This is a genomic window from Bradyrhizobium sp. GW821-FHT13H06 (assembly GCF_058803975.1).
In genome coordinates this window covers 169,254-284,596 of sequence record NZ_JBXAPN010000004.1, presented here as the reverse complement: position 1 = coordinate 284,596, position 115,343 = coordinate 169,254, and the positions used below count along the sequence as shown (strand labels likewise).

The 115,343-nt window shown below is 63.2% G+C and carries 89 protein-coding genes (1 of these 89 only partly in view); 58 read left to right on the top strand and 31 right to left on the bottom strand.

The features are described from left to right. The first annotated feature begins 243 nt into the window (after window positions 1–243). The 4 genes from AC1RQP_RS18745 (at window position 244) to AC1RQP_RS18730 (ending at window position 5,112) form a co-directional block, all read left to right on the top strand. Window positions 244–1,599, top strand: coding sequence for a glycosyltransferase family 4 protein (locus AC1RQP_RS18745; protein ID WP_492938045.1), 1,356 nt, complete (start codon window positions 244–246; stop codon window positions 1,597–1,599). A 1-nt stretch (window position 1,600) separates the two neighbouring features. Next, a complete protein-coding gene (locus AC1RQP_RS18740) occupies window positions 1,601–2,734 on the top strand; it encodes a radical SAM protein (RefSeq protein ID WP_239622841.1) in 1,134 nt (377 codons plus the stop codon). Between the two features lie 38 nt (window positions 2,735–2,772). Beyond that, window positions 2,773–3,960, top strand: coding sequence for a glycosyltransferase family 4 protein (locus AC1RQP_RS18735; protein ID WP_492938044.1), 1,188 nt, complete (start codon window positions 2,773–2,775; stop codon window positions 3,958–3,960). Window positions 3,961–4,377: 417 nt separating this feature from the next. Further along, window positions 4,378–5,112, top strand: coding sequence for a hypothetical protein (locus AC1RQP_RS18730; protein ID WP_492938043.1), 735 nt, complete (start codon window positions 4,378–4,380; stop codon window positions 5,110–5,112). Between the two features lie 39 nt (window positions 5,113–5,151). Here AC1RQP_RS18730 and AC1RQP_RS18725 read toward each other — a convergent pair whose 3' ends face one another. Beyond that, a complete protein-coding gene (locus AC1RQP_RS18725; protein ID WP_492938042.1) occupies window positions 5,152–5,379 on the bottom strand; it encodes a cold-shock protein in 228 nt (75 codons plus the stop codon). A 968-nt stretch (window positions 5,380–6,347) separates the two neighbouring features. Here AC1RQP_RS18725 and AC1RQP_RS18720 point away from each other — a divergent pair. The 9 genes from AC1RQP_RS18720 to AC1RQP_RS18680 all read left to right on the top strand — a co-directional run bounded on the left by AC1RQP_RS18720 (window position 6,348) and on the right by AC1RQP_RS18680 (window position 16,378). Further along, window positions 6,348–6,677, top strand: coding sequence for a hypothetical protein (locus AC1RQP_RS18720; RefSeq protein ID WP_239622845.1), 330 nt, complete (start codon window positions 6,348–6,350; stop codon window positions 6,675–6,677). 159 nt (window positions 6,678–6,836) lie between these two features. Continuing rightward, the gene (locus AC1RQP_RS18715; protein ID WP_492938041.1) at window positions 6,837–8,186 is read left to right on the top strand and encodes an ABC transporter substrate-binding protein; all 1,350 of its coding nucleotides are present in this window, start codon (window positions 6,837–6,839) and stop codon (window positions 8,184–8,186) included. 83 nt (window positions 8,187–8,269) lie between these two features. Beyond that, window positions 8,270–9,148, top strand: coding sequence for an ABC transporter permease (locus tag AC1RQP_RS18710; RefSeq protein WP_492938040.1), 879 nt, complete (start codon window positions 8,270–8,272; stop codon window positions 9,146–9,148). After that, window positions 9,145–10,050, top strand: coding sequence for an ABC transporter permease (locus tag AC1RQP_RS18705; RefSeq protein ID WP_492938039.1), 906 nt, complete (start codon window positions 9,145–9,147; stop codon window positions 10,048–10,050). The genes AC1RQP_RS18710 and AC1RQP_RS18705 overlap by 4 nt, the downstream gene beginning before the upstream one ends. A gap of 2 nt (window positions 10,051–10,052) precedes the next feature. Then, complete coding sequence (locus tag AC1RQP_RS18700) at window positions 10,053–11,159, top strand: ABC transporter ATP-binding protein (protein WP_061882165.1); 1,107 nt, start codon at window positions 10,053–10,055, stop codon at window positions 11,157–11,159. Between the two features lie 21 nt (window positions 11,160–11,180). Further along, on the top strand, window positions 11,181–11,672 hold the full coding sequence (locus tag AC1RQP_RS18695; RefSeq protein WP_492938038.1) for a (2Fe-2S)-binding protein: 492 nt from the start codon (window positions 11,181–11,183) through the stop codon (window positions 11,670–11,672). Window positions 11,673–11,674: 2 nt separating this feature from the next. Continuing rightward, complete coding sequence (locus AC1RQP_RS18690; protein WP_194388037.1) at window positions 11,675–14,062, top strand: xanthine dehydrogenase family protein molybdopterin-binding subunit; 2,388 nt, start codon at window positions 11,675–11,677, stop codon at window positions 14,060–14,062. An 11-nt stretch (window positions 14,063–14,073) separates the two neighbouring features. Further along, window positions 14,074–14,871: an FAD binding domain-containing protein gene (locus AC1RQP_RS18685; protein WP_492938037.1), complete on the top strand. Its 798-nt coding sequence runs from the start codon at window positions 14,074–14,076 to the stop codon at window positions 14,869–14,871. A 16-nt stretch (window positions 14,872–14,887) separates the two neighbouring features. Beyond that, window positions 14,888–16,378: an amidase gene (locus tag AC1RQP_RS18680; RefSeq protein WP_492938036.1), complete on the top strand. Its 1,491-nt coding sequence runs from the start codon at window positions 14,888–14,890 to the stop codon at window positions 16,376–16,378. A gap of 177 nt (window positions 16,379–16,555) precedes the next feature. Here the strand turns inward: AC1RQP_RS18680 and AC1RQP_RS18675 are convergent, their stop codons facing one another. Together AC1RQP_RS18675 and AC1RQP_RS18670 are read right to left on the bottom strand one after the other, a co-directional pair. Further along, window positions 16,556–17,455, bottom strand: coding sequence for a LysR substrate-binding domain-containing protein (locus AC1RQP_RS18675; RefSeq protein ID WP_131873151.1), 900 nt, complete (start codon window positions 17,453–17,455; stop codon window positions 16,556–16,558). 115 nt (window positions 17,456–17,570) lie between these two features. Beyond that, on the bottom strand, window positions 17,571–18,026 hold the full coding sequence (locus AC1RQP_RS18670; RefSeq protein WP_239622852.1) for a MarR family winged helix-turn-helix transcriptional regulator: 456 nt from the start codon (window positions 18,024–18,026) through the stop codon (window positions 17,571–17,573). 246 nt (window positions 18,027–18,272) lie between these two features. Here AC1RQP_RS18670 and AC1RQP_RS18665 point away from each other — a divergent pair, with 246 nt between their 5' ends. From AC1RQP_RS18665 to fhuB, 23 genes are all read left to right on the top strand, one after another. Then, the gene (locus AC1RQP_RS18665; protein WP_492938422.1) at window positions 18,273–19,322 is read left to right on the top strand and encodes a substrate-binding domain-containing protein; all 1,050 of its coding nucleotides are present in this window, start codon (window positions 18,273–18,275) and stop codon (window positions 19,320–19,322) included. 65 nt (window positions 19,323–19,387) lie between these two features. After that, window positions 19,388–20,626 carry an urea ABC transporter substrate-binding protein gene (locus AC1RQP_RS18660; RefSeq protein WP_492938035.1) on the top strand — a complete coding sequence of 413 codons (1,239 nt, stop codon included), beginning with the start codon at window positions 19,388–19,390 and terminating at the stop codon, window positions 20,624–20,626. Window positions 20,627–20,688: 62 nt separating this feature from the next. Then, entirely contained in the window at window positions 20,689–21,555 is an 867-nt protein-coding gene (locus tag AC1RQP_RS18655; RefSeq protein WP_061020378.1) for a branched-chain amino acid ABC transporter permease, read from the top strand. Continuing rightward, on the top strand, window positions 21,555–22,619 hold the full coding sequence (locus AC1RQP_RS18650; RefSeq protein WP_492938034.1) for a branched-chain amino acid ABC transporter permease: 1,065 nt from the start codon (window positions 21,555–21,557) through the stop codon (window positions 22,617–22,619). Before AC1RQP_RS18655 ends, AC1RQP_RS18650 begins: the two co-directional genes overlap by 1 nt. 2 nt (window positions 22,620–22,621) lie before the next feature. Then, window positions 22,622–23,350, top strand: coding sequence for an ATP-binding cassette domain-containing protein (locus AC1RQP_RS18645; protein ID WP_492938033.1), 729 nt, complete (start codon window positions 22,622–22,624; stop codon window positions 23,348–23,350). Further along, a complete protein-coding gene (locus tag AC1RQP_RS18640) occupies window positions 23,347–24,048 on the top strand; it encodes an ABC transporter ATP-binding protein (RefSeq protein WP_492938032.1) in 702 nt (233 codons plus the stop codon). The genes AC1RQP_RS18645 and AC1RQP_RS18640 overlap by 4 nt, the downstream gene beginning before the upstream one ends. A gap of 84 nt (window positions 24,049–24,132) precedes the next feature. Next, window positions 24,133–25,647: an amidase gene (locus tag AC1RQP_RS18635; protein WP_492938031.1), complete on the top strand. Its 1,515-nt coding sequence runs from the start codon at window positions 24,133–24,135 to the stop codon at window positions 25,645–25,647. Beyond that, entirely contained in the window at window positions 25,647–25,949 is a 303-nt protein-coding gene (locus tag AC1RQP_RS18630; RefSeq protein WP_492938030.1) for a putative quinol monooxygenase, read from the top strand. The genes AC1RQP_RS18635 and AC1RQP_RS18630 overlap by 1 nt, the downstream gene beginning before the upstream one ends. Window positions 25,950–25,982: 33 nt before the next feature. Next, complete coding sequence (ureE, locus tag AC1RQP_RS18625; protein ID WP_492938029.1) at window positions 25,983–26,435, top strand: urease accessory protein UreE; 453 nt, start codon at window positions 25,983–25,985, stop codon at window positions 26,433–26,435. After that, window positions 26,425–27,105 (top strand): urease accessory protein UreF, encoded by a 681-nt coding sequence (locus AC1RQP_RS18620; RefSeq protein ID WP_492938028.1) that lies wholly within the window; start codon window positions 26,425–26,427, stop codon window positions 27,103–27,105. The genes ureE and AC1RQP_RS18620 overlap by 11 nt, the downstream gene beginning before the upstream one ends. Beyond that, window positions 27,068–27,820, top strand: coding sequence for an urease subunit beta (gene ureB, locus AC1RQP_RS18615; protein ID WP_492938027.1), 753 nt, complete (start codon window positions 27,068–27,070; stop codon window positions 27,818–27,820). Before AC1RQP_RS18620 ends, ureB begins: the two co-directional genes overlap by 38 nt. A gap of 2 nt (window positions 27,821–27,822) precedes the next feature. Next, window positions 27,823–29,529: an urease subunit alpha gene (gene ureC, locus AC1RQP_RS18610; RefSeq protein ID WP_239622861.1), complete on the top strand. Its 1,707-nt coding sequence runs from the start codon at window positions 27,823–27,825 to the stop codon at window positions 29,527–29,529. Then, entirely contained in the window at window positions 29,526–30,176 is a 651-nt protein-coding gene (ureG, locus tag AC1RQP_RS18605) for an urease accessory protein UreG (protein ID WP_239622862.1), read from the top strand. Before ureC ends, ureG begins: the two co-directional genes overlap by 4 nt. Continuing rightward, entirely contained in the window at window positions 30,173–31,102 is a 930-nt protein-coding gene (locus AC1RQP_RS18600) for an urease accessory protein UreD (protein WP_492938026.1), read from the top strand. The genes ureG and AC1RQP_RS18600 overlap by 4 nt, the downstream gene beginning before the upstream one ends. A gap of 538 nt (window positions 31,103–31,640) precedes the next feature. Beyond that, window positions 31,641–33,980: a TonB-dependent receptor gene (locus AC1RQP_RS18595; protein ID WP_492938025.1), complete on the top strand. Its 2,340-nt coding sequence runs from the start codon at window positions 31,641–31,643 to the stop codon at window positions 33,978–33,980. Window positions 33,981–34,352: 372 nt separating this feature from the next. After that, entirely contained in the window at window positions 34,353–34,580 is a 228-nt protein-coding gene (locus AC1RQP_RS18590) for an MbtH family protein (protein WP_061882183.1), read from the top strand. Window positions 34,581–34,600: 20 nt separating this feature from the next. Further along, window positions 34,601–35,356 carry a thioesterase II family protein gene (locus tag AC1RQP_RS18585; protein WP_492938024.1) on the top strand — a complete coding sequence of 252 codons (756 nt, stop codon included), beginning with the start codon at window positions 34,601–34,603 and terminating at the stop codon, window positions 35,354–35,356. Next, entirely contained in the window at window positions 35,325–36,293 is a 969-nt protein-coding gene (locus tag AC1RQP_RS18580; protein ID WP_239622866.1) for a TauD/TfdA family dioxygenase, read from the top strand. Before AC1RQP_RS18585 ends, AC1RQP_RS18580 begins: the two co-directional genes overlap by 32 nt. A gap of 57 nt (window positions 36,294–36,350) precedes the next feature. Further along, complete coding sequence (locus tag AC1RQP_RS18575) at window positions 36,351–46,100, top strand: amino acid adenylation domain-containing protein (RefSeq protein ID WP_492938023.1); 9,750 nt, start codon at window positions 36,351–36,353, stop codon at window positions 46,098–46,100. A 2-nt stretch (window positions 46,101–46,102) separates the two neighbouring features. Then, on the top strand, window positions 46,103–56,695 hold the full coding sequence (locus AC1RQP_RS18570; RefSeq protein WP_492938022.1) for an amino acid adenylation domain-containing protein: 10,593 nt from the start codon (window positions 46,103–46,105) through the stop codon (window positions 56,693–56,695). A 4-nt stretch (window positions 56,696–56,699) separates the two neighbouring features. Further along, window positions 56,700–57,680, top strand: coding sequence for an alpha/beta hydrolase (locus AC1RQP_RS18565; RefSeq protein ID WP_492938021.1), 981 nt, complete (start codon window positions 56,700–56,702; stop codon window positions 57,678–57,680). 65 nt (window positions 57,681–57,745) lie between these two features. Continuing rightward, window positions 57,746–58,678 (top strand): ABC transporter substrate-binding protein, encoded by a 933-nt coding sequence (locus tag AC1RQP_RS18560; RefSeq protein ID WP_492938020.1) that lies wholly within the window; start codon window positions 57,746–57,748, stop codon window positions 58,676–58,678. Then, the gene (gene fhuB, locus AC1RQP_RS18555; protein ID WP_492938019.1) at window positions 58,665–60,671 is read left to right on the top strand and encodes a Fe(3+)-hydroxamate ABC transporter permease FhuB; all 2,007 of its coding nucleotides are present in this window, start codon (window positions 58,665–58,667) and stop codon (window positions 60,669–60,671) included. The genes AC1RQP_RS18560 and fhuB overlap by 14 nt, the downstream gene beginning before the upstream one ends. Window positions 60,672–60,692: 21 nt before the next feature. Here the strand turns inward: fhuB and AC1RQP_RS18550 are convergent, their stop codons facing one another. Both AC1RQP_RS18550 and AC1RQP_RS18545 read right to left on the bottom strand, forming a co-directional pair. Then, complete coding sequence (locus AC1RQP_RS18550) at window positions 60,693–61,547, bottom strand: ATP-binding cassette domain-containing protein (protein ID WP_239622873.1); 855 nt, start codon at window positions 61,545–61,547, stop codon at window positions 60,693–60,695. Beyond that, window positions 61,544–62,605: a DUF2218 domain-containing protein gene (locus AC1RQP_RS18545; protein ID WP_492938018.1), complete on the bottom strand. Its 1,062-nt coding sequence runs from the start codon at window positions 62,603–62,605 to the stop codon at window positions 61,544–61,546. Before AC1RQP_RS18545 ends, AC1RQP_RS18550 begins: the two co-directional genes overlap by 4 nt. A 304-nt stretch (window positions 62,606–62,909) precedes the next feature. Here AC1RQP_RS18545 and AC1RQP_RS18540 point away from each other — a divergent pair, with 304 nt between their 5' ends. The 17 genes from AC1RQP_RS18540 (at window position 62,910) to eutC (ending at window position 81,793) form a co-directional block, all read left to right on the top strand. Next, the gene (locus AC1RQP_RS18540) at window positions 62,910–64,607 is read left to right on the top strand and encodes a cyclic peptide export ABC transporter (RefSeq protein WP_492938017.1); all 1,698 of its coding nucleotides are present in this window, start codon (window positions 62,910–62,912) and stop codon (window positions 64,605–64,607) included. Window positions 64,608–64,786: 179 nt separating this feature from the next. After that, a complete protein-coding gene (locus tag AC1RQP_RS18535) occupies window positions 64,787–65,848 on the top strand; it encodes a GNAT family N-acetyltransferase (protein ID WP_492938016.1) in 1,062 nt (353 codons plus the stop codon). Continuing rightward, window positions 65,823–67,169, top strand: a complete 1,347-nt coding sequence (locus tag AC1RQP_RS18530) for a lysine N(6)-hydroxylase/L-ornithine N(5)-oxygenase family protein (RefSeq protein WP_492938015.1) — start codon at window positions 65,823–65,825, stop codon at window positions 67,167–67,169. The genes AC1RQP_RS18535 and AC1RQP_RS18530 overlap by 26 nt, the downstream gene beginning before the upstream one ends. 212 nt (window positions 67,170–67,381) lie before the next feature. Then, window positions 67,382–67,756: a hypothetical protein gene (locus tag AC1RQP_RS18525; RefSeq protein ID WP_492938014.1), complete on the top strand. Its 375-nt coding sequence runs from the start codon at window positions 67,382–67,384 to the stop codon at window positions 67,754–67,756. Between the two features lie 51 nt (window positions 67,757–67,807). After that, window positions 67,808–68,545, top strand: coding sequence for a ferredoxin--NADP reductase (locus AC1RQP_RS18520; protein ID WP_492938013.1), 738 nt, complete (start codon window positions 67,808–67,810; stop codon window positions 68,543–68,545). A 100-nt stretch (window positions 68,546–68,645) separates the two neighbouring features. Beyond that, the gene (locus tag AC1RQP_RS18515; protein WP_492938012.1) at window positions 68,646–69,068 is read left to right on the top strand and encodes a 2Fe-2S iron-sulfur cluster-binding protein; all 423 of its coding nucleotides are present in this window, start codon (window positions 68,646–68,648) and stop codon (window positions 69,066–69,068) included. Between the two features lie 368 nt (window positions 69,069–69,436). Beyond that, window positions 69,437–71,020 carry an ABC transporter substrate-binding protein gene (locus tag AC1RQP_RS18510; RefSeq protein WP_492938011.1) on the top strand — a complete coding sequence of 528 codons (1,584 nt, stop codon included), beginning with the start codon at window positions 69,437–69,439 and terminating at the stop codon, window positions 71,018–71,020. Between the two features lie 70 nt (window positions 71,021–71,090). Then, a complete protein-coding gene (locus AC1RQP_RS18505) occupies window positions 71,091–72,071 on the top strand; it encodes an ABC transporter permease (RefSeq protein ID WP_492938010.1) in 981 nt (326 codons plus the stop codon). After that, window positions 72,071–72,991, top strand: coding sequence for an ABC transporter permease (locus AC1RQP_RS18500; protein ID WP_239622882.1), 921 nt, complete (start codon window positions 72,071–72,073; stop codon window positions 72,989–72,991). The genes AC1RQP_RS18505 and AC1RQP_RS18500 overlap by 1 nt, the downstream gene beginning before the upstream one ends. Further along, window positions 72,988–74,832, top strand: coding sequence for an ABC transporter ATP-binding protein (locus AC1RQP_RS18495; RefSeq protein ID WP_492938009.1), 1,845 nt, complete (start codon window positions 72,988–72,990; stop codon window positions 74,830–74,832). The genes AC1RQP_RS18500 and AC1RQP_RS18495 overlap by 4 nt, the downstream gene beginning before the upstream one ends. 67 nt (window positions 74,833–74,899) lie before the next feature. Next, window positions 74,900–75,661: a DeoR/GlpR family DNA-binding transcription regulator gene (locus tag AC1RQP_RS18490; protein WP_492938008.1), complete on the top strand. Its 762-nt coding sequence runs from the start codon at window positions 74,900–74,902 to the stop codon at window positions 75,659–75,661. Beyond that, the gene (locus tag AC1RQP_RS18485) at window positions 75,654–76,934 is read left to right on the top strand and encodes a Zn-dependent hydrolase (RefSeq protein WP_492938007.1); all 1,281 of its coding nucleotides are present in this window, start codon (window positions 75,654–75,656) and stop codon (window positions 76,932–76,934) included. Before AC1RQP_RS18490 ends, AC1RQP_RS18485 begins: the two co-directional genes overlap by 8 nt. Next, the gene (locus AC1RQP_RS18480; protein ID WP_492938006.1) at window positions 76,931–77,896 is read left to right on the top strand and encodes a phosphotransferase; all 966 of its coding nucleotides are present in this window, start codon (window positions 76,931–76,933) and stop codon (window positions 77,894–77,896) included. Before AC1RQP_RS18485 ends, AC1RQP_RS18480 begins: the two co-directional genes overlap by 4 nt. Before the next feature lie 17 nt (window positions 77,897–77,913). Further along, the gene (locus AC1RQP_RS18475) at window positions 77,914–78,849 is read left to right on the top strand and encodes a choline/ethanolamine kinase family protein (RefSeq protein WP_239629694.1); all 936 of its coding nucleotides are present in this window, start codon (window positions 77,914–77,916) and stop codon (window positions 78,847–78,849) included. Beyond that, window positions 78,849–79,637 carry a histidinol-phosphatase gene (gene hisN, locus AC1RQP_RS18470; RefSeq protein ID WP_239629695.1) on the top strand — a complete coding sequence of 263 codons (789 nt, stop codon included), beginning with the start codon at window positions 78,849–78,851 and terminating at the stop codon, window positions 79,635–79,637. The genes AC1RQP_RS18475 and hisN overlap by 1 nt, the downstream gene beginning before the upstream one ends. 4 nt (window positions 79,638–79,641) lie before the next feature. Continuing rightward, the gene (locus tag AC1RQP_RS18465) at window positions 79,642–81,033 is read left to right on the top strand and encodes an ethanolamine ammonia-lyase subunit EutB (protein ID WP_492938005.1); all 1,392 of its coding nucleotides are present in this window, start codon (window positions 79,642–79,644) and stop codon (window positions 81,031–81,033) included. A gap of 1 nt (window position 81,034) precedes the next feature. After that, a complete protein-coding gene (gene eutC / locus AC1RQP_RS18460; protein WP_492938004.1) occupies window positions 81,035–81,793 on the top strand; it encodes an ethanolamine ammonia-lyase subunit EutC in 759 nt (252 codons plus the stop codon). Between the two features lie 113 nt (window positions 81,794–81,906). Here the strand turns inward: eutC and AC1RQP_RS18455 are convergent, their stop codons facing one another. Beyond that, window positions 81,907–82,797 (bottom strand): helix-turn-helix domain-containing protein, encoded by an 891-nt coding sequence (locus tag AC1RQP_RS18455; RefSeq protein WP_492938003.1) that lies wholly within the window; start codon window positions 82,795–82,797, stop codon window positions 81,907–81,909. Window positions 82,798–83,175: 378 nt separating this feature from the next. Between AC1RQP_RS18455 and AC1RQP_RS18450 the strand changes: the two genes are divergently transcribed. Both AC1RQP_RS18450 and acmB read left to right on the top strand, forming a co-directional pair. Next, window positions 83,176–84,816 carry a flavin-containing monooxygenase gene (locus AC1RQP_RS18450; RefSeq protein WP_492938002.1) on the top strand — a complete coding sequence of 547 codons (1,641 nt, stop codon included), beginning with the start codon at window positions 83,176–83,178 and terminating at the stop codon, window positions 84,814–84,816. A 56-nt stretch (window positions 84,817–84,872) separates the two neighbouring features. Next, window positions 84,873–86,066, top strand: a complete 1,194-nt coding sequence (acmB, locus tag AC1RQP_RS18445) for a methyl acetate hydrolase AcmB (RefSeq protein ID WP_492938001.1) — start codon at window positions 84,873–84,875, stop codon at window positions 86,064–86,066. A gap of 332 nt (window positions 86,067–86,398) precedes the next feature. Here acmB and AC1RQP_RS18440 read toward each other — a convergent pair whose 3' ends face one another. From AC1RQP_RS18440 to AC1RQP_RS18355, 18 genes are all read right to left on the bottom strand, one after another. After that, window positions 86,399–86,713 (bottom strand): hypothetical protein, encoded by a 315-nt coding sequence (locus tag AC1RQP_RS18440; protein WP_492938000.1) that lies wholly within the window; start codon window positions 86,711–86,713, stop codon window positions 86,399–86,401. A 573-nt stretch (window positions 86,714–87,286) separates the two neighbouring features. After that, window positions 87,287–89,635, bottom strand: a complete 2,349-nt coding sequence (locus AC1RQP_RS18435; RefSeq protein ID WP_492938421.1) for a xanthine dehydrogenase family protein molybdopterin-binding subunit — start codon at window positions 89,633–89,635, stop codon at window positions 87,287–87,289. A 35-nt stretch (window positions 89,636–89,670) separates the two neighbouring features. Continuing rightward, window positions 89,671–90,129 (bottom strand): (2Fe-2S)-binding protein, encoded by a 459-nt coding sequence (locus tag AC1RQP_RS18430; protein ID WP_239622894.1) that lies wholly within the window; start codon window positions 90,127–90,129, stop codon window positions 89,671–89,673. 16 nt (window positions 90,130–90,145) lie between these two features. Further along, window positions 90,146–91,000, bottom strand: a complete 855-nt coding sequence (locus AC1RQP_RS18425) for an FAD binding domain-containing protein (RefSeq protein WP_492937999.1) — start codon at window positions 90,998–91,000, stop codon at window positions 90,146–90,148. Between the two features lie 26 nt (window positions 91,001–91,026). After that, window positions 91,027–92,988 (bottom strand): hydantoinase B/oxoprolinase family protein, encoded by a 1,962-nt coding sequence (locus AC1RQP_RS18420; protein ID WP_492937998.1) that lies wholly within the window; start codon window positions 92,986–92,988, stop codon window positions 91,027–91,029. 3 nt (window positions 92,989–92,991) lie between these two features. Then, window positions 92,992–95,016 carry a hydantoinase/oxoprolinase family protein gene (locus AC1RQP_RS18415; RefSeq protein WP_492938420.1) on the bottom strand — a complete coding sequence of 675 codons (2,025 nt, stop codon included), beginning with the start codon at window positions 95,014–95,016 and terminating at the stop codon, window positions 92,992–92,994. Between the two features lie 168 nt (window positions 95,017–95,184). Beyond that, window positions 95,185–96,147, bottom strand: coding sequence for an AraC-like ligand-binding domain-containing protein (locus tag AC1RQP_RS18410; RefSeq protein WP_492937997.1), 963 nt, complete (start codon window positions 96,145–96,147; stop codon window positions 95,185–95,187). Between the two features lie 128 nt (window positions 96,148–96,275). Beyond that, entirely contained in the window at window positions 96,276–97,241 is a 966-nt protein-coding gene (locus AC1RQP_RS18405) for a LysR family transcriptional regulator (protein WP_239622899.1), read from the bottom strand. Window positions 97,242–97,475: 234 nt separating this feature from the next. After that, window positions 97,476–98,453, bottom strand: coding sequence for a 5-oxoprolinase subunit C family protein (locus AC1RQP_RS18400; RefSeq protein ID WP_239622900.1), 978 nt, complete (start codon window positions 98,451–98,453; stop codon window positions 97,476–97,478). Further along, window positions 98,443–99,318 carry a 5-oxoprolinase subunit B family protein gene (locus AC1RQP_RS18395; RefSeq protein WP_239622901.1) on the bottom strand — a complete coding sequence of 292 codons (876 nt, stop codon included), beginning with the start codon at window positions 99,316–99,318 and terminating at the stop codon, window positions 98,443–98,445. Before AC1RQP_RS18395 ends, AC1RQP_RS18400 begins: the two co-directional genes overlap by 11 nt. A 43-nt stretch (window positions 99,319–99,361) precedes the next feature. Beyond that, window positions 99,362–100,762, bottom strand: coding sequence for an acetyl-CoA carboxylase biotin carboxylase subunit (locus tag AC1RQP_RS18390; protein WP_492937996.1), 1,401 nt, complete (start codon window positions 100,760–100,762; stop codon window positions 99,362–99,364). Window positions 100,763–100,778: 16 nt separating this feature from the next. Further along, window positions 100,779–101,021, bottom strand: coding sequence for an acetyl-CoA carboxylase (locus AC1RQP_RS18385; protein WP_239622903.1), 243 nt, complete (start codon window positions 101,019–101,021; stop codon window positions 100,779–100,781). A gap of 38 nt (window positions 101,022–101,059) precedes the next feature. Beyond that, on the bottom strand, window positions 101,060–101,788 hold the full coding sequence (locus tag AC1RQP_RS18380) for a LamB/YcsF family protein (RefSeq protein ID WP_492937995.1): 729 nt from the start codon (window positions 101,786–101,788) through the stop codon (window positions 101,060–101,062). A gap of 89 nt (window positions 101,789–101,877) precedes the next feature. Then, window positions 101,878–103,065, bottom strand: a complete 1,188-nt coding sequence (locus AC1RQP_RS18375; RefSeq protein ID WP_239622904.1) for an ABC transporter substrate-binding protein — start codon at window positions 103,063–103,065, stop codon at window positions 101,878–101,880. 28 nt (window positions 103,066–103,093) lie between these two features. Then, entirely contained in the window at window positions 103,094–104,164 is a 1,071-nt protein-coding gene (locus AC1RQP_RS18370) for a branched-chain amino acid ABC transporter permease (RefSeq protein WP_492937994.1), read from the bottom strand. A gap of 3 nt (window positions 104,165–104,167) precedes the next feature. Then, window positions 104,168–105,082: a branched-chain amino acid ABC transporter permease gene (locus tag AC1RQP_RS18365; protein ID WP_239622906.1), complete on the bottom strand. Its 915-nt coding sequence runs from the start codon at window positions 105,080–105,082 to the stop codon at window positions 104,168–104,170. A gap of 2 nt (window positions 105,083–105,084) precedes the next feature. Then, window positions 105,085–105,807 (bottom strand): ABC transporter ATP-binding protein, encoded by a 723-nt coding sequence (locus AC1RQP_RS18360; protein WP_492937993.1) that lies wholly within the window; start codon window positions 105,805–105,807, stop codon window positions 105,085–105,087. Further along, entirely contained in the window at window positions 105,804–106,580 is a 777-nt protein-coding gene (locus tag AC1RQP_RS18355) for an ABC transporter ATP-binding protein (RefSeq protein WP_492937992.1), read from the bottom strand. Before AC1RQP_RS18355 ends, AC1RQP_RS18360 begins: the two co-directional genes overlap by 4 nt. A 45-nt stretch (window positions 106,581–106,625) precedes the next feature. Here AC1RQP_RS18355 and AC1RQP_RS18350 point away from each other — a divergent pair, with 45 nt between their 5' ends. Further along, window positions 106,626–107,225, top strand: a complete 600-nt coding sequence (locus tag AC1RQP_RS18350) for a hypothetical protein (RefSeq protein ID WP_492937991.1) — start codon at window positions 106,626–106,628, stop codon at window positions 107,223–107,225. 18 nt (window positions 107,226–107,243) lie between these two features. Beyond that, the gene (locus AC1RQP_RS18345) at window positions 107,244–107,870 is read left to right on the top strand and encodes a hypothetical protein (protein ID WP_492937990.1); all 627 of its coding nucleotides are present in this window, start codon (window positions 107,244–107,246) and stop codon (window positions 107,868–107,870) included. Window positions 107,871–108,114: 244 nt separating this feature from the next. Here the strand turns inward: AC1RQP_RS18345 and AC1RQP_RS18340 are convergent, their stop codons facing one another. The 6 genes from AC1RQP_RS18340 to AC1RQP_RS18315 form a co-directional block, all read right to left on the bottom strand. Then, window positions 108,115–108,951 carry an ABC transporter substrate-binding protein gene (locus AC1RQP_RS18340; protein ID WP_492937989.1) on the bottom strand — a complete coding sequence of 279 codons (837 nt, stop codon included), beginning with the start codon at window positions 108,949–108,951 and terminating at the stop codon, window positions 108,115–108,117. 71 nt (window positions 108,952–109,022) lie between these two features. Further along, complete coding sequence (locus tag AC1RQP_RS18335) at window positions 109,023–109,505, bottom strand: MaoC family dehydratase (protein ID WP_492937988.1); 483 nt, start codon at window positions 109,503–109,505, stop codon at window positions 109,023–109,025. A 9-nt stretch (window positions 109,506–109,514) separates the two neighbouring features. After that, window positions 109,515–111,098 carry an acyl CoA:acetate/3-ketoacid CoA transferase gene (locus AC1RQP_RS18330; RefSeq protein WP_492937987.1) on the bottom strand — a complete coding sequence of 528 codons (1,584 nt, stop codon included), beginning with the start codon at window positions 111,096–111,098 and terminating at the stop codon, window positions 109,515–109,517. A gap of 16 nt (window positions 111,099–111,114) precedes the next feature. Next, entirely contained in the window at window positions 111,115–112,257 is a 1,143-nt protein-coding gene (locus AC1RQP_RS18325; protein WP_492937986.1) for an acyl-CoA dehydrogenase family protein, read from the bottom strand. 13 nt (window positions 112,258–112,270) lie between these two features. Then, complete coding sequence (locus tag AC1RQP_RS18320; RefSeq protein ID WP_492937985.1) at window positions 112,271–112,639, bottom strand: tautomerase family protein; 369 nt, start codon at window positions 112,637–112,639, stop codon at window positions 112,271–112,273. 3 nt (window positions 112,640–112,642) lie between these two features. Then, window positions 112,643–113,728: a LacI family DNA-binding transcriptional regulator gene (locus AC1RQP_RS18315; protein WP_492937984.1), complete on the bottom strand. Its 1,086-nt coding sequence runs from the start codon at window positions 113,726–113,728 to the stop codon at window positions 112,643–112,645. Between the two features lie 184 nt (window positions 113,729–113,912). On the opposite strand from AC1RQP_RS18315, the gene dapA reads away from it, so the two are divergent. Next, complete coding sequence (gene dapA / locus AC1RQP_RS18310) at window positions 113,913–114,824, top strand: 4-hydroxy-tetrahydrodipicolinate synthase (protein WP_492938419.1); 912 nt, start codon at window positions 113,913–113,915, stop codon at window positions 114,822–114,824. 5 nt (window positions 114,825–114,829) lie between these two features. On the opposite strand, the gene AC1RQP_RS18305 is transcribed toward dapA, so the two are convergent. Further along, window positions 114,830–115,343 carry the 3' portion of a LysR family transcriptional regulator gene (locus tag AC1RQP_RS18305; RefSeq protein WP_492937983.1) on the bottom strand. 389 nt of this gene lie beyond the right edge of the window, so 514 of the gene's 903 nt are visible here — the last part of the coding sequence; its start codon lies off the right edge, out of view — the gene reads right to left on this strand; the stop codon is at window positions 114,830–114,832.

The following is a 115,343-nucleotide window of genomic DNA, read 5'->3' as shown; positions in this document are numbered from 1 at the left end:
CAGCCGGTATCCGCAGAATTGGGCAGCATTCCGACTCGAAAAGGGCCATCTCTATCCTAGGCCGCGCACCGGTACCAAGTTGACGGCCGTCAATATCGGCGCATAGCGGCCGCCTATCATCCTGCTGATGGTTGTAGTTGCGACGAGATCAGCCTTGCGCCGCCCCGCCGAACACCATTCTGCAGGCGTTGGTGTCCGCCTTGCAGCGCGGCCTGTTTCGATCTCCAGACGAGGACCGCGGCGATGACGGAGCCTTCGTTCGATCTCACCGACGATGTCGCTGTTTCGGTGGCGCGCTCGCGGCTGGATCCGGAGACACAGGTTCCGTCTTGGAGACGAGACCGGCCTGACGGATCGGGTCGACGCGCTCTGAAAGTGTTGTTTGCGAACAAGTTCTTCTTTCGTAACGGCGGCTCCGAAGTCGTGATGTTCGACGAGATGGAGTTGATGCGCAGGCGGAATGTCGACGTCATCGAGTTCTCCATGAATGACGATCGAAACATTCCATCACGCTTCCAATCGTATTTCGTTTCGCAGAAATCGTATCGCGCATCATCCAGGCGCGAAAAGCTGAGATCGGCGCTGTCCTTTATCCATTCATCCGAAGCTGTCTCGCAAATCAGGCGCCTCATCCGAGATCAGAAGCCGGATGTACTGCACTGTCACAACATCTATCACCAGCTGACCCCCTCAATCGTCACGGCGGCCGCGGATATGGGGGTTCCCGTCGTTCTCACACTTCACGACTACAAACCGGTGTGCCCCGTGTACACGCAGCTTAGCAACGGGCAGGTGTGTACGAGATGCGGGGACGGCGCGTTCGAGACGATTCTCGCGCGGCGCTGCGCCGACGGGTCTCTCGGGCGCAGCGCTCTGCTTTGGGCGGAGGCGCGCTATCACGCGCTGCTCGGAAGCTATCATCGCGTCGAAAAGTTCATTGCGCCGAGCAGGTTCATGTATGAAGCCATCGTCCGCAGGTTCGGTGCGGCCAAGGTGGTTCATATTCCCAATGGAATAGATGCATCGCGTATCGAGACGTCCGTCGGCGACGATGAGTACGCGCTGTATCTTGGTCGCTTGTCACCCGAGAAGGGCGTCGAGGATCTCCTCAAAGCCCATGCCGCGGCTCAAGGCGCCTGGCGGCTGGTGGTCGCCGGCACTGGACCGCTTCTTGATGAGTTTCGGCGGAAGTACCCTGCGGTGGAGTTCAGGGGGCACCTTACGGGCAGCGACCTTGAACGAACGATCAGCGAAGCCGGGGTGATCGTGGTGCCTTCGGTCTGGCACGAGAACAGCCCGCTCTCGATCCTCGAGGCGATGGCGCACGGTAAGCCGATCATTGCTTCGCGCATTGGCGGAATTCCAGAGATGGTCAGGGAAGGGACGACAGGTCTGCTGTTCGATCCTGGCAATGCGTCTCAACTCTCCGAAAAAGTCAGCGATCTTCTCCTCGATCGCAGCCGGCGCGAAGCGTTCGGTCGCAACGCACGGAGAATTGTCGAGGACGAGTACTCGCTCGAAGATCATGGCTCGGCATTGTTCTCGTTGTACGAGAATCTGATTGCAACAGCTGGCTTACATAGGAAAGTTGGATCATAAAATGGACCTCACCGTCATTTCGACGTTCCGCTGCAACTCCAAGTGTCAGATGTGCTACATCTGGCAAAATCCAACCGAGCCGAAGGAAGAGGTGTCGCTGGCCACGCTGTCGAAGCTTCCGTCCGGCTTCGACAATCTGAACGTGTCGGGTGGAGAGCCGACGCTTCGCAAGGACCTCGGAGAGATCATCGATCTTCTCTATCCGAAGGCAAGAGTGACGGAGATATCGTCGAACGGGCTGCATCCTGAGCGCCTCGTTCCGATCATCAAGAAGCACCCCAACATCAAGGTACGCTTCTCGCTCGAGGGCGATCAGGAGACGAGCGACAGAATTCGCGGCGAGAAGGACGGTTACTACACCAAGATCGCCGGGCTTCGTATGCTGCGCGAGGCAGGGGGCACCGACCTTGGCTTCGCCATGGTCATCCAGGACGAAAATGTCGATCAGCTTGTCAACGTCTACGAGTTCGCTCGCAAGGAGGGATTCGAGCTGGCGACGTCGACGCTCCACAATGCGTGGCAGTTCTACAAGAACGACAATTACTTCTACGACCGGAAGGCAGTGGCCCGGAAGGTCGAGGGGCTCATCTCGGCGATGCTGCGTAGTCCGAAGCCAAAGAACTGGTTTCGGGCCTACCTGAACCTTGGCCTGATCGAGAAGATTCTTGGTCATGATCGGCTGATCCCATGCAGCGCGGGCAAGGATTTCGCTTTTATCGACCCCTGGTCGGACGTCTGGGCCTGCAACGTCCGCTCGGATCTGCCGATGGGAAATCTTGCGCGGCAATCGTGGGACGAGATCATGAACAGCGACGTCGCTCAGCAGACACGGAAGAAGGTCGCGGGCTGTGAACAGAACTGCTGGATGGTGACCACCGCGCGGACCGCGATGCGATCCAACCTGGTCCCTCAGTTTCCGAAGAGCGAGCCGCTGCTGTGGGTCCTCAAGAACAAGCTCAAGGTCTCGATGGGCAAGAGCATATGCTTTGATAGTTACATCAATTATTCCGACGTGCGCCCGTCGCCGCACGTCGAGCGAACGTCGTTCTTGAACAAGACCGTCAAGGCCCGCCTGGTCAAGGGACGCGTGACGCCGGACGAGCATTACCCGTTGCGAACCTTTATGAACAATTAGATTGGAAGGAAGTCCAGATGAGCAGGCGTGAGATCTACATGTTCGGCTTCCGTGGCTTCCCTCAGATTCAGGGTGGTATCGAGACACACGCAGAGAATCTTGCACCAAGGGTGGTGGAGCTCGGCAGACGGGTTACCGTCTGCATGCGGTCGCCCTATGTTGCGTCGGACGTCCCCAAGGTGTGGAGGGGCGTGCGGGTGCTGCGGCTGTGGACTCTGAGCAACAAGTACCTCGAGACTCTGCTCCATTCCGTGGTCTGCGCAATTGTTGCAATGGTGCGGCGTCCGGCATTGGTCCATATCCATGGCATTGGGCCTGCAATCGTAACGCCATTGCTTCGTGCCGTCGGCCTGCGGGTCGTCGTCACGCATCATGGCGAGGACTACAACAGGGAGAAATGGGGCTGGGCGGCGCGCACGGTGCTGAGGACCGGCGAAGCGCTCGGAATGCGCTACGCCAGCAAGCGCATCGCGGTCAGCCGCAGCATCGGCGAGCTTGTCATGTCCAAATATGGCAAACCCTGCGAGGTGGTGCCGAATGGCGTGGTATTCTCGGACATGCCACAGCAAAGCGAGAAGGTGGTCGAGCTGGGATTGGAGCCGGGACGATACGTATTGACGGTCGGTCGGCTTGTTCCCGAGAAGCGACAACTCGATCTGTTGCGAGCATTCCTGGCGACCGCGCTGCCCGGATGGAAGCTCGCCATAGTTGGAAAGATCGACCACCGGAACGAGTACGCGGATCAGCTGGCTAGGGAAGCGGCCGGCCACCAGAACGTCGTCATGGCCGGATTCCAGACCGGCGATGGCTTGCGACAACTCTACGCCCACGCCGCGCTGTTCGTCCTGCCGTCGTCGCATGAGGGGCTGCCGATCGTGTTGCTCGAAGCGCTCAGCTATGGATTGCCGGTGCTGGTAAGTGATATCGCACCCAACCTGGAGGTGGTGGCTGATCCCGAGCACATCTTCCATGTCGGTGATTGCGAGGAATTGGGTGCGAAGCTGTTGGCGCTGACGAAGACGCGTCCGAGTGCAACCGAACGCGAAATCGTACGCCGCGAGAGTGCGGTGCGGTACGATTGGTCCGATATCGCATTGCGCACGCTGGAGATCTACGATGACCTGCTCGGCCGCAAGCGGCAGCAGGGCAATCTGTCGCGCGCAGGCTGGGCCGGCAGCAGCGCAAGGTCGCGACAATCGGTATACGGCAGGCCCGCCAACAATTGAGCTCCTGCCTCTCCGGCAAAGTCTGGCAGCATACTGGTGCGCGCCTTGCGCTGTCCGGCTGAAGTGACGCCGCGCCTGGGCTGGCGGCGCAGAGGATTGTGGCGGCTGCTCGGAGCCTGATTTCAGGCCGGGCGGCGTCGTTCTCGTTGCTGAGATCCCCGCCTTTTCTTACCGTCCCAACTTATTGGCTATAGCGCCGGTCACGATCGATGGGCCGGCGTCCAAAGCCCGCTGCCCACGATCGAAGTCCTGGCGAGCCAGCAGCTCTGCGACCGGATCCGATCGCTCGACCGGCCCCCGGCACGAGCTGGATTTCTTCCATTGCCTAAATAATAGACATAGATTGGGGCTTCCGAAAGCCGTTGGACCCTGAGAGGCTCCGCGTTGGGGATTCGCAGGCCCGATGATGCTGGTCAGGTGTCGAAGCGCCGGGCGTTGCTGGAATATGTGAAAATGAACAGGGTGGATGGGCTAACGCCCGGTGAGATTGACGAGCGGATCGTTTCGATCATCGAACTGGCCGGTGAAGAGCTGATGCGCCAGTCCGATCCGTCGTTCGAGTTCGTGCCCGAGCGGATGAGAGGGGGGATATCGACCGTTCATCAGCGCCTGAAAGCGGAGCTCGCGGCGCTCCTCAATCTGCGGACCGTATACGGCGACCTGATCGTTTGTCGCGTTGTTGCCGGCGACTATCCCTGGATCCACAACCAGTTGTCGCCGTATCAACATTTGAGGCTCGCGTGGCTTCAGCTCACGCAGTTGAGCAGCATGTTCGATCGTTCCAGGACCGAGCTTGATCGCCTTCACAACGAAACGTTAGAGTTGCTTTCTATCGACGTCGAAAGGGACGTTGCTGATGGCTCGCCTCAAGCGGTTGAGCGGAGCGCGCGGGCAGATCGCTGGTTCGAAGTCATGCCGCAACCTGGAGCGTCAGCGTCGGCGACCATGAGGATTGCAAGCGAATTGTCGACTGACGTACTCGTTGCCGAGTATTGTGACGCTGCGCGGCGCGATCTATTGGAACAGATCGACGCGACCATACGAATCGTTGGTTCCAGCATTGCTTGTTTCTTGTCGCGCCACGGGGCCGAGCTGGTAGACCTCATTGGTCGTTACAACGACATGATCGAGAACATCCAGCCCCGAAAGTGACACGAAGAGCTCGAACTTGCGATAGTACGAAAGCTCCATTCATCCTTCAGACTTGGCTTCATGGGCTCCGACGCGCAGGCGACTGGCCGTTACCCTGTCCGCGACGGAAACGAGTTCGTAGCTCACTCTTTGGCCTTCGATGAGCGTTGGCAGCCCAGCTTCTTCGACGGCGGACATATGAACGAATATGTCCTTGCCTCCGCCGTCGGGCCTTATGAAGCCGTAGCCCTTGAACTTGTTGAACCAGACTACGAATCCGTTAGCCATACGTCGAGCCCAGGCCTCTGCTTGCTTCAACCGCTGCTACGCCTTAGTCGGGGGAGGGGCTGAGCTTCGTTCATCTGGATTGAGCCGGTGCTGCAAAATGCCGCGCACAACCGGAACTCTGCGCTGAAGCTCGTTTCCTCACATTCTCAATATGCGGAGTCCTGCCGTGCGAATATCCCGCGTTGATGCGCAACGCGCCTTCCGGTTTGCCTACGCTGTGGGCGCAAGCGCCTCAATACATTGCGTCGGCCGATGAACCCAGAGGGCTACGCCGCATCTCGCTCTTGGATGCAAACTCATTGAAAATTGATTGCGTTCCAATGGGTCAGATAAATTCAAAAGAGAATATGGAAGGCCTCTCAGCACACCTCACCGGGGCAACCGGCGGGGCGAGGGCGGTCCGCAGCTGTGCGCTTGAGAGCAGTGTCAGTCAGTGGCGGAGATCGAGACAGAAATCAGCTCATGAGATGAAAAGATCGGAGCGGGAGCTTCAGCCTGCTGGCAATTTTTCTCACCGCTTGTGGCGTTCGTCCAAGACGTCGCGAGACAGCGTACAAGCTCTTCCCTTCCAAGATGAGCAACCTCACCTGCTCGATTTCGTGATGGCTCCATGGCGGAGCAAGCTTCTGCTTGTTGGTCTGCAGGGACGACACTGTCTCGCTCCTTTTCAGGCGGTTGAGAGGGCGTTTGCCGAAGGGGCAGCGCAGCAGATATCGGTTTCGCAACTCCTCGCGGCTGCGTCTTTGCTGTTTGCTCCGGCGGCTCAGGAGGTGCTCTCGCACTATTCCCGATGCTCCCGGACTGCCTTGCGCGAAGGAAGCTATCGGAACAAGGCGGTGCGGAATCTGATCACCGTCAAGTTGCAGGATGGCCGCCGGCGTCGATAGCCTACGTGCGATGGCGCTGCGAGGGCAATGTCGACTTCGCGATGATCAGGAACCGTTGCCGGCGCAGGAAAATTCTCCTGTGTGAATGATCGCCGATTTGTGCGCGATCGGTTCCGCCCTCCCGCGTCGCTGAGCGGCGTGTTCACCGAGAATCCGTTCGGTCGGTGTCGGCGCAAATTGCGCCGTTGTCGCGATGGGGCGAGAGCAGCAAGCTTTGACAGTGCAGACAAAGTCGTATCGGTGCATCTTGCGCTGCTCGCTGCGAGCGCGCTCGCCTTCTCGCAGATGAAGCCGGTGGCGGCGACGATCACTCGCGTGCTGAAGGATCTGGATGGTCCGCGAGATGACAGCCGAGCGGGGCTCGACGCGGTTTGCCTGCCTGCCGCCTTCGTAAGCTGCGTGCTGGAATGAAATGCAGAGAGTTGAGCCATTAGGCGCGCTTATGTCGCGAATATTTACTTCCAATTTTACTTCGCGAAATCCCGTCAATAGCCTCAAGCGCAATTGATCACATCCGCAGGGATCGCTGAAGATCGTTGCGGCCGCTCATCGTAACCAACGAGGGTTGCCATGCTTGACAGGGACAAGGGGAATGTTGGTGCCAACCAGGCCGGAGCGGAGCCGGCGGATGTAAGAAAACTGAGCCGCCGCAGGCTGTTGAAGAGTGCTGCAGCGGTCGCGGGCGCGGCCGTCGGCTCGGACGCGATCCGCGGCTTCCCGACCATCTGGGCGCAGGAGATCAAGGACATCGAGCTCCGCCACGTCGGCGTCTCTTATTCGGTGGTGAAGGCGATCGGCGACCAGGCCGCCAAGGATCTCGGCTTCAAGGTGACGATGCAGAACCTCGATACCTCCGCCGCCATCAATCGCTTCATTAGCCAGCCTAATACGGTCGACATCGCCGACCTCGAGGGCTGGCAGGCCAAGCTCGCGGCCAAGCGCGGCGTGATCCAGGGCATTCAGGTCAAGAAGATCAAGGAGTTCGACAACATCCTGCCGATCTTCACCAAGGGCGAGATCGATGGCCACAAGATCCCGCGCCAGGGCATCTCGCCCTATGAGGCCATGTACATCGCCAAGCCCGATTCCACCGATCTGCACGACGGCGTCACCGAGTGGGCCACCTTCTTGCCGCAAGTCTACAACGCCGATTCCATCGGCTATCGTCCCGACCTCGTCGGCCACCAGGTGACCGAGTGGAAGGACTTGATCGATCCCAAGTTCAAGGGCAAGGCCGCGATCCTCGACGTGCCCGCGATCGGCATCATGGATGCCGCGCTCTGCTTCGAAAGCGCCGGACTGATCAAGTACGGCAACAAGGGCAACATGACCAAGGAGGAGATCGACTTCACTTGCAACAAGCTGATCGAGCTGAAGAAGCAGGGCCAGTTCCGTGCGACCTGGACCACCTTCGACCAGTCGGTGCAGCTCATGGCTGCGGGGGAAGTGGTCATCCAGTCGATGTGGTCGCCGGCGGTCGCGGCGGTGCGCGTCAAGGAAATTCCCTGCGTCTACGCGCCGGTCAACGTCAAGAACGGCAAGGAAGGCTATCGGGGCTGGTGCAACGGCATGGGCCTGATGAAGCATCTCTCCGGCAAGAAGCTCGATGCGGCCTATGAATATCTCAACTGGTACCTGTCCGGCTGGCAGGGCGGCTTCGTCGCGCGCTACGGCTATTACAGCCCGGTGCCCTCGACCGCGAAGAAATTCCTGACCCCGGCCGAATGGGCGTTCTGGTACGAGGGGCAGCCGGCGCCGGAGGTGGTCAACGATCCCTACGGCGTGCCGATGGAGAAGGCCGGCACCAAGCGTGACGGCGGCTCGTTCCTCGATCGCGTCAAGAACATCTCGTGCTGGAACACGCTGATGGACGAAGCGGCGTACATGAACAAGCGCTGGAACGACTTCAAGGTGGCCTGAAACCTGCTTTCCCCGACCTGAAGCGATGCGCCGGCGCCGTCACGCGCCGGTGCGAGAAGACCGACTTCGAGGCGTTTGCCGCTATGCAGTCCAGTCAAACTCCGCCACGCGCAAATCTCGCCGGCTGGCTCTATGTCGCGCCGCTTGTCCTGGTGCTCGTGCCGTTCTGCGTGGCGCCGATCCTGGTGGTGCTGGCGGCGAGCTTCTTCGCCACCGACGGCTTTGGCGGGCTGACGCCGGGCTTCACGCTGGCAAGCTACGTCGAGGTCCTGCATTCGGCGCTGACGCTGAAGCTGTATCTGGCGACGATCAAGTTCACGGTCCTGACCTGGATCTTCACGTTGATCATCGGCTTCTTCGTCGCTTACTTCCTGGTGTTCCACGTCCGCAACCAGCTGCTCGCGATCGGCCTGTTTCTCTTGTGCACAGTGCCGTTCTGGACCTCGAACATCATCCGGATGATTTCCTGGATTCCGCTCCTGGGCAAGGAAGGCCTGATCAACCAGGCGCTGCTTGGAACGGGCGTGATCCGTCAGCCGCTGGAGGTGCTGCTGTTCTCCGATCTCGCGGTGGTGATCGCCTATGTCCATCAGCTCACGATCTTCATGATCGTGCCGATCTTCAATTCCATGGCGCGGATCGACAAGAAGCTGATCGAGGCCGCGATCGACGCTGGCGCCAGCCGTTTCGACATCATGCGCCTGGTCGTGGTGCCGATGTCTAGGAGCGGCATCGCGCTCGGCACCATCTTCGTGGTCTCGATCGTGATGGGCGACTTCTTCGTGGTCAAGGTGATGTCCGGCGGCGGATCGGCGTCGGTGGTCAGCGCCTTCTACGAGGACGTCGGCGTGCTGCAATATCCGACTGCGGCGGCCAGTGCCGTGCTGCTGACCTTGGTGCTGGTTGCGATCGTCTCGCTGATCCTCCGCACCGTGGATATCCGGCAGGAGATCACGCGATGAGCGCGGTTCTCGCCGATGTGCCAAAGTCCGACGTGTCGAAGACGGTCGCGCCCGCGACGACCAAAGCGATCGCGCCGAGCAAGGGCGGCCGGCCCTGGACGTTCTACGTGCTGGCGACGCTGTTTGCCTTCTATGTCATCGCGCTCTACGGCCCGATGTTCTGCATCTACATCCTCTCGTTCCAGGACATCCGCGGCGGACTTGTGTTTCCGATGAAGGGGCATTCGCTGCACTGGTTCGTCGACCTCTTCACGCAGGTGCGGACCGGCGACGTCATGGGGTCTTTCGACCGCTCGATCAAGCTTGCGGTCATCGTCACCGTCATCACTGTGGTGGTGTCGTTCCTCGCCGGCCTCGGCTTTCGCAAGCGATTTCGCGGCGACACCTTTGTCTTCTACATGATGATCGGCAGTCTGGTCGCGCCCGGCCTCGTGCTCGGTCTCGGGACGGGACTTTTGTTCCAGGCGCTCGGGCTGAATGCGAGCTGGTACACGTCGGCACTGGGCGCGCAGCTGTCCTGGACGTTGCCGTTCGGCGTGCTCGTGATGTTCGCGGTGATGTCGCGCTTCAACCACGTCTGGGAGGAGGCGGCGTACGATCTCGGTGCCAGCCGTTGGCAGTCGATCCGGCTGGTGATGATCCCGGTGCTGGCGCCCGGTCTCGTCGCGGTTGCGCTGTTCGGCTTCACGCTGTCCTACGACGAGTTTGCACGCAGCCTGCAGACGGCAGGCTCGCTGAACACGCTGCCGCTGGAAATCTGGAGCATGACGCTGAACGTCACCTCGCCCTCGCTCTACGCGCTCGGCACGGTGACCACCATCGTCTCCTTCGTCGTCATCGGTGCGAGCCTCGGCACCATCGTGCTGATCCAGAAAAGGCGCGGCAGCGCGACAAAGGGTTAGGAATGAAGAGCGATCGCGGCGATATCGAACTGGCGGGCGTCTGCAAGAGCTTTGACGGCGCGACCTACGTGGTCGACGGCGTCAATCTGAAGATCGAGGACGGTGCCTATTGCTGCTTCATCGGCCCGTCCGGCTGTGGCAAGACCACGATCCTGCGCATGATCGCAGGCCATGACGACCCGACCGCCGGCGAGATCGTGATCGGTGGCCAGAACGTCGTCGGTCTTGCGCCGGTGCAACGGCGCACCGCGATGATGTTTCAGTCTTACGCGCTGTTCCCGCATCTGACCGTGCGGGAGAACATCGCCTTTGCACTTCGCGTGCGCGGCCAGTCCAAGTCCGATCGGCTGCGCGCAGCGGATGCCATGATTGAGAAGGTCAGGCTGACGCAGTTCGCCGACCGCTTGCCGGCCCAGCTTTCCGGCGGCCAGCAGCAGCGTGTGGCGCTGGCGCGGGCCGCGATCACCGAGCCGCGCGTGCTGCTCCTCGATGAGCCGCTGTCTGCGCTCGACGAGCAGCTCCGCGTCCAGATGCGCCAGGAGCTGCGGCGGATGCAGCAGGAGCTCGGCATCACCTTCATCCACGTCACCCATACCCAGCTCGAGGCGATTGCGCTGGCCGACCTCGTCGTCGTGATGGAGCAGGGCAAGATCAAGCAGGCGGGTCCGGCGCGCGACGTCTACGCGCATCCGCACGATCGCTATGTCGCCGAGTTCATGGGCGGCCAGAACGTGTTGTCGGGCCGCGTCGAGAAGGTCAACGGCGCGAGCTTCACGCTCGCGCAGGCTGCGCCTGATGGCATCGAGGTGCCGTTGCGGCCACGCTCGGCCGTCAGCGTCGGCGACAAGGTCGATATCGCGGTGCGCCGCGACGACGTCGCGCTGGTCCGGCCCGGCAGAGACTTGCCCCCGGGTTGCACAACCTCGCTGCCGAGCCGCGTGCTCGCGATCGAATACCAGGGCTATTTCGTCAAGGTCATGCTCGACACGGTGCCGGACGACGAGTTCGTCGCCTACGTGCCGGAAAAGACCTTCTTCGCAGATCCCTTCGCCGTAGGCGATGTCGTGATGGCCACATGGGCCGCCGGCAGCGCGTTGCCACTTGCCTGAAGACCCGTCGCGCACAGGAGCATGACCGTGCAGATATCCTTTACACTCAACGGCCGCCCGACCACCGTGGATGTCGAACCGGCGACCCTCGTCGCCGAGCTGCTGCGCGAGCAGCTCAACCTGACCGGCACCCATATCGGCTGCGACACCAGCCAATGTGGCGCCTGCGTCGTGCATCTCGACGGCCTGCCGGTGAAGAGCTGCACGCTGCTGGCGCCCGCGCTCGACGGCGCGACGCTGCTGACCATCGAAGGCCTGCAAGGCGCGCCGGGCTCGAACCTGATGCATCCGATGCAGGAGGCGTTTCGCGAGCATCACGGCCTGCAATGCGGCTTCTGTACGCCGGGCATGCTGATGACGGCGGTAGCGCTGGCTGCCGAGAAGCCCGATTTGACCGAGGCCGACGTCCGTCACGGCCTCGAAGGCAACATCTGCCGCTGCACCGGCTACCAGAACATCGTGGTTTCCGTGATGGCCGGCGTTGCCGCCATGAACGCCGCCAAGGGAGAGTGACCATGGGCAATGTGATCGGCATTGGCGCCGCGCCGAAGCGGAAAGAGGACCAGCGCTTTCTCACTGGCCGCGGCAATTACGTCTCCGACATCAAGCGCCCCGGCATGGCCGCAGGCGTGTTCGTGCGCTCGCCGCACGGGCATGCGGTCCTGCGTGGTATCGACAAGAGCGCGGCGCTGGCTGCGCCCGGCGTCATCGCCGTGCTGACCGGCGAGGACGTCAAGGCCGATGGGCTCGGCTCGTTGCCCTGCGGTTGGGGCATCTCGGATGCCAAGGGCGTTCCGATGAAGGAGCCGCCGTTCCCGATGCTGGCGCAGGGCAAGGTGCGCTTCGTCGGCGACATGGTGGCCTTCGTCGTCGCCGAGACGCCGGAGCAGGCGAATGTCGGGGCCGAGCTGCTGAAGATCGACTACGAGGTGTTGCCCTCAGTGGTCGGCCTGCTCGAAGCCGTCAGGCCGAATGCGCCGCAGCTTTTCGACGATGTTCCGAACAACATCTGTTGCGACTGGGAGCTCGGCGACAAGGCCGCGGTCGAGACCGCGTTCAAGAAGGCTGCGCATGTCGCCAAGCTCAGCCTGGTCAATAACCGCCTGATCGGCAACCCCATGGAACCGCGCGCGGCGATCGCCGAATACGAGCCGGGCACCGATCGCTTCACGCTGTGGACCACAAGCCAGTTCCCGCATGTCGTGCGCTTCCTGATGGGCGCCTTGGTGCTGAACATCCCGCAGCACAAGCTGCGCGTGGTGGCGCCGGATGTCGGCGGCGGGTTCGGCGTCAAGCAGTTCCATTACGGCGAGGAGGCCGTGATCACCTGGGCCGCCAAGCGCGTCAGGCGGCCGGTGAAATGGGTGGCGAGCCGCTCGGAGGGCTATGTTTCCGACCGTCACGGCCGCGACCATGTCACGGAGGCCGAGCTTGCGCTCGACGAGACCGGAAAATTCCTCGCCTTCCGCGTCAACACGCTCGCCAATATGGGCGGCTATCTCTCGACCTTCGGGCCCAACATCCCGACCAATCTCTATGGGCCGCTTCTTGGCGGCGTCTACACCACGCCCGCGATCTACTGCAACGTGAAGGTGGTCTTCACCAACACTGTGCCGGTTGACGCTTATCGGGGCGCGGGCCGGCCCGAGGCGACGTTCGTGCTGGAGCGCATCGTCGATGTCGCAGCCAGCGAGATGGGGATCGACCGTGTCGAGATCCGCCGTCGCAACATGATCCCGAAGGAGGCCTATCCCTACCAGACGCCGGTATTGGTGCAGTACGATTCCGGCGATCCCATGGGCTGCCTCGACGGCGCGCTGGTCGCCGCCGACGTCAAGAATTTCGGCATACGCAAGGCGGCTTCCGCCAGCAAGGGCAAGTTCCGCGGGCTCGGTTACTCAACTTATGTCGAGGCCTGCGGCCTTGCGCCGTCGCGCTTCGCAGGGAGGCTCGGCGCGCGCGGCGGCCTCTACGAGAGCGCCACGGTGCGCGTGCATCCGACCGGCCAGGTCACGGTCATGATCGGCACCCACAATCACGGCCAGGGCCACGAGACGACCTTCGCGCAGATCGTCTCGGAGAAGCTCGGCGTCGCCTTCGAGAATGTCGACATCGTGTTCGGCGACACCGATCGGGTGCAGTTCGGCATGGGCACCTATGGCTCGCGCTCCCTCGTGGTCGGCGGCGCCGCATTGTCGAAGGCGACCGACAAGGTGATCGCCAAGGGCAAGAAGATCGCGTCCCATCTGCTCGAGGCGGCCGAGGTCGACATCCAGTTCGAGGCAGGAAAGTTCTCGGTCGCAGGCACGGACCGCAGCAAGACCTTCGAGGAGATCGCTGGCGCTGCCTATGTGCCGCACAATTATCCGCTGGAAGTGCTGGAGCCGGGGCTGGAGGAGCAGGCCTACTACGATCCCGTCAACTTCACCTATCCCGGCGGCTGCCACATCGCCGAGGTCGAGGTCGATCCGGAGACGGGCACGGTGACGCTGGTCAACTATACTGCGGTGGACGACGTCGGCACAGTGATCAACCCGATGATCGTCGAGGGGCAGTTGCACGGCGGCATCGTGCAAGGCGTCGGCCAGGCGCTGTTCGAGAACGCCGTCTATGACGAAGGATCAGGGCAATTGCTGTCGGGCTCGCTGATGGACTACTGCATGCCGCGCGCCGATCATCTGCCGATGATGAAGGTGGCGACCCATTCCACCCTGTGCACGCATACGCCGATGGGCGTGAAGGGTTGCGGTGAGGTCGGCACCATCGGCTCGCCGGCGGCGGTCATCAACGCGGTCGTCGACGCGCTCTCGCATCTCGGCGTCACCCATGTCGACATGCCGGCCACGCCGAACCGGATCTGGCGCCTGTTGCAGAACGCGTCGCTGCCGGTCGCCGCGGAATAGGGAGGACAACAATGAAGCCGTTTGCCTATCACCAGCCTGACCAGATTCCCGATGCGGCCAAGCTTCTGACCTCGATCGAGGACAGCAAACTCGTTGCCGGCGGCATGACGCTGATTCCGACGCTGAAGCAGCGGCTGGCCAATCCGCCTGCGCTGGTCGATCTGTCGAAGCTCGGGTCGCTGAAGGGCATCACCGATGGCGGCCCGACGATCACGATTGGCGCAATGACTCCGCATGCGGTGGTCGCCGCCTCCAAACTGGTCCAGACGAAAATCCCGGGGCTCGCCGCGCTGGCCTCGATGATAGGCGATCCCGCGGTGCGCAGCCGCGGCACCATCGGCGGCTCGGTCGCCAACAACGATCCCGCGGCTGACTATCCCGCCGGCGTGCTCGGTCTCGGCGCGACTGTCATCACCAGCACGCGCGAGATCGCTGCCGACGAGTTCTTTCTTGGGCTGTTCGAGACGGCACTTCAACCGGGCGAGATCATTACCGCGATCCGCTTCCCGGTGCCGTTGAAGGCCGGCTACGCCAAATTCAAGGCGCCGGCCTCCCGCTATGCGCTGGTCGGCGTGTTCGTCGCCAAATTCGCCGATGGTGTCCGCGTCGCCGTGGCGGGCGCCGGTCCTGGCGTTTTTCGCGTGCCGCCGATGGAGGCCGCGCTGTCGTCCAATTTCGATCCCTCGGCCATCGCCGCGATCAAGATCGATACGGACGGTCTGACCTCCGACATTCATGCCGAAGCCGATTACCGGGCGCATCTCGTCACGGTCATGGCCAAGCGCGCCGTCGACGCGGCGCTCAGCTAGTTCTTTAGGATTGATGATGACTGATGGTTCCGGCCGAACGGCCTTCCCGCCGGCGCCGACTGGTCTTGGTGCGCTCTCTGTTACCGAGATCCTGGCCGGCTACCGGCGCAAGGCGTTCACCCCGCGCGATGTGGTCGACGACACCATCGCTGCGCTTCAGGCGACGAACGAGGCCTGCAATGCGGTGGTGACGCCGATGTACGAGCAGGCGAGGGCCGAGGCCGACCGGCTCTCCAGGGAGATGAGTGCGGGCGCGGCCAAGGGGCCGCTTGCCGGTGTGCCAGTTACGATCAAGGATCTCGTCTTCGTCGCGGACGTGCCGGCCTATGCCGGTTCGCCGATGAACAAGGCGTTTGTGCCCAACGTCGATGCCGCCGTGGTCTCGGCGCTGAAGGCGTCCGGTGCGATCATCACCTGCAAGACCACCACCTGCGAGTCCGGCTACAAATTGACGGCCGACAGCCCGGTCACCGGCACGACGCGGAATCCCTGGAATCCCGGCCGCACCAGCGGCGGGTCGAGCGGCGGCGCAGCAGCCGGTGTTGCCGCCGGTTGCGGGCCGATCGCGATCGGCACCGATGGCGTCGGCTCGATCCGCGTGCCGTCGTCCTTCTGTGGCGTGTTCGGACTGAAGCCAACCTTCGGCCTGGTGCCGCGCTCGCCGGGCTTCTCGCCGCCGTCCTGGGCTTCGCTCGCCCATACCGGGCCAATCACGCGCACCGTCGCGGATGCCGCGCTCACCTTGGAGATCATCGCTGCTTACGATCTGCGCGACCCCGCGAGCCTGCCGGTGTCGCCACGCCGCTTCGACACCAACGCGGCGCCGTTGAACGGGATTCGCATCGGCGCCAGCGCCGATCTCGGCTACGCCGCTGTCAGCCCGGATGTGCGGGCCGCGTTCAGCAAAGCGCTGGCCGTTCTCGACGGTTGCGGTGCGCAGATCACCCTGGATGGTCCTGGCCTCGATCCCGGCATTCTGGAGCACACGCTGAAGCCGATCGCCTTCACCGAGCAGGCGGCGGCGGTGGCGACCAAGACCGCTGCCGATCTCGCAAGCTCGGAGGCCGACTATCGTGATGTCGTCACGGCCGGCCGGCGTTTCAGCGGCACGGACTACATCGAAGCCGGCTACCGCCGAGGCCAGGCACGCAATGCGTTCGTAAAGCTGTTCGAGCGTGTCGATGCGCTGGTGACGCCGACGGTCGCGGTGACCGCGTTCGAGGCCGGGCGGATCGGTGTCGATACGATCGACGGCCGCAAGGTCGACTCGCATCTCGGCTGGTCGCCCTTCACCTGGCCGATCAACCTTGCCGGCCTGCCGGCGGCGACGTTGCCCTGCGGTTTCGACCGCGACGGCCTGCCGGTCGGTCTCCAGATCGTCGCGCCCTGGCTCGACGAACCCACGATCTTCCGCATCGCCGCCGCCTTCGAGCAGGCGCAACCCTGGGCCAGGTTCTGGCCGCCGCTGGCTTTACGTGAATCGGACCGAGCGCGTACCAAGGCGTGACGGGCCATGGTGGGATCCTGCTGCTGTTTTGCCCGACATGTCAAACCACGCTGCCGCCAGTGCATGGCCTCTTTGCCGCCCGCGTAAGTCCTTGATCCGACTAGCTCCGTCTACTGTGCATGGGGTTGTTTTCCCACTTTTTGTGGGAGAGCGCGGGACGCGCGCAATCTTGTCGTCTCAGGACAGCTCGATCGGCATACCCCTGCCGCTGAGCTCTTCGTCCAGGCGCAGATAGTGCGCGAGGTAGTCGTGCAGGGCGGTTGCTGCTTTCGAGGTCGCGCCGCTCGACTTGTAGAGCAGCAGCTCGATCTTCGGCAGCGGTGGAAGGCCTTCGTTCGGCCCGATCTCGCGCATCGCCGGCACCAGCGCGCTGCGCCCGAGCACGGTAACCGCCATGCCTGCGAAGGCCGCGGCCTGAAGGCCGCCGACGCTTTCGCTGACACAGGCGATGCGCCAGCGCAGGTTTGCGCGTTCCAGCGTATCGATGGCGTAGTCGCGATAGATGTTGCCCGGCGGCAATAGCGCGAGCGGGATCGGACGTTCCTGATGCGCGGCGGATTGCTCGCCGGTCATCCACACCAGTTGCTCTCGGCGAACCACCTGGCCGCCGGTGAAATCGTTCATGCGGGTAACGAGCGCGATGTCGACATCGCCGCGCTTGACGAGGCCGACCAGCGGCGTCGAAAGCGCGCAGTTGAGCTCCACCTGCACGCGCGGAAAGGATTTCCGGAACACGCTGAGGATCTGCGGCAGCATGAACGCGGCGTAGAGATCGGGCGTGCCGAGCACGACCTGGCCCTCGATCTCCTGTGACGCCAGCTGCGAGATCAGCTCGTCATGCAACCTCAGGATGGATTTGGCGTAGGTGAGGACGGTGGTGCCGTCGTCAGTCAGCGTCAGCCGCCGGCCGCCATGCTCGAACAGCTGCTTGCCGGTCAGCTCCTCCAGCCGCTGCAACTGAAGGGTGATCGCCGGCTGGGTGCGGCCAAGCCGGCGCGCGGTCTCGGTGATGCTGCCGGTCTCGACCACCGAGATCAGCGACCGGAGCATGCGGATGTCGAGACTGATGAGGTTCATGCGGCGTCCATGTCGCCCAGAATTTATGCAAGTTCCGTGCTACCTCTCGCGAGCTTGTCGATGACGGTCTTGTCGGAATGCGCCGGCGTACGAAGTAGCCCGCGGGCGAAGGCCATCAATCGTGGATCAGTGTTTCTCGTCCGCGAACAGGGTATGAATGCGCGGAGGCACGGTCGCTAAGCAACTCCGAGAGCAGGCTCGTCAGAACTGTGGCATCTGATGCGCCCAGCCTGTTCAAAAGGTTCTGTTGAATGGATTTGATGATTGGGCCGATGTCCTTGAATTGCTCTGCTCCTCGCTGCGAGAGGAAAATCAGGACCCTGCGCCGGTCCTGTGGATCGGGCGCGCGATAGACCTGCGCCGACTCGACCATTCTGTCGATGATCTTTGTGAGCGTTGGACCGTCGACCAAGAGACGGGTTGCCAGATCGCCCATCGGCAGCCCGTTTCCTTCGGTCAGCGCCTCGAGCACGCGGTACTGGTGAAGAGATAGGCTTCGTGGCTTGAGCTCCGCTTCCAGCATCTGCTCAAGCCGGCGATTCACACCTCGGATGAGTTCGGGGAGGTCCACGTTGCACCCTTAGCGAATTATTTGATATTTCAATATTTGCCTTGGAACGTAACGAGGGGCAAGCGAAAAGCAGGTTTGCGCGCAACTGCCTAGGGAAGGGGCTAATGCATCGGCTGGCGCCCTGAAAAAGGGCATGTTCCCTTCAGGATCGAGCGTTCGCGTCGTCAAACGGGCCGTCCCGGCACAGGATTGCCGTTGGCACGATTCGTGAGTGTTCTGTGCACGGAAAGTGCGGAGACACCATCGTTGCGTAGCGTCCGGATATGTCTGCTCATCCCGCAGAGCGGCGCCGCGGGGCTTTGGGCCCCGTCAGCCGAGGCGTGCGGACGCTTGGCCGTCGACGAGATTAACGCCATGTCCGGTGTCCTGCGCTGTCCCGTCGAATTGCACGTCGTGAACGCCGGAGAAACCGGCCCAAGTGCGGGATGGGCCGCGCGCGATGCAATTGACATCGATTGTGTCGACGGCATCGTCGGAATGTTGCCGAGCTTCGCGCGCGATTTCGTGGCGCGCGCGGCCCGTGGTCGCGTTCCGTTTATATATACGCCGCAGTTCGAAGGCCGCTCATCGACGCTGGACGTCATGGCGACCGGTGAGACCGCAGAAGAGTTGCTTTCTCCCGCGATTCAATGGCTTTCGGAAACAAGGCGTGCGCGCCGATATTTCCTTTGCGGCAATGACTACGTATGGCCTCGCTCATCCCTTCAGATTGCGCGCAGGTTGATTGCCCGCTTCGGCGGCACGGTGACGGGTGAATATTATCTGCCGGTCGGCCAGCATGACTTCGACGAGATGCTGGACCGGATCAAGGCAACGCGCTCGGACGTCGTTCTTCCGTATTTCCTGGGCTCTGACTGCATCGCATTCAATCGCGCCTTCTGTGCGGCCGGGTTGAGTTCGCGCACGCTGCGGTTTTCCTCGGCGATCGACGAGACCGTGGCATACGGCCTCAATGTAGATGAAACCGAGAATCTTTACGCCGCTTCGAGCTACTACGGGTCGATCCGCTCACGTAACAATGGCGCGTTTCTGGAGCGTTATCATACGGCGTTCGGCGATAGTCCACCTCCCGTGAATGCCTTTGGTGAGTCCTGCTACGAAGGCATTTACTCGCTCGCGTCCCTGATCGAGGAGGCCGCCAGTCTCGATGCGCGCAAATTGACGCGCCTGTACGGAAGGACGTTCCAGCGACGCACGGCACGAGGCGACCTGGCGCAATCGGTGGTCGGCGGCCGCCATCCTATCTATCTGGCTCAGCTCGATGGGTACGATTTCTCCATCATCGCGCGGCGATAAAAACGCTTGCCTTTTCAAATATTGTATTAGTAATATTTTCCATCTCAAAGATTGAGGGGACATTTATGACTTTCTCCCGCCGTCGCTTCCTGCAGCGCTCAGCAATTGCAACGACCACGTTGATTGCTGCACCTGCAATCTTCCGCTCCGGCGCCTTTGGCGCCGAAAACCCGATCGTCGTCGGCAGCCTTCATGACCAGTCTGGTCCGATCGCAGCGTCCGGCACGCCCATGGTCTACGCGCTCCAGCTTGCCGTGGATGAGATCAATGCCGGCGGAGGATTGTTGGGGCGGCCGCTGAAGGTCATCCACTACGACACGCAGTCGAACATTCAGATGTACTCGCAATTCGCGCAGCAGCTTGCGGTGAAAGACAAGGTCGATGTCGTTCATGGCGGCATCACTTCGGCCTCGCGCGAGGCGGTGCGTCCGACCTTCGACCGATTCAAGGTGCTGTACTTCTACAACGTTCTCTACGAGGGGGGTGTCTGCGATCGCAACACCTTCTGCACCGGTACCACGCCTGCGCAGACCGTGGAAAAGCTGGTGCCGAGCGCGATGAAGAAGGCCGGCAAGAAGGCCTACATCATTGCCGCCGATTATAATTACGGTCAGATCACCGCGAAGTGGATGACGAAGTACGTCAAGGATAATGGCGGCGAGGTGCTAGCGACCGACTTCTTCCCGCTCGACGTCACCAATTTCGGTACGACAATCTCGAAGATTCAGGCGGCAAAGCCCGACCTCATCCTGTCGGCACTGGTCGGCGGCAATCATACGGCCTTCTACCGGCAATGGACCTCGGCCGGCATGAAGGGCAAGATTCCGATCGCGTCGACCACTTTCGGTCTCGTCAACGAGCCGACCACGCTCGATGCGGCCGAAAGCGATTCCATTCTCGGCGCCTACGGCTACTTCGAGGAGCTTACCACGCCGGCCTCGAAGAGCTTCGTCGAGAAGATCAAGAAGGCCCATCCCGACTCACCCTATGTCAGCGAGCTGGCTGCCTGCACCTATGAGGGCGTCATGCTTTGGGCTGCCGGCGTGAAGAAAGCCGCCAGCATCGATCGCATGAAGGTGATTGCCGCGCTGGAGGACGGGATCGCTTTCGATGGTCCGAGCGGCAAGGTCACCTTGGACAAGCCGACCCATCATACCACCCGAAATGCGTTCCTCGCCGAGGTCAAGGATCGCAAATGGTCGGTGCTGGAGAGTTACTCCGACGTCAAGCCAGCCGACACGGCCAGCGTCTGCGATCTCGTCAAAAACCCGAACGACACCAAGCAGTACATCATCAATCTTTGACGTTTGCCGGGCCTCGCCATCGGCGGGGCCCGTGACCTCGAGGGGACCGGAAGAATCCACGAATGGCGATCTACCTCATCGTCGCGCTCGACGTCCTGAATGGGATATCGTCGCTGTTCCTGTTGTGCCTCGGATTGGCGATCATCTTCGGCATGATGAAGATCATCAATCTCGCCCATGGCGAGTTCATCATGCTGGGCGCCTATGCGACTGTCATATCGGCCAATGCGGGCGTCAATATCTGGATCGCGATGCTGGTCGTTGCTCCGCTCTTCGTCGGTCTCGTCGGTCTCGTCATCGAGCGGTGTCTTATTCGCTTTCTCTACGGTCGCCTCGTCGATTCGATGCTCGCGACCTGGGGGCTCAGTCTTCTCATCATCGGGATCGTCACTACGATCTACGGCAATACTCAGCAGGGCGTGCCGACTCCGCTTGGCGGCTTCTCCATCGGTTCGTATCAGTCGAGCTATTACACGCTGTTCCTGGCCGGAATGGCGGTGGTAATGATGGCCGTGGTCTACGGCGTGATGAGCTACACCCGCTTCGGCCTGATCGCCCGCGCCACGATGCAGAACCCGGCGATGGCGGCCACGCTGGGCGTCAATCCGGCGCGGGTCTACATGAGCACGTTCGCGGTCGGAGCGGCCATCACAGGGCTCGCCGGAGGTCTGCTGGCTCCGGTTTCGGGCATCACGCCCGGCATGGGTGGCGCCTACGTCGCCAAGGCCTTCATGACCGTCGTCGGGGGAGGCGCCGCCATTCTGTCGGGGACGATGTCGGCGGCGAGCCTGTTCGGTGCTGTCAATCAGGTCGGCGCCTTCTTCACAACGCCGGTCTATGGCGAAGTCCTGGTGTTCACGGCCGCGATCGTGCTGATCCGCCTGCTGCCGCAGGGAATTTCCGGCCGCTTCTTCAAGGGGAATCTGTAATGACCATCCGCTTTCGCCTTGTGGCTCAGGCGGTTGCCGTTCTTATCGCTATCATCGCGATCGTGCTGATCCCGAGCGTCATCGAGCTGTTCGCAATGATGCAGTTGACGTTGTTCGCGGCAATGGCGGTGCTGGCGCTCAGCCTCGCCTTCATCTGGGGCTTTGGCGGCATCCTGTCGTTTGGACAGACGGCCTTCTTCGGCCTCGGCGGCTATGCCTACGCGATATCAGCGATCAATTTTCAGGATTCCACGCCGTCGATCCTGCTTGCCATTATCATTCCCGCGTTGTTCGCCGCGATCCTCGGCTACTTCATCTTCTTCGGCCGTATCTCCGACGTCTATCTCGGTGTGATCACGCTCACCGTGACTCTGATCCTGTTCAACTGCGTCAACTCGACCTCGGGCGACGAGTACAGGATTGGCAAGGCGTTACTCGGTGGCTTCAATGGCATGCCGGCGGTGCCGACCTTCAACGTTCCATTCTATCCGGACCAAATCCTGTCGCCCGAACAATCCTGGTGGGTGACGGGTGGAACGTTGCTGGGGGTATTCCTGCTGCTGCGTCTGCTGCTGTCCCTTCCGGCTGGACGCGTCATCGTGGCGGTGCGTGAGAATGAGGTTCGAGCCTCGCTGCTTGGTTACGATCCGCGGAAGGTCAAGCTGCTCACTTTCATTCTGAGCGGTGCGATCGCGGGCCTCGCCGGTGCGCTTTACGTCAACTGGGGCGCGTTCGTCGGGCCGACCATCTTCAGCCTGTCGTTGTCGGCGGAGATCATCATCTGGATCACGGTGGGGGGGCTCGGTACCTTGCTTGGCCCCATCGTTGGCTGTGTGCTCATCGAATACATCGTCGCTTATATCGGTTCGCAACAGGCCCTGAACTCCAACCTCGTGCTCGGCGCCGTGCTGGTCGTCTTTGTGCTGCTGCTTCCCAAGGGACTGGTGCCGACGGCGCGCGATCTTTTGATGCGGCTCGTGCCAGCTCCAGAAGCGAAGGCGCAGCCCGTAGATGATCAGGTGCCGCCATCAGTGGTCGCGTCCCACATGGCCGGAGCCGAATGACCATGGCGGACCTCGTACCTCTGCTCAAGGCCGAGCACCTCACGATGCGTTTTGGCGGCGTAATCGCCAATGACGACATTACCTTCACTTTGGAAGAGATGGAGCTGCGCTGCCTGATCGGGCCCAATGGCGCCGGCAAGAGCACTTTCTTCAAGACTCTGACTGGACAGCTTGTGCCAACGTCGGGTGCGATAGCGTTTCGCGGTCAGCCGATCGCCGGCAAGCTGTCGCACGAGATCGCCCGCATGGGAATCGGGATCAAGACCCAGGTGCCGAACGTCTTCAATGGTCTCTCGGTGCGAGAGAACATCTGGCTCGCTGTTCGGCGGAAAGCGACGCCGCGCGCCCAGGGGCCCGCGGTCGATGCGGTATTGCAGATGATCCGGTTGACGGATCATGCCGATCGCATCGTGGCGACGCTGTCACACGGCCAACGGCAATGGGTCGAAATCGGCATGGTGCTTGCGGCTGAGCCGGAATTGATCCTGCTCGATGAGCCGGCGGCCGGGATGACCGACGAGGAGACCCTGCACACAGCCGCCATCATCCGCGAGATCAACCGGACCCGCGCCATCATCGTCGTCGAGCACGACATGGAGTTCATCAAGCAGATCGCAAAGAAGGTGACGGTCTTTCATCAGGGGCGGGTGCTGGTCGAAGACACCGTGGACAAGGTCTTGGCGGATCAGCGCGTGCGCGACGTCTATCTCGGCAAGAAGGTGGCGGCATGAGCGCGCTTCTCGAGGTCCGGGATTTACGATCGGGCTACGGCCGCATTCCAATCCTGTTCGGTCTCGACATGACGATTCAGGATGGCGAGTATCTCGGCATTCTCGGCCACAATGGCATGGGCAAGACCACGACGCTGCGTGCGTTGATGGGGCATTTGCCGACGACGGGGGGCACCGTCACGTTCGCCGGCAAGCCGATCACCCATCTCAAGCCGCACGAGCGGTCCAGGCTTGGCATTGGGCTGGTGCCGCAAGGACGAGAGATATTTCCCGACCTGAGCGTCCTTGAGAACCTGCGAATGGGCCTGGCGGCGGCGCCGAAGGAGGACCGATCGGTCATCGACGCGGTGCTTCAGGACTTTCCGCGCCTGGTGCGACTGCTCGACCGACGCGGTGGGGCCCTCTCGGGCGGCGAGCAGCAATTGTTGGCATTGGCGCGCTGTCTCTGCACGAAGCCCCGACTGATCCTGCTGGACGAGCCGACCGAGGGTATCCAACCTTCGATCATCGAGGAGATCGTCGAGACGCTGCTCGCGCTGAAGAAGCGGTGGAACATGTCGCTGATCGTCGTCGAGCAGAACCTCGAGTTCATCACCTCACTGTCGGACCGGATCCTCAATATCCAGAAGGGGCGCATCACCGGAGAGCTCGACCGAGAAAGCCTTCTGGCTCGGGACGGCGCGATGCATCCAAACTAAGTTCAATCTCCGGCGCGGCTGCGCCGGTCGTTACGATCGCTGGTTCTGTTGCTGCCGGCTTGTCCTCACAAGAAAGGATGACTTATGTCTATCAAACGCCCGACTGCCGAAGATGTCGCCGAGCTCGCCGCGAGCCTGCACATGAACATGACGGTCGAAGAAGCCGGAAGCTATCTTGCCCTCATGGGCGGGATGTTCGACGCCTACGACGTCATCGACGAGCTGCCGAACCCGCTGCCGCCGGTCAAATATCCGCGCATGCCGGGCTCCAAGCCGATGTCGAAGGACAACAAGTACGGCGCGTGGGCGATCAAGACCGAGGTCAAGGGCGCAGCCACCGGCAAACTCGCGGGTCGTAACATCGTGCTGAAGGACAACGTCGCCTTGGCCGGCGTCCCCATGATGAACGGCTCGACCACGCTCGAGGGCTTCATTCCCGCCGCCGACGCAACGATCGTGACCCGCATACTCGATGCCGGCGGCACCATCGTCGGCAAGGCTGTGTGCGAGCATTTCTGCCTCTCGGGCGGCAGCCATACCTCCAATCCTGCACCGGTTCACAATCCCCTCAAGATGGGCTATTCGGCCGGAGGCTCCTCGTCGGGAAGTGCGGCGCTGGTCGCAGCCGGCGAGGTCGACATGGCGATCGGCGGCGATCAAGGCGGCTCGATCCGGATCCCGGCATCTTATTGCGGCATCTACGGCATGAAGGCGACGCACGGGCTCGTGCCGTATACGGGCGTGATGCCGATCGAATCGACCATCGACCACACCGGCCCGATGACGGCAAACGTCGCCGACAACGCTCTGTTGCTGGAAGTGCTGGCCGGCCCCGACGGACTCGATCCGCGCCAATATGCGCCGAAGGTCACGAGCTACACGGAGATGCTCCGCAGGGGCGTCAAGGGCATGAAGATCGGCATCCTCAAGGAGGGATTTGCCGTTGCGAACATGCAGGAAGGCGTTGCGTCCAAGGTAAAGGCCGGCGCAGAGCGGTTCGCGAAGCTCGGTGCCAGCGTGTCGGAGGTTTCGATTCCCGAACACCTACATGCACTCGCGGCCTGGAACCCGATCACGCTGGAGGGATTCCTGGTCCAGATGATGATCGGCAACGGCATGGGCTTCAACTGGAAGGGCCTCTATGACGTGGGCCTGCTCGACGCCCATTCCGGTTGGCGTAGCCGTGCCGACGACCTGTCGGAAACGCTCAAGCTCACCATGCTGGTCGGGCAGTGGGGCGTCAGCCACTATCGCGGTCGTTACTATGCCAAGTCACGCAACATCGCGATCGCTGCCAAGGCGGCCTATGATGCGGTATTCGGCTCTTACGATCTGCTGCTGATGCCGACCTTGCCCTGTGTCGCCACGCCGATCCCGGCCAAGGATGCGCCGCTCGCCGAGATTGTCCAGCGTGCCTTTGAAATGACGGCCACGACCAGTCCGTTCGACGTAACCGGCCATCCCGCGATGACCATTCCCTGCGGGCTGTCGGACGGCCTTCCGGTCGGCCTGATGCTGATCGCCAAGGACTATAACGAGGCGACCATCTACCAGGCGGCGAGCGCCTTCGAAGCCGACGGTGATTGGAAGAAATTCTGATGATCACCATCACCGCCGTCATCAGGGCAAAGTCCGGGCATGAGACCACGATGCGCGACGCGTTGATGGCCGTCGCCGCGAATGTTGCGGCCAACGAGCCGGATACGATCGGATTCTTCATCTCGCAGAGTGAGGAGGACCCGTGTGTGTTCACCACGTATGAGCGATTTGTCGACAAGGCCGCGATGGATCGCCACAACAGTTCGGCGGTCGTCGCGACCTTCTTCGGAATTGCCAAGCCCATCCTGGATGGCGAGGTCACTTTGGTGACCTCGAGGGAGGTGTCGGCAACGATGCGGTGAGCCGGGTCCATCTGTCATTTGCGGGAGGGTATCGTGACGTTACGGCTTCACGGCATCATCGGACGATCCGACGACGCGGCCTATGCAGGCCGTCTCCACCACGTCGAACATCATGGCGGGATCGAACTCCTGTTCGTGCCGCCGTCCGACGTCGGCCGCAAGCGCTTTCGCTTGACGACCGATCGCGGTACCGATTGCGCCGTCAGCCTGGACCGGGACGAGGACCTGGTCGACGGGGCACTGCTGTTTCTCGCACATGATCGCGCCATCATCGTCCGCTTCGGCGAGCAGGAATGCTGGCGATTGAAGCCCGTCAACCAGGCTGCTGCGCTGAAGCTCGGCTGGAATGCCGGAAATCTGCATTGGCGGGTTCGCTTCGAGGACGATCTCCTTGTTGTCCTGCTGGACGGGCCGCTCGACACTTACCGGGCACGGATCAGACCGCTGCTCGACGCGGGCGAGATCGTGGAGAGCGATGCTGTTTGACAGATTGCAGACGCTGGCCTTGTTGCAGCTCGGGGACAGTGCCTACCCGGCCGGCGGCTTTGCATTCTCCTGGGGGCTGGAAGGACTTGCTGCCGACGGCATGCTTGGCAGTCGCAGCGAACTCGATCGGACTATCGCGGACCAGCTCGAGCGGCGCTGGGCAAGCATGGACCGTGTCCTGCTGCGCCAGGCCTTTCGGGCAGAGGATTGTGTGGCCATCGCGCGCGTGGATCGCCTGGCCGAGGCGGCAACACCTTCGGCCGAAATGCGGGAAGGGTCGCGCCGCGCGGGCAGGGCGCTGCTCGGGGTATGGTTCAAGCTCGATGGACCGCTATCGGCCGCCTACCGCGGCCTGGTGTCGTCGGACACCAGGCTAGGCCATCTGGCTGTTGTGCAGGCCGTCGTCGGCCGGGACGCGGGGCTCAGCCTGGAGGCCGCAGAACTGGTCTCGGGCTGGACGCTCGTGACCGGCCTTGTCAGCGCAGCCGTAAGGCTCGGGATCATCGGCCACATCGAGGCGCAGCGCAGCCAGGACGCCGCACGCATGTTGCTGGCGGGACTGCTCGAGGAAACCCCGCCGCCCGATGCGCTGCCTGCGAGCTTCACGCCGTTTATCGACATCGCGGTTTCGCGTGGACCGCTGCGACACGTCCGCATGTTCACGACTTGAGAGAGGATGCTCTTCCATGATGAACCTTTCACCGACCGAGATGGATCGACTCGTCATCTTCAATGCCGCGCAAATGGCGCGCCGCAATCGGTCGCTTGGAATCCGGCTGAGCCATCCGGAGGCGGTCGCCTACATCACAGACGAGGTCATGACCGCGGCGCGCCGTAACATGCCTTACGCAGAGATCCGCGACATGGCAGGCCGATTGTTGACATGGGACGATGTCGAGCCCGGCGTCGGGCAGATGATTCCGATGCTCTATATCGAATGCATGTTCGCGGAAGGGACCAAGGTGATGGCGCTTTTCGAGCCGGTCGGTCCCAGTGACACATCTGTCGTGGACGATATTGTGCCCGGTGAGATCATCCCGGGTGACGGAGACATTGAGAGCTTCGCAACCTTGGCTGCGATCACCATCGATGTCACGAATACCGGCGACCGTGACGTTCAGGTTCGCAGCCACACCCATTTCTTCGAGGTCAATCGCGCCTTGCTCTTCGATCGCGCGGCGGCCTGGGGCAGGAAAATCGACCGTCCCGCGGGGGCCGGTATCCGTTTCGAGCCGGGGGTCACCAAGTCCGTGCGGCTGGTCCCGATCTCGGGTGATCGCGTCGTGCATGGGCAGGCAGGCCTCGTCAACGGTTCGTTGGATACGCCGTCGGCGAGGGATGATGCGCTTCAGCGGGCTCGCGCCCGCGGCTATCTGGGAGCCTGACCATGGCCACACTGTCACGCAGGGCCTACGGCGAACTCTACGGGCCCACCAAAGGCGACCTCGTGCGACTGGCCGACACCAGTCTGCTCGCCGAGATCGAGCACGACTACACCACCTACGGGCACGAACTGCTGGTTGGTGCAGGAAAGAACCTGCGCGATGGCGAAGGCGTCAACGCCTACAGGACTGCCTCGCACAAGGCCCTTGACGTTGTCATCAAGAACGCCACCATCGTCGACGCAGTCGCCGGCATCGTGAAGGCCGACATCGGCATCCGTGACGGGCGCATCGTTGGCATCGGCAAGGCCGGCAATCCCGACGTGATGCCGGACGTGCATCCCGACATGGTCGTAGGTCACACGACGGCGCCGATTGCTGGCGGTCCTTTCATTGTCACCGCCGGCGCCATTGAGTCCCACGCGCACCTCATCTCGCCCGAGCAATCCGACCATGCGCTTTCCGGCGGGACGACCACCCTGGTCGGAAACGGATCAGGACCCGTTTTTGACGTCGGCAGCGGGGCCGCTTCGACCTTCGCGCGCTTCCTGCAAGCGATCGAATTCTCGCCGCTCAATTTCGCCTTGTTCGGACGTGCGGGGTCCAACCCCGAGGCGATCGAGGAAGCGGTTGCGGCCGGCGGCATGTCCGTGAAGATTCACGAGGATTTCGGCGCCGCCCCCGCGGTGATTGATCAGAGCCTCATTGCGGCAGATCGCAATGATTTCGCTGTTCACCTCCACACCGACTCGATCAACGAATACGGCTTTTGCGAGGATACGATGGCGGCCGTCGAGGGTCGCACCATCCATATGTATCACGTGGAGGGCGCCGGCGGCGGTCACGCCCCGGACCTGCTGAAGGTCGTGTCGTGGGACAACGTTATTCCCTCGTCGACCAATCCGACCAATCCGTACACGTCTTACGGCATGGAGGAGGGCGTGCCGATGACGATGATCTGTCATCAGCTCAATTACAACGCGCCCGAAGACGTGATGTTCGGCGAGGCACGGGTGCGCGCCCAGTCGATGGCGGCGGAAGACTTTCTGCACGACATGGGGGCGATCTCGATATTCGGCACGGATACGCAAGGCATGGGACGCCTCGCCGAGAACGTCGCGAAGTGCTGGCAGCTGGCGAGCGTGATGAAGGACCGGATCGGCCGCCTGCCCGAGGAAAAGACGGCACGTGCGGACAACGAGCGCATCAAGCGCTACATTGCCAAGCTGACCATCAATCCCGCCATTGCGGTGGGCATCGATCACCTCGTCGGCTCGATCGAGCCCGGCAAGATGGCCGATCTCGTTCTCTGGCCGCGCGCTTCGTTCGGCATCAAGCCCTATATGGTGATCAAGAACGGTTTTGTCGTCTGGGCAGCCATGGGCGACGGCAATGGCAGCCTCGGCCTGTCGGAACCGATGATCCAGAAGCGGATGTGGGGGGCGCTCGGTGCAGCACCGCAAAGGCTGGGCGTCAACTTCATGTCGAAGCTCGCCATGGATGCCGATGTGACCCGCAAGCTCGGCCTCGAGCGCGCCCCCGTCCAGATCAAGAATGTACGGAAATTGCGGAAGGCAGACATGTTGCGCAACGCCGCGACACCGCATGTCGAGGTCGACCCGCAAACGTTCGAGGTTCGGGCTGATGGGAAGCTTCTGATGTGCCCGCCGGCGACGAAGGTGCCGTTGGCAAGACGGTATATGCTCCGATGAGCCGGCTCTCGCTCAACAATGGAGTGGCGCAGCCACGGATCGCGGCCGCACGGGTTGGAATCGGAGGACCGGTCGGTTCAGGCAAGACTGCATTGGTGGAATGCTTGATTCCAGCACTCACTGCGCGGGGCATCGATATCGCCGTCATCACCAACGATCTCGTCACGGCTGAAGACGCCGAGCGGATCAGGCGTTCCGGGCTGATCGATCCGGCACGGGTGTCGGCGGTCGAGGCGGGTGCGTGTCCGCACACCGTAATTCGCGAGGATCCCACACTCAACATTGAAGCCGCGGATGAGCTCGAACGCCGTTTCCCGGGAGTCGAGCTGATCCTGCTCGAAAGTGGTGGTGACAATCTCGCCTCGACGTTCTCGCGCGATCTGACGGACTTTTGGATGTTCGTGATCGATGTGGCCGGAGGCGACGATATTCCGCGCAAGCGCGGTCCGGGTGTCATTCGCGCCGATCTTCTCGTCATCAACAAGGTCGATCTGGCGCCTCACGTTGGCGTAGATCTGGAGTGCATGCATCGAGACGCATTGAACGTCCGAGGAGATCGCCCGGTACTGCTCACCAATTGTCGCCGCGGTGACGGTATCGAATCGATCGTCGACCTCCTCGAGCGCGAAGTGTTGTTCAAGACATGAATGATGCAACGGCGAGCGACGCAGCGCGGCTCGACCTTAGCTTCGTTCGGCGTGCCAACCGTACTGTGATCGACCGACGGAACTTCGCTTGGCCATTCGTGCTGACGCGCAGCTTTCATGTCGATCCGGATCGTCCGGATCGCCTCAGTGTGATTGTGCAGACGGCGAGCGGAGCGGTTCACGGAGAGGACAGCCTTGCGCAGCGCCTCATGCTTGGCCCCGGGACAGCCGTTTGCCTGACCAACCAGGGCGCGACGTCGGTTCATCGCGCCCACCCCGCTGCGCGCGCTGTCGAGACGGTGGAGCTTGATGTCGCGAGCAGGGCCAGTCTCGAATATCTGCCGGAGCCGCGCATCCTGTTTCCCGAGGCGGCATTGTCACAGACGATCGAGCTTGACTGCGCGCCCGACGCCTATGCGTTGATCGTCGATGCATTCACGATGCACGACCCCAGTGGTAGAACGAGCTACTTCCGCGAGCTGGAGTCGACGTTCTGCCTGAGAAGATCGGGTGGCGAGCCGCTGCTGGTGGAGCGGACGCGTCTATCTCACCCAGACCGAAGCCTCTTTCGTGGCTACCGGGCCTTCGGATCGGCATTCATTGTACTGCCCTCTGCACATGATCTGGGGAAGCTGCAAGGGAAGTTGGCAGCAGCTCTAGAGCCAATCAAGGGGCTCTATGGCGCAGTGAGCGTGTCGCCGGCACAGGCGGGGCTCTCGATCCGTCTCGCCGCCCTGGACCTAAGATATATCCGTCAAGCGTTTGAGAAGATCAAACTAATCTACCGCGAAACGCTCTCGGAATGGATTGACGGAATTCGTTCTGAGAACTTGTCCATCACCGAAAGAAATGCAGGTCACGATGCGAGGCTTGAAGAGCCGGCATCGGTATCGCACCGGGGTGCGGCGAGCTGTGAGCGACGCTGAGAACAGCGACCGACGCGATGATGGAGCGAGCCCATCTGGAAGCAGAAGCCTCGATTCGGGATGGGGTGTCCGATCAGGGGTGAAAGTGGACATCGCCTATGGCGACGTGTTCGATCATTGCGTAAATGATGTCCGCGCTGCTTGCCCATCTTAGAAGCGCACAAGATTTGGAAAGAGGTGCGACATCCTGCGCATGGTCCTCCGCTGCGCGAGTCTGAGGACTTCGAGTGTATTGATGTGCGATCCAAGGCGGCAATGGACTTGCTGGGAACGGGCGATACGCAACCTGCTCGGAACGGTCGGAAATCCGAGACGGAGCAACGGAGTCTTGCCGAGATGCTGCATGCGGACTGAGATTAGAACGGTTTGAAAATAGAAACATTCGAAGATTGAGCGGCGTCATTCGAGGCCGGCAACGATCGTCCAATCGCGACGGTTTGTCGTGCAACCTTAGATAACTTCTAGTTCTCCATCCCTTCTCGGAGCACCCGCGTATGTTAGGAAGCGCGGGGACCTGTAGTGGAATTGGGGTGCAGGAATGACGCGTGAACTCTCGGCTAGGAAAATTGTGCGTACGCTATCGCTGGGAGCGGTGAGCTATCTTGCGCTATCGCTGGAATCGTCGGGTGACCTTCAGCAAGCGTTTGCGCAAACGAACCTGCCGCCGGTGACCGTCGATGCACCCAAGCCGAGAACACGACAGTCGGTTCAAAGATCCCAGTCGACGCGCGCATCGCGGGGACAGCGATCCGTCGCCGCGGCGGCTCCGCGCCAGGCCGCGCCCGTTCCCTATGTCGTACCGTCGACGGGAACGATCGGCACCGTCCCGCCGGCCTATGCAGGCGGCCAGGTCGCGACCGGCGGCAGTCTCGGTCTTCTCGGCAATCGCGGTGTGATGAACACGCCGTTCAATCAGACAAGCTATACGGCAGAGCTGATTAAGAACCAGCAAGCTCGAACTGTCGGCGACGTGCTGTTCAACGATCCCTCGGTTCGGACGAAGACGCCAGCAGGCAACGGCATTGATGGCGTTTACATCAGAGGATTCTACCACGACAGTGGTGACTACGCCATGAACGGCCTGTATGGAATGGCGCCGTTCTATTCAACGTCGGCGAACTTCCTCGAACGAGTCGAGGTTTTGAAGGGGCCGGGCGTGCTTCTCAGCGGTATGCCCCCTGCGGGAGCTAATGGCGGCAGCATCAACCTAGTGACGAAGCGCGCACCCGACTTCGACATAACGCAGTTGACCGCACTCTATATATCGAAGTCGCAATTCGGACTGCAGACGGATGTGAGCCGGCGATACGGCGAACATAAGGAATGGGGAGTTCGGTTCAACGGCGAAGCGCGGGGCGGGTCGACCGCTTATGACCGGCAGACCGATCAGTTCGGCAACGCTGTGCTCAATCTCGATTATCGCGGTGAGCGTGTCCGCTTTTCAACGGACATTGGTTACCAAACTGAAAATCTCAAGCCACCGCTCCGATTCTTGACGTTTACCACCAGTCCTCCCTTCGCCACCACGATTCCGGTTCCAGCCCTTCCGAAGCCCGGCGCAAACTACATGCCGGACTGGGCGACATGGAAACCGAGAGATGCGTTCGCCATGACGCGCGGCGAAGTCGATCTGACGGAGTCGCTAACTGCATATGGTGCGGCTGGATATCACAAGAGTGAGATAGACTACGTCTATCCGTCGCCTCGCATAACGAGCGCGAACGGCAACTGGACGGCGGCTCCGTTTAGTGGACGCGATGTCTATGACAACTACGCGGGTGAGGTCGGGCTGCGCGCCTCTGTGGATACCGGTCCTATCAATCATCTCTTGACCGTCAACTACTCAGCCTTCGAACGGGATTACAGTTCGTTCGGCAAGGCAGGTGCTGCCATCAATTCGAATCTGTATAATCCGCTCCCGATCCCCTATCCGAATTTCGCTACAGTCGTGCAAAATTTGGAGACACAGACAAAGCTTACCAGCGTCGGTGTCGCTGACACGATGTCTATGCTCGATAACAGGCTTCAGTTCGTCATCGGGGCGAGGCGACAGACCGCTGGTGTAGATAGTGTGAACCTGCTGACTTCCGCCAAATCAAGTGTCGATGTTCCGACCTGGAGCCCCGGCTATGCGGTTATCGTCAAGCCGGTGGAGAATATTGCGCTCTACGCAAACTACATCGAAGGCCTGAAGGCGCCGGAAGTCGTTGTCGGAGCCACGTCGTACTCGAACGTCGGCGAGATCATTCCTCCCGCTCAGACCAAGCAGAAGGAAGTCGGGATGAAGGTCGATATGGGCCGGATCGGCTTTACCGCGAGCGTATTCGACATCACCAGTCCGAATATTATCTCGGTCGCCGTTGCGGGGCAGGCCTTGCCCGCGAGGCGACTTTCCGGTGAGCAGCGCAATCGGGGCTTTGAACTGTTCGCCTTCGGCGAGCTGACGCCGACGTTTCGGTTGCTGGGTGGCGTGACCTTCATTGACGGCGAGGTGGTGAGGCAGGCAGTCTCGGTTGGATCGATCATTGTCAGCTATAACGGCAAGATCCCTGTCGGCGTATCTGCGATCAACCTCAACCTAGGAGCCGAGTGGGATACTCCGTTCCTGCCGGGACTGACTATGACAGGTCGCGTCATCTACACTAGCGAGAGTTACGCCAACGATGCGAATACGCAGGAGCTCCCTGCTTGGACGCGGGTTGATCTTGGTGCGCGATACACTTTCCTGTCGCCGTGGAACGGCAAGCCGATCGTCATTCGTGCCAGTGTCGAGAACGTGTTCAACGAAGCGTACTGGAATTCCTATCGGACGGTCAGCAGCGCGATTTCACTAGGTGCGCCACGTACATACCTCTTATCGACGACGTTCAATTTCTGAGCACCACGACGCTTCAGATATGTACCGCCGCGGATCTTGTCCGCGGCGGTTTTTTTGTATGCTCTATCGTCAGCAATGGCGCGCTTGTCGCAATTGATGACAATGCGATGAAGGATGGCCCGCGACAGACCGCGCGATCATTCTGCATCCGAAAAGTTCCTGCTTGTCCAGTTAGAATTGCAGCAAACTGCGACGTGTCCTGAAATCTCGATATTTTCCCGCGCGTTGGCGCGCAAGCGCGGAGGTTGCATTGTGTCTCCGCGTCGCCAGTTTTGAGGTCTTAAAAAAAGTCGCGTCGATATTGCTTTGACCATCGTCTGCTTCTGACCTAGTCAAACGTCTCTACTTTCGCTTGCTGAAAGGGATCGCGCCATGATGGTGTTCGACAGAGACGACGTCACCTTCACCGTCGTCATCAATCACGAAGAGCAATACTCCATCTGGCCGACGTTCAAGACGATTCCGGCGGGCTGGAAGGCGGTGGGGAAGACCGGCAGCAAAAAGGAATGTCTCGACCACATTGAGCAGGTGTGGACCGACATGCGCCCCCTCAGCCTGCGCAAGTTCATGGACGACGCGACGCCTCAGCGGTCGGCGTAGTCGGCGGAGCCTGGTCTTCCATGCGGCTTCTTTGTCTGCCTTACTCCGGCGGCAGCGCCATGTTCTACGCGCGGTGGCGCAGGCTGCTGCCATCGTGGATCGACGTGAGGCCGGTGGAGTGGCCCGGGCGCGGCGCGCGCATGGATGAGCCTTTGGCTACCGATCCGCACGTATTGGCCGCGAAGCTCGCTGGCGAGCTCGGCGGCCAGCTCGACGGGCCTTACGCGTTGTTCGGGCACAGCCTCGGTGCCGTGATCGCATTCGAGCTCGCACACGGCCTGCTCGATCGCGGCGCGGCTGCGCCGGCCGTTCTCTTCGCCTCGGGTGCGGAAGCGCCTGCGGTTCGGGACGGCAGCAGGTGGCGCGAGCCGCTGAGCGACGATGCGCTGATGCAGGAGCTGCGCAATCTCCAGGGCACGCCCGATGAGGCGCTGTCGAATGCAGAGCTGATGCGATCTGCGTTGCCGGTGCTCCGCGCCGACTTCCTGATGTGCGGGGCCTATGTCTATCGACCGCGTCGTCCCTTACCGTGCCCCGTGCACGTCTTTGCCGGAGCGGACGACGAGACCGGCCGCGAAGCGCTCGAGACCTGGCGGCGGGAGACCTCCGAGTCATTCACGCTCGATGTGCTGCCCGGCCATCACTTCTTCATTCACACGCAGCAGGCCGAGCTGATCGAGCGGATCGGTGCGGCGCTGGCCCGGCGATCGGGGCGATCGATTGATCTGCATCGGAGCGAGGATCATGAGCACGTTCTCCGTCCAGCCACTCATTGAGGGCAGAACTCTTCCTCTGCTGCTCAAGGCCGGTGAGGCCGGGCAGCCGCTCGGCAAAGCACTTCCCATGCTACGCGAGACGATCGACAGGCACCTGATCGAAACTGGCGGCATTGTGTTCCGCGATTTCTCGCTCGATGGCCCCGATGCGTTTCGGGCCTTCGCGGCCGATTTCGGTCACCCGCTGCTCACATACGAATTCGGATCGACGCCGCGTTCGCAGGTGACCTCCGGGGTCTACACCTCCACGGAATACCCGCCGCACCAGCATATTCCGCTGCACAACGAGCAGGCCTATACCCGCGATTGGCCGATGAAGATCTGGTTCTATTGCATGCAGCCGGCGCTGGAGGGTGGGGAGACGCCGATCGCCGACAGCCGGGCCATCTATCGAGACATGCCGCCGGCCATTCGCGAACGGTTTGCCGGCAAGGGCGTGATGTATGTGCGGAACTACGGCAACGGCCTCGACGTCGATTGGCAACAGGTGTTCGGCACGGACTCCAGATCGGAGGTGGAGGCTTACTGCGCTCGCCACGACATCGAATGCGAATGGAAGGAGGATGGCGAGCTCCGTACGCGCCAGATCTGTCAGGGGACGGCGCAGCATCCCGTCACGAGTGAGTGGGTCTGGTTCAACCAGGCACATTTGTTCCACGTCTCCAATCTCGAGCCTGAGGTCCGCGAGAGTCTGCTCGACGTGGTCGATGACGAAGCCGATCTGCCACGCAACGTCTTCTATGGCGATGGTTCGGCAATCGACGATGAGACGCTGTCATCGGTTCGGGCCGTTCTCGAGAAGCACAAGATCAGCTTTCCCTGGCAAGCTGGCGACGTCGTGATGCTCGACAACATGCTCACCGCGCATGCGCGCGCGCCATTCAAGGGACCACGCAAGGTGATTGTCGCCATGGCCGAGGCCCATCGGCAGGGGTGATCGGCGGCAATCGTCGGTGGTGATTTCCGGCTCGCGGCCGGACAGGGATTCGAGAACATGGACAGAGCCAACCTCGTCGAACGCTTGCGGGAGCACGCCACCTTGCGACCGGAGAAGGTGGCGTTGCGGTTCCTGGAAGGCGACGACGTCGCCGATGAGCTGACGTTTGCCGCGCTCGATGGTCGGATCAGGGCGCTGGCTGCATGGCTGCAGCAGATGGGCGGTGCAGGCGAGCGGGCGGTCATCCTGCTTCCGAGCGGGATCAACTATGCCGTGGCGTTTTATGCCTGTCTGTATGCGGGCGTGATCGCCGTTCCGGCCTATCCGCCGGAGGGCGGCCCGGAGCGCTATGCAGGACGTCTCGATGGCATCCTGCGGGATGCGGCGCCGCGCTTCATATTGGGCGAGACGGCCCTGCACGATCTCATCGAAGCGACGCTGCCCGCATTGGGCGACGTGCACATCGTCACGGTAGATACCATCCCGCCCGAGCTCGCCGCAGACTGGCGCGAGACAAGGCCCGCGGCCGATGCGATCGCGTTCCTCCAGTATACGTCCGGGTCGACCTCGCAGCCAAAGGGGGTTTGTGTTTCCCATGGTAATCTGGTTGCCAACGAGCGAGCCATTGAAGCGGTTGCCGGTGGTGCGCCGGACGACGTTTTTGTGAGCTGGCTGCCCCTCTATCACGACATGGGATTGATCGGCGGGCTCCTGAACCCGCTGTTCACGGGTTTTACCGGCGTCCTGATGTCACCGCGGAATTTCCTGGAACGGCCGCGCCGCTGGCTCGAGGCGATCGATCGTCACGGCGGCACGATGAGCGGCGGTCCCGACTTTGCGTATTCGCTGTGCGCCGACCGCATTTCGGACGAGACCATCAGTCGACTGGATTTGAGCCGGTGGAAGTTCGCGTTCTCGGGCTCGGAGTTTGTCCGCCGGACCACCCTCGAGAAGTTCGGTGACCGGTTTGCGCGGGCTGGCTTCAATCGACGGGCGTTGACCGCTTGCTATGGCCTCGCCGAAGCGACGCTGCTGGTCACGGCCGGCGACATCACCGCTGACACCGTCAGCTATACGCTCGACACCGCGGAACTCGCCGCAGGTCGTATCGCCAGCGCCAGCACAGGCACCGATCTCGTAGCGTGCGGTCGAACCGCCGCAGGCCACGACACTCGCATCATGCGTGTCGACGGATCGGCCGTGGCCGAGGCGAATGAGGTGGGTGAGATCTGGGTCGCGGGTCCCAGCGTCGCGCTCGGTTACTGGAACAACCCCGAGGCCACGCACCAGGCCTTCGTCGAGCGGGATGACGCGCGCTGGCTGCGGACCGGCGATATCGGCTTCATTCGCGATGGCGCGCTGGTCGTGGCCGGGCGCCTCAAGGACCTGCTGATCGTTCGGGGACAGAACGTCTATCCGACGGACGTCGAGCAGGCGATCGAAGCCGACGTCGAGACTGTCCGTAGCGGGCGGGTTGCCGTCTTTCCGGTCGAAATGGACGGGCGTGAAGCCATCGGCGTGGCGGCGGAGTTCAGCCGCGCCGTGCTCAGGCTCAGCGATCCGGAGGCGCTCGCACATGCGATCGGCGAAGCGGTCCTCCGGCAGGCGCAGGAATATCCGGCCGTGATCGCTCTGCTGAATCCGCAAGCGATGCCGCTGACCACGAGCGGCAAGCTGCAACGCTCGGCCTGCGCCGCACGCCTCGCCGACAATACGCTCGACAGCTTCATGGTGTTCGAGAGGGGGCGTCGCCGCGGCGGCGCATCCTTGACGAAGCCCACGACCGATACCGAACGCGCCGTCGCCTCGATCTGGTGCGATGCGCTTGGTGTCGCGGCAGTGCATCGCGAGGACGATTTCTTCGTGATGGGCGGAAATTCGATCGCAGCCGGCCAGGTTGCCGCGGCGATCCGCGACCGCCTAAGCGTGGAGGTCGAGCTGCGCACCTTCTTCGACGCGCCGACGCTCTCGGCCTTCGCCGGCCGGATCGATGCCCTGGCGGGCGCTGGTGCCGGCCGGACGTTGCCGCCGATCCCGTGGGCCGCCGCGGCCGATCGTGCGATGCTGTCGCACGCGCAGGAGCGGCTCTGGTTCCTCTGGAACATGGACCCGGCCGGGACCGCCTACACCGTCGCGAGTACAATCCGTCTGAAGGGGCGGCTCGATCATGCCGTCCTGTCGCGCGCGCTCGGCGAGATCGTCCGCCGTCACGAAATATTGCGCACCACGTTCAGAGCCAGCGACGGCCGCGGAACGCAGCTCATCCACGATGTCATGAGCATCGGCATCCGGGACGAGGATCTTCGTTCCCATTCTGTAGGGGAACGCGCCGAGCGCGCGGAGAACCTCAAGCGATCCGAGCTCGCCAAGCCGTTCGATCTCGTGAACGGTCCGCTGTTGCACGCGGTGTTGCTTCGGCTCGCGGACGATGCGTACGAGCTGCTGCTGCTCGCCCATCATATCATCGTGGACGGCAGGTCGCTCGACGTGCTGCTCGACGAACTGGCCGCGCTCTATCGCAGCGGTATTGGTCATGGCGGAGGCGCGCCGCCGATTCCGGCAATTCAATACGCCGACTTTGCGGCTTGGCAGCGAAACTGGCTCTCGGCAGGCGAGGCCGAGCGGCAGCTCGCGTATTGGCGCGCGAAGCTCGGCGATTTTCATCCCGTTTTGGCGTTACCGCATGATCGGCCGCGCCCGGCCATCCAGAGCCATGCCGGCGAGACGATCGGTCTTATCATCGACGACGCGCTTGCGTCCCGACTCCGGGAGATCGCTGTCAAGCAGCACGTCAGCGTCTTCATGCTACTGCTCGGCGCATATCAGGTGCTGCTCCATCGCTACACTGGACAGAGTGATCTGCGCGTCGGTGTGCCGATCGCAGGACGCCGGCACACGCAGCTCGAGGGCTTGATCGGATGTTTCGTCAATACGCTGGTGCTGCGGGCTGAGATTGCAGCCGATGCGACCTTCCCGAGCGTGCTGCAGCAGGTCAAGGAATCGGTGGTCGAGGCGCTATCGCACCAGGACCTTCCTTTCGAAATGCTGGTTGAAGCCCTCAGGCCGGAACGCAGCGGGGGGCACAATCCGCTGTTCCAGGCAAAGTTCAACTACATGACTGCGCCGGGCGGGTTTGCCGGCATCGAAGGGCTCACTGCCGAAATCGACATCATGGATCTCGCAGGTTCGCATTTCGATCTCGCGCTCGACGTCATCGATAGCGCCGGCGGCGGCATGAAGGTGACGTTCAACTACGCCACCGATCTGTTCGATCGTCCGACCATCGGGCGGCTGGCGGCGCAGTTCGGTTCGAACCTACGCCAGATTGCCGATCATGCCGAGCGGCGGATATCGGACTTTGCCATTGACGATGGGCACCGGCAGGCCGTTCCAAGTGAGACCGCCGCATTCGGCTTCACCGATGTCATCAGCCTTCACCGTGCGGCGACCGCAGATCGATCGACCGTCACGGCCATCCAATGCGGCCGGGAGCGATTGAGCTTTGCGGAACTCGAGCGCAGGTCGAACCGTATCGCGCAGGTGCTCAGCGCCAGGGGCTTGGCGCGGGAAACGCCGGTCGCGCTGTGGATCGAGCGCTCGCCGGTTTTTGTCGTCGCCTTGCTCGGTGTGCTCAAGGCCGGCGGCGCTTACGTCCCGTTGGACCCGAAATGGCCGATGGAGCGCGTCCGCCGCGTCCTGGCGGACGGCGGCATCGAGATCTTGCTGGCGGCGGGTGAGAAGCTCGGGAATGCGCGTGGCCTCGATTGCCTGGTGCTCGATGCTGAAGCCGAAGCCGCGCGCGGGGAGATCCCGAGCCTGCCGGTCGACACGACCATTCATCCGGAGCAGACTGCCTACGTCATCTATACATCGGGATCGACCGGCGCGCCGAAGGGCGTCAGCATCTCGCACGGCGCCTTGGCCAACTACGTTCAGGCCCTGCTGCTACGCCTGGAGCCGCGTCCATCAGCGAACATGGCGATGGTGTCGACGGTGGCGGCCGATCTCGGCCACACCGTCCTGTTCGGCGCGCTGGCGTCCGGCGGGACGCTGCATCTGCTGTCTCCAGACGCCGTGTTCGACGCGGATGCCTTCGCGCAAGCGATGCGCGAAGGCGAGGTCGACATTCTCAAGATCGTGCCGAGCCATGTGCGAGGGCTGTTGAAGGCCTCGCGGTCGGCCGATCTTCTGCCCCGCGAGGCGCTCATCCTTGGCGGAGAGTCTTGCGACCGGGCGCTGCTGGACGAAGTCCATCGCTTGCGCCCGCAATGCCGGATTCTCAATCACTACGGGCCTACGGAAACGACCGTCGGTGCGGTAACGCATGAATGCGCGGCCGAGCGCGAGAGCAACCCGGTTCCAATCGGTTTGCCACTTGCCAATCTGAGCGCCCATGTCCTGGATGACGCGCTGAACGAAGTGCCGATCGGCGTTACCGGCGAACTCTATATCGGCGGCGCCGGCTTGGCGCGCGGCTATCGCGGCGCGGCCGGTCTGACTGCGGAACGTTTCGTCCCGGATCCGTTCGGGGCAGCAGGCGAGCGCCTCTATCGAACCGGGGACCGTGTCCGCTGCGATGAAGCGGGCCGGCTGATATTCCTGGGCCGCACCGATGATCAGATCAAGTTGCGTGGCTATCGTATCGAGCTCGGAGAGATCGGGCGCGTCATCAAGACACTGCCGGGCATCGACGATGCGGTAGTGCTCCCGCGCGCGATCGGGGCGAATGCCGATCGGCAGGAGCTGGTTGCATATTGTGTACCATCGCGCGATGCCAGTCCGCAGGCCGATACGATCAAGCAACAGCTACTTGCGATCGTGCCGGACTATATGGTGCCGTCACACGTCGTCATGCTGGCGCGATTGCCGCTGACGCCCAATGGAAAGGTCGATCGTCGCACCTTGCCCGAACCGGCGGAAGACGGGGTGTACGCCGGCTATGCCGCACCCGCGGGAGATATTGAAGTCGCGATCGCGGCGGTATGGTGCGAGGTGCTCGGTCGCGAGCGTGTGGGCCGCAATGACAATTTCTTCGAGCTCGGTGGCGATTCCATCCTCAGCCTGCAGATCATCGCCCGCCTGCGCAAGCGCGGCATCCGGCTGACGCCGAAGCAGATATTCAGCCAGCAGACGGTTGCCGGATTGGCGACCGTCGCCGTCATATCGACCGGGACGAGCGCGAAGAAGGAGAAGCCGGACACGAAGCCGTCTGCTGGCGGCAATGCCGATCCCGGCATGCGTCACCTGATGCCGATCCAGATGCGTTTCTTCGACGAGGATATCGGCAACCGGGATCACTGGAATCAGGCGGTTCTGCTGCTGCCACACATGCAGATCGATTGGGAGACGCTGCGGCGTGCGCTCGCTGCCATCGTAGAGCATCACGATGCGTTGCGTCTGCGGTTCAGGCAGGTGGATGGCGTCTGGCGGGGCGAGCAGGCGTCGCCGCCGGCGTCCTCCGAACTATTGTGGATTCACCCGCACGTCGGCGGCCCGACGGAGATCGCTGGGCTCGCCCGCGCCGCGCAGGAGAGCCTCTCGCTGTCTTCGGGACCGGTGCTGCGCGCGGTCGGCATGAACCTTGCGGACGGCAGCCAACGACTGCTGTTTGCGATTCATCACCTCGTCGTCGATGGCGTGTCCTGGCGCATCCTGCTCGAAGACCTGGCGTCGGCCTATGACCAGCTGCAGCATGGCGGTCCCGTCACGCTGCCCCCGAAGAGCGAGTCTTACGGCTCGTGGAGCGAGCGGCTGCGTGCCTATGCGGCGACCGCGGAGGTCGCGGCCGAACTGCCCTATTGGCTTGGTTGCGGTGCCGGTGCGCGCTTGCCATGTGACGATGACCATGGCGGCATCGATCGCGTCGGTGACGGCGATGAAGTGTCATTGGTGTTCGATGCCGAGTTGACGGCGCGGCTGCTCGAACAGGCGCCTGCCGCCTATCGGACCCACGTCAACGACCTGCTTCTGGCCGGTCTCGCGCGAGCGGTGTCGCGCTGGAGCCAGCACGACGAGGTGGTGGTGGAGCTCGAAGGCCACGGCCGCGAGGATATTTTTCCGGACGCGGATATATCCCGTACCGTCGGCTGGTTTACGACGGCATTTCCGGTCCGGCTGAGAGATACAGGATTCGACGAGGCGTCACTGATCAAGGAAGTAAAGGAGAGGCTGCGCGCGATTCCAAATCGCGGGCTCGGTCATGGCGTGCTGCGTTATCTCGGTTCCGAGCAGCAACGTCATGCCCTCGAGCAACTGGCGGAGCCGCAGATCGTCTTCAACTATCTGGGCCGCTTCGACGCGAGTGTTGGCGCCACACATCGCTTCTCCTTCGCCCCCGAGAGCGCGGGTCCTTCGCGCAGCGCCGCGGCGCCCATGCGCGGATGGCTGAACATCAACGCCCTCGTGCGCGAGGGCCGTCTTGAAGTGTCTTTCAGCTACGGGCGCAAGCGCTACCGGCACGACAGGATCGAGCGACTGGCGGCGCACTATCAGGACGCGCTGGGTGAACTGGTCGCGCATTGCTGCAACGGAGCAGTCGGCCTCACGCCATCGGATGTTCCATTGTCCGGACTCACACAGGCCGACCTCGATCGGCTAGCCACGACCTTGGACCTTCGCGGTGTCGAGGACATCTATCCGCTCTCGCCCATGCAGCAGGGCATGTTGTTCCATACGCTGCGTGACGGTCCCACTGATTCCTATGTGAACCAGGTCGGGCTCGAGCTGTTCGGTGTCGATGCAGGCAAGCTGCGGGCTGCGTGGCAGGCGGCCAGCGACCGGCATGCCGCCTTGCGGACCGGGTTTGTCTGGCAGAACTTGTCAGGCGCGTCGCAGCAGGTGGTGCATCGCCATGTGACCGTGCCGTTCGTCGAGGAGGACTGGCGCGACACCCCACCTGCGGAGCTGGATGCAGCGCTCGCCGAGATATCCCGACACGAGCGGGAGAAGGGCTTTGACATTCTGCAGCCGCCGCTCCAGCGCATTGGCCTGATACGGCTCGACGAGAACCGTCACTGGCTGATCTGGACCCATCATCACATCTTCGTCGACGGTTGGAGCTCGGCACGGCTGGTTGCGGAGGTGTTGCAGCAGGTGAGCGGTGAACCGCTGCCGGCCGTGCAGGGCAGCTATCGTGACTACATTGCATGGCAAAGGAGCCGCGATCACGAAAGCTCCGAACGATTCTGGCGCGAGGTGCTGGCAGGGCTCGAAGCGCCGACGCTGCTCGCGAATGCGCTGGTGGCCGCCAAGACCTCCCGCCCCGAAGACCACGCCAGCATCGGCCTTGCCGTGGATGCGGCGCTGACCGAACGGCTGAAGTCGTTCGCAAAGCGCGAACGGGTGACGCTCAATACGCTCATACAGGGCGCGTGGGCACAGTTGTTGCGCAGACATTCGGGGCAGTCCGCTGTCTGCTTCGGTGTGACCATCTCGGGTCGTCCGGCGGAATTGCCCGGCTCGGAGGAGATGGTGGGCCTCTTCATCAATACGCTGCCCATCGTCGATGCGCCGAACCCAGAGGCAATCGTCGGCGATTGGCTGCGCGCCTTGCAGGAACAGAACCTGGCGCTGCGCGAGCACGGCTGGACGCCGCTCTACGAGGTTCAGCGCCTCGCCGGCCATGGCGGGCAGCCGCTGTTCGACAGCATCCTGGTGTTCGAGAATTATCCGATCGACGAGGGACTGCTGCGGGGCGGGGAGGGCGGCCCTCGGATTGGTCGTGTGGCGCATGTGACGCCGACGAACTATGCGCTGGCGGTGGCGGTGTTTGCCGGAGGCGACAGGCTGAATATCGAGTTCAACTATGACTCGCGTCAATTCGACGAGGCGGCGATCCTGCGTCTTCGCGACATTCTGCAAGATCTGCTGGTGCGGATCGTGGCGAACGCGGAGCGCGTGGTCGGTGACCTCCGGTCGGCGTCTGATGAAGACGCTCGACGAATTCTCGATTGGAGCGGCGCAGCGCAGCTGACCTCGGCCTCTTCCTGTGCCGACGTCGTGACGCATATCGAAGTGCAGGCCGCGCAAGCGCCGTCCGCTGTCGCCATCGCCTGGGGCGACCAGCGCATCGCCTATGGCGAGTTGAACAGGCGTGCCAACACACTTGCGCGGCGGCTTCGCCTCTGGAACCTCGGTCCGGATCGGCTGGTCGGCATTGCGCTGACCCGAAGCCCGGACATGATCGTTGCGCTGCTCGCGATTCTGAAGGCCGGTGGCGCTTACTTGCCGCTCGATCCGGATTATCCGTCCGACCGGCTTGCCTACATGTTGCGTGACAGCGGCACGACGTTGGTTCTGACGCAAGGCATGCTGCTGGAGCCGCTCGCGCCGGTGCTGCGCGAAGCCGGGGTCGAAGCGCTCTGCATTGATGAGCCATCGCTATCCATTGACGACGACAGCGGCAATCTCGACGTCGAAGTCCATCCCGAGAGCCTGGCCTATGTCATCTACACCTCGGGATCGACCGGAATGCCGAAGGGGGTAGCTGTCGCGCGCGGACCGCTTGCGATGCATTGCGAAGCGATCGGCCGGCTTTATCGCATGACCTCCCGCGACCGAGAGTTCCAGACGGCGTCGATCAGTTTCGATATCGCCCACGAGCGCTGGCTGGTGCCGCTGATGACGGGTGGGTCGCTGGTCCTGCCCTCGAAGCCCGGCCTCTTGGTCGACGACCTCGCCAGCGAGCTCGCGCGCCATGCGGTGACCTCGATCTTTCTTCCGCCGGCCTATGCGGATCAATTGAGCGCGGCGTTGCGGCAGGAGGGGCGAAAGCTCGCGGTCAGGGCCTGCATCGTCGGCGGCGAGGCCTGGTCGGATATCGGGATCAAGGCCTTGCGTGGTGCTGCCGATGTCGACCTTCTGGTCAACGCCTATGGTCCGACCGAGACGGTGATCGCCCCGACCGCATGGATCGTCGACGACACGACGTTGAAGCCCGGCCAGTCCGCACCGATCGGACGGCCAGTCGGCGTGAGATCGGCGCACATCCTCGATTCCGACCTCAACATCGTTCCTGTTGGCGTGACCGGCGAGCTGTTCATCGGCGGGGCGGGCCTGGCTCGCGGCTATCTGAACCGGGGTGCATTGACCGCAGAGCGGTTCGTCCCCGATCCGTTCGGGGATAGCGGCATGCGCCTCTATCGCACCGGCGATCTTGCGCGCTGGCGCGACGATAGCGTGATCGAATATGTCGGCCGCGCCGACCAGCAGGTGAAGATCCGCGGCTTCCGCATCGAGCTCGGGGAAATTGAGGCGCGCCTGCTCGAGCAGCGCGGCGTGCGTGCGGCGGCCGTGGTGGCCGGCGAGGGCAGGACCGGACGCCAGTTGTTTGCCTATGTCAGCGGTGAACCCACGCTCGATGGTCGCGATTTACGTGATGCACTGTCCGCCATCCTGCCTGACTACATGGTGCCGTCGACAGTCACGGTGCTGGAGCAACTGCCGCTCACCCCGAATGGGAAGATTGATCGACGGGCGCTGCCCGCGCGGGGCGAGGATGCGCTGACGCGCCACTCCTACGAAGAGCCCGAGGATGAGATCGAGCTCGTGCTGGCCAGGATCTGGGCGGAGTTGCTCGATGTCGACCGGATCGGACGTAACGATCACTTCTTCGAGCTTGGCGGGCATTCCTTGCTCGCAGTGCGGGTGCTTAGCCGCGTCTCGCAGGAGATCGGCATATCGATCGCGGTCTCGGATCTGTTCGCTCATCCCGATCTGGCATCGTTTGCGCGTGTCGTGTCGATCAGGCTGATCGAACAGGAATTCGATGCCGAAGAGCTCCGGGAACTGGTTGGAGCGGAGCAGTGAGCATGGCCGACACGGCAAAGCCGAGCTTGCGAGAGATGGATCCGGCCCAGATGAGGAGGCTGGTCTCCTTGGCCCGGGAACGCGGTCGAAATGCCGACAGGGGCGGCGCAGATGCGATTCCTGTCGTGACGCGTGGCGGCTCACTGGAGATGTCCTTTGCTCAGCAACGGCTTTGGGTGCTGGCGCAACTCGACGGCACCAATTCCAGCTATCACATTCGAGGAGCATTGCGGCTCTCCGGCGAGCTCGATGTCGACGCGTTGCGTCGGAGCATCGACCGGTTGTTCGCGCGGCACGAGGCGCTGCGCAGCGTCTTTCGCGTGATCGACGAACAGCCGCGCGTGGTGCTGCTGCCCGCCGATGAACGTGTCCCGCTGCTTGAACAGGATCTGTGCGGCCGGGACGATCGCGCGCAGGAGCTCGCGCGCCTCTGTCGCGAGGAGGCTGCAACGCCGTTCGATCTCGCCAAAGGACCATTGATCCGCGGCCGGCTGATCCGAACGGCGGAGAGGGAATATCTCTTCCTGCTCACCCAGCATCACATCGTCTCCGACGGCTGGTCGATCGGCGTGCTCGTGCGTGAGCTGGGTGCCCTCTACAGGGCTTTCGCCGCCGGAAAAGACGATCTCTTGCCGCCATTGGCGATCCAGTATCCGGACTATGCTGCCTGGCAGCGACAATGGCTGACGGGCGAGCGATCGCAGCGGCAGGTAGACTATTGGCGTCAGGCGCTCGCGGATGCTCCTGCCGTGCTCGAATTGCCGACGGATCGGCCGCGTCCGCCGGTCAGGTCCCTTACAGCGGCGTCCTTGCCGATCGAGATCGATGCAGAGCTCGCTTCCGGCATCCGACGACTGAGCCAGTCGCATCACGCCAGCCCGTTCATGATCGTGCTGGCGGCCTGGGCGGCTGTGCTGTCGAGGCTTTCCGGGCAGACGGATATCGTCATCGGAACGCCGACAGCCAATCGAAACAGGCCCGAGATCGAGGGCCTGATCGGATTCTTCGTCAACATGCTGGCTGTCCGCGTCGATCTCTCGGCCGAGCCCAGCGTCGCCGAACTGCTCCGTCGCGTGCGCACTGCCGCGCTTGCCGCGCAGGATCATCAGGATCTGCCGTTCGAGCAGGTCGTCGAAATCACCCAGCCGCTGCGGGGACGGGAGCATACGCCGGTCTTTCAGGTCGCGTTCGCCTGGCAGAGCAACGAGACGGGGACTCTCGATCTGCCGGGCCTGAAGGCCGAGACCGCCGATATCCCGCTCCAACAGGTCAGGTTCGATCTGGAGCTTGATCTGGGCGAGCTGGGCGGACGTATCGTCGGCTTCCTGAACTATGCGACCGCGTTGTTCGACGAAGCGACGATCAGGCGCCACCGGGACTATTTGTTGTCCTTCCTGCGGGCGATGGTTGCCGATGCGGACCAAGTGATCGATCGCATCGATATCATTGGTGCCGCGGAGCGCAGACGCGTTCTCGACATATGGAATGAGACCACCGCGCCATTTCCCTCGGAGCGCTGCATTCATGAATTGTTTGCGGAGCAGGCGAGAAGGACGCCGGAGGCCGTCGCCCTGGTGTACGATGACGTCCGCCTGAGCTATGGTGACCTCGATGCCAAAGCGGGCCAGCTGGCGCGGCACCTGATTGCCTTAGGCGTGGTGCCGGATCAGCCCGTCGCAATCTGCCTGCCGCGCGGCATCGCCATGGTCGTGAGCCTGTTGGCCGTGCTGAAGGCGGGCGGGGCCTATCTGCCGCTCGATCCCGCCTATCCAGCAGAGCGGCTGCGTCAGATCGTCGACGATGCCGAGCCGCGCGTGCTGATAGCCGACGAGGCGGGAAGGGCGATATTCCCGGATGGGACCTTTGAGATCGTCGATCCCGAGGCGAATGCCTCCGCCGACACAACGCAGGCGCCATGCGATCCGGGCGACCTTGTCGAAGGACTGACGTCGCGTAGCCTCGCCTACATCATCTACACCTCCGGCTCGACTGGCCGGCCGAAAGGGGTGATGGCCGAGCATCGCGGCCTGGTGAATCTGGCGTTGGCGCAACGGGTGCTGTTCGAGATCAATTCGCACAGCCGTATCGTGCAGTTTGCCTCGTTCAGCTTCGATGCCAGCATCTGGGAAATCGTCATGGCGCTGTGCTCGGGCGCCTCGTTGTTTCTGGCTGGCCCGCGCGAGCATCAGGACACCTCGGAATTGCTCGGCTACCTCACGGACAATGCGATCACGCATGCGACCTTGCCGCCGGCGATGCTGCACGGGCGCGCCGATCTCGACCGCTTGGCCTCGCTGCGGGTTCTCATTCTTGCCGGTGAATTGCCCAAGACCGAGCTGATCAAGGGATTGCCTCCTGGCATCGCCGTCTTCAATGGTTACGGGCCGACGGAAGCAACGGTCTGCGCCACGAGCTGGTTGCGGCCACCGGGTTTTGATGGTGATGCAGCCCCGATCGGTCGTCCGTTGCCGAATGCGCGGATCTATCTTCTGGACCGGTTTGGGGCGCCCGCGCCGCTCGGCGCTGTGGGTGAAATTTGCATTGGCGGAGTCGGTGTTGCGCGCGGCTATCTCAATCGCGCTGACCTGACGGCCGAGCGCTTTGTGCACGATCCCTTCCACGGCGATCCAGATGCGCGCATGTATCGCACCGGTGATCTCGGGCGTTATCTGCCGGACGGCAATGTCGCGTTTGTTGGTCGCAATGATCAGCAGGTCAAGATCCGCGGCTTTCGCGTCGAGCTCGGCGAGATCGAGTTTCGGCTCAACGAGCACGCCGACGTGACCGATTCCGTCGTGCTGGCTCAGCGTGATCGTGGCGGCGACATGCGGCTGATTGCCTATGTGGCCGCGCGTCGCGGTAACAGCGCGGGGCTCGACGCCGGTGAATTTGCCGGCACGATGCGCGATCACCTGCGTACGTGCTTGCCGGATTACATGTTGCCGTCAGCGTTCGTGCGCCTCGATGCACTGCCGCTCACGCCAAATGGCAAGGTCGACCGCAAGGCGCTGCCGGCGCCGGAGGACGATGCATTTGCGCGGCGCCGATTCGAACCGCCGCGGGGCGATGTTGAGCAGATCGTCGCGAATGTTTGGGCCGAGCTCCTGGGCGTCGATCGCGTTGGACGCTGCGACCACTTCTTCGAGCTCGGCGGCCACTCGCTGCTCGCCGTCCGCATGCTGGAGCGGTTGCAGCGGCACGGGCTGAGAGCGGACGCGCGCACGCTGTTCGCAAAGCCGATGCTGGCAGGCTTTGCTGCCGGCCTCGGTGGCGACGGAGCAGTCGACGTTCCCGTCAACCGGATCACTCCGCAGACGAAGGCGATCACGCCCGAATTGTTGCCGCTGATCGGATTGACGCAATCCGACATCGACAGCATCGTGGCCAGCGTTCCAGGCGGCGTTGCCAACATCCAGGACATCTACGGCCTGTCGCCGCTTCAGGATGGCATCCTCTTTCACCATCTGCTGTCGAAAGACGGCGATCCATATCTGCTGGTCGGCCGGATGGCATTTGCAAGCCGCGGCCTGCTCGATCGCTATCTCGACGCTGTCCGGCAGGTGGTCGACCGCCACGACATTCTGCGAACGTCCATCGTGTGGAACGGCTTGTCCACGCCGGCACAGGTGGTTTGGCGGCAGGCTCCGCTGGTTGTCAGCGAGGTCGTGCTGGATGGCGAAGGTCCCGCGGTTGAACAGCTCGTGCGACGATTCGACCCGCGTCTCCATCGGATCGATCTCGGTCAGCCACCGCTGCTGCGATTTGCAATTGCCGCCGATGCCGAGGGTGGGCGCTGGCTGCTCTTGGTGCTGCTGCACCACTTGATCGGCGACCACTCCACGCTGGAGGTGATGCACGACGAGGTCGGGAAGATCTTGTCGGAACGAAGTCATGAGTTGCCGCGGCCATATCCGTTCCGCAATCTGGTGGCGCAGTCACCCGGCTCGGCGGCGACCGCGCAGCATGAGCGTTTCTTCCGCGGCATGCTCGCCGACATCGATGAGCCGACCGCGCCGTTTGGACTTGAGCAGGTGCACGGGGACGGCGGTGGCGTTGCGGAAGGCCGGCGGATGCTGCCCGAACAGCTGAGCGCAAGGCTTCGTGCTCAGGCTCGGCGGCTGGGCGTCAGCCTCGCCAGCCTCTGCCATCTCGCCTGGGGCCAGGTGGTGGCGCGAACCAGCGGGCGCGAGCGTGTCGTTTTCGGGACCGTCCTGTTCGGTCGCATGCAGGCCGGCGGCGGCGATCGTACCATGGGCCTGTTCATCAACACCTTGCCGCTGCGGCTCGATCTCGATGATAGGGCGGTCGAGGATAGTGTTCGTGATGCACATGATCGGCTGACCGAGCTGATGGCGCACGAGCGCGCCTCGCTGGCGCTCGCGCAACGATGTAGCGGCGTCGCGGCGCCGGCGCCCCTGTTCAGCTCGATCCTGAACTATCGGCACAATGCAATGCCGGCCGATTTGGCCGACGACAGGGACGACGCCGGAATCGAATGGCTTGGTGGTGAGGAACGCACGAATTATCCATTGATGCTGGCCGTCGAGGACTACGGTCAGGCGCTTGGCCTGACTGCTCAGATCGTCCGTCCGCTCTCGCCTGACCGCATCTGCGCCTTGATGCAGCAGGCGCTCGATCGATTGGCCGAGGCACTGGAGCGCTCGCCGCGCGCGCCGGTCCGAGAGCTCGACATTCTGCCTGCAGAGGAGCGCCAGCTCTTACTGGAGGCGTGGAATCGGAGTCGAGCGCGCTATTTGCTAGACCAGTCGTTCGTTGCGCAATTCAAGGCGCAGGTCCGGACGTCGCCGGAAGCGATGGCGCTGGTGTTTGGCGAGACGGAGCTGAGTTACGCCGCGCTGAATGCGCGAGCCAACAGGCTGGCGCGGCGCTTGCGCGATCACGGCGTCGGAACCGACGTGGTGGTCGGGCTGGCGCTCGACCGGGGCGTCGAGATGCTGGTTGCACTGCTGGCCGTGTTGAAGGCCGGTGGGGCGTATCTGCCGCTCGATCCGGATTACCCGCCCGAGCGGCTGGCGCACATGCTGCGCGACAGCGGCGCGGCGCTGGTGCTGACGCAGACGGACTTGCGCGATCAGTTCGCCGCCGTGCTGGCGGAGACCGGAGCCGAGGCCTGGCTGCTCGACGGGCAGGACGGCGGGGCCGGGGATGCCGGCAATCTCGATGTCGTCGTTCACGGCGAGAGCCTTGCCTATGTGATCTACACCTCGGGCTCGACCGGCCTGCCCAAGGGGGTGATGGTCCGCCACGACGCCGTGACCAATTTCCTGGCGACCATGGCGGAGCAGCCCGGCATGACCGCGAGCGACCGGGTACTCGGCCTGACCTCGCTGTCCTTCGACATCGCTGTTCTGGAGCTGTGGCTGCCGCTGACGATCGGGGCCTGCGTGGTGCTGGCGGATCGTGCGGCCGCGCATGATCCTGGCAGGCTCAAGGCGATCGTGGAGCGACACGGCGTGTCCCTGATCCAGGCCACGCCGTCGACCTGGCGGATGCTGCTCGATCACGAAGGTCCTTCGCTGCCGGCGAGCTGCCGGGTGCTCTGCGGCGGCGAGGCGCTGCCGCCGGATCTGGCGCGGCGGCTGGTGGAGCAGGCCGGAGAGGTCTGGAACCTGTACGGCCCGACCGAGACCACAGTGTGGTCGGCCCGCCACCGGCTCGATGCGGCGGACGATCGTCCGCTGCTGGGTGGCCCGATCGGCAACACCACGCTTTATGTTCTCGACGGCGATCTCAACCTGGCGCCGGTCGGCGTTGCCGGCGAACTCTACATCGGGGGCGCCGGGCTGGCGCGCGGCTATTGGCGGCGCGGGGCGCTGACGGCGGAGCGCTTCATCCCCGACCCGCTCGGTCCGCCCGGTGCGCGGCTTTATCGCACCGGCGACGTGGCGCGGTGGCGGTCCGACGGCGTGCTCGACTATATCGGTCGTGCCGACCACCAGGTGAAGATCCGCGGCTTCCGCATCGAGCTCGGCGAGATCGAGGCGCGGCTACAGGCGCAGCAGGGCGTCCGCGCGGCGGTGGTGGTGGCGCGCGAGGCCGGCGCCGGCCGCCAGCTGGTCGGCTATGTCAGCGGCGAGGCACTGGACGGAGCCGCCCTCAAGACGGCGTTGTCCTCGGTGCTGCCGGACTACATGATCCCGGCGCGGATCGTGGTGCTGGAGCGCCTGCCGCTGACGCCGAACGGCAAGATCGATCGCAAGGCGCTGCCGGTGCCGGATCAGCTTGCGGCCTCCGCCGTGCATGTCGCGCCGCGCACGCCGGCCGAGGCGGCGCTGGCTGCGATCTGGGCCGATCTGCTGCGCCAGCCCGACATCGGCGTCACCGACAATTTCTTCGAGCTCGGCGGTGATTCCATCATCTCGCTGCAGATGGTGAGCCGCGCGCGGCGCGAAGGCGTGCTCATTGAGCCACGCGACGTGTTCCGGCATCAGACCATCGAGGCGCTGATTGCGTCGTGCCGCGATGTCGGCCCCGGCAAAGGCGCCGCGGCGTCGGAGCGCGGCTCGCTCGCGGGACTCTCAGTCGAGCAAGCCGAACGGCTCGGTCTCGACTCGGACCGCATCGAGGACGTCTATCCGCTGTCGCCGATGCAGCAGGGCATGCTGTTTCACAGCTTGCGCGATGCCGGCAGCGGCGTCTATGTCAACCAGGTCAGTGTCGAGATACGCGGTCTCGATCCGGAACGGCTCGGCAGAGCGTGGCGCGAGGTCAGCGCGCGTCATCAGATGCTTCGGACCGGCTTCCTGTGGCGGGAGCTCTCCGGTTCTCCGCTGCAAGTCGTCTATCGTGATGCCATCGCTCGGTTCGAGCAGGAAGACTGGCGTGGGCAGGCGGTCAGTGATGAACGGATTGCGGCTGCCCTTGCCGATGAGCGCGCCGCCGAGTTCGATCTCCAGGCACCGCCGCTCCAGCGGGTGCGGCTGCTGCGGCTCCAGGACGACCTGTACCGGCTGATCTGGACCTATCATCACATCCTGATGGATGGCTGGAGCTCGGCGAGGTTCGTCGGAGACGTCCTGGAGTGTTATTACGGCGGGACCCCGGCCGCGAATGCGACGCGCTATCGCGACTACATCGACTGGCTGCTGGCGCAGGATGCCAAGGCAGCCGAAGGCTTCTGGCGCGAGCAGCTCAAAAGCTTCGACCAGCCGACGCAGCTCGCCGACGCCTTCGGCACGCGCCGCCATCAGGCATCCGGCCACGAACGCTGTTACACTCGTCTAGGAGAGAGCGCGACCGCGGAGCTGAAGGCGTTCGCGCGCCGCGAGCGGGTTACGTTGAACACCATCGTCCAAGGCGTGTGGGCGCTGCTGCTGCAGCGCTATACGGGCCAGAGCACCGTGACGTTCGGCGTGACAGTGGCCGGTCGTCCGGCAAGTCTTGACGGATCGCAGCAGATGCTCGGGCTCTTCATCAATACGCTGCCCGTGATCGAAACGCTTGCGCCCGCCAGCACCATCGGAGAATGGCTGCGCGCGCTCCAGGACCGAAACTCGGCGATCCGGGACTACGAGCACACGCCACTCTACGACATCCAGGGCTGGGCCGGCCGCGCCGGCCAGACGATGTTCGACAGCATCATCGTCTTCGAGAACTATCCGATCGAACGCAGCATGCATCGCGGCGACGGCGCTTTGCAATTCAGCGGTCTGAAGAATGTCGACGTGACGAACTATCCGATGGATCTGTCGGTGCTCGTCGAAGATACGCTCCAGGTCGAATACACCTATATGCCGAGCCATTTCACGGCCGTGCAGGCGGCGCAGATCAAGGCGCAGTTCGAGCATTTGCTAACGGCTTTGACGCGGGATGCAATGGCTCTGCTCGGCAACCTTGATCCTGTTACGGAGCTCGACGCCGCACTGGCAGATCGCTGCAATCTGAATGCCGCGGCGAGTGCTCCGCTGCCGCTGGTGCATGAGGCGATCAGCAGTCACGCGCAGCGTCATCCGGAGCGGACGGCATTAACCATAGGCAGCACGGTGCTCTCGTTCGGGGACCTCGAACGCAAGGCCAACCGTCTGGCCCATCACCTGATCGCCCGCGGGCTCAAGCCCGAGCAGCGCGTCGGCGTGGTGGTCGAGCGAACGGAAGCCACGATGATCGCGCTGCTGGCCGTCCTCAAGGCAGGCGGAGCTTACGTTCCGGTCGATCCCGAGCTGCCCTCGGAGCGGCGTGCGTTCGTCATGTGTGATGCGGAGATCGCGTTCCTGTTGACGGCACAGCTCAGCATCGAGGACAGCCCGGATGGCGTCGAACGGATCTCGCTGTCCACGTACGATTTCGGCGCAGGACCCGACCATCCGCCGCAACCTGACCTGCATCCTGAAAACCTTGCCTATCTGATCTATACCTCGGGCTCGACGGGGACGCCCAAGGGTGTCGCCGTCGCCCATGGGCCGCTGGCGATGCACTGTCACGTCACGGGCGGTCTCTACGAGATCGACGAAAGCTCGTGCGAGCTGCATTTCCTGTCGCTGGCCTTCGATGGCGCTCATGAGCGCTGGCTGACGGTTCTGTCGCACGGCGCGCGGCTGCTGATGCGTGACGCCGAATTGTGGACGCCGGAGCAGACGGTCGAAAACCTGCACGCCCATTGCGTCAGCCATATCGGATTGCCGCCGGCCTATCTCCAGCAGGTCGCGGAATGCGTCGAGCAGAACGGCAACCCGCCGCCGGTCAAGCTCTATTCGTTCGGCGGCGAGGCAATGCCGAAGGCTGGGTTCGACAAGGTCAGGCGTGTTCTCAAGCCCCGCATCCTGATCAATGGCTACGGCCCGACCGAAACCGTGGTCACGCCGCTGGTCTGGAAGGTCAACGGGGCGGACGAATGCGACACGCCCTATGCGCCGATCGGCGTTCCGGTCGGTGACCGCCGCGCTTACATTCTCGATGGCGCACTCGACATCATTCCTGCGGGCGTCGCCGGCGAACTCTATTTGGGCGGCTTCGGGCTGGCGCGCGGCTATCACGCTAAGGCCGGCATGACTGCGGAGCGCTTCGTGCCTGACCCGTTCTCGACGGTGCCGGGCGCCCGGCTGTACCGCACCGGTGATCTGGCGCGATGGCGCGATGACGGGACCGTCGAATATCTCGGGCGCAGCGATGATCAGGTCAAGGTCAACGGCTTCCGGATCGAGCTCGGAGAGATTCAGACCTCGCTGCTCCGTCACGAGGCGATCGCGCAGGCGGCGGTGGTGGCAGTCCCAAGCGCGGCCGGAAACCAGCTCATCGCCTATGTCGCGCCGAAGGTGGCACGCGACGCCGCGCCAGGTGCGGCCGAGGCTCTGGTCGACCGCTTGAGCGACTTCCTGAGGCGGATCCTGCCGGCCTATATGGTGCCGGCTCGCATCATGATGCTGGAGCGGCTGCCGACATTGTCGAGTGGCAAGATCGACCGTCGTGCGTTGCCGGCTCCCGATGCGTCGATACGCAGCTTCGTTGCGCCGCAAGGTCCGGCAGAGATTGCGATGGCTCACCTGTGGTCCGACATTCTGAACGTGCCGCAGGTCGGCGTCACCGACAATTTCTTCGAGCTCGGCGGCAATTCGATCCTGTGTCTCAAGGTCGTGGCGCGGCTCCGCCAGGACAAGGCGTTCGGGATCGAGATCAAGCTGCGCGATCTGCTTCAGAAGCCGACGATCCGTGCGTTGCTCGACGGCAGCGCCTCTACGGGCTCTGCCGTCGCTGCGGCACCGTCGGCGCTGCTGCCGCTGAATGCTGCGGTTGCCGGCGTCAATCCCGTGTTCTGTTTGCATGGTGGCTTCGGCACGGTCTTCGACTATGGACCGTTGGCGCGCCGCCTCGAAGGGTATCGGCAGGTGGTTGGGTTGCAGTCGAGAATGTTGGTCGATCCAACCTGGACCGACAGCTCGCTCGAAGCGATGGCCATGGACTATGCGGCCGAGATCAGACGGATGCAGCCGCGCGGCCCCTATAGCCTCGTCGGCTGGTCGCTGGGAGGGATGCTGGCCGGTCTCGTTGCGGCCGAGCTCGAACGCAGCGGTGAGCGGGTCGAACGTCTTGCCATGGTCGACAGCTTCGTGCCGCGGCAGCCGAACGGATCGAGCCAGCCGGAAGCAATCGCCCACTGGGCGGATGATCTCGCCGGATTGCTGTCGGCGGTTCTTCCGACCGCTGCGGCCTCTTGGATCAAGGCGCAAGTCGAGGCAGCGAAGCGTGCTGACTTGCCGGAGACTCCTGAGAGCATTCGCGATCTGGTCGCGGCTGTTGTAGAGAAGGGCGGGAGCGTGAGGGCAGATGATGCGTCGCTAGGCGCGGACGATTTGTCCGCCGCCTTCGCTGTCGGACGGCATCTCAACAGGCTGGCGCAGAACACCACGCTGCCGCGCGGCCTCGAAGCCACGCCGCTCTGCTGGTGGACGTCGGCTCGTCTGGCGCAGCGCGGTCGGCTGGAACTGCAGCTGCCGAAGGCGACCGATCGCGGCGTCGCAGGCCACAACCATTTCACGATCCTGAAGGAGGCCGGCCTTCTCGATGAGATCTGCGATCTGCTCGTGCCGGCGTCGGCATCGACGATCGCACGAGATACCGTTTCGGAACCGGCGGAGTAAGCCCTTGAGCCTTGATCCTGATATTGCAGCATTGCTCGAGATGGTTCAGGCCGGCACCGAAAGCGGCGTGCGAACTCCGTTTCCGCAATTGACCGCCGCGCAGGCGCGGGCCGATTTCGATGCATCCTCGCCGCTGCTCGATGTCGATCCGCCGGCGCTCCCCCATGAGCGCCGCCTCTCGCTGCCGACGCGGGATGGCGCGGTGATCGAGGCGCGGCTCTATGCGAGCGAGGCGCCGAGCGATCGCCTTCCGATGCCGGTACTTCTGTATATGCATGGCGGCGGCTTCGTCGTCGGCAGCCTGGATTCGCATCAGCCATTGTGCCGCGGCCTTGCCGAGGACAGTGGCGCGGCCGTGCTGTCGGTCGGCTACAGGCTTGCGCCGGAACACAAGTTTCCGACGGCTTTCGAGGATGCGGTCGATGCGCTGACCTGGATTGGCCGCGAGGGCCGAGCAATAGGGCTCGACGGCCGCCGCGTTGCCGTCGGCGGCGATAGCGCCGGCGGGACGCTTGCCGCCGCGCTGGCGATCGAGGCGAGGGCGAACACGGGTCTTCCGCAACCGGTGCTTCAGGTTCTCGCCTATCCCGGCCTCAGCTCGCGGCAGACCTCCTCGTCCTATGAACGATATGGTGCCGGCCATCTCCTGGAACGCAGCACCGTCGACTGGTTCTTCCGGCAATATCTGCGCGATGAGTCAGACCGCGACGATTGGCGTTTTGCACCGCTCGCCGCGACGGATTTGTCGGGCCTCGCTCCCGCATTCATCGTCCTCGCCGAGTTCGATCCTCTGGTGGATGAAGGGCGCGGCTATGCGATGCGGTTGGCGGCGGCCGGCGTTCCGGTCGATCTGCGCGTCTATCCCGGCATGATCCATGAATTCCTGCGCATGGGGAATGTCGTGGCCGATGCCTTGCAAGCGAGGGCGGCGATCGGGCAGGCGCTGGCCCATGCATTTCGTGCCGGTGGCGAAAGGGCAGCTTGATATGGAAACGCGGCGCGAACGAGGGTATGTCATGACTGTCATTGTCCTCTCCTGAACTGCATTCCATGAGCACGTTCACCCCAGACCACAGGCAGTCCCGCCGCGCGCTTCTCCGCGCGGGCGCGGCGATCGGAGGCACGGCGCTCGCGGGTGCATGGCCGATGGCATTTGCCCAAACCAGCGGATCGCCAGCCGGGCCCCGGATCGCCGCGCTGGGCTGGGCCTGTGCCCAGACGATACTGGCGCTTGGCGTCGTGCCGTTGGTCATTCCGGAGATCGAGCGCTATGGCCGACTCGTGGTCGAGCCAGCTGTCCCGCCCGGCGTTCAGGAGATCGGCCTGCGTTCGGAGCCCAATCTCGAGCTGCTGCAGAGCTTCGCGCCTGAGATCATCGTCATTGATCCCAGCATCGCGGCCGTCGTACCCCGGCTCAAGCTGATCGCGCCGGTCGAAATGTTCACGATCTTCAGACCCGGCGGGCATCCCCTCGACACGGCACGCCGTTCGACGATGGAGCTTGCGAAGCGTCTCGGGGTGCAGGGGGCCTGCGAAGCCTATTTCGCGCGCTTCGATGTTGCCATGGCTGGCTACCGCGAGCGGCTTCGCGATCGCGGCGGCAAGCCGCTCTATCTCGTCAGCGAGATCGCGCGTAACCGCGCGCTCGTGTTCGGTCCGAACAGCCTCTATCAGGAGGTGCTCGACCAGTTCGGATTGAAGAATGCCTGGACCGGGCTGAGCGGCCCATGGGGATATACCAGCGTAGGGCTCGAAGTGCTCGCCGCGGTACCGGATGCGCGGCTGGTCCTGATGACCTCGCGGGTCGCCGACGTCGAGGCCTTGCTGAAGGCTAGCCCGGTGCTGCGGACCCTGCCGTCCCTTCGGTCGCACAGGCTCACGATCCTGGACAATCAGTTCTTCTATGGCGGCGTGCCGGCGGCCGAGCGTTTCGCTCGTCTTCTCGCCGAACGGTTGCCGCGGGAAAGCCATGAGCAAGGTTGACGCGCTGCCGGCCCGATCCGGCTTCGAAATGCATCCGGCGATGCTGATCGGGTTGTTGGTGGCGGCCGCGGCCGCGCTCACCTGGCGGAATCTGTCGGGATATCTGCCCGCGAGCGCCTGGCTGCCTGTGTTGTGGCGGCCCGAGATCACCGATCCGCAACAGATGCTCGTGCACTACACGGTGTTTCCGCGCATCGCAGTGGCTCTGCTGGCCGGCGCAGCTCTTGGCCTCGCTGGCGCCGTCTGTCAGCAGGTGCTGCGTAATCCGCTCGCTGAACCGAGCACTCTCGGTGTCCTGAACGGCGCGTATCTCGCGCTGGCTGTGACGACCCTGTGGGCGCCGTCGCTGCTTGCCTTTGGCCGGGAGTGGATAGCGCTGTTCGGCGGGTTCGCCGCGTTTCTCTGCGTGTTCGGGCTGACCTGGAAACGTGCGCTGTCGCCCGTCGTCCTGGTGCTGGCTGGGTTGATCGTTAGCTACTATTGCGCCGTGACCACCCAGGCGCTGGTGCTGCTCAACCACGAATATCTGATCGGGCTGTTCATCTGGGGTGCCGGTTTCCTCAATCAGCAGGACTGGAGCAACGTGACGTTTCTGGCGCCGCGGCTCCTGATATCGATCGTCTTGATCGCGATGATGGTTCGCCCGCTAACCCTGCTCGGCTTCGACGATGAGACTGCGCGCAATCTGGGCCTCGGATTGACGCGAGCGCGGATCTTCGCGCTCATCATTGCGATCGCGCTCAGCGCTTCGGTCGTCAGCGTGGTCGGCGTCATGGGATTCGTCGGCTTGTCTGCGCCCGCTATCGTCATGCTGTCGGGCGCGCGTCGCTTTCGCGACCGGCTGATCTGGGCGCCTCTTTGCGGCGCCCTGCTGTTGTGGCTGACGGATCAGCTCGTGCTGTTGATTCCGCCCGGCTATCGCGAAATGCCGGCCGGCGCGGTGACGGCCCTGATCGGCGCGCCGATGCTGCTCCTGTTGCTGCCGCGGCTGCGTGCGGCCATGCCGATGGGTAACCTCACGCCATCCGCTCCGCCGCGTCTCGATCACCCCTGGCGCGTGATCCTGTTCGCTCTTGTCTTGCTGCTGCTCGTGGTCTGGATCGCACTCGCTCTCGGCGTCGGTACCGACGGCTGGCGCTGGAGCGGTCTGTTCGGCTTGCAGGAGTTCTGGCCGTGGCGCTGGCCGCGCGTGGTGTCGGCGCTGGCCGCGGGCGCGACGCTGGCGGTCGCCGGCACGCTGCTGCAACGGATGACCGGCAATCCGATGGCCGCGCCGGAGGTCATGGGCATCAGCTACGGCGCCGCGATGGGCGTGATCGTTCTGCTCTATCTCTTTCCCGCGCACACGCGGCTGGCGCAGATTGCGGCGGCCGGCATCGGCGCCTTCATCGTGCTGGCGCTGGTGCTGCTGTTCAGCCGGCGGTCCGAGTTCAGTCCGGAGCGCGTGCTCCTGGCCGGGGTCGCCATGAGCGCGGCATTCGGCGCGATCATCGCCATGGCGCTGGCGACGGGCGATCCGCGGATCGGCACGCTGCTGTCGTTGCTGACCGGGTCGCTTTACCAGATCGGTCCAGCCGAGGCCGCGGTCCTCGCTGCGGCGGCGCTCGTTCTGCTGATCATGGTGCCGCTGCTGTCGCGCTGGCTCGACATCCTGCCGCTCGGACCGACGGCTGCGCGTTCGGTCGGCATCTCGCTGGCGAGAAGCCGCATCATCATCATGCTGCTCACGGCATTGCTGACCGCAACGGCGACACTGATGGTGGGCCTTCTGAGCCTGGTTGGCTTCATCGCGCCGCACATGGCGCGGATGATGGGCGCGCAGCGCGCGCTGCATCAGGCGGCGCTGGCCGCGTTGATCGGGGCGATTCTGATGGTCACGGCGGATTGGGCCGGACGCATGGTGATATTTCCGTTCCAGATGCCCGCCGGTATCTTCGCCATGATGCTCGCCGGACCCTACCTCATCTGGCTGCTGCGGCCGCAGCGGCGATGACTGCGCCCCAAGCGATGCCGCTTACCGCGCGAAGCTGATGAGGTGGCCGTGATCCGGCGACGGCATCACGCCCATCGGGATGCCGTAGATGGTTTCGAGCTCGGCGGGCGTCATGATCTTGTCCGGCTTGCCGCGGGCAATCAGCTTCCCCGAATGGAGCGCGATGATCTCGTCGCAGAAGCGGGCGGCCATGTTGACGTCGTGAAGCACGACGACCACGCCGAGATTGCGCTCGCGGGCGAGCTGCTTGACCAGCGACAGCACCTCGATCTGATGGGCGATGTCCAGCGCAGAGGTCGGCTCGTCGAGCAGGAGGCACTCGGCATCCTGCGCCACCAGCATGGCGATCCAGGCCCGCTGACGCTCGCCGCCGGACAACGTATCTACCAGGCGGTCCGCGAATGGCTGGATATGGGTCAACGCCATGGCGCTTTCGACCTTCTCGCGGTCGATCTCGCTGAACCGGCCGAGCGCGCCGTGCCAGGGATAGCGGCCGAGTGCGACCAGCTCCTTGACCAGCATGCCGGCAGCGGGCGGCGTCTGCTGCGGCAGGTAGGCGACCTTGCGGGCATAGTCCCGATCGCTCCAGGCGCTTAGCGCGCGGCCCTCGAAACGAATCATTCCCGACGAGCTCGGCTGCTGGCGCGACAACAATTTCAGCAAGGTCGATTTGCCGGAGCCGTTGTGCCCAATCAGTCCGACGACGCTGCGCGCGGGAAGGGACAGGGTGAGCGGTTCGAGCAGCGCGCGCCCTGCCACCGCGAAGCCGACCTGGTCGAGTTCGAACAACGAGGCGGGCAATTCCGGCGATGCCTGCGTGATGCTGGTCGGCGCCGCGAGCGTGCTTTCGCCCGTCTGCGCGTGTTGGAACGTCATGGTTGGCGCAGGCTCCAATAGGCGACGGCCAGATGCTGATCGCGGGAGAGCTTTCGCTCGTCGCGCAAATGGTTTCGCAGGGCTTTTAGCGCCTGCGCCTCACACGCGACCCAGGCGAAGACCTCGCCATGGTCGGGCCATTGCACTGCCTTGACGGCATCGACCAGGAGCTGCGTCGTTCCCGCCGGACGGCCCGCGCGATGCAGCCAGCGGATCGCTACGCCGCTCGGCGCGACCAGCGGAACCTCCTCGCTTCGATCGGCAACCTCGATGAAGGCCTCACCCGTTGCCGTCGTCGGCAGCGTCTCGAGAATTCGCGCGATGGCGGGGAGGGCGGTTTCGTCGCCCGCGAGAAGCAACCAGCGTGCCGGACGAATGCCGCGGCCGAGCGGGCCGGCCATGCCGCAGATGGCGCCAGCCTTTGCGTTGACGGCGAAGGCCGAGCCCGGTCCGGCATGATCATGAACCACGAAATCGATATCGATCTCGCGGGTCTGCAAGTCGATGCGGCGGATCGTGTAATAGCGGGTCACGGGCCTGCGGTCGGGCTCCGGCCAAAGGATACGTCCGTCCGGCGCCGGCCACGGCCATTCTGGCTTGGCGAGGCCTTCGGGCGGGAAGTACAGCCGCACGTGCAATTCGCCGTCGTTCACGAAACGGGCGATGTCGTCGCCGGTGAAGGTCAGCCGCCGCATGTGCGGCGTCAGGGTGATCGCGGCCGTCAGCCGCACCTCGCGGAAGTTGGCGAGCGTGCTGCCGTTGGACTCATGACCGGACCAAACGATGGTCGGGGCAATATCGCCCGCGAATTCGATCACATGCGAGGCGACGACCGCGCGCAGCATCTCCAGATTGCCCTTGTCGTCGGCCTCGACGCGGATCTTGAGCACTTCGGCCTCGACGGTGAGGGAACTGGTGCCGAACGGCAGTGTCGCCACCATAAGGCCGCCGCGTTCCTCAAAGGCGATGTCATGCTCGGCCAGATGATCGATCATCCGCGCAGCGAGGCCGGCGGCATCGGGAAGCGCGATGCGGGTTTCGGAGATAAGCGGGTCCAAAGTCATTCTCCATCGGGCCGGTCCGATGCTGGCCTTCGAGTGCTTCGATGTCCGGATGTCGCGGCCAGGCACGGCGTTGGATCAAAATCCTGCTCGCTCGCCGGCTGCGCTGCAAAAGCGGTACTACCCGCATCATATTAAAGGCATTGGCGATCCCAAATTAGAATCCATCGAAAGAGCCGACGAAATAAGCTCTGGAAGAGCGGTGCTGCCATCATGTATTCGCATCACATCGGCACGGCTTGTTCTGATCGTGACGGACCGTATAGGTTCGCTTCAGGTCTCCTCCAGCGCGGCTCTCATCATGAACTCACGAAGCGGCCTGATGGCGCAGATTCTGCATCTCCTGGGGCCTTACTGGCCGCTCGTGTTCGGCGGCATCGTTCTGGGTCTGGTCGGCGGCGCCAGCGTCGCGGCGTTGCTCGCGGTCGTCAATCACGGGCTCTATGCCACGCAGGCCGACGTCATCACGCTGCTGCTCGCGTTTGCCGGCCTGTGCCTCCTGATCCTGATCGGGTCCATCGGCGCCGATGTCAGCGCAAACTATGTCGGACAGCGGATCATCGCCGAACTTCGCAAGTCGCTGGCCGCCAAAATCCTGGCCGCGCCCATCGATCAGCTCGAAATCTACCGGACCCATCGCCTAATCCCGGTCCTCACGCAGGACGTCGACACGATCAGCGATTTCGCGTTCTTCTTTTCGTCCTTTTTCGTCTCGCTCGTGATCGCGCTCGGCTGCATGGTTTACTTGGCAGTGCTGTCGTGGCCGTTGTTCCTGATCACGGGGGCCGTCATCGTTCTGGGGTCGCTGGCGCATGGCTATGCAAGAACCAGAGGCGTCCACGGCTTCAACGTGGCGCGCGATGCGGAGGATCAGCTGCACAAGCAATATCGCGCGATCGCCGAGGGCGCCAAGGAGCTGCGTCTCAATCGCGTCCGCCGTTGGCGCGTCTATGCGGAGCAACTCCAGCAGACCGTCGACCGGATCAGCTCGGTGCAGATCAGGTCGATCAATCTGTTCGTGACGGCGCGGGCGTTCGGCACGATGCTGTTTTTTGTCGTGATCGGCGTGGCGCTGACCTTGCGTCCGTTCCTATGGCCCGACAGCCCTGCCGCGGTGTCCAGTGGCTTCGTGCTGGTCCTGCTCTACATGCGCGGACCCATTGATCAGGTCATCGGTATCCTGCCCGCGCTTGGCCGCGCCCAGGTCGCGATGCGGCGCATCGCGGAACTCTCGGAGCAGTTCTCGACCCCCGAGCATAATCTTCTGGCCACTGCTCCCGCTCCGCCGGGCAAGACTACGATCGAATCGATCGAGCTCCGCGGCGTAACCTATGCCTTTCGCGCGGTGCCGGGCAGTGCCCCCTTCGTCCTTGGGCCAGTTGACCTGGTTGTCCGGCGGGGAGAAATCGTCTTCATCGTGGGGCAGAATGGAAGCGGAAAGACGACTCTCATCAAGCTGTTGCTGGGCCTATATGCTCCTCATGGCGGCACGGTGCTTCGCGACGGCTCGCCCGTCCTGACGGAGACGCGGGACGATTACCGCCAGCTCTTCACGACCATCTTCTCCGACTACTATCTGTTCGAGGATCTCATACGTGGAGAGGGCCTGGTTCCCGACGTCGCGGAGCGCTACCTCCAACGGTTGGAGGTCGCGCACAAGGTCTCCGTCGAGAACGGCGTTTTCACGACGACGGACCTGTCGACCGGACAGCGCAAGCGATTGGCCCTGATGAATGCGTGGCTGGAGGAAAGACCCGTTCTCGTGTTCGACGAGTGGGCGGCGGATCAGGATCCGGCCTTCCGGCACATCTTCTATACGGAGCTGCTGCCGGATCTGAAGCGTCTCGGAAAGACCATCATCGTGATTTCCCACGATGATCGCTATTTCGGGATCGCGGATCATCTGGTGCGGCTGCGCGACGGCAAGATCGTCGCAAGTGAGGCGAGGGCCGATAACGTCGCGGGGGCTTCCGCAGTTCCAACCAACGCGCCACTTTAGATCTCTTGTGATGAAGTGCCGGTGCCTTTCGGTCGCATGTAAACGACGACATGCGATCCGCTTTGCGACAGGTTGTCAGATTTGTAGAGAATCTAATCTGCGTGTGCGCGCATTTCTTGTCAGCCTGTAGGCGAGTGATTTACACCACGCGTCAACGATGATCGAGATGCGAGGGCCGGATGAACAAGGCTTCGGATTCCGGGACCGGACCTCGTGCGTTTCCGGTCGGCCCCTATTCCGCTCTGACCGTTTTCCAGGAGGGCGATCGCCTTCGCGTCCTTGCCGACGACGTAACGGCACTGGAACTGCGTGTTCGGGATCGCGTCGATCACCTCGAGGTCTTGAATGCGTCGGAGGACAGTCAGCTTGCGGCACGGGCCGTGTCGGCGTCTGCCGAAGCGGTGTTCGCTTGGAGGCCGGGCGCTGATCGGCTCGTTCTCGGTCTCGCTGATGGAGCGTCGCTTGCACGGGAACTGATGGATAGCGGCCTTGCTTTCTTGTCCGAAGGACAATTGGTGATGCTTCCCGAACTTGTCATGCAGCGACGGGACAATTGGCTGGTGAACCCCGGACGACCGCCATTTCCGCAACTCCACGTCATGACGGACGGACGGCGGCATCCGCGGCGCGCCGCAAAGCCGACGGGGAAAGTATATGGCCGGTTCATCCCCTGGCTGTCGCAGGTCGTCTCGTTTCGCGTGGCCGCTCTCGAGAATGATCTCCATCTGTTGCATCGTTGGATGAATGACCCCCGCGTCGATGCGTTCTGGAACGAGGCGGGCGATCTCGACAAGCATCGACGCTATCTGGCCGGCATCCTGGCCGATCCTCACATGCTGCCGCTGATAGGCTGCTTCGGTGATGAGCCGTTTGGCTATTTCGAGCTGTACTGGGCCAAGGAAAATCGGATTGCGCCGTTCTATGATGCCGGGGACTACGATCGGGGGTGGCACGTGGTCGTGGGCGAGGACGCTTTTCGCGGCCGTCGTTATATCAGCGCGTGGCTGCCCTCGTTGATGCACTACATGTTCCTCGACGATTGCCGAACGCAGCGGATCGTGGGGGAGCCGGCGGCGGCGCACTCCCAGCAGCTTCGCAATCTGGAACGCTCGGGGTTCGCCAAGATCAAGAATTTCGACTTTCCTCACAAACGGGCGACCCTGGTGATGCTGTTGCGCGAACGCTTCTTCGGCGATCGGCTCTGGCTTCCGGCTGATGTCGGCCCGGCGGTCTCGTCCTAAAGCGCAAGCGGAGTGCGGCTTCATGTCTCATCAACTTGCGATCGAGCACGACGTCATCGGCGTCGGATTCGGGCCTTCGAACCTCGCGCTCGCCATCGCACTGGACGAATGCGCGAAGCGATCGCGGCTGAAATGCACGCCGCTGTTCGTAGAGAAGCAGCCGCACTTCACCTGGCATGGCGGCATGCTGCTTCCAGGCAGCGATATGCAAATATCGTTTCTCAAGGATCTTGTCTCCTTGCGCGATCCGACCAGCCCCTTCACCTTCGTGAACTATCTGCACAAGCGCGGCCGCTTGCTGGAGTTTATCAACTGCCGGACGTTCCATCCGAGCCGGGTCGAGTTCAATGATTATCTCCAGTGGGTGGCAAGCCATTTCAAGTCGCAAGCCGCTTACGGCGAGACCATCGTTGCCATCGAGCCGGTGACGGCCGGTCAGACAGTGACGTCATTGCGGGTGCATTCACGATCGCTGGCGGGCGGCGAGACCGTGCGGCTCGCACGAAATCTCGTGGTCGCGGTCGGAGGCCAGCCGTATATCCCGCAGATGTTTGCCACGGCCGCTGACGACCGCAGGCTGCTGCATTCCAGCCGCTATCTCGACCTGATCGACCGCGTCGTCCCGCGCGGTCGGGCCGTGCGCGTGGCCGTCATCGGCGGCGGACAAAGCGCGACCGAGGTGACGGTCGATCTCCATGGCAGATGTCCCCAGGCGCACATCGATCTGATCTTCCGCGGCCATGCCCTGAAGCCGTCCGACAGCAGCCCCTTCGTCAACGAGATCTTCAACCCCGATTATACCAACTTTGTCTACGCGCAGCCTGCCGAGCGGCGGGACGCGATCGTCCGCAACTTCCGGAATACGAACTACGCCGTGGTCGATTCCGACCTGCTGGACCAGCTGTACCGGCTGCTCTACCAGCAGCGCGTTGGTGGCGGCGAAAGGATCGTGCTGCGTCCGCGCAGCGAGATCACGACTGTGGACGCGGGACCGGACGGTATCGATATCGGCGTGATCGACAAGTTCCGTGGCGAAAGCCGCCGGTCGACCTATGACGCTGTCGTCCTGGCGACGGGATACGACAGGGAAACGCCGCACAGGTTTCTCGAACCGGTCCGTTGCTACATTCGCGATGCGGCGTTGGATCGCAACTACAGGCTCGTGACCAGCCCTGCGTTCCGGCCGCAGATCCACCTCCAGGGCTATTCGGAGTCCTCCCACGGCCTGAGCGATACGCTGCTTTCGGTTCTTGCCGTGCGTTCCCAGGAGATTGCGGAGTCTCTCCTCTCGACCATATCGCGCCGGGAACTCATTGCTTAGCCCGCGGTGACACGCCATTGCTGTGCCGGACCAGGCGAATCCGGCACGGCAAGCACGGCCGGCGAGGACCCCGCATCGGAGCGGCCTCGATCTAGAACTTGTCTAATCGAGATCAACCAGGGGATGTGCACCGGGGACAACGCCGAACGGCTCTGCTAGAGATGTTCTTAGAACGATCTTTGGAATGTTTGTAGGTTCGGGTGGAACTGACCGTGAGGAAAGCCTTCGCTCTCAAGCAAAGCCAGAGTCATTTGCCGGAGCGGATCGCAGTCATATTGGTCCACAGCCCACTTGCGGCGTTGATCGGCAGGGAGCCGTCGACGCGCATGAACTATCTCCTCGAAATTGCGTCGCTCCATACCAGGGCCGAACTCCTTGCGCAGCCGGGGCTGGGCCGCACGGGCGTGCGCCGGATCGAGAAGTGGATGGCCTTTCACGGGCATCACATGCGCGACGTCAACGAGAGTCTCGATAGCGTCATCTGCCGTTTTGCGTTCCAACGTTCTTTCGTGCGGAAGGGTAGTCGTCGTTGTCTCTCCTCGGTAACCACCTTGGTACAAGAGCGATCGCGCGAAGCGGCTCCGTAAAATCGCTGGTAGCTGTCCAGGAGTATATCCCGACTGGGTGACCCGCGACTGATGGTTGCTCATTCCCTGAACGTCCACCAGGGTGAAGCGCAGGGGCCGGTCGAATTGCAAGACAGACAATTGCTGCGCAAGAATACCCATCGCGCCGCCGAGATCACGCTTCCGATTCACGATGAGTCACGATCGGAGCGCCGCGAGGAATGCTCCGATGTGGTGGCGCTGAAATTGCGGCCAGTGGACAACGCTCCGCTTCCGTCCTTCCGGCCGGGCCAACATATCAGCCTCCGGATGGGCGATGCGATCCGCTCCTATTCGCTCACCGGAGCCGCGGTCGCCTCGCCCGATGGCTATGACATCGGGGTCAGGCATATCGAGGGTGGACGGGTCTCGACGTCGATCAGGCACTCGCTCGCGCCCGGCGACGTCGTCGAATTGCAGTCACCGGAAGGTGGCTTCGTCTTGCCGCTGCGCAACGAATTTCCGGTTGTTCTGATCGCCGGCGGCATCGGCATCACGCCGTTCCTGTCCTATCTCGAAACGCTGGAGGGGAATGCCGGCGAGCCGCGCATCGCGCTGCACTATGGTTGCCGGGATGACCGGAGCCGGCCGTTCCAGAATCGGCTCGAGGCGCTGCAGCAGAGGCTGCCGAACCTGACGCTGGTCACCCATTTGAGCGGCCGCAAAGCGGCGACCGCTTCGACCGGCCGGGCCGATTCACAGTGTCGGACATCGATCCTGAACTATTGCGCAAGCGGGCGCGCTTTTACATGTGCGCATCCGATGCGATGATGGAAGAAGTCAACGCGGGACTTCAGGCGCGCGGTGTGCCTGCCTTCGAGATATTCGGGGAACGCTTCCGTTCGCCCGCGCCACCTGTGCTCGATGCCTGATGCCGCCCCAGCTTCATTTTGCTCGGTCTGGCCGCACGCTGACATGGTCGCCGCAGGCACCGCTTACCAGCATTCTCGCGGCGGCCGAAGGCGCCGGTCTCACACTTCCGAGTGGTTGCCGCGTCGGACAATGCGAGAGTTGCGCCGTGGCAGTAAAGAGTGGCGAGGTTCGTCATCTCATCGATTGTCCGGAGCTGGATGAGGGATATTGCCTGACATGTCAGGCAATATCGCTTTCCGACGTCGTCATCGACGCGTGGGGTGGTCTGCCGAAGTCGCGTCCATTTTCGGCTGCTACTCCGAGTTTGCACAGGCCGTCGCTGCTTGCTTCAGGTCGTCCGCGATGTGGAACGGGCTGGCGGCCGACGACGCATCCGCCGGTAGATCGGTGCGGGGCACCTCGCATCTGGCAACTTCGGTAAACAGCGCCAGCCATTCGGGCAGGCGCCATTGGGCGGCACTCTCCCGTGAGCTGCTCGAAACAGGCCGCGGACAAATGCTGCGAAGAGCCGACGGCATTCGGTCGGACATCTACCAGCTTGCGGCAGGCCCGCCTTCCGGCGGCAGAAAAGGCAGCGCGTTGATCACGCAGTGCATGCGCCATAGGCGCCCTTGTTTCGCCAGACGGCACATTATTGCGCAGGGCTAGCTCCCGCGAGAGGCACTCTGCCAGATAACCGGTCAAAAACCACAAATCTGTGCGCAAAAATCGCCACGCTTTGCACTGGCACAGCCCGTGCATGACCGTTTTGACCGATTTGCCGGCTGTTCTGAGAGAAGGGGAGTATCGATGCATTCGAAATTTGACCGCCGCCAGCTTCTAAAAGGTGCGGCAGCAGCCGCGGTTGCTGCGGGTTACACGCAGATCAATCCAGACTTCTTCATCTCGGCCGCGCGCGCTCAAGCCGGCAAGACGCTGACTTTCCTGTCGGCCGAGAACATCACCGGCAACTGGGACCCGACCGCCCACACGACGCTGTCGCAGAAGAACATCGAAGGCTTCGTGATGGGCTTCCTGACCCGGACACCGATGAAGCTCGATAATCCGGGCGAGGTCGTCTACGAGCTCGCAACCGACATCAAACTGCTTGATCCCAATCGCCTGCAGATCAAGCTGCGCGAGGGAGTGGTGTTCCACGACGGCAAGCCGTTCAAGGCAGAGGATGTGAAGGCCACATTCGAATACGGATCGAAGGCCGATCGTCCGGCGCAATGGTATCCCGGGCCCAGCGAAACCCTCAAGATCGAGACCCCCGACGACTACACCGTGATCGTCGATACGTCGAAGGGTGGATATCCCGCGCATCTCTTCATGTTCCTTGCGGCCTTCCTGCCGATCATGTCGGCAAAGGACATCGCGGGCGGTCCTGGCGGCGTGCTGTCGCAAAGGCTGAACGGGACCGGCCCCTTCAAGTTCGTCGAGCAGCGCGGCAATGATACCGTGATGAAGGCCTTCGATGGCTACTTCAAGGGCAAGCCCGCCATCGCCGGAATCAATTTCGTCTTCACCGGTGACAGCACGACGCGCATGCTGTCACTGATGAACGGCCAGGCCTCGATCGTCGAGCGGCTGGAGCCCGAGCAAGTCGACACCCTCAAGGGCAATTCCAACATCCACATCAACCGGGTGGTGTCCGTCGAGAACAAATACCTCTGGTTCCGCTGCTCCAAGCCGCCCTTCAATGATCCGCGCATCCGTCTCGCGGCGTGCCACGCCATCAATCGCGATCTCATCCTGGAGGTGCTGGGTTCGGCCGGCCATGCCTCCTCGAATTTCGTCTCTCCGGTGAAGTTCGGCTATGTCGACCTTCAGGACTATCCGAAGTTCGATCCGAAGAAGTGCCAGGCCTTGCTCGCGGAAGCCGGCTTTCCGAACGGCAAGGGGCTGCCCCCGCTGGAGTACATCACCTCGGTGGGCTTCTATCCCAAGACCAAGGAATACGGCGAGATCATCACCGCGATGTTGAACGAGCAGGGCTTCAATGTCAGCCTGACGGTGCTGGAGCCGGCGGCCTGGAACGAGCGGCTGTATCATCGCCCGGGCGGCGGTCCGGGCCATATGGTCGACTGCGGGTGGTCGACCGGTTCGCCAGAGCCGGACCTGATTCTTCGCACGCACTTCCATTCGTCGTCGCACCGCATCTGCGGCATCGAGGATCCGGCCATCGATGCCAGCCTCGACAAGGAGCGCAGTGCCCCCACGCTGGATGAGCGCAAGAAGATCCTGCAGACCGAGACGATGCCCTTGCTCGCATCGAAGATGCCGGCGCTCTCGCTATTCACGTCGGTGATGATTCACGCGATGCAAAAGGACTTCGCAGGCCTCTACATCTATCCGGATGGATCGATGGACGCATCCAAGCCCATCGCCTGATCATGGATCGCGGCCGCGTACCGCATTCCTGCGGTGCGCGGTTGCCTGCGCTGCTCACGGAGCCCTGCCAATGTTCGTCCTGAACTTCCTGATGCGCCGAATGGCTCAGGGCGTCTTGATCATCTTCCTCGTCTCGCTGCTGATCTTCACGCTGCTGAGGGTCGTGCCGGGGGATCCCGTGCGCCTGATGGCGGGCGGAATGGCGCCGGAGGCCCTGATCGAGAAGATTGCGACCGACATGGGATTGCGCGATCCGATCGTCGTCCAGTTCGGCCGTTACATGGCGGGAGTCGTGCGAGGCGATCTCGGCCAATCATTCGTGCGGCCCGCCAATGGGGCGGCTACGGGAGGCGCGACCTTCAACGACACGACGCGCGGTGAACGCGCAAAGGTCTTGAGCCTCATCGTGGAAGCCCTTCCCATGACCCTGCAGCTCGCAGCAGTGACTCTGGTGTTTGCACTCGTCTTCTCTGCCGTGGTGGGAATCGCCGGCGGCCTCGCGATCGGCCGATGGCCGGACAAGCTCGCGTTCTACATCTCCTCCATCTTCATCTCCCTGCCGAACTTCTGGCTCGGCATCGTTCTGGCGCTGCTGTTCTCCGTCAAGCTCGGTTGGTTGCCTGCCATTGGCTACAAGGGATTTGCCTACACCATCCTTCCGGCGATCGTGCTCGCGGTCGAACTGTCGCCGGTCCTGATACGGACCCTCGTCAGCTCGGTGGCGGCCCAGATGACCGAGCCCTATGTGGCAGTGGGACAGGTGCGCGGGCTGAGCCGCAGCCGCATCATCGCCAACCATGCGCTACGCAATGCATCGGTGCCGCTACTCAATCTGCTCGGAATCCAGTTCTCGAGCCTGCTCGGCGGCGTCATCATCGTCGAGTACATCTTCGACTATCCGGGTCTCGGGCTATTGACGATCAATGCGGTGCTGCAGCGCGACTTTCCGTTGATCCAGGGGATCGCCATCGTCACCAGCGCCATATTCGTGTTGATCAACGTCGTCGTCGATCTCATCGCCACCACCATGGATCCGAGGCTCGAATATTGATGTCCGTTGCAACCGCCGCGGCCGGGCCGCTCGTGCACAAGCCGGCCCAACGCTCGATCGTCCGGCGCATCTTCGACAAGGCGGTCTCGACTCCGGGATTCCGTGTGGGTCTCGGCATCTTCGTGGTGCTGGCCCTCGCCACCGCGCTGTATCCCGAACTGAGCGGCCTTGATCCGACGAAGATGGACGTGAAGGCCCGCCTGCTGCCGCCGGTTTTTGTCGGGAGCAATTGGAGCTGGGCCCATCCGCTCGGCACCGATCAGATCGGCCGTGACATGTTGGTGCGATCGCTCGTCGGCTTGCGCTACTCGCTTCTGATCGGCGTTGCGTCCGTCATCGTCATGCTGGCGATCGGGTGTGCGCTGGGTACGATCGCGGGCTATTTCGGCGGGCGCATCGACTCGGTCATCATGCGCCTGACCGATGCGCAGCTGTCGATCCCCATGATCATCCTCGCCATTTCCGTGCTGGGTGTCTCGCGCCCCACCATCCCGGCGATCGTTCTGGTTCTCGGAGTTTCGAACTGGCCCGTCTATGCGCGCATCATGCGCAGCATCGTGATGACCGAGCGGCAGCGCGAATATGTTCGTGCCGCGAAAATCGGCGGCTCGACCGACCTGCGGATCATCCTGACCTTGTTGCTTCCCTTGCTGCTACCGCCGGTGCTGTTCACCTCCGTTCTGGACGTGGCGCGGATGATGATCTTCGAGTCGACGCTCGGGTTTCTCGGGCTCGGCGTGCAGCCGCCGACGCCGACGTTCGGCAACATCATCGCGGACGGGCGCAAGTACCTGCTGAACGCATGGTGGATCGCCACCATGCCCGGCCTGTTTCTCGGCCTCACGCTGACCAGCATCAACCTGATCGGCGCCTCGCTCGAACGCGCGCGGAATACGATCCATGGGGGAGCGGAAGCATGACGCAGCCACTTCTTTCGCTCAGGAACCTCACCGTCGCGGCCGGCCGCGCGGCGTCAGCAAGAACCATCCTCGACGGTGTGTCGCTCAATCTGGCGCCGCGGGAGATCGTGGGCGTGGTGGGCGCCAGCGGCTCGGGCAAGACCGTGCTCTCGAAGGCCGTCGTCAACTGGCTGGAGCCTCCGCTGACCAAGCGGTCCGGGGAGGTGCTGTTCGAGGAACGCGACATCTACGCGTTGCGCGGCGCGGACATGCGGCTGCTGCGGCAGCGGATTTCCTATGTCGGTGCCAACCCCATGGGAGCGCTCGATCCCACTCTGCCCGTCGGCGCGCAGATCGTCGAGAAGATGCGCGCCGTCGTGCCGGGGGTGTCGCGGCGGGCGGCCGAGAGCCGCGTCATCGAGCTGCTGGAGGCCGTGCGCATTCCCTCGGCACGCAGCCGTTTTCACGATTATCCCTCGCAGTTCTCCGGCGGCATGATGCAGCGCGCCCTGATCGTGGACGCGCTGGTGACCAACCCCGCGCTCCTCGTCGCGGACAACGTCACGCAACCGCTCGACGTCACGGTCGCGGCGCAGGTCATTCGCCTGATGAGGGAGTTGACGGCGACTTTCGACACGGCCGTCCTTTTTGTTTCATCCTCGTTGCCGGTCGCGCGCGAAGCCTGCACGCGCATCCTGGTGATGGACGAAGGCCGCATCGTCGAGGAGCAGTCGACCGAGGATCTGGTGGCGCGGCCCGTCTATCCCTACACCCGCGAGCTCGTACGGCAGACGCCGAAGATCTGGGGCGATGGGGCCGCGACGGCGCCCGATCGGAGCGAGCGTCGCGAGGTTGTGCTCAGTCTGCGCGACGCTTCGCAGGTCTACAAGGTCAGGAAGAAGACCGGGTTCGGCGGCGTCGATCTGGTTCGCGCCGTCCGCAACGTCACCTTCGACATTCGTCGCGGTGACAGCTTCGCCATCGTCGGCGAATCCGGCTGCGGAAAGTCGACCCTGATGCGGCTGCTATGCAGGCTCGAACTTCCGAGCTCGGGGCAGATCATCTGCGCGGACAAGGACATCGCATCGCTCAAGGGGAGGGCGCTGCTCGAGTTTCGCAGCAAGCTCCAGATGGTGCTGCAGGATCCGTTCGGCTCCCTGCCGCCGCGGACGTCGATCGGCAAGATGCTCGAGGATCCCCTGCGCACGCATGGCAGGCGCGACAAGGCCGCGATCCGCGAGCGCGTCCTCAAGGTCATGGCAGAGGTGGGCCTGCCTGCCGAGCTCTATGAGGAGCTTCCGCTCGGCCTGAGCGCAGGACAGCGCCAGCGCATCAACATTGCCCGTGCCCTCGTGCTCGAGCCGGAAATCCTGATCATGGACGAAACGCTTTCGGCGCTGGATCAGGCCGAGCAATTCAAGCTCCTCGACCTGTTCGACAAGCTGCAGAAGGAGTACGACCTCACTTATATCTTCATCTCGCACGATCTCGCGATGGTCAGGAAAGCGTGCAATCGGGTCGCGGTGATGTATCTCGGCGAGGTCTTCGAACTCGCCGACAACGAGCGCCTGTTCTTCGATCCCGGACATCCCTATACGAGGGCGCTGTTGAGCGCGATGCCGACGCTCGAGCAGCGTCGCTACAATCCCGAGGAATGCCTGCTGGAAGGAGAACCGCCGAGCCCCCTCGATATCCCCGACGGCTGCAGTTTCAGATCGCGTTGCCCGCAAGCCTTGAACAAATGCGGCAGGCTCCAGCCGAGCCTCACGGTCCGATCGCGGCAGGATTTCGCCGCCTGCCATCTCGTCCTGCCGGCGACTGCGACCGGTGCCCTCGGCCAAGCGAGTCCAACCGCGGTATGAGGCAGGTGGTGAAAGCGGACACGTGCCAGAAAGCGGCCGCCAGTGCCGTGACATGCAGGGAATGTCCATGAGCTTTACGGAACAGCGACTTGAGTTGATCCGGGATCTGCTGCGCCAGCATCAGCGGGTCCACGTGAAGGATCTGGTGGATCAGCTCAAGGTCAGCCAGGAATCGATCCGACGAGACCTCAGAGAGCTCGAGACCGAAGGTTTCGCTCGCCGCGTCTATGGCGGCGCCGTGCTCGACCGCCAGGAAAGCGACCAGCCCTTCGCCGACCGTCTGCGGGTCGGCGCGAGAGAGAAGGGGCGGATTGGCGAGGCGGCGGCGGCCCTGGTCAAGGACGGAATGAAGATCTTCGTCGACGAGGGCACGACCGCGCTTGCGTGCCTGAAGCACCTCGATAGTCGCAAGGATCTCACGATCGTGAGCAACTCGCTCGCGGTCGCGGCCCATTTCTACTACGCATCGTCGCCCAGCGTCCGCGTGCTCGGGGGGCGGCTGCGGCCGGATTATCAGGCAACTTTCGGTCCCGAAACGGTGGCGGCGATGAAGGAGCACTTCTTCGATCTCGCCATCATCGCGATCAGCGCCGTTCATTCCGAACGCGGCTTCATGGACTACGGCGAAGACGAAGCGATCATCCGCCGCGTCGCGCGTGCGCAGGCGAAGCGTTCGGTCATCGTCGCGGACAGTTCCAAGTTCGGCCGTCTCGGCTCGATCCACACCTTCGGCCTGCAGGACGTGCATGCCGTCATCACGGGTGGGGCCCTGACCAGGGACTTCACCGAGCAGTTCAACAAATCCCACGTGGACATCATCTATGCCTGACGTCTCCTCCGCCCGCGCTCCCATCGATCCATCGCGCCTTCAGGCCATGATGGATGAACTCTCGGCCTTCGGCGGCGGCCCCGACGGGTCCATGATGCGGCTCGCTCTTTCGAACGAGGACGGGGCGGCCCGCGACTGGCTCGGCCGCTGGTTCGCCAGGAATGGCTTCGCGCAATCGGTGGACGTGATCGGCAATCAGTTCGGTACACTCTCGGTGGCCGGAGCCAACGCGCCGGTCGTCATGGTCGGTTCTCACCTCGACAGCCAGCCGAACGGCGGCCGCTTCGACGGCGCGCTCGGCGTGGCGTCTGCGTGTGAGGCGGTGCTGGCCGTGGCGGAAAAGCTGAAGGCGGAAAAGAAGCTGCCCGTCTGCAATTTCCAGGTCGTGAACTGGACCAACGAGGAGGGGGCGCGCTTCCAGCCGAGCCTTCTGGGCAGCAGCTTGTTTGCAGGGGCGATCGAGCGCGAATGGGCTCTCGATCGCAAGGACGGGAGCGGCGTCAGCGTGCGCGAATCCCTCGCGGCGATCGGGTATGCCGGCACGGACAACGTGGCGCGGCCGAGCGCCCTGCTCGAGCTTCACATCGAGGGCGACAAGGAACTCTTCGAGGCCGGCGAACGGTTCGGAATCTTCACCAGGTACTGGGGGGCGACCAAATATCGTGTCGCCTTCCTCGGACGGCAGGCTCACACCGGTCCGACGCCAATGGCGCAGCGCAAGGACGCTGTGCTGGGCGCTGCCTACCTTATTGCGGATTTGAGGCAGATCGCCGGCGAACATGACCTCGATCTCCACACCTCCGTCGGACGGCTCGAGGTGTTTCCGAACTCGCCCAACACGGTCCCCTCCGAGGCCGTTCTGTTCATCGAATTGCGTTCGGGGTCGCCGGAGATTCTGGCCGAAGCCGAACGCAAGATGAAGCTCCGGATGGAAGCCGCAGCGGCGAACGCCGGCGTTTCATTCGAAGTGAGGTCGATCGATCGCCGCAAGGCAGGCCGATTCTCGCAAGGACTGGTGTCGCTTGCTGAGCGAGCGGCCGCGAGCTTCGGCGAGACGGCACGCCACCTCGATACGATCGGCGGTCACGATGCGGTGGCCCTGTCCGCCGTCTGTCCCTCGGTCGTTCTTGCGGTTCGTTCGCGTGACGGTGTGATCCACCATCCGACCGAATTCACGAGCGCGGAAGACCAGGCATTCGGGACCCAGGTGCTTGCCGACATGCTCTATGCGCTGGCGAGCGAAGGCCTCGCAGCGATCGAGGCCGCCGCATGAAAACGCTGGGTTATCCGGAAACGGCCATGGAAGCGCGGGTCGAACGCGCGATCGGAAATCTGCCGGTCGTCGACGCGACCAGGGCGGTTTACGCAGTGTCCGCGTTTCCTGTGGCTTCGCCGTCCTATCATGCGGTCGAGTCGACCAGTTTTGATGTCGGACCGCGCGGCCAGGAGGCGGAGTTCTTCCTTCGGCTTGCGAACGACGAGATTGCCGAGTTGGTGGACGACGAGATCGCCTTTGCCGCGGCGAAGCGGTTTCACGAACTGGGGTTCTCGCCGCTACCGGCCGGCCGCGCACCGGCCGAGAGGGCTGTGTTGTTCACGCGCCTCGGGAGCGCCTGGAGGACGGCGAAGATCGATGATCTGATGCAGCAGGACGCGGTGGCGCGGCTCGTCGTCATGCAGAAGACGATTGCCGCCGGGCAGACGTTCGGACGCCCCTGGTCCGTGTTCGATGGCATCGACCATCTTTGGTCCTTGATCTCGAGCACGAGCGCCGTCCTTCCCGGCGACCTCGGCTGGATGCTGGCCTGGATGAACTCGATACGCGATGCGGTGTCGGCGGCCGGTGTCGACTTGAGGCCGGCGCATGGCGACCCGCACTCCTCCAATGTGATGCTCGGTCCGGACGGCGCCATGATGCTGGTCGACTTCGACATGGCCGGCGATATCGATCCCTATTATCAGCTCGGGGTTCAGATGAACGAACTCTATCAGTTCGAGAGCCAGATGAAGCCGCTTCTGGAAATGCATGACGGCCGGCTCAGCGAAAAGGCGTTCAGCCGATGCCGTCTCTACGCAGCCGCGGACGATCTCTACTGGGCTCTCCGAAGCCTGTTGCAGGATGTGCGGTCGCCGATTCAGGGATTGGAGTTCCTGAAATACGCGTCGTGGCGATTTCTTCGATGCCGGATGCTGCTCGGGCACCCCGGCTTCGAAGAGCGGTTGCGGTCTCTCTAGCGAAGGTGGGCGAAATGATGATGCAACTTGGTTCGGGTCGGACCGAAGCCGAGCGCGCGCTGGAGGCGGCCATCGTCCAGGTGGATGCCTGGAAAGGATCTCGCCTGACTTACAGGCCGGTCTCGGGCGGCATCAGCAATACCAATTTCCGGGTTGCCGTCGAAGGCCACGGGGTAGGCTATTTCGTCAAGATTCCCGGGCGTGGGACCGAGATGTTCATAGACCGTCGCGCGGCGCGTGCGGCCAGCAAGCAGGCGGAGATGATCGCGGTCGGCCCCCGGACCTTCGACTATCTGGATCACCTGGACATCGAAATATCCGAGTTTCTGGATGACAGGCGAGCCTCCACGCATCGGGACTGCGTCGATCCGTCATTTCGTGCGAGCGTCGTGCAGATGTATCGCCGTTTCCACGAGGGCCCGCCGCTTCCTCTCACCAAGACCGTCTTCGAGATGATCGACGAACACTATGAGCAGGTGAGGCAACTCGGCGGCCACTCGCCGGAAGATCACGTGTGGCTCTATCATCAGTACAGGCAGGCCCGCGCGGCACTCGAAGCGGCCGGACTGGATCTCGTGCCATGCTTCAATGATCCAATGCCCGGGAATTTCCTGATCGGGGAAGACAGGTCGATCAAGCTCATCGACTTCGAATATGCCTCCAACAACGACAGGCTCTATGACCTTGCGATCTGGAGCGGCGAGCATTTCTTCTCCGAGGACATCGAACAGGAGATCATCGAAGAATATTTCGGCTCTTACAGAAAGCAGTGGCACGCGCGCTTCATCGTCCACAAGGCGCTGGCGGACATCAAGTGGAGCACATGGGCCATGGTGCAGAACCGCGTTTCGACGCTCGATTTCGATTTCTACAAGTACGGAATATGGAAACACATGCGGGCCCGATCCATCATCCACGATCCGCGATGGCCGCTGTTCCTGAAGGATCTGTGATGGGAGTCCCCGCCGTCGCGGCCGACGACGCCCACACATATGTGTCCTTTGCGGCGGAGCTTGCGGATCTGGTCCGGCCCGTCGTGCTGTCCTATTTCCGCACCCCGCTGGACGTGATCTCGAAGCCGGACAGCAGTCCGGTGACGATTGCCGACCGTACGGTTGAGCTGCGCCTCCGCGAGCGGATAGCGGAGCGCTTCCCCGAGCACGGCATCATCGGTGAAGAGATCGGGCGACGGCCTGGCGGCGCATTCACCTGGATCATCGATCCGATCGACGGCACCAAGAGCTTCATCACGGGCTTTCCGTTGTTTGGCACGCTGATCGCGCTGACCCATGAGGAGCAACCGTTCTGCGGCCTGATCGACATTCCGTTCATTGCGGAGCGGTGGGTTGGAAGACCGGGCCGGACTCTCTTCAACGGCGGATTGGCGCGGACGAGCGCGTGCGAAAGCATCGCACAGGCGCGCTTCTACACGACTTCGCCGGACATGTTCACGGGACGCGAGGCTGAGGCGTTCGAGAGGGTTTCGAGGGCCGCACGAGTGCGCCGTTTCGGCGGCGACTGCTACATCTACGGCTTGCTCGCGTCGGGACACTGCGACATCGTCCTCGAAACTGGCCTCCAGCCGCATGACTACATGGCACTGATTCCGGTCGTGCAGGGGGCGGGGGGCTGTATCACCGATTGGGCAGGGCGCCCGCTGACGCTCCGATCGGAGGGACGTGTACTTGCGGCCGCCACGCCGAGGCTTCATGCCGAAGCACTGGCGCTGATCCGAGAGTAACGGGATGCCGTACAAGACCACTATCGACGGGACCGTCTATCGCTTCGCCGACCTCAGGGACCTCCTGGCCAAGGCGACGCCGGAGCGCTCGGGCGATCAGCTTGCCGGCATCGCCGCGGACGGCCCTGTCGAGCGGCTGGCGGCGCAGATGGCGCTCGCGGACATGCCGCTGAAGACTTTCGTCGCGGAGGAACTGATCCCGGCTGAGACAGACGAGGTTTCGCGCCTGATCATGGAACGGCACGATCGAGACGCCTTCTCGATCGTCTCGTCGCTGACGGTCGGCGAATTCCGCGAATGGCTGCTCAAGCCCGACACGTCCCAGCGGCAGCTCGAAGCGGTGGCGCCCGGATTGACGCCCGAGATGGTCGCTGCCGTCTCCAAGATCATGCGGCTTCAGGACCTGATTTCGGTTGCGTCCAAACGGGAGGTGGTCACGCGCTTCCGGTCGACCATCGGCTTGAAGGGGCGGCTTTCGACACGTAACCAGCCAAACCATCCGACCGATGATTCCTACGGCATCGCCGCCTCAGCGATCGATGGCCTGTTGATGGGATCAGGAGATGCTGTGATCGGCGTCAACCCGGCGACCGATACGGTGGATGACTACATCCGCATTGTTTCGCTGCTGGATGAGCTCCGCGCCCGCCTGTCCATTCCAACGCAGACATGCTGCCTCGGTCACGTAACGACCGCGATGAAAGCGATCGCGGCGAACGCGCCGGTGGATCTGGTGTTCCAGTCGATCGCCGGATCGCAGAAGGCGAATGAAGGATTCGGCGTCAGCCTCTCCCTGCTCAAGGAGGTTCATGAGGCCGTGCGTGGGCTTGGCCGCGGGGCGATCCATGCCAACCTGATGTACTTCGAGACAGGGCAGGGAGCCGCGCTGTCTGCGGATGCGAACTTCGCCGTCGATCAGCAGACGATGGAAGCCCGCGCCTACGCCGTCGCGCGCGAGTTCGATCCGCTGCTCGTCAACACGGTGGTTGGATTTATCGGGCCGGAATATCTCTTCAACGGCAAGCAGATCATCCGCGCAGGTCTCGAAGATCATTTCTGCGGTAAGCTGCTGGGCTTACCCATGGGTGTCGACGTTTGCTACACCAACCACGCGGATGCCGATCAGGAGGACATGGACGCGTTGCTCACGCTTCTCTGTTCTGCCAACGTCAATTTCGTGATTACCGTCCCAGGTGCCGATGACGTGATGCTGAACTACCAGTCGCTGTCACATCACGATGCCGTCTATTGCCGCGAGATCCTGAAACGGCCTCCCGCGCCGGAGTTCGAGCGCTGGCTCTTCGACATCGGGCTGACCGACGGCGAGGGCCGGCTTCTGGAGGCGCCGCCGCGGCTCCTGGATCATATGGCCGATGCCCGACTGCTCGGAGGGTGACATGACGCACGAGCTTGATCGAAAGCCGGCAGTGCCGTTCGATCTCCGGAAAATGACCCAGGCTCGGGTGCGTCTCGGCCGGTTCGGCGCGGGACTGCCGACCTCCGCAGCGCAGGCCTTCCTGCTCGATCATGCGCGGGCAAGGCAGGCCGTCTGGTCGGAGGTCGATTGGCTCTCGGTGCGAGCCGGCCTGGCGGGTTTGGAGCTGGAAATCATCGAGGTCGAAAGCCAGGCACCAGACCGGGCCACCTATGTCCGTCGTCCGGACCTTGGCCGAAAACTCTCGTTGCGAGCGGCCGAGCGCCTCGCCGGCATCCGTTCCGACTATGACGTCCTGATTGTCGTTGCCGACGGATTGTCTGCAAGCGCGATCGGGACCAACGCGGGATCGTTGACGCGGGAGATCGTCGAGCGCCTGTCGGCGCTGCGACTTTCGATCGGCCCTCTGGTTCTGGCCTCGCAGGCGCGCGTCGCACTCGGCGATCCCGTCTCGGAGATCGCCGGTGCGAGGATCTCCATCACGATGATCGGCGAACGGCCGGGCCTTTCGGCCGCCGACAGTCTCGGGGTCTATGTGACCTACTCGCCGCGGCCGGGCACGCCCGATTCAAGACGAAACTGCATATCCAACATCCGCAGCGGCGGGCTTGCCATCGACAGTGCTGCCGATGGCGTGGCATCGCTGGTTACGGATATGCTGAGAACAAGCATCAGCGGAGTTGGATTGAAGGATGCCGTGGCGAGACTGTCGCACGACTGACGTTCAGACGGTCTTTCCTCGCGGACAACGCCTCAAGTTAACCTTTTGTCCCAGCAGGTGGGTGGTAGCAGCAGTAAGAATGCTATCAATCGCTTCGCGTATCGCCAGTTTGGCTAACTGAGCGCGACCTGCCTGCGATATTCCGCCGGCGTGATGTTCATATGGCGGCGGAAGATCCGATTGAGATGACTCTGATCGGAAAAGCCGCTGAGGAGCGCAATCTCCTTCAGTGCCAGCCGATCCCTGCGCAGGTATTGGCAGGCGCGCTCAACCTTCTGGCTCAGGACATAGGCGTGCGGCCTCATGCCGTAATGCATGTGGAACTTGCGCGCGAACTGGACCGACGTGCAGTTACAGATATTCGCCAACTCCTCGAGCGTGATGTTCCTGGAAATGTTCTGCTCGATGTACTCTTCGATTAGCCGTGCATGCGCTGGTCTGAAGCGTCCCTGCGAGCAGGGCGTCTTGAATTCTACCGAAGCATATCTTCGCAAGAGGTGCACGCTCGCCTGCAGCGCCAATGCATCGTAACAGAGCCGGCCGCCCGGGCCGCCGTCGGTCACTTCCTGGACCATCCGATCGCTGATCCAGGTCAGCACGGGATCTTCGATCCTGAGCAGGTCGTGAAGTTCGATGCTCTCGGCATCGCGGTCAAATGCCTCGCTCGCAGTCTTCGCCATCAGATTCGGGGAAATGTAGAAATGGCTGACCTCGATGTCGTGGCTCCAGCGCCAGTTGGAAGCCTCCGCACGCGTGAGCAACGTCGTGACGCCGCGGCCGACATGGTCCTGTTTCCACGCGCCGGTCACGCGGCGATTCATCGCCGTCCTGCCGTCGCGATACACGACAATCAAATAGTTCTCGGACGGAGGCACCCAGATGTCCGACGGCGCATAGCGAAAGACGCGCAGCCGAAAGTCGGCTTTGCCGACCTCCTGGCTGTCCAACTTTAATTCGCCAGGAGCGTAACGCGGCAGCTCCTCTACCGTGATCAATTGGCCCATCGCGCAGGCCTCCCTCCCTGGAATGTCGGGCGCGGCTTACCGCTTCTGCTTCTCATTGGCCGAACAGGCGCGAAGCAGCATAAGCCGGTTTTGTCATTTGCCAAGCGATCTGCTGGCGCCGCTTGAGCGCGCCCTGCGGGCGTCCTCGGGCTACGTCCAAAGGATTGTCAATTTCATTCAAGCCCAAGCGGCCCGTCTCCGCCTAGCTTTTCTCACGTCCAGACAGGCGTGAAAGCGAAGCGGAGGCGAGGCGCGGGCCGAACGCATCCGCCCAATCACGATGCCGGGACTGACAATGACGCACTGCAGCACCGTCCGATGACACAACGGACGGGCAAGGTCGTGCGCGCTCAGGAAACGCAGGAGAAGAGACAAAAAATGACGAAAGTCGAAACCAAATCCAACGGAAGCAATGGTGCGCATGCGAGGACGAGGCTCGATGCCGTCGTGATCGGAGCCGGCGTCGCCGGCCTCTATGCGCTCTATCGCCTGCGCAAGCAGGGACTGAATGTCAGGGCGATCGATGCGGCCTCAGGGGTCGGCGGCACCTGGTATTGGAATCGCTATCCCGGCGCGCGGTTCGATTCGGAAGCCTACATCTATCAATACCTGTTCTCAGAGGAGCTCTATAAGGGATGGAGCTGGAGCGAGAAATTCCCGGGCCAGCCGGAAATAGAACGCTGGCTGAACTACGTCGCCGACCGCCTCGAGCTTCGCAGGGACATCCAGTTCGACACTGCCGTCAGGAGCGCTCATTTCGATGAGACGACGCAGCGCTGGCTGGTCATGACCGACCAAGGAGAAACGATCGATGCCCAGTTCCTGGTGACGTGCTGCGGCATGCTATCGGCGCCGTACGTGTCGTTTCCGGGCCAGGAGACATTCAAGGGACAGTTGTTTCATACGGCGCGCTGGCCGAAGCAGCCAGTCGATCTTGCCGGCAAACGTGTCGGCGTCATCGGGAACGGCGCGACCGGCATCCAGGTCATCCAGACCATCGCCGGCGAGGTCGGTCATCTCAAGGTGTTCGTCCGCACGCCGCAATACATCATCCCGATGAAGAATCCCAAATATGGCCCTGCCGAGGTCGACGCTTACAAAGCGAAATTCGAGTCGTTCACCGAGCGCCTGCCGCGCACCTTCACCGGCTTCGAATATGATTTCGAGCACGCCTGGGCAGACCTCACGCCGGAGCGCCGCCGGGCCGTGATCGAGGATTGCTGGAACGACGGCTCGCTGAAGCTCTGGATCTCTTCTTTCGGCGAACTGTTCTTCGATCCGGTCGTCAACGCCGAGATCTCCGAATTCGTGCGCGGGAAGATGCGCGATCGGCTCAAGGACCCGGAGCTTTGCGAGGCGTTGATCCCGACCGAGTATGGTTTCGGGACGCATCGGGTGCCGCTCGAGCAGAATTTCCTCGAGACCTTCCATCGGCCCAATGTCGAGATCGTCAGCGTCAAGAACAATCCGATCGAAAGCGTGACGCCCACAGGCATTCAGACTGCTGACGGTACGCGACACGAACTCGACGTCATCATCCTGGCGACCGGCTTTGACGCCGGCACGGGCGCCTTGACGCGCATCGACATCAGGGGCTGCGATGGACGATCGCTGAAGGAAGATTGGAGCAAGGACATCCGCACCATGATGGGCTTGCAGGTCCATGGTTATCCCAACCTCTTCACGACGGCCGTGCCGCTTGCACCATCGGCCGCGCTTTGCAACATGACGACTTGTCTCCAACAGCAGGTCGAATGGATCGATGGCTGCATCGGTTACATGCGCGAGAAGAATCTGCGCGTGGTCGAGCCGACGAAAGACGCCGAGGACGGCTGGGTGGCGCACCACGACGAGATCGCCAATGCGACGCTGATCGCGAAGACCAACTCCTGGTACTTGGGGTCCAACGTCGCGGGCAAGCCGCGCCGCGTTCTGTCCTATTGCGGCGGCGTCGGTGCCTATCGCCAGAAATGCGATGAGGTCGCGGCCAACGGTTACCCTGGCTTCGCCATGCATTGAGCTCGCACGAAGCGCATGACCATGAGAGCAGAATGAAAGCAGACCGGAGCAAGCACATGAGCACCAATTTCAGCGCTGCGGCAGATGCCGTTCTCGATGATGTCGTGACGTCGACGCCGCGCGTGCCCGGGGTCGTCGCCATGGTGACAGACCGCCATCGCACCATCTATCAAGGCGCAGCCGGAAAACGCCGGCTCGGCCGTCCGGAGGACATGACGACAGACAGCATTTTCGCGATCTTCTCCACCACAAAGGCCATCACCGGTACGGCCGTGCTGCAGCTCGTCGAGCAGGGCAAGCTCGATCTCGACACGCCGGCCAAGCGCTACGCGCCTGACATCGGCAAGCTCCAGGTGATCGAGGGCTTCGACGCCGCAGGCGATCCGATCCTGCGCGCCCCGAAGCGCGACATCACGACGCGGATGCTGATGACGCATACGGCGGGGCTTAGCTACGACTTCATCAACCATACTTACAACCGCCTCGCGCAGGAGCGGGGCCAGCCCAGCGTGATCACGGCAAGTAAGGCCTGCCTGATGACGCCGCTGCTGTTCGATCCGGGCGAGCGATGGGACTACGGGACGAACCTCGATTGGTGCGGTCAGATCGTCGAGGCCGTGACGGGGTACCGGCTTGGCGATGTGTTCAAGGCACGGATTTTCGAGCCGCTTGGAATCAAGGACATGACATTCGAGCTCACTGAAGCGATGCGCGGCAGACTGGCCGGGATTCATGCGCGCGGCGCCGACGGTTCGCTGACGCCGATGGATTTCGAGCTTCCGGCCCAGCCCGAGGTGCATATGGGCGGTCACGGCCTGTACGGCACGGTCGGCGATTACATGCGCTTCATCCGGATGTGGCTGAACGACGGAGCGGGTGAGTACGGCCGCGTACTGAAGGCGGAGACGGTGCAGATGGCGGAAAAAAACCATCTGGGCGACAAGAAGGTTACGGCGATCACCGGCGTGATTCCGTCGTTATGCAACGATGCGGAGTTTTTCCCAGGCCAATCAAAGTCCTGGGCGCTCAGCTTCATGATCAACGACGAGGAGGCTCCCACCGGGCGTCCGGCCGGCGCGCTGGGCTGGGCGGGTCTTGCGAACCTGTTCTATTGGATCGACCGGCAGAATGGCTTCGGCGGATTCTGGGCCACCCAAATTCTCCCGTTTGGCGATCCGACGTCGTTCATCGGCTACATGAGCTTCGAGACGGCGTTCTACCGTAGCCTTGCGCAGCGAATGGCGAGCTAGGACTTCGCCGACGGAGTAGCATCCCGGGGCACGTATGCAGGTAAGCCACGGCTCACGCACTGAGGCCGTTCGTCAGGTCGTTGCGTGCCACCGGGGTCTGCGCCTGAATTCCTGTCATGAGCGAAGTTCCCATCAATGCAGCGGGCGGTGGATGCCTGAAGCATGCGCCTGCGGTTCATAGGTCCCGTGGCATGTCAGTTGGGTCTGGTCGGTGGTATCGAGTCGATCACTTCGACTCTGGACGCATTCGATCTTTTCCATTCGAGGATGGGTCCCAATGAAGAAGCCGCGGATTGCTCCGCGGCCATCTTTCCGGGGTATTTCTTCGTCTTTCAGTAGCGCTCGCTTCCGATCCCGACGCTCACGCCGGGAGCGCTGAAGCCGATGCCGCCACGGTCCTCATAGCCGCGCCGTTCGATGTAGCGGTCGCGGGGCGCATATCCGTAAGAATCACGCTCGTCGCGAATGATGACGCGGCGTTCGCCACGCTGGCGCCAGCAGCGACCGTCCTCGTTGCAGACCATGCGAACGTTCTGTAGGTGGCTCTCCGGTCCAACTGTTGCATTGGCGGAAAGCGGTGCGGCTGATGCGGCGGCCGCAACAAACGTGCTCGCCGTGGCCGCCAGAATGATTGTGAGAGCTTTCATGAAATTTCTCCAAAAGTAATGATGTCAGTGAGCCAATAGGTTCGCGAGGGAATGGTTCCATGAGGCTGGCCCTGAATACCTGGCGCAGGATGGAGACGGAGCAGGAGCGAGGACCGGGTCATGACATTATCGTGCGGATCAGGGTTGCAGGCAGGGCCGAGAAGGTCTGCCGCCACGCGCGGCGAGGTCGGGCGTCGGTGGCTGAGAGATTTCTTTTCTACTTGCAGTGTAGGGAGGGCGCGGGGCCTGCCGGACCGCTATTTAACCGTCCTCGGACGATGCGCCCAAGCGTCGCCAGCCCGAGGAGCGACAGAGCTATGATCCGAACAGCGTGTTTTAGGTCGTCGGCAGCGGAAGTTTGAGCGAGGATCAGAAGAAGAGGCTGACCGACGAGGAAAGAGAAGGGATGTCGATCAGGTAGGCATCGAACATCATGAAACGGATCGTCCCGTCACGCATCGCGTGGACAATGTCATAAATCATCCACGTCGCTGTCTCCTCCTGATAATGCGGTCACTTACGCGCTCGTCTTAGGGCAGAAAATCCAAGCCGGGTCTTGCGCTTCTTGGTCGTTCAATTCGACCCGCCAGCGCCGTGCGGGCGCAGCAGATTGTTTGTCCAGGCCTCGGCAATGTGGCGCAGGGAGAGGGCTGGCTTTCGGTCGACGAGAAGCTCGAGCACCCGCGGCGGAGTCAATGGCAGTTCTTCGACCGGCTTTCCGGTTGCATTAGCGACGGCACATGCGACGGCGGCTGCGACATTCAGGATCGGAACTTCGCCGGCGCCCTTCGTCCCCAGCGGTCCGATCGACGGCGCGCCTTCGTACAGTTCGATCTCGACTGGCACGACATCGAGGGCCAGCGGCACGCGGTAGCTCTCGAAGCCATTTTGACGGACGCGGCCGTTGCTGCCGATCGTCACTTCCTCATGCAGGGCATAACCCAATCCCTGAACCACGCCGCCCTGGATCTGGCCATGGATCGCGCGCGCGTTCAGCGCGCGACCAACGTCCTGGACGACGCGATAACTCAACACCTCGACGTGTCCTGTCTCGGTGTCGACGGCGACCTCGCAATCATGGACGGCGAAGACGGGGATGTCGATCGCGTCGATGAAATGGCCGGCTACGCAGCCGGGCATCGCGGGCACGCCGGCTCCTGTGAAGGCGCCAGTGCCGGAGATCGGGCCGATCTGCGCCTGGGCGCGCGTCGCAACTTCGGAGATCAGGCGACCGGAGCCGGGCGCTCCAGCAATCTCAATTCGGCCAGAGCGCATCACAAGATCCTCGGGCGCGGCCTCGATCATCTCGGAGGCGACCTTCAGCAACTTCGTGCGCACCTCTTGCGCCGCCGACAGGCTGGCTGCACCGAGCGAAACAGTGGTTCGGCCGCCTCCGACACCGACATCGTAGCCGGCGGCATCCGTGTCGGCTGCGCGGACGATCACATCGTGAGGGCTGAGGCCAAGCATGCCGGCCACGATCTGAGGCAGAGCCTGCATCATGGAGCCCGAGCCGATCTCGACGCCCGATGTCACCAGCGTTGCCGTCCCGTCGGCATTCATGTTCACGGTCGCGGCCGAAGGACCGACAAAGACGAACCATGTGCCGACAACGGTCGCGCGTCCATGGAGCCGGCCATCGGCACGCGCTGGCGGCTTTGTTGCGGCATTCCGCATCGTATCCATCCGGTCAAGCATCGGTCCCAGCACGTCGCCCTCGAACACCTGGCCGGTGGCGCCGAGATCGCCGTCGCCGAGCACGTTGCGGCGGCGGAAGGCGAGGGGATCCATGCCGATCCTGGCTGCGATTTCGTCGGTATGCCGCTCGAGCGCAAAAGTATTGTAGACGCCGTTGCAGGCGCGGAAAGCGCCGTTCGGGGCGGTGTTGGTATAGACCGCGCGCGAGACCAGCCGTACCGCGCCAAGGCAATAATTCCCCCCGAGCGTGTGCGCGGTCATCGTGGTCAGGAAAACCTGTTCGCCACCATAGGCGCCGCAATCCATCAGGACGACGGCCTCGCGTCCGGCGATCTTGCCATCGCGCGTCACCGCCGAGCGTATGCGGATTTCGGCGTTTTCGCGAAAGAGGCAGGTAAGCATCTCCTCCTCGCGCGAGTTGACCAGCCGGACCGGCCGTCCGCTCGCCCGTGCAAGCAAGGCGGCAAACGGCTCGATCGCGAGATCGAATTTGAGGCCGAAGCCACCGCCGACCGGCGGTACGGTGACGCGAACCTGGGAGGCTGGCACGCCCAGCAGGCGCGCAGTTGCGTTGCGGATGGTCCAGGGCACCTGGGTGGACGTCTCGATGTGGAAGCGTCCGTCTTCATAACTTGCGACCGCCGCGCGCGGCTCGAAGGCGACATGGTTCTGACGACCAACCCGGAAGGAGCTTTCGATGATTTCGACATCGGGCCGGGCAAAGGCGGCGTCGACGTCGCCGCGAACAACGGTCGCCTCCCAGGCGACGTTGCCCCCGCGGGCACCGCCTTCGAGCAGAACTTCGTAGTTGCGCCAATCGGGATGCACGAGCGGAGCGTCCACAGCAAGCGCATCCGCCATCGTGAGGACAACGGGCAGCGGCTCGATCTCGACGTCAATGGCCGCAAGCGCGGCGTGAGCCTGCATCAGCGTGTCCGCCGCGATCGCGGCGATCGGCTCGCCGTCATAGCGGATCACGTCACGGGCAAAGAGCGGGTGGTCCGCGATGCCAATTCCGATCATGCCGGTCGCATCCGCAGCGGTCACGATGGCGCGCACACCGGGCATGCGGGCAGCCCTGGTGATGTCGAGGCGCACGATCCGGCCCGACGGCACACTGGCGCGGAATATCGCCGCGTGCAGCATGCCGGGCAGGTAACGATCGATAGTGTAGCGCGTGCGGCCGCGCAGCTTGTCCGCCGCGTCGCGCCGCGCGAAATTCATGATTGCGGAAGCGTCGGACACGTTTGCCTCTCCCGTCATTTCGTCGCAAGCGCCAGCAGTGCGGCTTCGATGATGCGTTCGTATCCTGTGCAACGGCACACGTTGCCAGTGAGAGCGGCACGAATGTCGTCGCGCGTTGCGGCGGGGCGGATCGTCAGGAGATGCGTCAAGCTCACCACCATGCCGGGAAAGCACATACCGCATTGGACGGCATCGCAGGCCTCCAACGCTACCTGGATCGGGTTCAACCCGCCGTTTGCGGTCAGGCCCTCGACGGTGCGGATATCGCAGCCCTGGCCGAGGGCGACCGGCATCAGGCACGACGGTGTGGGATTGCCGTCGATCAACACCATGCAGGCGCCGCAAAAGCCCTCGCGACACACCGGCTTGGCTCCTGTCAGATAAAACTCCTCGCGCAGGACGTCGACGAGAGGCGTGACGGGCTCGGCACCTGAGGTGAGGTGATCACCGTTGACTGTCAGGCTGAGGCGCATGTTCATCCCCGACCGTTCAAGAGCCAAGCGCGGCGACTGCACGGCGGACGAGGCCGGATAGCACGCGCACCCGGTACCAGCCGGGCACGTCGGCACCGTCGCGGCCTGTAAATTCATCCGCCAATGCGGCCGCGGCTTCCGCAGCCCTCGCCGCGTTCAACGGACGCCCGGCGAGCGCGGCCTCGAGGCGGTGCCATCGGCGCGCGACCGGCTCAACTGAACCGACGGCGACACATGCGGTCTGAACGTGCCCGGCATCGTCAAGGCTCACGGCGAGACTGACGATGGCCGTTGGATAGTCTCCGGCCTGCCGCAGCGGCAGGCGGACGTGAACGGTCTTGCGCCTGCGCCGGGGCACGATGATCCGCTGCAGCAGCCGCCCGGGCGCAAGTGTCGATCTCATCGTCAGGAACTGCTCCAGGCCGGTTCGCTCCCGCCCAGTTCGGCTCGCGATCTCGACTTCGGCATCGAGGCAGAGCAGCGCGGGCACGCAATCGGCCGCGGCGAACGCGGCTGTTGCGAGGTTGCCGCCAACGGTTGCCATCGTCCGGATGGCCGGGTTGGCGGAACGGCCGGCCGCGGTCGTGAGCACGTCAAACTCCGCAAGGTCCGCCAGTGATGCGGCCAATGCGGCGTGCGTGACCGCCGCGCCGACCTCGACCACATCAGCATCGACCTTGATCGCGTGGAGTTCCGGAAGTTTCCCGATTGCGACGTAGCGCGACTTGAGCGGCTCATGCCGGATCGGAGCGCGCATGATCCAGGTACCACCGGCGAAGGGCGCGGCTTCAGAGCCGCCTTCGTCGAGTGCATCGAGCGCGGCCATCAGCGATGGCGCGACATAGACGGATCCTGAAGCGAACGTCTCCATGGCGTCGGCGCTCCCGGTTCGATCGGTCAGCCTGTGCTCCATTTCGCCACCGAGCGACGCTCGAAAACCTCGCGGAACTGGCTTGTGGATTGCGGAAGGAGGGCTCCAGTGCCCCAGTCGAGGATCACGGCGTACTGGCGGATCACGTCGAACGCGTCGATGGCTCCGCTGCGATAGTTCTCGGCCACGATCTCAGGGTCGAGCCGCACATTTGCGACACGCTCGGCCCTGATTTTGGCGCGAAGCGCCGCGGTCGCGGCGCTGTCGACCTCATATTCGCAGAGTTCGGCATCGACTGTACGCACCACAACGCCATAGTCCTTGGCGGCGCGTTCCACCGAGACGTAGTCGTCCTTGATGTCTTCGATCACGAGGGCCGGGTCGCGTTCGAGCGGATCGCCGAACCCGCCGCCGCCGGCGGTCGGGCGTGAGAAGATATCGCCTTCACCGATCGGGACATCCGAGAAGATGGAGCCGAGTCGCTCTTCGCCTTTGCCGTCGGCGCGGGTCAACGTCAGCCCGTGCGGCATGGACGGCAAGCCACCTTCGATGCCCCACACGACGGCGCGCTCGCGGTCGCAGATATAGGAGATCACGGTCTTCTCCGCCTGGAGCATGCGGGAGGTTTTCACGACACCGGCGCCGCCGCGCCATTTTCCAGGGCCTGGCGAGTCCTTGAGGATTTCACATTCCGTGGTCAGGATCGGATTGGCGCGCTCCTGGCCTTCGACGGGTTGCGACATCAGGCCGGTGCCGAAGCAAGCCGTCGTGACATTGCTGCCATCCTTGCCGTTGCGTCCGCCCCAGCCGCCCGGCAGCCAGTCGTAGAACATGAAGATGGGCTTGTCGGAGCTTCTGGCGTCGAGCCCCCCGGTGAGCAAATATTCGAGATTGAAGGCGCAGGCGAGCGCGCGCTCCGGCATCAGCTTCGACCACATCTCGTAGATCGAGTTCATGATCTTCTCGAACGGCATCAGGAAGCCGGTGACCGCGATCGGCCATTTGGCATCGACGATCGATCCCTCCGGCGCGATGATCTCGAAGCAGCGGTAGAAGCCCGAATTGAGCGGGAGATCCGGGAAGAACGTCTTCATTCCGGCCGCGACGGCGGAGAAGGTCGTACCGAACGCCGAGTTGTAGATCGAGCTGATGGTCGGATGGCTACCGGTGAAGTCGTAGATGGCGCGGTCGCCCCTGATCGTCAGCTTGATGCGTATCGGGATCATGCCTTCGCCGCCGGCAGGATCGCGGTCGATGAAGTCGACTGTCTCCCATTCGCCGTCGGGTAGCGCCGCGATACGCTGCCGTACGGAACGTTCGACATAGTCCTGCACGGCAGCAAGGCCGGTCTCGACCGTGTCGCGGCCATATTTGTTGACGAGACGCAGGATCTCGCGTTCGCAGACCTGGGTGGCCTGGGATTGGGCCTGGATGTCGCCGATGATCGACGCCGGATCGCGGGTGTTGGAGGCGATCAGATGCGCGACGTCCTTGCAGAAGCGGCCCTTGTCGAACAGGCGGATCGGTGTGATGCGCAGGCCCTCTCGGAACATTTCGCGGGCGGCGACGTCGAACGATCCCGGCACGCTGCCGCCGACATCCGACCAGTGGCCGTTGGACTGGCTGAAAGCGATGATCTTGCCGTCGGCGAAGATCGGCCGGATCAGCCGTACATCCGGGAAGTGCGTGCCGCCGGCGTAGGGGTCGTTGATGGCGAAGACGTCGCCCTCATGCATATCGTCGCCGAAGAAACGCACGACGTCCTTGCAGGTGAAATGCAGGGTGCCGACATGGACCGCGATGTCCTGGTTGCCCTGCGCGGCGCATTCGCCGTGGGCGTCGTGCAGGGCACTGGAGAAATCGCGGTTGTAGATGACGAACGAGTAGCAGGTCCGGAGCACCTGCTCGCCCATCTGGTCGACGCTGGTAATGAAGGAATTCTTGAGCACCTCGAAGGTCACGGGGTCGAGCGGGAGATCTCCGGCCATGGTTCACTCCTTCACGCGAATGATGATGTTGAGATATTTGTCGACCTCGGCGCTCGCGCCCGGCGGCACGACGGTCGTCGCGTCGACCTGCTCGACGATCGCGGGGCCTCGAAAGGAGAAGCCGCACGGCAGGTCGTTGCGCTCGTAGACGGGCGTGTCCAACCCGCTGCCGCCGAACCACACCCTGCGGCGTCCGACCGGCTCAGGGATCACACCGGTTGGTTCGTGGACGGCGAACTCGGCCTTGGGGACGACGCCCACGGCCTTCAGATTGAGACGGAAGAAGCTGACCGGGGCGCTGTCGCGGCGGAAATTGTATTCACGCTTGTGCTCGGCGTGGAAACTCTGGACGAGGTCGGTGATCGCGCCGATTGGACTGGGCGCGTGTACCGCGAGCGAGCGCCACTGGCCACGATACATCATGTCGATCGATCGCTGCAGCACGATATCCTGTGACGCGATGCCTTCGTGGCTAAGCCGGGCGAGTGCGTCCTTTTCCAGCGCCGCGAACTGCGCCTCGATGTCTGCGGCATCGGCCTCATCGGCGCCGACCATGCAGCTCTGGGAGAAATCGTGCTGCATATCGACCAGGAGACAGCCGAGCGCCGAGGTTACGCCGGGATTGGGCGGCACGATCACGACCGGGATCGCCAGTTCGCGGGCGACATCGACGCCGTGCAGTGCACCTGCGCCGCCGAACGCCACCAGGGCAAAGTCGCGCGGGTCGTAGCCGCGGCTGATCGAGATCAGCCGGACCGCGTCCGACATGTTGGCGTTGGCAACCTTGACGATCGCGTCGGCAGCCTCTTGCAAGCCGAGACCGAACGGCTTTGCGACGCCGTCCTCGACCGCCTGGCGCGCCAGCGCGGGATCGAGCGTCACCTTGCCGCCGGCGAGATTCGTGCCGAGCCGGCCCAGCGTGACGTTGGCGTCCGTATTGGTGGGCTGCGTGTTGCCGTTGCTGTAACAGGCGGGACCCGGAAAGGCGCCGGCCGACTGCGGGCCGTTGCGCAGGGAGCCGGCCGAGTCGGTCCAGGCCAGCGATCCGCCGCCGGCACCGATGGTGAGGACCTCGATGGACGCAAAGCGGATAGGATAGCCGAACTCGATGTACCAGTCCTTGGTGATGCGTGACTGCCCTTCATAGGCCAGCGAGACGTCGGTCGACGTGCCGCCCATGTCGAGGCCGATCGAGTTGGGAAAGCCGCAGAGCCCGGCGATGTAGCGGCTGGCGATGGCACCGGCGGCGATTCCGGAACCAGCCAGACGCGCGGCGAAGTCCTTGACGCTGGCCGGCGTCATGACGCCACCTCCGGTGTGCAGCAGCAGGAGATCGCGGGTGTAGCCTTCTTCGGCGAGCCGATCGCCGAGCCGGCTCGTGTAACTGACCACGACCGGGCTCACGACGGCGTTGGCGACGGTGGTCGAGAATCGTTCGTGCTCGAAGATTTCGGGGAGCACCTGCGAGGAGACCGAGACCGGGATATCGGGCATCTCCTCGACGAGGATATCGCGCATGGCGCGCTCGTTTGCCCCGTTGAGATAGGCGTTCATGAAACAGACCGCGATGGCCGCAACGCCTCGGCGCTTGAGAATGCGTGCGACGTTGCGTGCCGCCTCGACATCGAGCGGCTCGATCACGGTTCCGGCAGCGTCGACCCGCTCCGGCACGGTGAGGCGGTCGCGCCGCGGAACGTAAGGCTTGACGACGTCCTTGTAGGTATCCCAGAGGTCTTCCTTGTTGGCGCGCCGGATTTCGATGACGTCGCGAAAGCCCTTGGTCGTGACCACCGCGGTGCGCGGCAGGCGGCGCGTGATCAGGGCGTTGGTCGCAACCGTCGTGCCGTGGGAGAACAGTGCCACTTCGGCGAGGTCAACGCCGGCCTTGGATACGCCGCCCATGATCCCGTCGATGGGATCGGGCGTCGACGCCGTCTTCTCGATGCGGATGAGGCCGGTCGCTTCGTCCATGATGCAGATGTCGGTAAAGGTTCCGCCGACGTCGACGGCCACACGAAGGTTCTGCACCATGCGCCTGCCTCATCAAATATGCTGCGCCGGATCATAGGCAGATCGGCGGCATCACTTCTTGACGCTGAGCGCAGGAAGATTTGTGCGAGAGAGCGCGAACGATCGGTTCGCCGGGATCGACCGCTGGATGCCTGGGAATCGGTCAGGTAGCGGCGCCGGGATGCGTCATCGGGGATCGCCTCCGCGCGCAGCGGCGCGGGCTTCGCTCGGGGTGCAGCCGAACCGGCTGCGGTAATTCCGGCTGAACTGCGCCTGGTCGCCAAAACCCCATTGGTAGGCGATTTCCGAGATGCTCTTGCGGCAGCCGGGATCACGCAGCATGGCGTCTGACATCGACAGCCGTTGGTTCCTGATATGGGTGCAAACGGTGACACCTTCTCCCTCAAAGATCTGATGCAGATATCTGAGCGAGATGCCACAGCCGTCCGCGACCGTTTGTGGCGTGAGCCGCATGTCGCCGAGGTGTGTGCGAATGAACTGTTCGCAGCGATGGAGATGGCCGTTGCGAACGGAGGAGGAATGGCCCACCAGCACGCGGTCGTCGGCCTCGATCACCATCGCGAGCAGATCGATGAGATGCTTGCCCATTACGGCTCGGGCCGCGTCGTCCATGTCGGCGATGCGTTCGCCGGCAAGCCGCAGCGTGTCGACGAAAAGCGCGCCCACGCTGCGGCTGGCGTCGAACTGCAGCGTCGCAAGGCGCTCGGGACGGGATATCCGGGCCCGCAGGACGGCGCTTGGAACCTTGAGCACCCAGAGCGCCGCCGGATCATGATGGCTGAATTCATAGGGCAAATGGCTTCGCTCGATCACGAAAGCGCCCGGCTGGCACCGCACGTCCTTGCCGTCCTGCTCGAAGCGGATTTCGGCGAGCTCGGGGACCGTGATGAGAAAGCATTCTTCCCGCTCGTTCACGAGGTGCCGTTCGCGGCGCCTGTAGAGCAGGCCATTCGAGACATTGCGGGATACCGAGAGGGGGCCCATGGACCAGGCGCCCAGGCTCGCGTGGAAGTCGCGGCCGCCCGGAAAGACGAGATCGAGCGGGAAGTAGGTCTTGGAGACGATGTCCTGCCAGAAATGCCGCCGATTTTGCGAGGGAACATCGCTGGTCGCGTAGGTGGCCTGCATGCCGCACTCCGTCCCTGCTATTGCCCGTTCGGGCCTTCTCTTTCACTGCCGCCGACGGCCATGATTTTTCCAAGCTTGGCGAGGACTACGCCGACGGCGTCAAATCGAATTAAACGGGCGACGGTATCTCAGATTTCGATGGCCTCGTCCGATCGTTGCCGGTGGTCGCTGCCGACCGGGGGACGTGCCGGACCGACTCCCGCCACGGCAAAGCGCATGAAGTCGCGATACGCCTTCGCGGCCTCGGAAAACTGGGTGTCGCGGCGCCAGGCCAGTCCAACGTCCATGCTGGGCACTTCGTTCTCGATGACGCGGGTCTCGATCCGCTGTCCCTCGAGCGACCAGGGCCGGTAGACGAGATCGGACAGGATGGTGATGCCCATTCCGCCCGCAACCATGGATCGGACGGCTTCGACGGAGGAGGTGCGGAAGATCGTTTTCGGTTCGAGCGACAATGCGTTCCAGTAGCGCATCGACGTGTGCTTGGCCTCGTCGACGGTGAGCATGACGTAAGGGTAGGTCGCGATCTCAGCAAGATGGACCCGCTCGGCGCGCGTCAACGGATGATCGGGAGCCAGCCACAACCGGCGCGGCGACCGCAACAACGTCTCGCTCGCAAGCATGGCGTTGTTGTGCAGGTTCGATACCAGCATAACCGCGAGATCGAGCGCACCGTCGACGACGGCACGTTCGAGTACGTCCCGCGGCGCTTCGAACAGCTCCACCGTGATCCCGGGAAAACTTGCCTGGAAACGCATTTGATGGCGCGGCAGGAAATAGCCGGATACGGTATAGGTGACGCCGATGCGAACCGTGCCGAACAGCGGGCCGGCGGATATGTGCGTCCCGCGCACGGCTTCGGCGACTGAAGCAAGGATCTGGCGTCCCTGCGACAGGAACCGGCTACCCTCCATGGTGACGGTTACCCCGGTCGGCGTACGTTCGAGCAGGCGGGCGCAGACAGTGGCCTCGAGTTGCTGGATCGCGGCGGTAACCGCGGATTGCGAGACATTCAGGTCGATGGCTGCCTGGCTGATACGTCCAGTTTCGGCTGCGGCGACGAAATAGCGGATTTGTTTCAGAGAAACGGACATCGTGGTCGATCCGATATTTTAGTTTTGCCTAACGCACGAGCAGTGGTTGAGCGCTGTTTTTGAGCGCAAGCTTTTCAGTGCAACTCTCGTGCCTAACGGGAGGATGAACAACCTGAGGAATAGAATGCGTGGAACGGCGCGCGGTCCGAGCGACCAGACGCCTTCGCTTCGGCCCTTGGCAGCCCAGGTGCAACCAGCTACCGCGCGACCTTCGGCGCCGGGTTGCAAAGGCGGTTACGCCAAAGTGCTGCGAAGCCTGCCTAACAATTCGGCCCGGCTCTTGCGTGCCGCAAGGGCTTCATCCATCCCGACCTTGACGAACTTCACCTGTGTGTTGGGCTGGAGCTGGCCGATCAAATCCATGTCTGCTGCGATGACCGTGCCGACCATGAAATAGCCGCCGCCTGAGACCGCGTCACGATGCAGCACGATCGGCTCAGTGCCGCCGGGAACCTGGATCGAGCCGTAGGGATAGCACGCATCGGTGATGTTCGACGGATCGGAACCCGCCCCGAAGGGCGGCTCGCGCGGCACGAATGCGAGAGGCTTGCCGCCCTTGAAGCGATAGCCGATCCGGTCAGCTTCCGGTGCCACCTTCCAGGTGTCGTCGAAAAACCCAACGCCGGCCGTCTCGGTAATGCGGTGCCAGTAAAGCCCGGGCATCATGCGCAATTCGGTTGGCATTGCTGCCGGCAGGCCTCGCAGATCTTTCGCGACCGTGCGGCCATCCTTGACGGATGCATAGGACTTGCCGATGGGAAGTTCGTCACCCGCCTCGAGCTTCCGGCCTTTGAAGCCGCCAAGTGCGCCCAGCGCATAGGTGGAACGCGAGCCCAGAACAAGCGGCACGTCGATGCCACCGGCGATTGCAATATAGCCGCGTGCGCCCTGCCTGAGGAAATCGAAGGAGAGCCTTTGGCCGCGCTTCACCTTGAAGCTCGTCCAGGTCTCGCGTGGTTCGCCATCGAGCTTCGGCGGTAGCTCGGCTCCGGTGATCGCGACCAGGGCGTCATCGGTGAATTCGAGCTCGGGCCCCATGAAGACGGCCTCGAGGACCGCAGCGCCTTCCTCGTTGCCGACCAGCAGGTTTGCAGCGACAAGCGCGTGACGATCCATGCCGCCGGAGAGCGGGATGCCAATGTGATAGTAGCCGGGGCGTCCCAGATCTTGCACGGTTGTGGCAAGGCCGGGCTTCAAGACTTTAATGGCCATGGAGAACCCCCTCGAGCTTGCGATTGTAGGCGTCGATGTCGTTGTTGAACTCGGTCAGCGAGAACGAGACATCGCGGATGATTGGCGCGAAACGGCCCGCGTCGACGTCGGCCACCGCAGCGTCGTAGGCCGGTCGGTCGATCGGTTTCCATTTCACGATGTCGCCCGGCTTGAACAGGCACATGAAGTCGCGCAGGTAGCTGATCTTCTGGTTGGGATCGTAGATCGGCATTGGCGTGATGCCGAACATCTGGTAGCCGCCGGCGCCGCGTACCGAGTAAATGCAGCTGAAGCATCCGCCGTGTCCGACGGTGAGCTTCGGCGTGTCCGTGCGTGGGCGCAGATACTTCGGAGCCTGGATCTGCCGCTGGCGCTCCACCATCTGATAGAGGAACGGCAGGCCGGCGACGAAGCCGACCATCGAGACGAACCAGGGCGCGCTCGAATGCGCCTCGATGAACGCATCGACGCCGTCGAGTCCGTTGATGCGTGCCGCGTATTCGAGATCGGTGCCGTTCGGATCCTGATGGCGTTCGCGGAAACGCATCAAGGTCTCGTGCGTCCAGGGATCATTGTAGAGCACGGGGATTTCGATGATCCGCGTCTTGATGACCGGTGCGGATGTTTCGGATGCGGAATCGAGCTGCTTCAGCTCGGCGAGCAAGTCATCGGGCTTGATCTGATCCGGATCGAACTTGACCTGATAGGATGCGTTGGCCGGACAGATCTCGGTCACGCCCTTGATCCTGGCGTCGCGCACCGCATTGGTGACGAAGAGGCCCTTGAAGAAAGCCTCCAGCGACATGGACTCAGCGACTTCGGCGAAGATGTGCTCATCGCCGCCGTAGGAAAATCGGGTTTGCACGACTAGCGGCCTCCTGTTGCAGACGGGGCGGGTTCTCTCGCCGTCATAATGCGACCTTGGCGGTCGGTGACAGCGCTGCAGCGCCGAGCGACGCTGCATGGTTCTCCAGCCATGGCTCGAGCCAAGCTGTATGAAAGCGTCCGGCCAGGACATCCGGATCACGTGCGAGCGCCTGATGCAGGGGCTTTGTCGTCGCCAGGCCTTCGACGCTGAGCTCCGCAAGGGCACGCTCGAGCCGCCGGATCGCACGCGGTCTGTCCTCGTCGTGCACGATCAGCTTGCCGAGCAGGCTGTCGTAGAACGGCGGCACCGTGTAGCCCTGATAGAGCATGCTGTCGAAGCGCACGCCGTCACCGGCAGGCACGGTGAGTCCGCTGATTGTGCCGGGGTTCGGAAGAAAGCCTTTCGCCGGGTCCTCGGCATTGATGCGGACTTCGATCGAATGACCGCGGACGCGAACCTGATCCTGGCGGATGCGAAGCGGCTCACCGCCGGCAATCCGGATCATCTCGCCCACGAGGTCGATACCGGTGACCATCTCCGTCACGGGATGTTCGACCTGGATGCGCGTGTTCATTTCGAGAAAGTAAAATTCGTGGCTACGGTCGTCATAGAGATATTCGAGCGTTCCGGCGCCACGATAGTCGACGGCCTTGGCGAGCGCGACGGCGGACGAACACAGCTTGTCGCGAACGGCAGGCGTCAGCGACTGCGAGGGAGCTTCTTCCCAAACCTTCTGACGGCGTCGTTGCAGCGAGCACTCGCGTTCGAAACAGTGGATGACGTCGCGTCCGTCGCCGAGAATCTGCACCTCGATGTGCCGCGCGCCTTGGATCAGCTTCTCGACATAGAGCCCGCCATCGCCGAAAGCAGCGAGTGCTTCCGCCTGCGCCTGGGGCATCAGATGATGGAATTCCTCGGCCGAACGCGCGATGCGGATGCCGCGTCCGCCACCGCCAGCCGCGGCCTTGATCATCACGGGAAAGCCGGTCTTCTCAACCAGTGCGAAGGCGGCCTCGGCAGATTCCAGGCGTCCAACGCTGCCGGGGACTGTCGGCACGCCGGCCGCAGCCGCAGCCTTCCGGGCCGCGACCTTGTCACCCATCAGCTGGATCGATTGCGCCGTCGGGCCGACAAAGATCAATCCCTCCGCTTCTACAGCGGCCGCGAACTCGGCGTTCTCGGCCAGGAAGCCGTAGCCAGGATGGATGGCGTCGGCGCCGGTCGCCTTGGCGGCGGCGAGGATCGTCGCCTGGTTGAGGTATGACTTCGAAGCCTGCGGCGGACCGATCTCGATCGACTCGTCGGCGAGCCGGACGGCAAGCGAGTCCTTGTCGGCCTTGCTGTAAGCTTGGACCGTCGCAATGCCGAGTTCGCGCGCCGCACGAATGATGCGGACGGCGATCTCGCCGCGATTGGCTATGAGGAGCTTCTGGATCGTCATCGACGCGCGAGCCGTCTCAAACGTCGATCTCGGCAATCGGCTGGCCGGCCATCACGGCTTCCTCGTTCTCGGCCAGGAAGCGCAATATCTTGCCCGTCGCGCCGGCCTTCACCTCGTTGAATGACTTCATGACCTCGATGAGCCCGATCGTGTCGTTCTCCGTGATGCTGTCTCCGTCGGACTTGTAGTCTGGCTTGTCGGGTGCCGGTTTGCGATAGAATATGCCGGGTAGGGGCGAGAATATCTGCTGCGTTGCCATGGGGTCCTCCTGGTGGATGTTCTTTTCGCCTTCCGCCCTCACCGTGCGGTGAGGTAGGGGCGGACGGCCTCGCGAACGGCATGGGCGATCGCGACGGCATTGGGCGTGTCGGAGTGGATGCAGATGGAGTCGGCGCCGACCAGGACGTCGTTCCCGGCCACCGACCGGGTCTTGCCTTCATTCACGGCTCGCGTGCAACGCGTCGCCGCATCGGCCGGATCCTTGGCCTCGTGCTCGCGCGTGATGATGAGGCTGCCGTCGGCGTTGTAGTCGAGGTCAGCGTAGTATTCGGCGACGAAGGTGTGGCCACGCCGTTCATAGACCATCTGATGCAGCGTGCCCTTCATGCCGAGCAGCGGTACGTTGTAGACATCGGCGGCGTCTGCGACTGCCTCCGCGATGTTCTCATTGCGCGCGGCCATGCCATAGAGGGCGCCATGCGGCTTGATGTGATTGAGCGGCATGCCTTCGGCATCCAGGAATGCCTTGAGCGCGCCGATCTGATAAAGTAGGCAGTTGGTCAGTTCTTCGCGGTCGATCTTCATCTCCCGCCTTCCGAAGCCCTGCAAGTCCGGCAGTGATGGATGGGCGCCGACCTTGACGCCGAATTGCTTGGCGAGCTGCACCGTCTTGCGCATGTGATTGAAGTCGGATGCATGGAAGCCGCAGGCCACGTTGGCGACATCGATGTGAGGCATCAGCCCGTTGTCGTCGCCCATTTTGTAGAGACCGTAAGCCTCGCCCATGTCGCAATTAATCATGACCATCTCCTGCTTCCTCTCAACGGCTTGCGTTCGATCAAAGGGGTAGGGCCGCCCGCAGGTGCGACAGGCACCGCGGGCGGCACACTGCCGATTTACTTCGACACCAGATAATCGACCGGAATCTTTTCCGAGATCGTCCACTGATCGACCATCTTCGGCTTGCCGCCCTCGGTGTCGATGATCAGGTAACGGCCCTGATTCTGATGGTGAATGTCCTTCGTGAAGGTGCGCGGCCCGAACAGGGTCGCTTCGTTGTTCATCTTTTCCAGCTCGGCGACGACGGCCGGGGCGTCGGTAGTCTTGGCGCGCTCGACCGCCTTGGCCCAGACCTCGATCAGGACGTAGCCGGGATAGACATACTGGCTGGACGGATCGCCGCCCGTCACGTCCTTGTATTTCTTGTTGAACTCGTTGACTTTCGGATTGGGATCGTCGCCGTAGATTGAGCCCTGCACCGGGACGTAGAAGTTCGACAGATCCGGGATGGCGTTCAGCCAATAGCTGCCGTCCATGCTCGAGCCGTTGAGGATCATCGATTTGATGCCGGCGGCCCGGATCTGCTTGATGGCCGAGACAGCGCCCGGCATCATCGTGCAGACCATGATGGCGTCAGGCTCCTTCGGCAGGCTTTTGATGCGCGTGATCTGGGACGCGATCGAAGCGTCGTCATTCTTGAACGTGTCGCTTCCGGCCAGCTTCGCTTCTTTCAGCTTCGGCATCATCCAGTCGAAGCCGTCGCAGATACCCTTGTTGTAGACGGTCCAGCTGTCGAGCAGCCGATAGAACGTGCGGGCATTCTTCTTGTTGTATGCCCATTCCGCCATGGTCGCGCCTTGCACGGCCGCCAGAACGGAGCCGGAGAAGGAGTAAGGACCGACGCCCGGGATGCCGGCCTTGATCGATTCGGCGCAGAGGAAGAACGAGACCTTACCGGCCGCTTGTGCCTGAAGCGCCGCCGGCGCGCCAAAGTCGTAATCGCAGGAGACGACCACGAGGTCGGCGCCCTGGTCGAGGACCGCAAGGCCAGCCTTCGCGCCCTCAGCCTGATCAGTCTTGGTGTCGGCGAACACGGCCTTGATCTTCTTGCCAAGCAAGCCGCCCGCCTTGTTGATCTCGTCAATGCGGATCATCGCCGCATCTTGTGCCGGCTTGTCATAGGCCTGCATGAAGCCTGATGCTGCGGTCGCAAATCCAATGACGATCTCGTCGGCCGCTTTCACTGGCGCGAACCAGAGCGCGGATACTCCAGTCAGGACGCCCAGTATTCTCGCAAGACGCATAACCATTCCTCCAGTTGTGCAGGGAAGTTCAGTTCAGTTCCTTTGCCGTCCGCACGGGGCGTGACCATCGCCGCAGCATCGGCCAGCCGCGCCAGGAGGACTCCTGATTACGGGTGAGTCCGGTCGGCAGATACATCAGGATGACGATGGTGATGATGCCGATCGCGATCTCCTGGACCCCGTTGGGCAGTGCGACCTTGAGCGCGCCGAGGCTGACGCCCTTTTCGAGGTTGCGGAACAATTCGATCAGCACCGAGATCGCGACCACGCCGGTGACCGCCCCGCTGAGGCTGTACATGCCGCCGACGACCAGCATCGACAGGGTGATGAAGGTCGTCCGCAGATAGAAGGCACCCGGATTGACGATACTCAGGAAGTGGGCGTAGAGCGCGCCGGCGAGGCCGATGATGAAGGCGCTGACCACGAACGCGATCAGCCGTTCGCGGACGATGTCGATTCCCGAGGCGCTGGCGGCGACAGACTCGTCGCGTGTGGCGCGAAGCGCGAGCCCGGAGCGGGAGATCGCGTAGAGATAGGCGATCACGATGGCAACCGCCGCGCCCAGCCAGCCGACCCACACGTTCATGGTCGGTGGTATGCCGACGATCGAACCCTGTCCGCCCGTAACCGAATCCCAGTTCGAATAGACGTTGTTGACGACCCCGAGCAGGCCGAAGGTCGCGATCGAGGCGGCGATCCCCGACAGGCGCATGATGACGCGCCCGACGACGAGCGCGAACAAGGCCGCGAACGCACCCGAGATGGGTGTGGCGACCCACATTGGCAGTTGCGTATGCAGCAGCCAGGTGGGCAGTCCCTTGAGTGTGATCGATTTCATCACGGGCGGAATCGCGAGCCAGGCGGTCATGTAGGCACCGAGGCACATGAAGCTGATGTGCCCGAACGACAGCAGGCCGGAATTGCCGACAAAGACGTAGAGGCCGACGACCACCATGATGTTGATGAACATCTCGACCGCGGTCCGGTTGAACGCGCGGCTGCCGAATTGATAGGTCAGGGCAGCCATGACGAGCAGTACGACGATCAGAACGATCGGTGTCAGGATCGTTTGCCGGATGACAGACGGCCGCTTTGGCATCGATCAGACCCTCTGCTTGGCGGATTTCGGCGCGAACAAGCCTTGTGGCCGCACCAGAAGGACGACGATTACCGCGCCGTAGACGAAGGCATCGCGGAAGACGCGCGCGTCGTGCGGCAATGTTGCCTGGAAGACGACGCTGGCGGCTCCAATGATGAAGCCGCCGGCGACAGCGCCGGGCACGCTGCCGAGACCGCCGATCACGGTGGCGATGAAGGCGATCAGCATGACGTTGGCGCCCATGTTGATGTCGGCGGTGCCGGAGATGGTGGCCAGAATCAATCCGATTGCCGCGGCCAGCATGCCGCTGATGGCAAAGGCCAGCAGGATGACGCCGTTGGCACGGACTCCGAGCATGCGCGCCATGGTGAAGTTTTCGGCGGCCGCGCGCATTTCGAGGCCATAGCGCGTGCGCTTGAGGAACAGCACGAGGACGGCAAGCGCGGCCAGCGTGATCACGATGGTCACGACTTGAAGCATCGGTATATGGGCGCCGAGAAAATCGACGGGCAAGCCGAGACTCGGCCAGAGCGTGATTGATTTCGGCCGGCTCGAATAGAGCATCAGCAGCAGGTGCCGGATGACGAAGCCGAGGGCGAAGGAGGCGATCATCATCGTTGCCGGATTGGTGTTGCGGAAACGACGGAATACGATGATCTCCGACAGGATCGACAGCAGCGCCCCGATGATCAGCAACAGCGGAATCAGGAGATAGAACGGCAGCAAGCCGGCGAACACGACCGCCGTTGCATCGATCGACGGCCACAGCATCGCGAAGACGCAGAAGGCTATGAAGTCGCCATGGGCGAAGTTGACGAGCCGCATGACTCCGAAGATCAGTGCGATGCCGAGCGCACCGAGGGCATAGAGACTGCCGAGGCTCAGTGCGTCGAAGATGATCTGCAGGACCGCCGTCATTCTCAGTGGTCTCCGAAGCCGAAATAGGCCTGCTTCAGACGCTCGTCCTTGATCATGTCGGCTGCCGCACCCTCGAGGATGATGCGCCCGCCGCGGATCAGGATCATGCGGCCGCCGGTCATCATGGCCCGCGTCGAGCTCTGCTCGACGATCAGCAGCGTCAGCTTGCGCTGAGCCCGCAGCCGCACGAGGATTTCGTAGACCTGATCGATGATCTTGGGTGCAAGTCCGAGCGACGGCTCGTCGATGGCCATGATGCGCGGAGCCGTCATCAACGCACGACCGATGACGAGCATCTGCTGCTGGCCGCCGGAGAGCATGCCGGCCGCAGTGTGACGGCGATCGGCCAGCATCGGGAATTCGGCGTAGACGGACTCCAGGTCATCGGCGATCTTGTGCCTGTCGGCCCGCATGCCGGTGCCGACCTTCAGATTTTCCTCGATGCTCAGTGCGCCGAACACGTTGCGTCCTTCCGGCACCAGCGAGAATCCGCGCCGGGCGATGTCCTCCGGCGAGGCGCCCGTCATTTTCGCGCCGTCGATCGTGATGGACCCCGAGCCAGGCGGCACGACACCGGCGATCGCGTTCAGCAGGGTCGACTTGCCCGCGCCGTTGGGGCCTGTCACGAACAGGACCTCGCCCTCGGCAATTTTTAGCGTGACGCCGCGCAGGGCGGTCAGGCGTCCATAGTTGACGGTGATGTCGTCGACGGCGAGCAGCGTCATGATGCGGCGTCCATCTCGGTCGCGAGCGCCGGGACCACTTCGTCGTGCTGCGTGCCCATATAGGCGTGCCGGACCGCGTCGCTGCCGCGGATCTGCGCGGGGTCGCCGACTTCGATAATCTCGCCGGAATCGAGGACGAAGATGCGCTCGCAGAGTTCGAGCACGAGCCCGATATTGTGCTCGATCAGCAGGACGCCGACGCCGAACTCACGGGCGATCCGCCTGATAATATCGGCCAGATCGTGGCTTTCATGCTCGGACATGCCTGCGGCGGGTTCGTCCAGCAGCAGGTAGCGCGGTCTGCACATGATGGCCCGGCCGATGGCGACGCGGCGCTCGTCGGTGTAGGGCAGGGCGCCTGCGATCGTGCTGCCGAGGTGCGATATCCCGAGCCAGGTCATCACGCGCTCGGCCTCCGTGATCGCCTCGCGCCGCGCCTGACCCAGCCCCACGCCTGTGACCTCGAGATTGTCCACGACCGGAAGGTCGCGGAAAAGTCGGCCCGACTGAAAGGTCCGCGCGACGCCCTTGCGTCGAAGCTTGTGTGCCGCGATGCCGTTGAGCACCTCGCCTTCCAGCTCGACGGTTCCGGTACTGACGGGCTGGAATCCGGTCAGCACGTTGATAAGTGTTGTCTTCCCGGCGCCGTTGGGGCCGATCAGTCCGGTGATGCGTCCCCGTGGAATGGTGAGCGTAACGTTTGACAGCGCTTTTAAGCCTTCGAATTGGACGCTGACGTCGCGAGCGCCCAACTCCAAGCCACCGGAAGTCATCTCAACGCCTTCTCACTCGCCACCCATCACGGACGGAGTTTTGCGTTGGGAGAGACGCTTGTAAAATTCGAAATATCGTTCGCCGATATCGGAAATTGTGATGACGTTGACGTTCCGGGAATGTTTTGTGGCCGAGCGGTGATTACCGACGCGTTTTTAGACGCTCTAAGCCCCGTCCTTACCGCCGCTGCCTTCTGCACGGATAACCCGGCCTATTGCTTGAACACGGCGAAGGATACGTTTGAACCCACGCCCGGCAGCACGCGCTTCAGCGTGGTGCGCACAGGGGCGGCCGACCTCGATCTGCTGTCGGCGCGCGGCCTCAATATGTCCTTGCTGTTCGGCGTCTACACCGCCGGTACATCGTCGACGGCGACCGGTAGCAGCGATCCGTATAACCTGCCGCGTGTCCTCAATTTGCAAAACACGTTCCTCGGCGAGGCCGATGGCGCCTATGAGAAGTTTGTCGATGGCGGCGCCGACAGTCTGGCGCGGGCGTGGTATCCGACCGGCGGCGGCAACCTGACCATCAAGGCCGGCGGTGACCTCATCGGCAATATCATGACCCTCCCGGTATCGGGCGGCGGTCGCCCCAATTCGGCGGATTCGGGCTATAACAGCGCGGCGGTCGGCAACTGGCTGTGACGTCAGGGAACCGTCACGATGCTGGGCGGATCGCAGGATCAGGCCACGGCCTGGTGGATCAATTTCGGTAGCTATGTGAACGCTGGGCACGACAAGATGATAGGCTTCACCGGCTTCAGCACGCTCGGTGGCGGCGATTTGCGCGTCGAGGTCGGTGGCGATGCCGGCATTCTTTCGCCGCTCGCCAGCGAAAGCGATCAGCAGATCAACCAGCGTACCCAGGGCATCGTTCTCGCGATCGGCAGCGCCGGCCGGTTCAGCGCAGACGGCAGCCTGACATCGACTGGCGGCGGCGATCTAGACCTGCGTGTCGGCGGAGCGCTCAATCCGGCTGCGACCAATGCCAACAGCATTTGGAACGGTGTGGTCACCAATCTGCGTGGCCATAGCCAGATCGACACCGGGTCGGTGGGCGTGCTGCAGCGGCTGTACGGCACTTCGGAATTCTCTCAGTCGCCGCGCGAGACTCGCGCCTATGATCTCTTCGAATCATCCCGCGCCGATGCGTTCGGCGGCCTGTTACAGACGCCGGGTGACTCCGTCTTCACGCTCTCCTCCAATGGTGATCTGGTCGTCACGGGCGTGAGCGATCCGGACGGGTCGGCCTTTAGTGGTGCAAGTGCAAGGCAAAACTGTCGGGGGTGACCGCAGACTGTGCGAGTGCTGACGAGCAACCTCAGTTCTCGAGGATGAAAATTGTCACTCAATCGCCACGTAATCGCATGGTCGTGCTGATCGATCCGAGGTCAATCCGTTCCTATAGGGTATGGGTTGGTCGCGTTCCCCGCGACCAATGAGTATAGCGGGCGAATGCTGTTCCCCCATCAACGGCAGTTGTTGATCGGGTCGGTCGTATGTGCGCGGCCACTCGTGAGACAGTGCAAGCTTGTCAATTCGTCGGCCCGTCGCCGCGAATGGCGAACGTCGTGGCCTTCAGCTTGGTCATGCCGAACTTGTCGAACAGCTTGTCATAGGTGCCGTCGGCGCCGATCGCAGTGAGGGCATCGGCGACGGCCTGCGCGAGCTGCTTGTCGCGAAAGGCGAAGGTGATGTCGGTGCCGGCGATGTCGCGGACCCAGATCTTTGCGATGCCCTTCTGCTCGAGCGAGTCGGCGGTCTCGTTGATGTTGAGCGCGGCCTCGAGCTGCCCGGCGCGCAGCGCCGCCGAGGTGGCGGTGACGGTGGTGAAGGTGCGCAGCTCGATCGGCTTGAGGCCCTTGGCCTCCATCGCGGTGCTGAACTCGCGCGCCTTGCGCTCGGTGTAGGTCGCCGATTCCACGCCGACGACGCGGCCGGCGAGATCCTCGAACTTTTCGAGCTTCAGGCTTGAGGAGGGATCGGTGTAGATGCTGATCGCCTGCTGCGCATAAGGCACGAGGTAGAGCATCTTCGAGCGCTCCTCGGTCCAAAACAGGCCGGTGTTGATGGCATCGAACCGCCCGGAGCGTAGCGCCGGGATCATCGCCGGGAAGTCCATGCGCAGGAAGACAGCCTCGATGCAGAGGCGCTTGGCGATTTCCCTGGCGAGCTCGACATTGAGACCCTGCAACTCGCCCTTGTCGTCGACGAATTGCTGCGGCGGCAGCGTCGGGTTGATCGACATCTGCCATTTCGGCGCCTCGATCAGGCTCGATGCCGGCACCTTTGGCGTGCAGGTCTGCGCACCGGCCGCCTGGGACAGGCCGATCAGAACGGTGAGGGCGGAGAAGGTCTTGGGAAATCGCATGTGAATACTCCGATCAAATCGTGGGTGGCAGAGGAGCCGTTCTCCGGTCCGACGTCTTCTTCGTTGTCGCGTCAGGTGGCCGCCGTCACGTCGGCTTGCCGGGTCAGGATCAGCGAGATGTGGCGTGCCGCGGTCACCACCTCGTCGCGCTGGTTGATGAGGTCAACCGTCTCGATGACGATGCCGCGCTCGGGATTTTTGGTCGGCCGCTTCTCGTCGAAGCGGAAGCGGACGCGCAAGGTGTCGCCGGCAACGATGGGGCCCTTGAACTTCACCTCGTCCCAGCCGAGCGAGGCGACTGACGTCTCCTCGTACAGCTTCAGCTCGGACTTCAGCCCCTCCATCAGCGACAAGCCGAACAGCCCATGGCCAATCACCGCGGGAAAGCCGCGCGACCGCGCGTAGGCGCCATCGACGTGAAGCGGATGATGGTCACGCGTGACATCGGCGAAGACTGCGATATCGGCCTCCGTCACAGTGTGCACGGCGGTCTCGAACTCCGCGCCGATCGCAATGTCCTCGTAACGGAGATTGATGGGAGCGCTCGGGACCATCTGAATTCCTCAGGCGACTTTGCGCGGCCGTGCTGGCAGCGCCTTGAAACTCTGCGCGATCCCCATCGGCCCGGAGCGGAAGATACGCGGGTCCATGTCTTTCAGGTGCGGGCTGATGCGCGGCCGGAAACCAATATGGGCAAGGATGTCTTGCTCGAGCCGAACGCCCGGCGCGATCTCGGTCAGCGTCACGCTGCCGTTCTCGAGCTCGAACACGGCGCGCTCGGTGATGTAGCTCACGTGCTGGCCGCGCTGGGCAGCGAGGCTTGCACTGAAGCTGATTTGGCCGACTTGCGGAACGAATTTGCGAAAGGCGCCATCACGCCGGATTGCGAGGCGTCCGTTCTCGACGCCGATGTCGAACTTGCCGCCCGTCATGGTGCCGCTGAAGATCAGCCGCCGCGCATTCTGGGTGATGTCGATGAAGCCGCCCGAACCGTCGCGGCGCTCGCCGAAGCGCGTGACGTTGACATTGCCCGTCTCGTCCACCTCGGCGAAGGAGAGGAAGGCGCAGGAGAGGCCGCCGCCGTCATAGAAATCGAACTGATAGGCCTGGTCGAGAATGACGCGCGGATTGATGGCGGTGCCAAATTCGCGGGCGTGCCCGGGCACGCCGCCGACGACGCCGGACTCCACCGTCAGCGTGATCAGGTCGGAAATGCCTTCCTCGGCCGCGACATTGGGGATCATCGCGGAGATGCCGACGCCGAGATTGACGACGTCGCGCGGGCGCAGTTCGAAGGCGGCGCGGCGGGCGATCACACGGCGTTCGGTGAGCGGATCAGGCGTGATCATCGCCACCGGCACGCGGCTCTCGCCGCAGCGCGCCGGATCATAGGCGGTGCCATAGGTCTGCATCTGCTCGGGCTCGAGCACGACGTGATCGATCAGGAAGCCCGGAATCTTCACCATCTGTGGATGGATCGAGCCGCGCTTCACGATGCGCTTGACCTGGCAGATCACGGTGCCGCCGGCATTGTGCACGGCCTGCGCGATCGACAGATCCTCGCGCGTCGTGCCCTCGTGCTCCATGCTGATATAGCCGTCCTCATCGGCCGAGGTGCCGCGGATGATGGCGACGTCGGGGGGAGCGGGGACGCGATAGAGCAGCCAGGACTGACCGTGTAATTCGAGCAGGTCGACCAGCGGCGCGGTGGTGCGCTTGTTCATGCGCCCGCCATCCTGGCGCGGGTCCATGTAGGTGTTGAGGCCGACATGGGTAAGCACGCCCGGATGCTTCGCGGCCATGGCACGGCAGAGCTGGCTCATTACGCCTTGCGGGAAGTTGTAGGCGTCGATCAGCTCGTCGCGTACGAGGCGCATGAACGGCACCTGGAGCCCGAAGTTGCCGCCGATAACGCGCGCGATCAGGCCTTCATGGGCGAGATGGCAGAGGCCCTTCTCGGTCACGGCGCCGACGCCGGTGATATTGATCAGCGTCAGATTGTGCGGGCCCTGGCCACTGATGAAACGTCGCTCCAGCGCATCGAGGATGGCTTCGGCAGCGCCGGTGCCGCCATTGCCGCCGACGATCAGCGTGTCCGCGTCGCGGATCAAACCGGCTGCCTCTGCCGCGGTGATGATGCTCAGCATGACGGCGCTTCCCGCATCACGCGGCCTCCTTCTCGACTTGGCGGGCGATGATCAGCCGCTGGATCTGGTTGGTGCCCTCGTAGATCTGGGCGAGGCGGACGTCGCGGAAGATTCGCTCGATCCGATACTCGCGCGAATAGCCGTTGCCGCCGTGGATCTGCAGCGCGTTGGAGACGTGCTTCATCGCCATGTCGGTGGTGAACAGCTTTGCCTGCGCCGCCTCCTTGGCGATCGGCTCGCCGGCATCGTGCAGGCGCGCGGCATGGTGGATCAGCAGGCGCGCGGCGGCGATGTCGGTCGACATGTCCGCGAGCATGAACTGCACCGCCTGGAAGCCGATGATGGCTTGACCGAACTGCTTGCGGTCCCTGGCATAGGCGGTCGCGTCCTCGAACGCGGCCTGCGCCATGCCGAGCGCCATCGACGCCATCATCAGTCGGCTGAAGTTGAAATTGCTCATCGCCATCTTGAAGGCCTGGTTCTCCGGCCCCATCACGCTGTCAGCTGGCAGGCGCACGCCGGAGAAGGTGATCTGGCAGTCGTCGAGGCCGTGCATGCCGAGCAATTCCTCGTTCTTGCCGCGGGCGATGCCGGGCAGGTTGCCGTCGACGAGGAGGCACGAGATGGCGCGATAGCCCGCATCAGCGCCGGTGCGCGCGAACACCATGATGCGGTCGGCGACGCCGCCGAGTGTCACCCAGGCCTTGGTGCCGTTGAGCCGCCAGCCATTGCCCTCGCGTACCGCGTTGGTGCGGATGCTAGCTACATCGGAGCCGTGATCGGGCTCGGAGACCGCCGTCGCAGGAATGATGTCGCCGCTCAGAATCTGCGGGATCAACGCCTTGTGCGCCTCGGTGCCGTGATGGTCGAAGAACAGCACGGCCTCGACCGGGATCGCGAAGGCATTGGCGACCGCGCCGGAGCAGCGCGCCAGCTCCTCCATCGCGATGCAGGCTGCGACCGCATCGAGACCGGCGCCGCCGGCGCCTTCGCGCAGGCAGATGCCGAACAGGCCGAGATCAGCCATGCCCTTGTAGAGCGTCCGATCGAAGCGGTCCTCGCGATCGATCGCGGCGGCGCGCGGCAGGATCTCGGCTTCCGCGAAGCGGCGGGCGGTCTCGCGCAGGGCTTTCTGGTCTTGGCTGTAGAAGCGGTCCATGGGCGTGCTCCCGTCAGTCGCTGGCGAGCTTGGAATCGTGGGAGACCTCGCTGCGGTCGCGATCGCAGAAATAGACCGCGACGTCGCCGCCCGGCACGCCATAGGCGCTGCAAACGGCGCGCGTCAGCGCGATCGCGGCAGCGCGCCGCTCGGCCTCGCTGCGGCGGAAGGCGTGCACCTTGAGCAGGATACGCTGGCCGGTGGCTTCCGCGCCAAACCTGCCGGCGTGGGCGTAGTCATCGGTCGCAATGTTCAGGAAATAGAGCGTGACCGTATCGGCGGTGACACCGAAAGCCGACATCAGGCCGTCGGTCACGGACTGCGCCAGCGCGGCCTTGCGCTGGGCTGGAGCTTGCGGGGCGAGCACTTCGACATAGGGCATCGATCAGACCTTCGCGGATTTGGCCGCAGACGATTTGGGTGAGGACGATTTTGATTTCGCGGATTTCGCAGGGGCCGGGGTGTCGATCTGGCGGCAGGAGTCGCGCTGGATCAGCCGGGCGCCGACGCGATATTCGCGGACGCCGTCATTGCTGCTTCCCTTGGCGTCCATGCGATGCAGCAGCCGGTCGACGGCGAGATTGGCGAGATCCCGGGCGCCGTTGTCGACGATGCTGATCGCCGGACGATGCCATTCGAACCACGGCATGTCTTCATAACAGAGAAGCGAGAGATCATTGGGAATGGCGATGTTCCGTTCCGCGGTGACGCGCAGCACGCCGAGCGTGGCTTCGTGATTGGCGACGAAGATCGCGCTGGGCGGGCGGGGAAGGTCGAGCAGCTTGCGGCAGCAGGTCGCGCCGGTCTCGGGCACGTAGTGGCCGGCATGAATCAATGTGTCGTCCCTGGCGATGCCGGCCTCACGCAGCGCGCGGACATAACCGGACAGCCGTTCGCGGCCCGACGTGGTGTCCTGGCGGCCGACGATCAGCCCGATGCGCTTGTGCCCGAGCTCGATCAAATGACGTGTGCCTAGATAAGCGCCTTGCGGATCGTCGGCGAGCACGGTCTCGAGATCGGTCGTGTCGTCGCGCCGCACCAGGCAGACGATGGGCACGTCCTTGGAGAGCGTCTCGAGCTGCGCACCGTTCTTGCCCGTCGGCACCACGATCAGCCCGTCGATGCGGTGGTCGACCAGCGTGGTGAGGGTGTCGCTCTCCTGCTGCGGATCGTCGCCGCCGATGCACAGAAGCATCTGATAGCCCAGCGCCTTCAGGCGCGCCTGCACCACTTCGGCCATTACCTGGAACGAGGCGTTGGTGAGATTGTGGACGAGCAGCGCGACGAGCCGGGACTGTCCGGTCTTGAGGCCGCGTGCGATCGGGTTCGGCCGATAGCCAAGCTCGCGCGCGATGCGCGCCAGGCGCTGCTGCGTGCGCTCGCTGGTCAGGCCGGTTCCCGTCAGCGCTCGGGAAGCAGTGCTGACTGAAACACGGGCCGCCTGCGCCACATCTTTGAGCGTGACGCTCATCAAACCTGCCGATAGAGTGCAAACGATTGCAGAGACGTTATGAGCATACTCCGCATGGATCAAGCTCAAAAAATGGATGGTGTTGCCCAATGCAGAGCCGCTTATGCAAACGATTGCATAATGCGTGCGGATATTCCGCAGACGGCTCCCATCGCCTGAATCCACCCGAGCACCCGGCAGTACCCTGATGAAGACGTTCCGCGGCACCTATACCGTCATGATCACCCCGTTCACGGCAGCGGGCGAGGTCGATGTCGCGGCATTGCGCGCCTTCGTCGACTGGCAGATCGCGCAGGGCATTTACGGGCTGATCCCGCTCGGGTCGACCGGCGAGTTCCTCTCCATGGACGATGACGAGAAGGCGCTGGTTGCCGAGGTTGTCATTCGCCAGGCCGCGGGCCGCGTCCCCGTGCTGATCGGCACCGGTGCGGAGGATACGCGCGAAGTGGTGCGCCTCAGTCGCCGTGCCGAAAAACTGGGCGCCGACGGCGTGATGATCATCCCGCCATACTATTCGACGCCGACCGACGACGAACTCGTTCATCACTACAAAACGGTGGCCGATGCGATCGCGCTGCCGATCATGGTCTACAACAATCCCGCGACCGCCAATGTCGATCTCAAGCCGTCACTTGTGGCGCGCATCGCCGAGATCGACAACTGCCTCTATATCAAGGAGTCGACGCTGGAGGTGACGCGCGTGCGCGACATCATCCGCCTCTGCGGCGACAGGATGACGGTGTTCGGCGGCATCCTCGGCTTCGAATCCTTCGTCGAGGGCGCGCAGGGCTGGGTGGCCGTGGCCTCCAACGTGGTTCCGGCGGAGATGGCCCGCATCTTCAGCCTCGTCGCCGACCACGGCGCGATCAAGGACGCGCGCGAGCTCTATCTCAAATACCTGCCGGTGATCGAGTTCGTCGGCGGCCAGGCCTACGTCGCCGGCAGCAAGGCGTTGCTCAGTCATATGGGCTTTGCAGCCGGCCATCCGCGCCCGCCGCGACTGCCACTTCCCGCAGCACAGGATGCTGCCGCGCTGGCGTTGGTCGGGCGCCTCGGTCTGACCTGGCCGGATGCATCAAAGCGGACGAGCGCATGAAGGCCTCACTGCCGCGCCACTGCAATCCGGGCCGCGATCTCCTCGCGCGCGTGCCTGATCAGGGATTGCGTCAGCCGTTGCTGCATGCGGCCGGCCGGCACGACGGCAGATATGGTGACCTCGGTCTTCGGTTTGAACGGTATGCTCCTGAGGCGGCTATAGCGCGTCGAGGACGCCGTCAGCTCGTCCATGATGGTCACCCCGAGCCCTTCTTCGACGAAATGTCCGGCGACATTCATGAAGCGCACCTCAATGGCGGGCGCGAAGTTGACGGCGCTGCGGCGAAACGCCTCCTGGATCAGGCTGCTGATGCGGCTCGAGGTGCGGGCGTTGATCAGAGGCATATCGCGCAGATCGGTCGGACTGACGAAGCTCAATTGCGCCAGCGGACTGTCGGCCGGGCAGGCGCAGACCATGTCGAGCTGGGCCAGCGGCAAATAGTCCAGCGTCGGACGCGGATGCGGCTCCATGGCGAAGCCGACGTCGACGATGCCGGTCTCGACATATTCCAGGAGGTCG

What these genes read in the sequence shown, in the direction of transcription:
- AC1RQP_RS18745 (WP_492938045.1), top strand. Translation starts at nt 244, where the DNA reads ATGACGGAGCCTTCGTTCGATCTCACCGACGATGTCGCTGTTTCGGTG.
- AC1RQP_RS18740 (WP_239622841.1), top strand. Translation starts at nt 1,601, where the DNA reads ATGGACCTCACCGTCATTTCGACGTTCCGCTGCAACTCCAAGTGTCAG.
- AC1RQP_RS18735 (WP_492938044.1), top strand. Translation starts at nt 2,773, where the DNA reads ATGTTCGGCTTCCGTGGCTTCCCTCAGATTCAGGGTGGTATCGAGACA.
- AC1RQP_RS18725 (WP_492938042.1), bottom strand. Translation starts at nt 5,379, where the DNA reads ATGGCTAACGGATTCGTAGTCTGGTTCAACAAGTTCAAGGGCTACGGC.
- AC1RQP_RS18715 (WP_492938041.1), top strand. Translation starts at nt 6,837, where the DNA reads ATGCTTGACAGGGACAAGGGGAATGTTGGTGCCAACCAGGCCGGAGCG.
- AC1RQP_RS18710 (WP_492938040.1), top strand. Translation starts at nt 8,270, where the DNA reads ATGCAGTCCAGTCAAACTCCGCCACGCGCAAATCTCGCCGGCTGGCTC.
- AC1RQP_RS18705 (WP_492938039.1), top strand. Translation starts at nt 9,145, where the DNA reads ATGAGCGCGGTTCTCGCCGATGTGCCAAAGTCCGACGTGTCGAAGACG.
- AC1RQP_RS18700 (WP_061882165.1), top strand. Translation starts at nt 10,053, where the DNA reads ATGAAGAGCGATCGCGGCGATATCGAACTGGCGGGCGTCTGCAAGAGC.
- AC1RQP_RS18695 (WP_492938038.1), top strand. Translation starts at nt 11,181, where the DNA reads ATGACCGTGCAGATATCCTTTACACTCAACGGCCGCCCGACCACCGTG.
- AC1RQP_RS18690 (WP_194388037.1), top strand. Translation starts at nt 11,675, where the DNA reads ATGGGCAATGTGATCGGCATTGGCGCCGCGCCGAAGCGGAAAGAGGAC.
- AC1RQP_RS18685 (WP_492938037.1), top strand. Translation starts at nt 14,074, where the DNA reads ATGAAGCCGTTTGCCTATCACCAGCCTGACCAGATTCCCGATGCGGCC.
- AC1RQP_RS18680 (WP_492938036.1), top strand. Translation starts at nt 14,888, where the DNA reads ATGACTGATGGTTCCGGCCGAACGGCCTTCCCGCCGGCGCCGACTGGT.
- AC1RQP_RS18675 (WP_131873151.1), bottom strand. Translation starts at nt 17,455, where the DNA reads ATGAACCTCATCAGTCTCGACATCCGCATGCTCCGGTCGCTGATCTCG.
- AC1RQP_RS18660 (WP_492938035.1), top strand. Translation starts at nt 19,388, where the DNA reads ATGACTTTCTCCCGCCGTCGCTTCCTGCAGCGCTCAGCAATTGCAACG.
- AC1RQP_RS18655 (WP_061020378.1), top strand. Translation starts at nt 20,689, where the DNA reads ATGGCGATCTACCTCATCGTCGCGCTCGACGTCCTGAATGGGATATCG.
- AC1RQP_RS18650 (WP_492938034.1), top strand. Translation starts at nt 21,555, where the DNA reads ATGACCATCCGCTTTCGCCTTGTGGCTCAGGCGGTTGCCGTTCTTATC.
- AC1RQP_RS18645 (WP_492938033.1), top strand. Translation starts at nt 22,622, where the DNA reads ATGGCGGACCTCGTACCTCTGCTCAAGGCCGAGCACCTCACGATGCGT.
- AC1RQP_RS18640 (WP_492938032.1), top strand. Translation starts at nt 23,347, where the DNA reads ATGAGCGCGCTTCTCGAGGTCCGGGATTTACGATCGGGCTACGGCCGC.
- AC1RQP_RS18635 (WP_492938031.1), top strand. Translation starts at nt 24,133, where the DNA reads ATGTCTATCAAACGCCCGACTGCCGAAGATGTCGCCGAGCTCGCCGCG.
- AC1RQP_RS18630 (WP_492938030.1), top strand. Translation starts at nt 25,647, where the DNA reads ATGATCACCATCACCGCCGTCATCAGGGCAAAGTCCGGGCATGAGACC.
- AC1RQP_RS18620 (WP_492938028.1), top strand. Translation starts at nt 26,425, where the DNA reads ATGCTGTTTGACAGATTGCAGACGCTGGCCTTGTTGCAGCTCGGGGAC.
- ureC (WP_239622861.1), top strand. Translation starts at nt 27,823, where the DNA reads ATGGCCACACTGTCACGCAGGGCCTACGGCGAACTCTACGGGCCCACC.
- ureG (WP_239622862.1), top strand. Translation starts at nt 29,526, where the DNA reads ATGAGCCGGCTCTCGCTCAACAATGGAGTGGCGCAGCCACGGATCGCG.
- AC1RQP_RS18600 (WP_492938026.1), top strand. Translation starts at nt 30,173, where the DNA reads ATGAATGATGCAACGGCGAGCGACGCAGCGCGGCTCGACCTTAGCTTC.
- AC1RQP_RS18595 (WP_492938025.1), top strand. Translation starts at nt 31,641, where the DNA reads ATGACGCGTGAACTCTCGGCTAGGAAAATTGTGCGTACGCTATCGCTG.
- AC1RQP_RS18590 (WP_061882183.1), top strand. Translation starts at nt 34,353, where the DNA reads ATGATGGTGTTCGACAGAGACGACGTCACCTTCACCGTCGTCATCAAT.
- AC1RQP_RS18585 (WP_492938024.1), top strand. Translation starts at nt 34,601, where the DNA reads ATGCGGCTTCTTTGTCTGCCTTACTCCGGCGGCAGCGCCATGTTCTAC.
- AC1RQP_RS18580 (WP_239622866.1), top strand. Translation starts at nt 35,325, where the DNA reads ATGAGCACGTTCTCCGTCCAGCCACTCATTGAGGGCAGAACTCTTCCT.
- AC1RQP_RS18575 (WP_492938023.1), top strand. Translation starts at nt 36,351, where the DNA reads ATGGACAGAGCCAACCTCGTCGAACGCTTGCGGGAGCACGCCACCTTG.
- AC1RQP_RS18570 (WP_492938022.1), top strand. Translation starts at nt 46,103, where the DNA reads ATGGCCGACACGGCAAAGCCGAGCTTGCGAGAGATGGATCCGGCCCAG.
- AC1RQP_RS18560 (WP_492938020.1), top strand. Translation starts at nt 57,746, where the DNA reads ATGAGCACGTTCACCCCAGACCACAGGCAGTCCCGCCGCGCGCTTCTC.
- fhuB (WP_492938019.1), top strand. Translation starts at nt 58,665, where the DNA reads ATGAGCAAGGTTGACGCGCTGCCGGCCCGATCCGGCTTCGAAATGCAT.
- AC1RQP_RS18550 (WP_239622873.1), bottom strand. Translation starts at nt 61,547, where the DNA reads ATGACGTTCCAACACGCGCAGACGGGCGAAAGCACGCTCGCGGCGCCG.
- AC1RQP_RS18540 (WP_492938017.1), top strand. Translation starts at nt 62,910, where the DNA reads ATGAACTCACGAAGCGGCCTGATGGCGCAGATTCTGCATCTCCTGGGG.
- AC1RQP_RS18535 (WP_492938016.1), top strand. Translation starts at nt 64,787, where the DNA reads ATGAACAAGGCTTCGGATTCCGGGACCGGACCTCGTGCGTTTCCGGTC.
- AC1RQP_RS18530 (WP_492938015.1), top strand. Translation starts at nt 65,823, where the DNA reads ATGTCGGCCCGGCGGTCTCGTCCTAAAGCGCAAGCGGAGTGCGGCTTC.
- AC1RQP_RS18520 (WP_492938013.1), top strand. Translation starts at nt 67,808, where the DNA reads ATGGTTGCTCATTCCCTGAACGTCCACCAGGGTGAAGCGCAGGGGCCG.
- AC1RQP_RS18515 (WP_492938012.1), top strand. Translation starts at nt 68,646, where the DNA reads ATGCCGCCCCAGCTTCATTTTGCTCGGTCTGGCCGCACGCTGACATGG.
- AC1RQP_RS18510 (WP_492938011.1), top strand. Translation starts at nt 69,437, where the DNA reads ATGCATTCGAAATTTGACCGCCGCCAGCTTCTAAAAGGTGCGGCAGCA.
- AC1RQP_RS18505 (WP_492938010.1), top strand. Translation starts at nt 71,091, where the DNA reads ATGTTCGTCCTGAACTTCCTGATGCGCCGAATGGCTCAGGGCGTCTTG.
- AC1RQP_RS18500 (WP_239622882.1), top strand. Translation starts at nt 72,071, where the DNA reads ATGTCCGTTGCAACCGCCGCGGCCGGGCCGCTCGTGCACAAGCCGGCC.
- AC1RQP_RS18495 (WP_492938009.1), top strand. Translation starts at nt 72,988, where the DNA reads ATGACGCAGCCACTTCTTTCGCTCAGGAACCTCACCGTCGCGGCCGGC.
- AC1RQP_RS18490 (WP_492938008.1), top strand. Translation starts at nt 74,900, where the DNA reads ATGAGCTTTACGGAACAGCGACTTGAGTTGATCCGGGATCTGCTGCGC.
- AC1RQP_RS18485 (WP_492938007.1), top strand. Translation starts at nt 75,654, where the DNA reads ATGCCTGACGTCTCCTCCGCCCGCGCTCCCATCGATCCATCGCGCCTT.
- AC1RQP_RS18480 (WP_492938006.1), top strand. Translation starts at nt 76,931, where the DNA reads ATGAAAACGCTGGGTTATCCGGAAACGGCCATGGAAGCGCGGGTCGAA.
- AC1RQP_RS18475 (WP_239629694.1), top strand. Translation starts at nt 77,914, where the DNA reads ATGATGCAACTTGGTTCGGGTCGGACCGAAGCCGAGCGCGCGCTGGAG.
- hisN (WP_239629695.1), top strand. Translation starts at nt 78,849, where the DNA reads ATGGGAGTCCCCGCCGTCGCGGCCGACGACGCCCACACATATGTGTCC.
- AC1RQP_RS18465 (WP_492938005.1), top strand. Translation starts at nt 79,642, where the DNA reads ATGCCGTACAAGACCACTATCGACGGGACCGTCTATCGCTTCGCCGAC.
- eutC (WP_492938004.1), top strand. Translation starts at nt 81,035, where the DNA reads ATGACGCACGAGCTTGATCGAAAGCCGGCAGTGCCGTTCGATCTCCGG.
- AC1RQP_RS18455 (WP_492938003.1), bottom strand. Translation starts at nt 82,797, where the DNA reads ATGGGCCAATTGATCACGGTAGAGGAGCTGCCGCGTTACGCTCCTGGC.
- AC1RQP_RS18450 (WP_492938002.1), top strand. Translation starts at nt 83,176, where the DNA reads ATGACGAAAGTCGAAACCAAATCCAACGGAAGCAATGGTGCGCATGCG.
- acmB (WP_492938001.1), top strand. Translation starts at nt 84,873, where the DNA reads ATGAGCACCAATTTCAGCGCTGCGGCAGATGCCGTTCTCGATGATGTC.
- AC1RQP_RS18440 (WP_492938000.1), bottom strand. Translation starts at nt 86,713, where the DNA reads ATGAAAGCTCTCACAATCATTCTGGCGGCCACGGCGAGCACGTTTGTT.
- AC1RQP_RS18435 (WP_492938421.1), bottom strand. Translation starts at nt 89,635, where the DNA reads ATGAATTTCGCGCGGCGCGACGCGGCGGACAAGCTGCGCGGCCGCACG.
- AC1RQP_RS18430 (WP_239622894.1), bottom strand. Translation starts at nt 90,129, where the DNA reads ATGCGCCTCAGCCTGACAGTCAACGGTGATCACCTCACCTCAGGTGCC.
- AC1RQP_RS18425 (WP_492937999.1), bottom strand. Translation starts at nt 91,000, where the DNA reads ATGGAGACGTTCGCTTCAGGATCCGTCTATGTCGCGCCATCGCTGATG.
- AC1RQP_RS18420 (WP_492937998.1), bottom strand. Translation starts at nt 92,988, where the DNA reads ATGGCCGGAGATCTCCCGCTCGACCCCGTGACCTTCGAGGTGCTCAAG.
- AC1RQP_RS18410 (WP_492937997.1), bottom strand. Translation starts at nt 96,147, where the DNA reads ATGCAGGCCACCTACGCGACCAGCGATGTTCCCTCGCAAAATCGGCGG.
- AC1RQP_RS18405 (WP_239622899.1), bottom strand. Translation starts at nt 97,241, where the DNA reads ATGTCCGTTTCTCTGAAACAAATCCGCTATTTCGTCGCCGCAGCCGAA.
- AC1RQP_RS18400 (WP_239622900.1), bottom strand. Translation starts at nt 98,453, where the DNA reads ATGGCCATTAAAGTCTTGAAGCCCGGCCTTGCCACAACCGTGCAAGAT.
- AC1RQP_RS18390 (WP_492937996.1), bottom strand. Translation starts at nt 100,762, where the DNA reads ATGACGATCCAGAAGCTCCTCATAGCCAATCGCGGCGAGATCGCCGTC.
- AC1RQP_RS18385 (WP_239622903.1), bottom strand. Translation starts at nt 101,021, where the DNA reads ATGGCAACGCAGCAGATATTCTCGCCCCTACCCGGCATATTCTATCGC.
- AC1RQP_RS18380 (WP_492937995.1), bottom strand. Translation starts at nt 101,788, where the DNA reads ATGGTCATGATTAATTGCGACATGGGCGAGGCTTACGGTCTCTACAAA.
- AC1RQP_RS18375 (WP_239622904.1), bottom strand. Translation starts at nt 103,065, where the DNA reads ATGCGTCTTGCGAGAATACTGGGCGTCCTGACTGGAGTATCCGCGCTC.
- AC1RQP_RS18370 (WP_492937994.1), bottom strand. Translation starts at nt 104,164, where the DNA reads ATGCCAAAGCGGCCGTCTGTCATCCGGCAAACGATCCTGACACCGATC.
- AC1RQP_RS18365 (WP_239622906.1), bottom strand. Translation starts at nt 105,082, where the DNA reads ATGACGGCGGTCCTGCAGATCATCTTCGACGCACTGAGCCTCGGCAGT.
- AC1RQP_RS18360 (WP_492937993.1), bottom strand. Translation starts at nt 105,807, where the DNA reads ATGACGCTGCTCGCCGTCGACGACATCACCGTCAACTATGGACGCCTG.
- AC1RQP_RS18355 (WP_492937992.1), bottom strand. Translation starts at nt 106,580, where the DNA reads ATGACTTCCGGTGGCTTGGAGTTGGGCGCTCGCGACGTCAGCGTCCAA.
- AC1RQP_RS18345 (WP_492937990.1), top strand. Translation starts at nt 107,244, where the DNA reads ATGCTGGGCGGATCGCAGGATCAGGCCACGGCCTGGTGGATCAATTTC.
- AC1RQP_RS18340 (WP_492937989.1), bottom strand. Translation starts at nt 108,951, where the DNA reads ATGCGATTTCCCAAGACCTTCTCCGCCCTCACCGTTCTGATCGGCCTG.
- AC1RQP_RS18335 (WP_492937988.1), bottom strand. Translation starts at nt 109,505, where the DNA reads ATGGTCCCGAGCGCTCCCATCAATCTCCGTTACGAGGACATTGCGATC.
- AC1RQP_RS18330 (WP_492937987.1), bottom strand. Translation starts at nt 111,098, where the DNA reads ATGCTGAGCATCATCACCGCGGCAGAGGCAGCCGGTTTGATCCGCGAC.
- AC1RQP_RS18325 (WP_492937986.1), bottom strand. Translation starts at nt 112,257, where the DNA reads ATGGACCGCTTCTACAGCCAAGACCAGAAAGCCCTGCGCGAGACCGCC.
- AC1RQP_RS18320 (WP_492937985.1), bottom strand. Translation starts at nt 112,639, where the DNA reads ATGCCCTATGTCGAAGTGCTCGCCCCGCAAGCTCCAGCCCAGCGCAAG.
- AC1RQP_RS18315 (WP_492937984.1), bottom strand. Translation starts at nt 113,728, where the DNA reads ATGAGCGTCACGCTCAAAGATGTGGCGCAGGCGGCCCGTGTTTCAGTC.